The 111314-nt window shown below is 71.7% G+C and carries 111 protein-coding genes and 1 pseudogene (1 of these 112 cut by a window edge); 57 read left to right on the plus strand and 55 right to left on the minus strand.

The window, feature by feature from the left end; translation table 11 throughout:
• The first annotated feature begins 188 nt into the window (after window positions 1–188).
• Together miaB and AMO33_RS00310 are read left to right on the plus strand one after the other, a co-directional pair.
• Complete coding sequence (gene miaB / locus AMO33_RS00305) at window positions 189–1700, plus strand: tRNA (N6-isopentenyl adenosine(37)-C2)-methylthiotransferase MiaB (protein WP_060589721.1); 1512 nt, start codon at window positions 189–191, stop codon at window positions 1698–1700.
• 161 nt (window positions 1701–1861) lie between these two features.
• The gene (locus tag AMO33_RS00310) at window positions 1862–2443 is read left to right on the plus strand and encodes an Rv2732c family membrane protein (protein ID WP_106427723.1); all 582 of its coding nucleotides are present in this window, start codon (window positions 1862–1864) and stop codon (window positions 2441–2443) included.
• Between the two features lie 30 nt (window positions 2444–2473).
• Here the strand turns inward: AMO33_RS00310 and AMO33_RS00315 are convergent, their stop codons facing one another.
• Window positions 2474–3850 (minus strand): DUF349 domain-containing protein, encoded by a 1377-nt coding sequence (locus AMO33_RS00315; protein ID WP_011210366.1) that lies wholly within the window; start codon window positions 3848–3850, stop codon window positions 2474–2476.
• Between the two features lie 281 nt (window positions 3851–4131).
• Here AMO33_RS00315 and AMO33_RS00320 point away from each other — a divergent pair, with 281 nt between their 5' ends.
• The 8 genes from AMO33_RS00320 to AMO33_RS00355 all read left to right on the plus strand — a co-directional run bounded on the left by AMO33_RS00320 (window position 4132) and on the right by AMO33_RS00355 (window position 12949).
• Window positions 4132–4905 (plus strand): class III extradiol ring-cleavage dioxygenase family protein, encoded by a 774-nt coding sequence (locus tag AMO33_RS00320; protein WP_060589722.1) that lies wholly within the window; start codon window positions 4132–4134, stop codon window positions 4903–4905.
• Window positions 4902–5843 carry a tRNA (adenosine(37)-N6)-dimethylallyltransferase MiaA gene (gene miaA, locus AMO33_RS00325; RefSeq protein ID WP_011210364.1) on the plus strand — a complete coding sequence of 314 codons (942 nt, stop codon included), beginning with the start codon at window positions 4902–4904 and terminating at the stop codon, window positions 5841–5843. The genes AMO33_RS00320 and miaA overlap by 4 nt, the downstream gene beginning before the upstream one ends.
• A complete protein-coding gene (locus AMO33_RS00330; RefSeq protein ID WP_011210363.1) occupies window positions 5840–6676 on the plus strand; it encodes a TrmH family RNA methyltransferase in 837 nt (278 codons plus the stop codon). The genes miaA and AMO33_RS00330 overlap by 4 nt, the downstream gene beginning before the upstream one ends.
• Complete coding sequence (gene dapF, locus AMO33_RS00335; protein ID WP_170916183.1) at window positions 6673–7608, plus strand: diaminopimelate epimerase; 936 nt, start codon at window positions 6673–6675, stop codon at window positions 7606–7608. Before AMO33_RS00330 ends, dapF begins: the two co-directional genes overlap by 4 nt.
• Window positions 7609–7831: 223 nt before the next feature.
• Window positions 7832–9274, plus strand: coding sequence for a GTPase HflX (gene hflX, locus AMO33_RS00340; RefSeq protein WP_060593213.1), 1443 nt, complete (start codon window positions 7832–7834; stop codon window positions 9272–9274).
• 323 nt (window positions 9275–9597) lie between these two features.
• On the plus strand, window positions 9598–10458 hold the full coding sequence (locus AMO33_RS00345; protein WP_060589724.1) for a lysophospholipid acyltransferase family protein: 861 nt from the start codon (window positions 9598–9600) through the stop codon (window positions 10456–10458).
• A gap of 79 nt (window positions 10459–10537) precedes the next feature.
• Window positions 10538–11599: an alpha/beta hydrolase gene (locus tag AMO33_RS00350; RefSeq protein WP_011210359.1), complete on the plus strand. Its 1062-nt coding sequence runs from the start codon at window positions 10538–10540 to the stop codon at window positions 11597–11599.
• A gap of 204 nt (window positions 11600–11803) precedes the next feature.
• Window positions 11804–12949 (plus strand): acyl-CoA dehydrogenase family protein, encoded by a 1146-nt coding sequence (locus AMO33_RS00355; RefSeq protein ID WP_011210358.1) that lies wholly within the window; start codon window positions 11804–11806, stop codon window positions 12947–12949.
• 117 nt (window positions 12950–13066) lie between these two features.
• On the opposite strand, the gene AMO33_RS00360 is transcribed toward AMO33_RS00355, so the two are convergent.
• Both AMO33_RS00360 and AMO33_RS00365 read right to left on the minus strand, forming a co-directional pair.
• Complete coding sequence (locus AMO33_RS00360) at window positions 13067–13264, minus strand: TrmO family methyltransferase domain-containing protein (protein WP_082668538.1); 198 nt, start codon at window positions 13262–13264, stop codon at window positions 13067–13069.
• An 856-nt stretch (window positions 13265–14120) separates the two neighbouring features.
• On the minus strand, window positions 14121–14360 hold the full coding sequence (locus AMO33_RS00365) for a hypothetical protein (RefSeq protein ID WP_162492694.1): 240 nt from the start codon (window positions 14358–14360) through the stop codon (window positions 14121–14123).
• A gap of 25 nt (window positions 14361–14385) precedes the next feature.
• Here AMO33_RS00365 and AMO33_RS00370 point away from each other — a divergent pair, with 25 nt between their 5' ends.
• On the plus strand, window positions 14386–14883 hold the full coding sequence (locus AMO33_RS00370; protein ID WP_041560260.1) for a CGNR zinc finger domain-containing protein: 498 nt from the start codon (window positions 14386–14388) through the stop codon (window positions 14881–14883).
• Window positions 14884–14953: 70 nt separating this feature from the next.
• Here AMO33_RS00370 and AMO33_RS00375 read toward each other — a convergent pair whose 3' ends face one another.
• From AMO33_RS00375 to AMO33_RS00395, 5 genes are all read right to left on the minus strand, one after another.
• Window positions 14954–16240 carry an RNA polymerase sigma factor gene (locus tag AMO33_RS00375; protein ID WP_060589728.1) on the minus strand — a complete coding sequence of 429 codons (1287 nt, stop codon included), beginning with the start codon at window positions 16238–16240 and terminating at the stop codon, window positions 14954–14956.
• 15 nt (window positions 16241–16255) lie between these two features.
• Window positions 16256–16675: a YciI family protein gene (locus AMO33_RS00380; protein WP_011210352.1), complete on the minus strand. Its 420-nt coding sequence runs from the start codon at window positions 16673–16675 to the stop codon at window positions 16256–16258.
• Between the two features lie 116 nt (window positions 16676–16791).
• Window positions 16792–17445, minus strand: coding sequence for a TetR/AcrR family transcriptional regulator (locus tag AMO33_RS00385; RefSeq protein WP_060589729.1), 654 nt, complete (start codon window positions 17443–17445; stop codon window positions 16792–16794).
• Between the two features lie 52 nt (window positions 17446–17497).
• Window positions 17498–18751, minus strand: a complete 1254-nt coding sequence (locus AMO33_RS00390) for a PucR family transcriptional regulator (RefSeq protein ID WP_240327356.1) — start codon at window positions 18749–18751, stop codon at window positions 17498–17500.
• Window positions 18752–19001: 250 nt separating this feature from the next.
• Window positions 19002–19637, minus strand: a complete 636-nt coding sequence (locus AMO33_RS00395) for a TetR/AcrR family transcriptional regulator (RefSeq protein ID WP_060589732.1) — start codon at window positions 19635–19637, stop codon at window positions 19002–19004.
• 150 nt (window positions 19638–19787) lie between these two features.
• On the opposite strand from AMO33_RS00395, the gene AMO33_RS00400 reads away from it, so the two are divergent.
• Complete coding sequence (locus AMO33_RS00400; protein ID WP_060593214.1) at window positions 19788–21161, plus strand: ABC1 kinase family protein; 1374 nt, start codon at window positions 19788–19790, stop codon at window positions 21159–21161.
• 211 nt (window positions 21162–21372) lie between these two features.
• Window positions 21373–21966, plus strand: coding sequence for a YdcF family protein (locus AMO33_RS00405; protein ID WP_060589735.1), 594 nt, complete (start codon window positions 21373–21375; stop codon window positions 21964–21966).
• Here the strand turns inward: AMO33_RS00405 and AMO33_RS00410 are convergent.
• Window positions 21920–22174, minus strand: a complete 255-nt coding sequence (locus AMO33_RS00410; RefSeq protein ID WP_060589737.1) for a hypothetical protein — start codon at window positions 22172–22174, stop codon at window positions 21920–21922. The two genes, AMO33_RS00405 and AMO33_RS00410, sit on opposite strands and share 47 nt — an antisense overlap.
• Window positions 22171–22758, minus strand: a complete 588-nt coding sequence (locus AMO33_RS00415; protein ID WP_060589739.1) for a DinB family protein — start codon at window positions 22756–22758, stop codon at window positions 22171–22173. Before AMO33_RS00415 ends, AMO33_RS00410 begins: the two co-directional genes overlap by 4 nt.
• A 61-nt stretch (window positions 22759–22819) precedes the next feature.
• Between AMO33_RS00415 and AMO33_RS00420 the strand changes: the two genes are divergently transcribed.
• From AMO33_RS00420 to AMO33_RS00430, 3 genes are all read left to right on the plus strand, one after another.
• On the plus strand, window positions 22820–23773 hold the full coding sequence (locus AMO33_RS00420; RefSeq protein WP_060593215.1) for a helix-turn-helix transcriptional regulator: 954 nt from the start codon (window positions 22820–22822) through the stop codon (window positions 23771–23773).
• Between the two features lie 65 nt (window positions 23774–23838).
• Complete coding sequence (locus AMO33_RS00425) at window positions 23839–24321, plus strand: hypothetical protein (protein WP_060589742.1); 483 nt, start codon at window positions 23839–23841, stop codon at window positions 24319–24321.
• Window positions 24322–24404: 83 nt separating this feature from the next.
• Window positions 24405–25031 carry a DUF305 domain-containing protein gene (locus AMO33_RS00430; protein ID WP_060589744.1) on the plus strand — a complete coding sequence of 209 codons (627 nt, stop codon included), beginning with the start codon at window positions 24405–24407 and terminating at the stop codon, window positions 25029–25031.
• Window positions 25032–25074: 43 nt separating this feature from the next.
• Here AMO33_RS00430 and AMO33_RS32915 read toward each other — a convergent pair.
• Window positions 25075–25197: pseudogene (locus AMO33_RS32915) on the minus strand (pyridoxal-5'-phosphate-dependent protein subunit beta); the annotation flags it as partial.
• A 197-nt stretch (window positions 25198–25394) separates the two neighbouring features.
• The gene (locus tag AMO33_RS00435) at window positions 25395–25649 is read right to left on the minus strand and encodes a hypothetical protein (RefSeq protein ID WP_139337559.1); all 255 of its coding nucleotides are present in this window, start codon (window positions 25647–25649) and stop codon (window positions 25395–25397) included.
• 181 nt (window positions 25650–25830) lie between these two features.
• On the opposite strand from AMO33_RS00435, the gene AMO33_RS00440 reads away from it, so the two are divergent.
• Both AMO33_RS00440 and AMO33_RS00445 read left to right on the plus strand, forming a co-directional pair.
• Window positions 25831–26295 (plus strand): MarR family winged helix-turn-helix transcriptional regulator, encoded by a 465-nt coding sequence (locus AMO33_RS00440; protein WP_098700121.1) that lies wholly within the window; start codon window positions 25831–25833, stop codon window positions 26293–26295.
• The gene (locus AMO33_RS00445) at window positions 26292–26660 is read left to right on the plus strand and encodes a DUF5313 family protein (protein ID WP_011210341.1); all 369 of its coding nucleotides are present in this window, start codon (window positions 26292–26294) and stop codon (window positions 26658–26660) included. The genes AMO33_RS00440 and AMO33_RS00445 overlap by 4 nt, the downstream gene beginning before the upstream one ends.
• 9 nt (window positions 26661–26669) lie before the next feature.
• Here the strand turns inward: AMO33_RS00445 and AMO33_RS00450 are convergent, their stop codons facing one another.
• Window positions 26670–26954: a YrhK family protein gene (locus tag AMO33_RS00450; protein ID WP_041560258.1), complete on the minus strand. Its 285-nt coding sequence runs from the start codon at window positions 26952–26954 to the stop codon at window positions 26670–26672.
• A gap of 94 nt (window positions 26955–27048) precedes the next feature.
• Complete coding sequence (locus AMO33_RS00455; protein WP_060589749.1) at window positions 27049–27918, minus strand: NAD(P)-dependent oxidoreductase; 870 nt, start codon at window positions 27916–27918, stop codon at window positions 27049–27051.
• Between the two features lie 130 nt (window positions 27919–28048).
• On the opposite strand from AMO33_RS00455, the gene AMO33_RS00460 reads away from it, so the two are divergent.
• Window positions 28049–28423: a winged helix-turn-helix transcriptional regulator gene (locus tag AMO33_RS00460; protein ID WP_011210338.1), complete on the plus strand. Its 375-nt coding sequence runs from the start codon at window positions 28049–28051 to the stop codon at window positions 28421–28423.
• A gap of 7 nt (window positions 28424–28430) precedes the next feature.
• On the opposite strand, the gene AMO33_RS00465 is transcribed toward AMO33_RS00460, so the two are convergent.
• The 5 genes from AMO33_RS00465 to lexA all read right to left on the minus strand — a co-directional run bounded on the left by AMO33_RS00465 (window position 28431) and on the right by lexA (window position 34257).
• Entirely contained in the window at window positions 28431–30578 is a 2148-nt protein-coding gene (locus tag AMO33_RS00465; RefSeq protein WP_060589751.1) for an amylo-alpha-1,6-glucosidase, read from the minus strand.
• Window positions 30578–31687 carry a glycosyltransferase family 4 protein gene (locus AMO33_RS00470; protein WP_240327574.1) on the minus strand — a complete coding sequence of 370 codons (1110 nt, stop codon included), beginning with the start codon at window positions 31685–31687 and terminating at the stop codon, window positions 30578–30580. The genes AMO33_RS00465 and AMO33_RS00470 overlap by 1 nt, the downstream gene beginning before the upstream one ends.
• A 261-nt stretch (window positions 31688–31948) precedes the next feature.
• Complete coding sequence (locus AMO33_RS00475; protein ID WP_060589754.1) at window positions 31949–32794, minus strand: RNA polymerase sigma factor SigF; 846 nt, start codon at window positions 32792–32794, stop codon at window positions 31949–31951.
• 97 nt (window positions 32795–32891) lie between these two features.
• Window positions 32892–33548 (minus strand): hypothetical protein, encoded by a 657-nt coding sequence (locus tag AMO33_RS00480; protein WP_060589756.1) that lies wholly within the window; start codon window positions 33546–33548, stop codon window positions 32892–32894.
• Window positions 33549–33579: 31 nt separating this feature from the next.
• Window positions 33580–34257 (minus strand): transcriptional repressor LexA, encoded by a 678-nt coding sequence (gene lexA, locus AMO33_RS00485; RefSeq protein WP_050768301.1) that lies wholly within the window; start codon window positions 34255–34257, stop codon window positions 33580–33582.
• 324 nt (window positions 34258–34581) lie between these two features.
• On the opposite strand from lexA, the gene AMO33_RS00490 reads away from it, so the two are divergent.
• Together AMO33_RS00490 and nrdR are read left to right on the plus strand one after the other, a co-directional pair.
• Window positions 34582–34974, plus strand: coding sequence for a hypothetical protein (locus AMO33_RS00490; protein ID WP_011210332.1), 393 nt, complete (start codon window positions 34582–34584; stop codon window positions 34972–34974).
• A gap of 227 nt (window positions 34975–35201) precedes the next feature.
• Window positions 35202–35672: a transcriptional regulator NrdR gene (gene nrdR, locus AMO33_RS00495; protein WP_011210331.1), complete on the plus strand. Its 471-nt coding sequence runs from the start codon at window positions 35202–35204 to the stop codon at window positions 35670–35672.
• A 98-nt stretch (window positions 35673–35770) separates the two neighbouring features.
• Here the strand turns inward: nrdR and hrpA are convergent, their stop codons facing one another.
• Entirely contained in the window at window positions 35771–39802 is a 4032-nt protein-coding gene (gene hrpA, locus AMO33_RS00500) for an ATP-dependent RNA helicase HrpA (protein ID WP_060589758.1), read from the minus strand.
• Window positions 39803–39938: 136 nt separating this feature from the next.
• Here hrpA and AMO33_RS00505 point away from each other — a divergent pair, with 136 nt between their 5' ends.
• The 3 genes from AMO33_RS00505 (at window position 39939) to AMO33_RS00515 (ending at window position 43592) form a co-directional block, all read left to right on the plus strand.
• The gene (locus AMO33_RS00505; protein ID WP_041560257.1) at window positions 39939–40574 is read left to right on the plus strand and encodes a Pr6Pr family membrane protein; all 636 of its coding nucleotides are present in this window, start codon (window positions 39939–39941) and stop codon (window positions 40572–40574) included.
• A 47-nt stretch (window positions 40575–40621) separates the two neighbouring features.
• A complete protein-coding gene (locus AMO33_RS00510) occupies window positions 40622–41845 on the plus strand; it encodes an aminotransferase family protein (RefSeq protein WP_060589760.1) in 1224 nt (407 codons plus the stop codon).
• 124 nt (window positions 41846–41969) lie between these two features.
• Complete coding sequence (locus tag AMO33_RS00515; RefSeq protein ID WP_240327358.1) at window positions 41970–43592, plus strand: acyl-CoA synthetase; 1623 nt, start codon at window positions 41970–41972, stop codon at window positions 43590–43592.
• On the opposite strand, the gene AMO33_RS00520 is transcribed toward AMO33_RS00515, so the two are convergent.
• Window positions 43499–44221, minus strand: a complete 723-nt coding sequence (locus AMO33_RS00520) for an SDR family NAD(P)-dependent oxidoreductase (RefSeq protein WP_060589764.1) — start codon at window positions 44219–44221, stop codon at window positions 43499–43501. The genes AMO33_RS00515 and AMO33_RS00520 overlap by 94 nt on opposite strands.
• 198 nt (window positions 44222–44419) lie before the next feature.
• On the opposite strand from AMO33_RS00520, the gene AMO33_RS00525 reads away from it, so the two are divergent.
• A complete protein-coding gene (locus tag AMO33_RS00525) occupies window positions 44420–45580 on the plus strand; it encodes an AraC family transcriptional regulator (RefSeq protein WP_115667700.1) in 1161 nt (386 codons plus the stop codon).
• Here the strand turns inward: AMO33_RS00525 and AMO33_RS00530 are convergent.
• The 3 genes from AMO33_RS00530 to AMO33_RS00540 form a co-directional block, all read right to left on the minus strand.
• Window positions 45466–46167 carry a PhzF family phenazine biosynthesis protein gene (locus tag AMO33_RS00530; protein WP_050768108.1) on the minus strand — a complete coding sequence of 234 codons (702 nt, stop codon included), beginning with the start codon at window positions 46165–46167 and terminating at the stop codon, window positions 45466–45468. The two genes, AMO33_RS00525 and AMO33_RS00530, sit on opposite strands and share 115 nt — an antisense overlap.
• Window positions 46168–46297: 130 nt before the next feature.
• Window positions 46298–46837, minus strand: a complete 540-nt coding sequence (locus AMO33_RS00535) for a carboxymuconolactone decarboxylase family protein (RefSeq protein WP_011210323.1) — start codon at window positions 46835–46837, stop codon at window positions 46298–46300.
• Window positions 46838–46930: 93 nt separating this feature from the next.
• Window positions 46931–47518: a peroxiredoxin gene (locus tag AMO33_RS00540; protein WP_011210322.1), complete on the minus strand. Its 588-nt coding sequence runs from the start codon at window positions 47516–47518 to the stop codon at window positions 46931–46933.
• A 103-nt stretch (window positions 47519–47621) separates the two neighbouring features.
• Between AMO33_RS00540 and AMO33_RS00545 the strand changes: the two genes are divergently transcribed.
• On the plus strand, window positions 47622–48530 hold the full coding sequence (locus AMO33_RS00545) for a hydrogen peroxide-inducible genes activator (protein WP_011210321.1): 909 nt from the start codon (window positions 47622–47624) through the stop codon (window positions 48528–48530).
• Window positions 48527–48940, plus strand: coding sequence for a gamma-glutamylcyclotransferase family protein (locus AMO33_RS00550; protein ID WP_060589766.1), 414 nt, complete (start codon window positions 48527–48529; stop codon window positions 48938–48940). The genes AMO33_RS00545 and AMO33_RS00550 overlap by 4 nt, the downstream gene beginning before the upstream one ends.
• A 63-nt stretch (window positions 48941–49003) precedes the next feature.
• Here the strand turns inward: AMO33_RS00550 and speD are convergent, their stop codons facing one another.
• The 4 genes from speD to AMO33_RS00570 form a co-directional block, all read right to left on the minus strand.
• The gene (gene speD / locus AMO33_RS00555; RefSeq protein WP_041560255.1) at window positions 49004–50212 is read right to left on the minus strand and encodes an adenosylmethionine decarboxylase; all 1209 of its coding nucleotides are present in this window, start codon (window positions 50210–50212) and stop codon (window positions 49004–49006) included.
• Between the two features lie 8 nt (window positions 50213–50220).
• A complete protein-coding gene (locus AMO33_RS00560; RefSeq protein WP_011210318.1) occupies window positions 50221–51336 on the minus strand; it encodes a type III PLP-dependent enzyme in 1116 nt (371 codons plus the stop codon).
• 85 nt (window positions 51337–51421) lie between these two features.
• Entirely contained in the window at window positions 51422–53920 is a 2499-nt protein-coding gene (locus AMO33_RS00565) for a DEAD/DEAH box helicase (RefSeq protein ID WP_060589768.1), read from the minus strand.
• Window positions 53921–53937: 17 nt separating this feature from the next.
• A complete protein-coding gene (locus tag AMO33_RS00570; RefSeq protein ID WP_011210316.1) occupies window positions 53938–54870 on the minus strand; it encodes a PAC2 family protein in 933 nt (310 codons plus the stop codon).
• A 299-nt stretch (window positions 54871–55169) separates the two neighbouring features.
• Between AMO33_RS00570 and AMO33_RS00575 the strand changes: the two genes are divergently transcribed.
• Together AMO33_RS00575 and AMO33_RS00580 are read left to right on the plus strand one after the other, a co-directional pair.
• Window positions 55170–55871: a DUF5642 family protein gene (locus AMO33_RS00575; RefSeq protein WP_060593216.1), complete on the plus strand. Its 702-nt coding sequence runs from the start codon at window positions 55170–55172 to the stop codon at window positions 55869–55871.
• 101 nt (window positions 55872–55972) lie between these two features.
• Window positions 55973–57310 carry a DUF4192 domain-containing protein gene (locus AMO33_RS00580; protein WP_082668539.1) on the plus strand — a complete coding sequence of 446 codons (1338 nt, stop codon included), beginning with the start codon at window positions 55973–55975 and terminating at the stop codon, window positions 57308–57310.
• A gap of 7 nt (window positions 57311–57317) precedes the next feature.
• Here AMO33_RS00580 and galE read toward each other — a convergent pair whose 3' ends face one another.
• Window positions 57318–58298 (minus strand): UDP-glucose 4-epimerase GalE, encoded by a 981-nt coding sequence (galE, locus tag AMO33_RS00585; RefSeq protein ID WP_060589770.1) that lies wholly within the window; start codon window positions 58296–58298, stop codon window positions 57318–57320.
• Between the two features lie 3 nt (window positions 58299–58301).
• Window positions 58302–58988, minus strand: a complete 687-nt coding sequence (locus AMO33_RS00590) for a metal-dependent transcriptional regulator (RefSeq protein WP_011210312.1) — start codon at window positions 58986–58988, stop codon at window positions 58302–58304.
• A 186-nt stretch (window positions 58989–59174) separates the two neighbouring features.
• Between AMO33_RS00590 and AMO33_RS00595 the strand changes: the two genes are divergently transcribed.
• The 3 genes from AMO33_RS00595 to AMO33_RS00605 all read left to right on the plus strand — a co-directional run bounded on the left by AMO33_RS00595 (window position 59175) and on the right by AMO33_RS00605 (window position 63551).
• A complete protein-coding gene (locus AMO33_RS00595; protein WP_060589772.1) occupies window positions 59175–60440 on the plus strand; it encodes an acetoin utilization protein AcuC in 1266 nt (421 codons plus the stop codon).
• Window positions 60433–63117 (plus strand): bifunctional acetate--CoA ligase family protein/GNAT family N-acetyltransferase, encoded by a 2685-nt coding sequence (locus AMO33_RS00600; RefSeq protein WP_060589775.1) that lies wholly within the window; start codon window positions 60433–60435, stop codon window positions 63115–63117. The genes AMO33_RS00595 and AMO33_RS00600 overlap by 8 nt, the downstream gene beginning before the upstream one ends.
• Before the next feature lie 122 nt (window positions 63118–63239).
• Window positions 63240–63551, plus strand: coding sequence for a DUF4333 domain-containing protein (locus AMO33_RS00605; RefSeq protein WP_041561181.1), 312 nt, complete (start codon window positions 63240–63242; stop codon window positions 63549–63551).
• Window positions 63552–63643: 92 nt separating this feature from the next.
• Here AMO33_RS00605 and AMO33_RS00610 read toward each other — a convergent pair whose 3' ends face one another.
• From AMO33_RS00610 to AMO33_RS00625, 4 genes are all read right to left on the minus strand, one after another.
• Window positions 63644–64612, minus strand: coding sequence for a sigma-70 family RNA polymerase sigma factor (locus tag AMO33_RS00610; protein WP_011210308.1), 969 nt, complete (start codon window positions 64610–64612; stop codon window positions 63644–63646).
• A gap of 248 nt (window positions 64613–64860) precedes the next feature.
• Entirely contained in the window at window positions 64861–66378 is a 1518-nt protein-coding gene (locus AMO33_RS00615) for a DUF7782 domain-containing protein (RefSeq protein ID WP_060589777.1), read from the minus strand.
• Between the two features lie 50 nt (window positions 66379–66428).
• A complete protein-coding gene (locus AMO33_RS00620; RefSeq protein ID WP_011210306.1) occupies window positions 66429–67169 on the minus strand; it encodes a VOC family protein in 741 nt (246 codons plus the stop codon).
• A 95-nt stretch (window positions 67170–67264) separates the two neighbouring features.
• Complete coding sequence (locus tag AMO33_RS00625; protein ID WP_011210305.1) at window positions 67265–67678, minus strand: DUF3099 domain-containing protein; 414 nt, start codon at window positions 67676–67678, stop codon at window positions 67265–67267.
• An 82-nt stretch (window positions 67679–67760) separates the two neighbouring features.
• Between AMO33_RS00625 and AMO33_RS00630 the strand changes: the two genes are divergently transcribed.
• Window positions 67761–67997 (plus strand): DUF3039 domain-containing protein, encoded by a 237-nt coding sequence (locus tag AMO33_RS00630; RefSeq protein WP_039825726.1) that lies wholly within the window; start codon window positions 67761–67763, stop codon window positions 67995–67997.
• A gap of 10 nt (window positions 67998–68007) precedes the next feature.
• Here the strand turns inward: AMO33_RS00630 and AMO33_RS00635 are convergent, their stop codons facing one another.
• Window positions 68008–69132, minus strand: coding sequence for a YihY/virulence factor BrkB family protein (locus AMO33_RS00635; protein WP_107103070.1), 1125 nt, complete (start codon window positions 69130–69132; stop codon window positions 68008–68010).
• Window positions 69133–69286: 154 nt separating this feature from the next.
• On the opposite strand from AMO33_RS00635, the gene AMO33_RS00640 reads away from it, so the two are divergent.
• Entirely contained in the window at window positions 69287–71020 is a 1734-nt protein-coding gene (locus AMO33_RS00640; RefSeq protein WP_011210302.1) for a DEAD/DEAH box helicase, read from the plus strand.
• Window position 71021: 1 nt separating this feature from the next.
• Here the strand turns inward: AMO33_RS00640 and AMO33_RS00645 are convergent, their stop codons facing one another.
• The gene (locus tag AMO33_RS00645) at window positions 71022–71612 is read right to left on the minus strand and encodes a TetR/AcrR family transcriptional regulator (RefSeq protein WP_011210301.1); all 591 of its coding nucleotides are present in this window, start codon (window positions 71610–71612) and stop codon (window positions 71022–71024) included.
• Between the two features lie 107 nt (window positions 71613–71719).
• Here AMO33_RS00645 and AMO33_RS00650 point away from each other — a divergent pair, with 107 nt between their 5' ends.
• Window positions 71720–72460 carry an SDR family NAD(P)-dependent oxidoreductase gene (locus AMO33_RS00650; protein ID WP_060589779.1) on the plus strand — a complete coding sequence of 247 codons (741 nt, stop codon included), beginning with the start codon at window positions 71720–71722 and terminating at the stop codon, window positions 72458–72460.
• A 16-nt stretch (window positions 72461–72476) separates the two neighbouring features.
• Here the strand turns inward: AMO33_RS00650 and AMO33_RS00655 are convergent, their stop codons facing one another.
• Together AMO33_RS00655 and AMO33_RS00660 are read right to left on the minus strand one after the other, a co-directional pair.
• Window positions 72477–73022: an SWIM zinc finger family protein gene (locus tag AMO33_RS00655; protein ID WP_011210299.1), complete on the minus strand. Its 546-nt coding sequence runs from the start codon at window positions 73020–73022 to the stop codon at window positions 72477–72479.
• Window positions 73022–74749, minus strand: coding sequence for a DEAD/DEAH box helicase (locus AMO33_RS00660; protein WP_060589781.1), 1728 nt, complete (start codon window positions 74747–74749; stop codon window positions 73022–73024). The genes AMO33_RS00655 and AMO33_RS00660 overlap by 1 nt, the downstream gene beginning before the upstream one ends.
• Before the next feature lie 131 nt (window positions 74750–74880).
• Between AMO33_RS00660 and AMO33_RS00665 the strand changes: the two genes are divergently transcribed.
• Window positions 74881–75627 (plus strand): TetR/AcrR family transcriptional regulator, encoded by a 747-nt coding sequence (locus AMO33_RS00665; RefSeq protein ID WP_011210297.1) that lies wholly within the window; start codon window positions 74881–74883, stop codon window positions 75625–75627.
• A gap of 156 nt (window positions 75628–75783) precedes the next feature.
• Here AMO33_RS00665 and AMO33_RS32405 read toward each other — a convergent pair whose 3' ends face one another.
• Entirely contained in the window at window positions 75784–75978 is a 195-nt protein-coding gene (locus tag AMO33_RS32405) for a DUF7455 domain-containing protein (RefSeq protein WP_036538000.1), read from the minus strand.
• 277 nt (window positions 75979–76255) lie between these two features.
• On the opposite strand from AMO33_RS32405, the gene AMO33_RS00675 reads away from it, so the two are divergent.
• Genes AMO33_RS00675 through AMO33_RS00685 form a run of 3 tightly spaced genes read left to right on the plus strand, consistent with a single transcriptional unit; the run spans window position 76256 to window position 78294 of the window.
• Window positions 76256–76621 (plus strand): DUF952 domain-containing protein, encoded by a 366-nt coding sequence (locus tag AMO33_RS00675; protein ID WP_060589783.1) that lies wholly within the window; start codon window positions 76256–76258, stop codon window positions 76619–76621.
• Between the two features lie 10 nt (window positions 76622–76631).
• Window positions 76632–77114 carry a cation:proton antiporter regulatory subunit gene (locus AMO33_RS00680; RefSeq protein WP_041561178.1) on the plus strand — a complete coding sequence of 161 codons (483 nt, stop codon included), beginning with the start codon at window positions 76632–76634 and terminating at the stop codon, window positions 77112–77114.
• A gap of 4 nt (window positions 77115–77118) precedes the next feature.
• Window positions 77119–78294: a cation:proton antiporter gene (locus tag AMO33_RS00685; RefSeq protein ID WP_011210294.1), complete on the plus strand. Its 1176-nt coding sequence runs from the start codon at window positions 77119–77121 to the stop codon at window positions 78292–78294.
• A 3-nt stretch (window positions 78295–78297) separates the two neighbouring features.
• Here the strand turns inward: AMO33_RS00685 and AMO33_RS00690 are convergent, their stop codons facing one another.
• From AMO33_RS00690 to ppgK, 3 genes are all read right to left on the minus strand, one after another.
• Window positions 78298–79209 (minus strand): MHYT domain-containing protein, encoded by a 912-nt coding sequence (locus AMO33_RS00690; protein WP_060589785.1) that lies wholly within the window; start codon window positions 79207–79209, stop codon window positions 78298–78300.
• A 190-nt stretch (window positions 79210–79399) separates the two neighbouring features.
• On the minus strand, window positions 79400–80764 hold the full coding sequence (locus tag AMO33_RS00695) for an RNA polymerase sigma factor (RefSeq protein ID WP_011210292.1): 1365 nt from the start codon (window positions 80762–80764) through the stop codon (window positions 79400–79402).
• 235 nt (window positions 80765–80999) lie between these two features.
• Window positions 81000–81758: a polyphosphate--glucose phosphotransferase gene (gene ppgK / locus AMO33_RS00700; RefSeq protein ID WP_060589787.1), complete on the minus strand. Its 759-nt coding sequence runs from the start codon at window positions 81756–81758 to the stop codon at window positions 81000–81002.
• Window positions 81759–81930: 172 nt separating this feature from the next.
• Here ppgK and AMO33_RS00705 point away from each other — a divergent pair, with 172 nt between their 5' ends.
• A complete protein-coding gene (locus AMO33_RS00705) occupies window positions 81931–82842 on the plus strand; it encodes an inositol monophosphatase family protein (RefSeq protein ID WP_082668540.1) in 912 nt (303 codons plus the stop codon).
• 51 nt (window positions 82843–82893) lie between these two features.
• Here the strand turns inward: AMO33_RS00705 and cei are convergent, their stop codons facing one another.
• The gene (gene cei / locus AMO33_RS00710) at window positions 82894–83571 is read right to left on the minus strand and encodes an envelope integrity protein Cei (RefSeq protein WP_060593220.1); all 678 of its coding nucleotides are present in this window, start codon (window positions 83569–83571) and stop codon (window positions 82894–82896) included.
• Between the two features lie 383 nt (window positions 83572–83954).
• On the opposite strand from cei, the gene AMO33_RS00715 reads away from it, so the two are divergent.
• On the plus strand, window positions 83955–84257 hold the full coding sequence (locus AMO33_RS00715; protein WP_011210288.1) for a DUF4193 domain-containing protein: 303 nt from the start codon (window positions 83955–83957) through the stop codon (window positions 84255–84257).
• Window positions 84258–84318: 61 nt separating this feature from the next.
• Here the strand turns inward: AMO33_RS00715 and AMO33_RS00720 are convergent, their stop codons facing one another.
• Window positions 84319–84831, minus strand: coding sequence for a DUF3093 domain-containing protein (locus tag AMO33_RS00720; protein ID WP_050768101.1), 513 nt, complete (start codon window positions 84829–84831; stop codon window positions 84319–84321).
• Window positions 84832–84893: 62 nt separating this feature from the next.
• On the opposite strand from AMO33_RS00720, the gene dut reads away from it, so the two are divergent.
• Both dut and AMO33_RS00730 read left to right on the plus strand, forming a co-directional pair.
• Complete coding sequence (dut, locus tag AMO33_RS00725; protein ID WP_060589788.1) at window positions 84894–85391, plus strand: dUTP diphosphatase; 498 nt, start codon at window positions 84894–84896, stop codon at window positions 85389–85391.
• Between the two features lie 7 nt (window positions 85392–85398).
• Entirely contained in the window at window positions 85399–86283 is an 885-nt protein-coding gene (locus AMO33_RS00730) for a DUF3710 domain-containing protein (protein ID WP_060589790.1), read from the plus strand.
• Window positions 86284–86425: 142 nt separating this feature from the next.
• Here AMO33_RS00730 and AMO33_RS00735 read toward each other — a convergent pair whose 3' ends face one another.
• Entirely contained in the window at window positions 86426–87163 is a 738-nt protein-coding gene (locus AMO33_RS00735) for an alpha/beta fold hydrolase (protein WP_060589792.1), read from the minus strand.
• 126 nt (window positions 87164–87289) lie between these two features.
• Between AMO33_RS00735 and AMO33_RS00740 the strand changes: the two genes are divergently transcribed.
• From AMO33_RS00740 to AMO33_RS00750, 3 genes are all read left to right on the plus strand, one after another.
• Window positions 87290–87667 (plus strand): OB-fold nucleic acid binding domain-containing protein, encoded by a 378-nt coding sequence (locus AMO33_RS00740; protein WP_011210283.1) that lies wholly within the window; start codon window positions 87290–87292, stop codon window positions 87665–87667.
• A 5-nt stretch (window positions 87668–87672) separates the two neighbouring features.
• Window positions 87673–88371, plus strand: a complete 699-nt coding sequence (locus AMO33_RS00745; protein ID WP_081433217.1) for a DUF3159 domain-containing protein — start codon at window positions 87673–87675, stop codon at window positions 88369–88371.
• 168 nt (window positions 88372–88539) lie between these two features.
• On the plus strand, window positions 88540–89163 hold the full coding sequence (locus AMO33_RS00750) for a sigma-70 family RNA polymerase sigma factor (RefSeq protein ID WP_011210281.1): 624 nt from the start codon (window positions 88540–88542) through the stop codon (window positions 89161–89163).
• A gap of 37 nt (window positions 89164–89200) precedes the next feature.
• On the opposite strand, the gene AMO33_RS00755 is transcribed toward AMO33_RS00750, so the two are convergent.
• Together AMO33_RS00755 and AMO33_RS00760 are read right to left on the minus strand one after the other, a co-directional pair.
• Window positions 89201–89872: a potassium channel family protein gene (locus AMO33_RS00755; RefSeq protein ID WP_011210280.1), complete on the minus strand. Its 672-nt coding sequence runs from the start codon at window positions 89870–89872 to the stop codon at window positions 89201–89203.
• A gap of 2 nt (window positions 89873–89874) precedes the next feature.
• Window positions 89875–90540 (minus strand): potassium channel family protein, encoded by a 666-nt coding sequence (locus AMO33_RS00760; protein WP_011210279.1) that lies wholly within the window; start codon window positions 90538–90540, stop codon window positions 89875–89877.
• A 212-nt stretch (window positions 90541–90752) separates the two neighbouring features.
• Between AMO33_RS00760 and AMO33_RS00765 the strand changes: the two genes are divergently transcribed.
• From AMO33_RS00765 to AMO33_RS00775, 3 genes are read left to right on the plus strand one after another with little or no spacing between them, the layout of a single operon-like run.
• Window positions 90753–92741, plus strand: a complete 1989-nt coding sequence (locus AMO33_RS00765; RefSeq protein WP_041560253.1) for an APC family permease — start codon at window positions 90753–90755, stop codon at window positions 92739–92741.
• 4 nt (window positions 92742–92745) lie between these two features.
• A complete protein-coding gene (locus AMO33_RS00770) occupies window positions 92746–94038 on the plus strand; it encodes a class I SAM-dependent RNA methyltransferase (protein WP_011210277.1) in 1293 nt (430 codons plus the stop codon).
• Window positions 94039–94079: 41 nt separating this feature from the next.
• The gene (locus tag AMO33_RS00775) at window positions 94080–94379 is read left to right on the plus strand and encodes a DUF1330 domain-containing protein (protein ID WP_060589794.1); all 300 of its coding nucleotides are present in this window, start codon (window positions 94080–94082) and stop codon (window positions 94377–94379) included.
• A gap of 5 nt (window positions 94380–94384) precedes the next feature.
• On the opposite strand, the gene AMO33_RS00780 is transcribed toward AMO33_RS00775, so the two are convergent.
• Complete coding sequence (locus AMO33_RS00780) at window positions 94385–95062, minus strand: SIMPL domain-containing protein (RefSeq protein WP_240327360.1); 678 nt, start codon at window positions 95060–95062, stop codon at window positions 94385–94387.
• A gap of 217 nt (window positions 95063–95279) precedes the next feature.
• Here AMO33_RS00780 and dxs point away from each other — a divergent pair, with 217 nt between their 5' ends.
• Window positions 95280–97175 (plus strand): 1-deoxy-D-xylulose-5-phosphate synthase, encoded by a 1896-nt coding sequence (dxs, locus tag AMO33_RS00785; protein WP_011210274.1) that lies wholly within the window; start codon window positions 95280–95282, stop codon window positions 97173–97175.
• Window positions 97176–97181: 6 nt separating this feature from the next.
• Here the strand turns inward: dxs and AMO33_RS00790 are convergent, their stop codons facing one another.
• Together AMO33_RS00790 and AMO33_RS00795 are read right to left on the minus strand one after the other, a co-directional pair.
• Window positions 97182–98456, minus strand: a complete 1275-nt coding sequence (locus AMO33_RS00790) for a ribonuclease D (RefSeq protein WP_060589796.1) — start codon at window positions 98454–98456, stop codon at window positions 97182–97184.
• Between the two features lie 22 nt (window positions 98457–98478).
• On the minus strand, window positions 98479–99030 hold the full coding sequence (locus AMO33_RS00795) for a DUF3000 domain-containing protein (RefSeq protein ID WP_011210272.1): 552 nt from the start codon (window positions 99028–99030) through the stop codon (window positions 98479–98481).
• Between the two features lie 144 nt (window positions 99031–99174).
• Between AMO33_RS00795 and hemE the strand changes: the two genes are divergently transcribed.
• The 3 genes from hemE (at window position 99175) to hemQ (ending at window position 102446) form a co-directional block, all read left to right on the plus strand.
• On the plus strand, window positions 99175–100239 hold the full coding sequence (hemE, locus tag AMO33_RS00800) for a uroporphyrinogen decarboxylase (RefSeq protein ID WP_060589797.1): 1065 nt from the start codon (window positions 99175–99177) through the stop codon (window positions 100237–100239).
• A gap of 114 nt (window positions 100240–100353) precedes the next feature.
• Entirely contained in the window at window positions 100354–101700 is a 1347-nt protein-coding gene (locus AMO33_RS00805; protein WP_060589799.1) for a protoporphyrinogen oxidase, read from the plus strand.
• Window positions 101701–101750: 50 nt separating this feature from the next.
• Window positions 101751–102446, plus strand: coding sequence for a hydrogen peroxide-dependent heme synthase (hemQ, locus tag AMO33_RS00810; RefSeq protein ID WP_060589800.1), 696 nt, complete (start codon window positions 101751–101753; stop codon window positions 102444–102446).
• Between the two features lie 106 nt (window positions 102447–102552).
• Here hemQ and msrB read toward each other — a convergent pair whose 3' ends face one another.
• The 4 genes from msrB to AMO33_RS00830 all read right to left on the minus strand — a co-directional run bounded on the left by msrB (window position 102553) and on the right by AMO33_RS00830 (window position 106789).
• The gene (gene msrB / locus AMO33_RS00815; protein ID WP_011210268.1) at window positions 102553–102996 is read right to left on the minus strand and encodes a peptide-methionine (R)-S-oxide reductase MsrB; all 444 of its coding nucleotides are present in this window, start codon (window positions 102994–102996) and stop codon (window positions 102553–102555) included.
• A gap of 25 nt (window positions 102997–103021) precedes the next feature.
• A complete protein-coding gene (locus tag AMO33_RS00820; RefSeq protein WP_240327361.1) occupies window positions 103022–104353 on the minus strand; it encodes a glycosyltransferase family 87 protein in 1332 nt (443 codons plus the stop codon).
• 91 nt (window positions 104354–104444) lie between these two features.
• Window positions 104445–105995 carry an alpha/beta hydrolase gene (locus AMO33_RS00825; RefSeq protein ID WP_060589804.1) on the minus strand — a complete coding sequence of 517 codons (1551 nt, stop codon included), beginning with the start codon at window positions 105993–105995 and terminating at the stop codon, window positions 104445–104447.
• Window positions 105996–106027: 32 nt separating this feature from the next.
• Complete coding sequence (locus AMO33_RS00830) at window positions 106028–106789, minus strand: pyrimidine reductase family protein (protein ID WP_060589806.1); 762 nt, start codon at window positions 106787–106789, stop codon at window positions 106028–106030.
• 35 nt (window positions 106790–106824) lie between these two features.
• Here AMO33_RS00830 and zapE point away from each other — a divergent pair, with 35 nt between their 5' ends.
• Window positions 106825–107844 (plus strand): cell division protein ZapE, encoded by a 1020-nt coding sequence (zapE, locus tag AMO33_RS00835; RefSeq protein WP_060589808.1) that lies wholly within the window; start codon window positions 106825–106827, stop codon window positions 107842–107844.
• A gap of 21 nt (window positions 107845–107865) precedes the next feature.
• Here the strand turns inward: zapE and AMO33_RS00840 are convergent, their stop codons facing one another.
• Window positions 107866–108405 carry a GNAT family N-acetyltransferase gene (locus AMO33_RS00840; protein ID WP_220276479.1) on the minus strand — a complete coding sequence of 180 codons (540 nt, stop codon included), beginning with the start codon at window positions 108403–108405 and terminating at the stop codon, window positions 107866–107868.
• 103 nt (window positions 108406–108508) lie between these two features.
• Between AMO33_RS00840 and AMO33_RS00845 the strand changes: the two genes are divergently transcribed.
• The 3 genes from AMO33_RS00845 to AMO33_RS00855 all read left to right on the plus strand — a co-directional run.
• Window positions 108509–110053 carry a flavin-containing monooxygenase gene (locus tag AMO33_RS00845; RefSeq protein ID WP_060589810.1) on the plus strand — a complete coding sequence of 515 codons (1545 nt, stop codon included), beginning with the start codon at window positions 108509–108511 and terminating at the stop codon, window positions 110051–110053.
• A 109-nt stretch (window positions 110054–110162) separates the two neighbouring features.
• Window positions 110163–110771, plus strand: coding sequence for a TetR/AcrR family transcriptional regulator (locus AMO33_RS00850; RefSeq protein WP_060589812.1), 609 nt, complete (start codon window positions 110163–110165; stop codon window positions 110769–110771).
• Window positions 110768–111314, plus strand: partial view of a hypothetical protein gene (locus AMO33_RS00855; RefSeq protein ID WP_060589814.1) — the 5' portion only. It continues 26 nt past the right edge of the window; only the first 547 of its 573 coding nucleotides appear in the window; the start codon lies at window positions 110768–110770; its stop codon lies beyond the right edge, outside the window. Before AMO33_RS00850 ends, AMO33_RS00855 begins: the two co-directional genes overlap by 4 nt.

Here is a 111314-nt window from a genome sequence, read left to right on the forward strand (position 1 = left end):
TTTTGCCCTGCTTTCCACGACACGCCGCGACGGCACGCCGCATCGTCACGTCGTCGTAATCTGCCGTCACCCGCCCCGCCCGCGCCCGGTGCCAGCGCGGATGCCGTGCGCGGGGCCCGCGGCGGCCCCCGTACCCTGGACAGGTGGAATCGACACCGAAGAGCATCGGGGTGGACGCAGGACAGGTGATGACGCGAGCGCGCAGTTACGAGATCCGTACCTTCGGCTGCCAGATGAACGTGCACGATTCCGAACGTCTGTCCGGTCTGCTCGAGGACGCCGGCTACGTCAAGGCCGCGCCGGGGGCGACGGCCGACCTGGTGGTGTTCAACACCTGCGCGGTCCGCGAGAACGCCGACAACAAGCTGTACGGCACCCTGGGCCACCTCGCGCCGGTGAAGGCGGGCAGGCCGGGGATGCAGATCGCCGTGGGCGGCTGTCTGGCCCAGAAGGACCGCGACACCGTGGTGCGCAAGGCGCCCTGGGTGGACGTGGTGTTCGGCACGCACAACATCGGCTCGCTGCCGGTGCTGCTCGAGCGCGCCCGCCACAACGAGCAGGCGCAGGTGGAGATCCTGGAGTCGCTGGAGGCGTTCCCCTCGACGCTGCCCGCCAAGCGCGAGTCCGCCTACGCGGGCTGGGTGTCGATCTCGGTGGGCTGCAACAACACCTGCACCTTCTGCATCGTGCCCGCGCTGCGCGGCAAGGAGGTCGACCGCAGGCCCGGTGACGTGCTCGCCGAGGTGCAGGCCCTGGTCGATCAGGGCGTGCTCGAGGTGACGCTGCTCGGCCAGAACGTCAACTCCTACGGCGCGTCCTTCGCCGACCCGGACGAGCCGCGCGACCGCGGCGCCTTCGCCAAGCTGTTGCGCGCGTGCGGCGGAATCGAGGGGCTGGAGCGGGTGCGCTTCACCTCGCCGCATCCGGCGGAGTTCACCGACGACGTCATCGAGGCGATGGCGCAGACCCCCAACATCTGCCCGCAGCTGCACATGCCGTTGCAGTCCGGCTCGGATCGGGTGCTCAAGGCGATGCGGCGCTCCTACCGCAAGGCGCGCTACCTGGGCATCATCGAGAAGGTGCGGGCGGCGATGCCGCACGCGGCCATCACCACCGACATCATCGTCGGCTTCCCCGGCGAGACCGAGGAGGACTTCCAGGAGACCCTGGACGTGGTGCGCCAGGCCCGGTTCACCAGCGCGTTCACCTTCCAGTACTCCAAGCGGCCCGGCACCCCGGCCGCGGAGATGGCCGACCAGGTGCCCAAGCAGGTGGTGCAGGAGCGCTACGACCGGCTGATCGCGTTGCAGGAGGAGATCTCGCTGGCGGCCAACCGCGAGCTGATCGGCACCGAGGTGGAACTGCTGGTCGCCGAGGGCTCGGGCAAGAAGAACGCCGCCACCGCGCGGATGAGCGGGCGCGCCAGGGACGGCAGGCTCGTGCACTTCCGGCCCGGCGGCACCGCCGAGCCGGTCCGGCCCGGCGACCTGGTCACCGTCGACATCACCGAGGCCGCGCCGCATCACCTGATCGCCGACGCGCCGGTCAAGACGCATCGGCGCACCCGGGCGGGCGACGCGCACGAGCGCGGCATCACCCCGAAGACCGCGCCCATCGGTGTCGGTCTCGGCCTGCCCCGTATCGGCGCGCCCGCCCCCGAGCCGGTGGCCGCGGGCTGCTCGACCGGTTGCGGCGGATGACCGGGCCGGGCGAGCACGACGACGACCGCCGCGAGGGCGGCGCGGACGACGGCACCGATCCCGGTACTACGCCGCGTAGTGGGTCGCCTGCCGGGGCGGAGCCCACGGATGGCACAGTGGACCGGGACCAATCCGGTGACGACTCAGGAGGCGAGGACGCGGTGAGCTCGGTCGAGCAGAGCAACGACTTCGATCAGTTCCGCGCGGAGATCGACGCGGTGGAGCGGCGGATCGCGGGCGAGATCGATCCGGGCGTGCGTGCCATGGTGGTGGCGGGCGCGGTGTTCGTGCTGCTGCTGTCGCTGGTGCTCTCGCACGCGGGCAGCGCCCGCGGCTTCGACGTGCTGCTCGGCACCGACGCGGCCAGGATCGAGCACATCGGCCTGCCCTCGCGGGTGTTCGTGTGGTTCGTCGCCGTGTTCGGCGTCGGCTTCTCGTTGCTGGCGCTGATGACCCGGCGCTGGGTGCTGGCCTGGTTCGCGGTGGCGGGCTCGGCCATCGCGAGCGTGTTCGGCGTGCTGTCGATCTGGCACCGCCAGACCCCCGGCCTGGGCAACTACATGGGCGCGGGCCCCGGCATCGGCCTGGTGATCGGCACGATCGCCATCATCGTGCTGACCTTCCACTGGGTCCGCGTGGTGTGGAGCCGCACGGCCCTGCACCTGGAAGCCGAGGAACAGCGGCGAAACGCGGCCAAGGCCGCCGAGGAACGCGACCGCAAGCGCCTGACCGGCGAGGAGTGACCCCGATCGGCGACGCGTGCGCCGGCACGGTCAGCGATTGCTGACCGCGCCCTCGGCGGCTTCGGCCCACTCCCGCCACTGCTTGGCCTGCTCGAGCGCCTTCTCGGCGTCCCGCTCGCGACCCGCGGCCTTGGCCTTGGCGGCCTGCTCCTCGAAGTGCGCGACCTTCTCGCGGAACTGCGCGGCGCGAGCCATCGCCTCCGGGTCGGTGCGGCGCCACTGCGCGTCCACGGCGTCGCGCACCCGCTTCTCGATGGCGCGCAGCCTGCCCTCCAGATCGTGCATCCGGTCGCGCGGCACCTTGCCGATGGCCTCCCAGCGTTCCTGCAGATCGCGCAGGGCCGCGCGGGCGGCGTCCAGATCGTGGGCCGGATCGATGTGCTCGTAGGCGCGCAGCAGCTCTTCCTTGGCTTCGGCGTTCGCCTCGAATTCGGCCTCGCGCTCGGAGACCGCCGCGTTGCGCGCGGCGAAGAAGACGTCTTGCGCGCTCTTGAACCGCCGCCACAGCGCCTCGTCGGCCTCGCGCGGCGCCCGGCCCGCGGCCTTCCACTCGGCCAGCAGTTCCCGGAACACCGCCGCCGTGCCCACCCAGTCGGTGGAGTCGGACAGTTCCTCGGCGCGGGCGCACAGTTCTTCCTTGCGCGCCTTGGCGGCCGCCCGCTCGCGGTCGAGTTCGGCGAAGTGCGCGCCGCGACGGCGATTGAACGCCTCCCTGGCCTTGGAGTAGCGCTTCCACAGCGCGTCGTCGACCTTGCGGTCCACGCCGCGGATGGTCTTCCACTCCTCGAGGATCTCGCGCAGCCGATCGCCCGCGGCCTTCCACTGGGTGGACTCGGCGGCGATCTTCTCCGCCTCCGCGCACAGCGCTTCCTTGCGCTCGGTGTGCTCATGGCGGGCCCGTTCCTTCTCCTCCTTGGCGTGCGCGGCGGCTTCCTCGGAGTGTTCGGTGATCGCCTGCAGGCGCTTGGCCAGTCCCTCGATGTCGCCGATGACGGCGGCGGTGGGCAGCGATTCGGCCAGCCGGATGGCCTCGGCCTTGGTCTTGCGGGCGTCCGCGCCCGCCGCCAGCCGCGCCTCGAGCAGCGCCACCTCGGTGGCGAGGTCGTCGAAACGGCGGCCGAAATGGGCAAGGCCCTCGGCGGCGTCGCCCGCCTGCCAGGAGCCGACGATGCGCTCGCCGTCGGCGGTCTTCACCCAGGCCGTGCCGTCCTCGTCGACGCGCCCCCATTTGCTCGGGTCGCTGACGGTGGGCACCACCACCGGATGCGGATGGTGCTGGGCCGGGCCCGGGGCCGGTTTCACCGCGTGCGGCTTGGGATGGGACTTCGATCCGCCTGGCTTGGGGGCACCGGACGGACGCGGTGTGCCGCCGGGGGTGGCCTTCGCGGTTCCGTTGCTGTCGGTCATTGCTCTCCGTCCTTGCCGCGCGTCACGGCTGCCTGGTTACGCCCTAGCTCATCCCATTCAACCCGGTCCGAGCCGCCGCGACCATCACCGCCGACTCGCCCGCGGACGGCAACCCTGCCCGCGGTTCGTTGTGGGTCGACAACCCGTGATGACCTGGGTCGTCGCACCTCGACACTATCAATCCCCACCGGGATTGACCCGCGAGACACTCGAACCCGCCACCCTGCCCCGGCCCGTGGTACCGCGCGGCCCCGCCACGCCGAGCCGATACGGTTGACGGCGTGTTCACCATCGCGGCCCTGGTCCCTTCGCCGCCCGTCCTCGTTCCGGAACTGTGCGGCGGGCAGCCCGGCCTGTCCGGCGACGAGCGGGCCGAGCACCTGGCCCGGTTGCGCACGGCCACGCTGGCGGCCGTGGGCGAGCTCTCCGGCGTCCGCGACTGGACGGTGATCGGGGTGGACGAGGCCGATCTGAAGGCCGGTTCGGACACCGTGGGCACCTTCCGCGGCTTCGGCGCCGACGTGCGCGCCGGCCTGTCGGCGCGGGCGCTGGCCGGCGAGCCCGATCCGCGGCTCCCGCTGCCCCTGTTGATCGCGGCCTGGCTGCGCGGGATCGCCGCGCCCGCGGCGAGTGCCGACGCGCTGCTGGTCGCCGCCGACACCCCGCCGCCGCGCTGCCGGGAACTGGGCGCCCAGCTGCGCGCCGACCTCGACGCCGCGCCCGGGCCGCGCGGGGTGCTGGTGGTCGCCGACGGCGCCTGCACGCTGTCCACCAGCGCCCCCGGCTACTGGCACGAGGACGCGCCCGCCCTCCAACAGCGGCTCGACGACGCCCTCGACGCGGGTGACCGGGCCGGGCTGGCCGATCTCGACGCGGCGCGGTGCGCGCGGGTCGGCCTCGCGGGCCGGGCCGCCTACCAGGTGCTGGCCGGGCTGTTCGCCCCCGACGCGGCCGACCCCGCGGTGCGCACCTACTATCGGGACGCGCCGTTCGGCGTCGGCTATCACGTCAGCGTGTGGCGTCCGGGGGAGTATCGGGAAGGCAGGGCCGGATGAGGGTGCCGATCGCGGTGGTCGGTCCCACCGCCACCGGCAAATCCGAGCTCGGGCTCGCGCTCGCCGAACACCTCGACGGCGAGATCGTCAACATCGACGCCATGCAGCTCTACCGTGGCATGGACATCGGCACCGCCAAGCTGCCGGTCGCCGAACGCCGCGGCATCCCGCACCACCAGCTCGACGTCCTCGACGTGACCGAGACCGCGAGCGTGGCCACCTATCAACGCAACGCCGCCGCCGACGTCGAGGCGATCCTGGCGCGCGGGCGCACACCGGTGATCGTGGGCGGCTCGATGATGTATGTCCAAGCGTTGCTGGACGACTGGGAGTTCCCGGCCACCGATCCGGCGGTGCGCGCGAAGTGGGAGCGGCTGCTGGCGACCGAGGGCGTGGCCGCGGTGCACGCGGCGCTGCGCGCGGCCGATCCGGCGGCGGCGGCGACCATTCTGCCCACCGACGGGCGGCGCATGGTGCGCGCGCTCGAGGTCGTCGAGCTCACCGGCAAACCGTTCGCCGCGTCGGCCCCGCGCATCGGGACACCGCGCTGGGGCACGATCATCCTCGGCGTGGACCGCGACACCGCCGAACTCGACGAGCGGATCGCGCGCCGCACCGCCCTGATGTTCGACAGCGGCCTGGTGGCGGAGGTGCGCGGCCTGGTCGAGCGCGGACTGCGCGAGGGCGTGACCGCGCGGCGGGCGATCGGCTACGCCCACGTCCTGGCCTATCTCGACAACGAATACGACCTCGAACACGCCAAGGAGCGCACGCTGATCGGCACCCGCCGCTATGTGCGGCGGCAGCGCTCGTGGTTCCGGCGCGACCCGCGGGTGCGCTGGCTCGACGGCGCCGACCCCGGCCTCGTGACCACGGCACTGGCCCTGCTCGGCGACGCCGCGGCGGCGCCCGCGACCACGGAACGGACCACGCAGTGACCCGACGAGTCAGCACCCGCAACGCCTCGGTGCAGGTGTGGCAGGCCTATCTGACCAACCGCACCAAACGCCATCGCGACCGCCGCTTCCTCGTGCAGGGGGTGCGCCCGATCACCCAGGCGCTGGCCGCGGGCTGGCCGCTGGAGACGCTGCTGTACCGGCTCGGCGGGCCGGAGTTGTCGGGCTGGGCACGGCAGATCCTCGACACCACCGACGTGCCGTTGGTCGGCCTGGTGCCCGAGCTGATGGCCGATCTCGGCGAAAAGACCGAGGCCGCACCGGAACTCGTCGCGGTGGCGGTCTCCCGCCAGCCCGAGCTGGCGGAGTTCGCGCCCGGTGAGCCGGGTGAGGACGCACCCGTGGTCGTGGTGTTCGATCGGCCCAACTCGCCCGGTAACCTCGGCACCCTGATCCGCTCGGCGGACTCGTTCGGCGCCGCCGCGGTCGTGGTGACCGGGCACGGCGCCGACCAGTACGACCCCCGCGCGGTGCGCGCCTCCACCGGTTCGCTGTTCGCGGTGCCGGTGTTCCGGGTGCCCGGCCCGGCGCAGGTGCTCGAGTTCCGGGACCGCCAGATCGCGCGCGGCATCCCGACCACCGTGGTCGGCACCGACGAGCACGGCACCGCAGCGGTGTTCGATCACGACTTCCGCGACGCCACCATCCTGGTGATCGGCAACGAGACCAGCGGGATGAGCGCCGCCTGGCAGGATGCCTGTGACGAACTGGTCGCCATCCCGATGGGCGGTACCGCCAGTTCCCTGGGCGCACCGTCGGCGGGTGCGGTCGCCCTCTACGAAATATCCCGGCAGCGGCGGACGTTTGTCCGATGACGACGGAAACGGAGACCACAGGCGTGACGGACATCGGCGGGACGGACATCGAGTTCACGAAGGGCCACGGCACCGAGAACGACTTCGTCGTGCTGCCCGACGAGGACGTCCGGCTCGACCTGACGCCCGCGCGGGTGGCCGCGCTCTGCGACCGGCAGCGCGGCCTCGGCGCGGACGGGGTGCTGCGGGTGGCGCGCGCCGGTGCGCTGCTGCGCGCGGGCGTGCTCGACGCGTTGCCCGCCGGGGTGTCCGACACCGACTGGTTCATGGACTACCGCAACGCCGACGGATCGATCGCGGAGATGTGCGGCAACGGCGTGCGGGTCTTCGCCCACTACCTGGCCGCCACCGGACGTGCGGAGGGCACCGAGCACGTGGTCGGCAGTCGTGCGGGCGCGCGGCCGGTGACCGTGCACGCGGCCGGCCCGACTCACGGCGAGGTCACCGTGGCGATGGGGGAGGTCCGTGCGCTGGGCGCCTCCACCGCGACCGTGGCCGGCTGGGGCTACTCCGGTCTCGGTATCGATGTCGGGAATCCGCACCTGGCGTGCGTGGACCCCACACTCACCGCGGAGGCGCTGGCCAAGCTGGACCTGACCGTCTCGCCCGGCTACGACCCCGACCTGTTCCCGCACGGGGTGAACGTCGAGATCCTGACCCCGCTCGACGAGCAGCGCGCGGTGGACATGCGCGTCTACGAGCGCGGCGTCGGCGAAACCCGGTCGTGCGGAACGGGAACCGTGGCGGCGGCGGCCGCGGCCCTGAGTGCCGAGGGCTTCGAGCTGGCCACCGGCAGCGGGGCGGTCACCGTACGGGTGCCCGGCGGCGCGGTGCGGGTCGGGCTGGAGGCGGGCTCGGCGTGGCTGCGCGGTCCGTCGGTGCTGGTCGCCACCGGTCGCCTCACGGCGGACTGGTGGCAGACGCTCGGATGATCACCCGGGCGAAATCGGAATGCACGCCACCCCACCGGCGTGGCAGCATGGATGGTGTATGAGGAAATCAGAGACGTTCGACATCACTTCGACCTCCGGCGCGAACGACGACGCCGACCAGGCCGAATTCACTTCTGACATCGATCTCACCGACGGCGACGTCACCGACGAGAACGATGACTACGCGCGCGAAGGCGACGTTCTCGCCGAGCGTGCCGCCCGCATGAAGCGCAACGGCTGGACCGCCGAGCCCACCGCGGGCGAACTTCAGCTCGAGGAACGCAGCTCGTTGCGCCGCGTGGCCGGGCTGTCCACCGAACTCACCGACATCACCGAGGTCGAATACCGGCAGCTGCGCCTGGAACGCGTCGTGCTGGTCGGCGTGTGGACCTCGGGCACGGCCGCCCAGGCCGAGGCGAGCATGGCCGAGCTGGCCGCCCTCGCCGAGACCGCCGGGTCGCAGGTGCTCGAGGCGCTGATCCAGCGCCGCGACAAGCCGGACCCGGCCACCTACATCGGCTCCGGCAAGGCCGACGAACTGCGGGCCGTCGTGCTCGAGACCGGCGCCGACACGGTGATCTGCGACGGCGAGCTGACCCCGGCGCAGCTGACCGCGCTGGAGAAGGTGGTCAAGGTCAAGGTCATCGACCGGACCGCGCTGATCCTGGACATCTTCGCCCAGCACGCCACCTCCAGCGAGGGCAAGGCGCAGGTCTCGCTGGCACAGATGGAGTACATGCTGCCCCGGCTGCGCGGCTGGGGTGAGTCGATGTCCCGGCAGGCCGGTGGCCGCGCGGGCAGCAACGGCGGCGTGGGCCTGCGCGGTCCCGGTGAGACGAAGATCGAGACCGATCGCCGTCGCATCCGCGAGCGCATGGCGAAACTGCGCCGGGACATCCGCGAGATGAAGACCGCCCGCGAGACCAAGCGGGCGCGCCGGGCGTCCTCGGGCATTCCCCAGGTCGCCATCGTCGGTTACACCAACGCGGGCAAGTCGAGCCTGATGAACGCGCTCACCGGCTCCGGGGTCCTGGTGCAGGACGCGCTGTTCGCCACCCTCGATCCGACCACCCGCCGGGCCGAGCTCGACGACGGGCGCGAGGTCGTGTTCACCGACACGGTCGGGTTCGTCCGGCACCTGCCGACCCAGCTGGTCGAGGCGTTCCGTTCGACGCTGGAGGAGGTGACCGGCGCGGATCTGCTGCTGCACGTGGTCGACGGTTCCGATCCCGACCCGGCGGGCCAGATCAAGGCCGTGCGCGAGGTGATCGCCGACGTCATCAAGGAGTCCGGGGCCGCGGCGCCGCCGGAACTGCTGGTGGTGAACAAGATCGACGCGATCTCGCCGATGCGGCGCACCGAGTTGCGCGGCCTGCTGCCGGACGCGGAGTTCGTCTCCGCGCACACCGGTGCGGGCGTCGACGGGCTGCGGGCCCGGCTGAACGAGGTACTCGGTGGTCTCGACGTGGAGGTCGGCGTGCTGCTGCCCTACACCCGGGGCGACCTGCTGGCCCGCGTGCACGCCGACGGCCGGATCCTCGAATCGGCGCACGAGGAGGGCGGCACCCGGCTGCGGGCCCGTGTCCCGCACGCGCTGGCGGCGGCGCTGTCGGAGTACGCGCACGCCGGTGCCGCCGGCGAGCCGGTCGGGGCCGAGCGGACATAGCACCGACGCGGAAAATAGAACCGACCGATACGTCCGGCGCCGGATGGCGCCGGACGTATCGGGTTCGCCACCGGTTCGCGCCCACGGGCGAGCCATCGTCGGGTCATGCGCTACGGCAACGGGATTGATGCGCCTCGCGATCCCGTCCCGCGCCGCCGTCGGGGTGGGCCGAACTGTGAATTGATGCACATCCGCTATCCGAGTTGCAACATGTTCCATCGATCTGGGTAGTCTGGGTCACAGCCGCGGTTCTCGCGGACCAGGGGACATCACATTCCGTACGACGACGTGCAGGGATCCGACATGCGATGGGGTAGCCACCTATGCCTGAATCCTCGCCCGCCGAGGCGGTGCTGACCGACGGCGCGCCACTGCAGGTGCGACTCGCGGACACCGACATCCGAATTCTGGAAACACTGCTCGCGCCGCTACGCGCGTGGACGAGTCCGCGTTTCTACGGCCTGGACAACATCCCGGCCGAAGGGTCCGTGCTACTCGTCGGCAACCACAATCTGCTCGGCGCGATCGACGCGCCGCTGCTGCTGCCCGAGGTCTTGCGCCACCGGGGCAGGCTCATCCGCGGCCTGGCCGAACACGTGCTCATCGCGGTGCCGGGCGTGCGGCACTTCCTGCACCGGTACGGGTCGGTGCGCGGCACCCGCGGCAACTGCCTGGCGCTGCTCGAACGCGGCGAGGCGGTGATCGTCTTTCCCGGCGGCGGGCGCGAGGCGGTGCGCCGCAAGGGGGAGAAGTACGTGCTCAAGTGGGAGGGTCGTACCGGCTTCGCGCACATGGCGCTCACCGCGGGCGTGCCGATCGTGCCGGTGGCGATGATCGGTGTCGATGACGCCTTCGACATCGTCGTGGACGGCGATCATCCGCTGATGCGGCCGGTGCGCTGGACCGTGGAGGCGCTCGGCCTCAAGCGCGATCTCACCCCGCCGCTGGTGCGCGGGATCGGGCTCACCCCGATTCCGCGCCCGGAACGGTTCTACTTCTCCGCCGGTGCGCCGATCGACCCCGCGCCGTGGGTCGAGTCGGACAATCCGGAATCCGCCGCCGCGGACCTGCGCGACGTGGTGCGCAAGGCCCTCGAGGAGGAGATCCGGTTCCTGCTCGCCGAACGCGACCGCGACTCCGGTCGTACGCTCGTCGGCCGGATGAAGGATCTGCTCCGCCGCTGAATCGGGGACATTCCCCATTTCCTCCCCGATCTTCCGTCGGTCCGGCAAACATCCGGCGTGCCGTGCGTAGCGTGAGGGAATGGTGTGGAGCGGTACCCGATCAGCGGTCACCGCGGTTGCGGCGGTGGTTGCGATCGCGTTCGTTCCGGCGGCCGGTGCGGCCGCCGATCCCGTGCCGCCCGATCCGGTCGTCACCTCGGGCGAGCCGCTGGCCACGCCGACCTCGGCCGACGGTTCCCGGGCGGTGGATCTGGTCGTGGTCGACGCGCGCACCGTGCGCCTGCGGGTGTACTCCGCGGCGATGGGTCGCGTGATCGACATCGATGTCCAGCGGCCGGCCGACACCGGCGCACCGCGCCCGACGCTCTATCTGCTCGCGGGCGCGGGCGGCGGCGAGGATTCGGCGAGCTGGGCGAAGCAGACCTCGGTGCTCGAGTTCCTCGCCGACAAGAACGTCAACGTGGTGCAGCCGATCGGCGGCGCCTGGACCTACTACACCGACTGGCGCGCCCCCGATCCGGCGCTGGGTGTCAACAAGTGGAAGACCTTCCTCACCGAGGAACTGCCCCCGGTGATCGATGCGGCGCTCGGGACGAACGGTGTCAACGCACTCGCCGGGCTCTCCATGTCGGGCACCTCGGCGCTGCAACTGCCGATCGCGGCACCGGGGCTGTACCGCGCCGTCGCGGCCTACAGCGGGTGCGCGCAGATCAGCGATCCGGTCGGGCACCACTTCGTGGCGACCGTGGTCGCCGCCGGGCACGGCGACGTGGTGAACATGTACGGCCCCCCGGACGACCCGATGTGGGCGGCCAACGATCCCTACGTGCAGGCCGAGCGGCTGCGCGGACTGGAGCTGTTCCTGTCCACCGGCACCGGCCTGCCGGGCAAGTGGGACACCCTCAACGGCCCGCACGCGATGCCGGGCAGCGACGGGCTGACCAACCAGCTCGTGCTCGGCGGCATCCTCGAGGCCGGAGCCGACCACTGCACGCGCAACATGCGCGACCGGCTCACGCAGCTCGGGATCCCCGCCACCTACGACTTCCAGCCGCGCGGCACCCACTCCTGGGGCTACTGGGAGGACGCGCTGAAACTGTCCTGGCCGGTCCTGGCCAAGGGGCTCGGCCTGCCGGAATGATAGCGGTCCGCTATTTCCGATGGATAAGCGTGTACTCGCGGTTACGTTTGCCGGGAATCTCGCTCGATGGGTGCTTGTGACGCTACTCTTCCTGGTGAAACCGCGATTTTCCGGTGCGAAGTGAACTGTGATTCGTGTTCCGGGTACCGTATGCGGTAACGACGGGTCGGTTGGTCCGGCCGGTGTGGTCACTAGGAGGTTGGTGTGGAGCGCACACTGTTCGAGCCCGAGCACGAGTTGTTCCGGGAGTCGTACCGCAAGTTTCTCGATCAGCACGTCGCCCCGAACCACGCGAAGTGGGAAGAGGCGGGCATCGTCGATCGTGACGTGTGGCTCGAGGCCGGCAAGCAGGGCTTCCTCGGCATGGCCGTGCCCGAGGAATTCGGCGGCGGCGGCGTCAAGGACTTCCGCTACAACGCCGTGATCACCGAGGAGACCGTCAAGGGGCAGTACTCCGGTCTGGGTTTCTCGCTGCACAACGACGTGATCGCGCCGTACCTGCTCGAGCTGTCCAACGACGAGCAGAAGCAGCGCTGGCTGCCCAAGTTCTGCTCCGGTGAGCTGATCACCGCCATCGCCATGACCGAGCCCGGCACCGGCTCGGACCTGCAGGGCATCAAGACCCGCGCGGTGCGCGACGGCGACGACTGGATCCTCAACGGCGCCAAGACCTTCATCACCAACGGCATCAACGCCGACCTCGTGATCGTGGTCGCCCAGACCGACCCGGAGAAGGGCGCGATGGGCTTCAGCCTGCTCGTCGTCGAGCGCGGCATGCCCGGCTTCGAGCGCGGCCGCAACCTCGACAAGATCGGTCTCAAGGCGCAGGACACCGCCGAGCTGAGCTTCACCGACGTCCGCGTGCCCGGCAAGAACCTGCTCGGCACCGAGGGCATGGGCTTCATCCACCTGATGCAGAACCTGCCCCAGGAACGCATGTCCATCGCCGTCATGGCGGCCGCCGCGATGGAGGCGTGCCTGGACATGACCTGTCAGTACGTGCGCGACCGCAAGGCGTTCGGCAAGCCGATCGGCGCCCTGCAGAACACCCGGTTCGTGCTGGCCGAGCTGGCCACCAAGACCACCGCGGTGCGGATCATGGTCGACCGCTTCATCGAGGACCTCAACGCGGGCAAGCTCTCCGCCGAGGACGCCGCGATGGCCAAGTGGTGGAGCACCGAGGAGCAGCTCGACCTCATCAACCGGTGCCTGCAGCTGCACGGCGGCTACGGCTACATGCGCGAGTACCCCATCGCCAAGGCCTACACCGATGCCCGCATCCAGACGATCTACGGCGGCACCACCGAGATCATGAAGGAGATCATCGGCCGCTCCCTCAAACTCACCTGATCCCACCCTTTTTCGATGCCGGACGGGTGCTCGACCCGTCCGGCATCGTCGTCTCCGGGCACTACGGAATGCAGACGACCGGCGCGGTATCCGACAGGGACTCCCGGTGTCGGAAACCTAGAAGTAGTCTCGCAGCATCTCGGTCGCCCAGGCGGCTTGCCGAACCTCGCCCCGGGGGCCGAACTCGGCGAACCAGGGCTTGATGTCGAGCACCGGGGTCCCGTCGACCGCGTCCAGCTCGGCCACGTGCAGGTCGAGGCCGTCGATGCGGAGCAACCGCGTGCGGGAGACACCCAGCCAGTTGACCCGACGCATGTTGCGGTGGCCGAAGATGCCGACCTTCGGCCAGGCGGGGTTGTCGCGGGCACTGCGTGCACCGAAATGGAGATCGGATCCCGCTCCGCCCGCAGGAGAGCCTTTGCCGATTCCCGAGGACGGCCGGCCGCGCTCAGCGCTTTCGCATGGACAACGGTCAGCAACGCCCGCTCGCGCGGACAGGCGCCGCGATAGCGGGAGCCGTCGACCGAAGCCTCGGCCAGTGCCAGCCCCGATCTCGGGTCACCGAGGTCGATCGCCTGGTGAGCCATCGCGCGCAGGATGTGACCGGTCAGCGGCGCGTCGTCCGCCTCCGTTGCGAGCTTGGTCGCCGCCACGAAGTAGCGTTGGGCGGCGGCGTGTTCGGCCGACCGTCCGTGTCCTCCACCGTGTCGCTGATCGATCCTGGAGAACAGGGCGATGACGTCGTGAACCGCGGTGACGTCGGCCCGGCCCACGTGACGCGTGCCCGCCGCGACGCGGGAATCGGGCACCGGACTCCCGGTCCGGCCCGTGTTCAGCACCGAGGCGCTCACAGCCGCGGAGTATCCGGCGCGGAGAAAGCTGCGTCGTTCCACATCGGCCTTTCCGAGGCTGAGCAACATGACTGTCGGATCGTGGGTGCCGACGGAGCATTGCTGGAGGGGATCAGTGAGGCCAAGGCATCCAGCGACATCCCAGCGGCCGTGCGGGCTGCTCGGAGTTGTGCGCCGACGATGGCGTCGGGACTGTCCATGGGGGGATCCAACCATCCGAGCGCGTCCGATGGGACGAATTCGGCTGTGCGGCGCGGGATTTCGTGGCGACGATGGCGAGATCGGCTGGTGCTCTGGGGCGGGTGGTGTTCGAGGGCGATTCAGCGGCCCGGTCTGCTGCCGACCTCGGTCGATGTCGGGCCGGCACGGCGCTCCTCCGGCGTCGGCCGGTCGGGGGTGGTGTGGGCCGGAGGGAAGGCGCTTTCGCCCGCGGTGGCGATCACCTGGTCGCGGTCCTGGACGATCCAGGTGCCGCAGAGGCAGCGCAGGTAGCGGACGTCGCGGTGGGTGGAGACGATCGACGGGGTGGGCCAGGCGCAGGTGGGGCAGGTGGCGGACATGAACCCAGCCTGATGTAATGGTCTAGTGCAGTTCAACCCTTACGGCGGCATGGCGGCGGCGTTGGCGGCTCGGCTGGTGAACGCCGGACCGGACGAGGACCTGGGCGCGGTGCTGGCCGAGATGGACTACCGGCCGGTCGGCCCGGTCGCGCCGGAGCAGGAGGCCGAATTGCGCTCCTGGATCGGTGAACTGGCGGCCGTGTTCGCCGATCCGACGGTGGAGCGGCTCAACGCGTTGCTGGCCGCGACCGCCAGCAAGCCCCACATCTCCACGCACGACGGCCGCTCGCCGCACCTGCATTACGCCGAGGTGACCGCGCCGGTGGACGAGCGGGTCAAGGCCTACACCGCCGTCGGTCTGGCCGTGCTCTTCTGCGAGGCGCCCGACCGCATCGGCACCTGCGCTCGCGCGGGCTGCTCGGCGGTGTTCGTCGACACCTCCCGCAACGGGCGCCGCCGCTACTGCTCCACCCGCTGCGCGACCCGGGTACACGTCGCCGAACACCGCCGTCGCACCGCCTGAACCCGCGCCCGCCTGAACCCGCACCCGCCTGAACCCGCACCCGCCTGAATCCGTGCCCGCCTGAATCCGCTCAGCCGAGGGCGGCGATCTTGCGTTTCAAGACGGTGCGCTCGCGGTCGTTGCCGCAGCGTTCGATGGCGCGGGCGAATTCCACCCGGGCCTCGTCGGTGCGGCCGAGGCGGCTGAGCAGTTCACCGCGTACGGTCGGCAGCAGGTGCGAGCCCGTCAGTCCCTTGGCGGTCGCCAGCCCGTCCACGATCGGCAGCGCCGCGGCCGGGCCCTGCGCCATCGACACCGCGACCGCGCGGTTGAGTTCGACGATCGGGGAGGGCGCCAACCTCCCCAGCGCCTCGTACAGCACCACGATCCGCTCCCAGTTGGTCTCCTCGACCGAGGCGGCGACGGCGTGACATTCGGCGATGGCGGCCTGCAGGCCGTAGATGCCGAGGCCGCGCCCGAGCGCACCGGCGCGGGCCAGGGCGGCGCGACCGCGCCGGATCGCCGAACGGTCCCAGCGGCGCCGGTCCTGCTGCTCGAGCAGGACCGGCTCGCCGTCGGGGCCGGTGCGGGCGGGGAACCGGGACGCGGTGAGTTCGAGCAGGGCGAGCAGGCCGTGTGCCTCCGGCTCGTCGGGCATCAGGCGGGTCAACACCCGGGCCAGGCGCTGGGCCTCCCCCGCCAGGTCGAAGCGGATCAGCTCGGGACCGCTGCCCGCGGTGGAGCCCTCGGTGAAGATCACGTAGATCACCTTGAGCACCGAGATCAGCCGGGCCGGGCGCTCGGCCGCCGGCGGCACCTCGAACGGCACCCGCGCGGCGGCGAGGGTCTTCTTCGCCCGGGTGATGCGCGCCTGCACGGTGGCCGTCGGCACCAGGAACAGCCGCGCGATCTCGTCGCTGCCCAGGCCGCCGATCACCCGCAGCGTCAGCGCCACCCGCGCTTCCTGGGACAGCACCGGGTGGCAGGCGGTGAACATCAGGGCCAGCACGTCGTCGTCGATCCGATCGGGATCCCACAGGATCTCCTCGGCGTCCCGCGCGGGATCGCCGGCCTCGGCGCCGGTGAGGGCACCGCCCTCGCCCAGATCGCGGGCGAGGGCGGTGTAGCGCTCGTCGAGGGCGGAGTTGCGGCGGAAGGCGTCGATCGCGCGACGGCGCCCCACGGTCAGCAGCCACCCCGCCAGATTGCGCGGCGTGCCGTCTCGCGGCCAGGTCACCAGCGCCTCGGCCAGCGCCTCCTGCGCCAGGTCCTCGGCGAGGGCGAAGTCGCCGGTGTAGCGGGCGAGCGCGCCGACGATCCGCGCGGACTCGATCCGCCACACGGCGGCGACGGCCTCGCGGCCGGTGTGTTCGGCCATCGTCTCCGGCTCCGCTCAGAGCTGCCCGGTCGCCTCGCGCCAGGCCCGCTCCTTCTGGATCCACTCGTTGTCCTGCGGGAACTCGTCGATGGTCGGCACCCGGCGGATCTCGGTCTTGAATCCGGGACCGGCGGCGGGCAGTCGCTTGGCCCACTCGATCGCCTCCTCCTTGGAGGCCACGTTGAGGATGTAGAAGCCGCCGAACAGTTCCTTGGTCTCGCCGTAGGGACCGTCGGTGACCACCGGGTCCTCGGAGGAGTAGTCGACCACGACGCTCTCGGCCGGGTCTTCCAGCCCCTCGGCGGCGAGCAGCACACCGGCGCGGATCAGCTCGTCGTTGAACCGGCCCATCGTCTCGATCATCTCGGTGAAATCGACCTCGCCCATGGACGCGTAGGCCTCGTCGGTGGCGCGCATGATCAGCATGTACTTCATCGTTCGTCTCCTGCGATATCGGTGGGTCCCTGCGACCCTCTCATCCCTAGGTCGAACGGGCGCGGACACGAATCGACAAATCGGCGAAGATTTTTTTCGCGGTTCGTTTCGGCAGGTCAGCCGAGTGCGGGCGCGGATCCGGCGGCAGGCGTGTCCCGCTGGGCGGCCCGGGCATCGATCCAGGCGCCCGCCAGCCGCGCGGTCATGGCGACGGCCTCGCGCCGCTCGTGCTCGTCGACATCCATCGTGGCCGCGCGCAGCACCCCGGCGAAGGCGGTGTTGAGCACCACGAAGGTCATCATGTCGTATTCGCGGTCGTCACCGGGACCGAGGAGCTGGACCATGTTCGCCTTGATGAGCCGGTGCAGCCGCGGTTCGAAGTCCGGGATGGCGGTGTCGTAGAAATGCACACCGCCCACCAGTGCCCGGACCAGCGCCGCTTCGGCCGTCAACTCCGCCGAGATCGCCTCCAAGGCGACGGCGAAGCGCTGCTGCGCCGAGGAACCGGGCGTCTCGAGTGCGCGGTGCAGGTGTTTCTCCGCGTCGGCGAGCAGCCGGGCCAGCAGTTCCTCCACGATGACGGTGCGGTCGGCGAAGTACCGGTAGACGGTGCCGATGCTCACCCCGGCTTCGACGGCGATCCGATTGGTGGAGGTGTTGGCGATGCCGCGTTCGCCGAACAGTCGCGCGGCGGTGTCGAGGATGTGGTCCCGGGTGAGCTTGGCACGCTCCTGATTGGGCCGCCGTCGCGGCGCGGCCTTGGGTGGCATCGTGGTTCACCTGCCGATCGGTGGGCGATGATCTTGCATGGTAGGCGCCGGGTCAGCCCGCGGTGGCCAGCGGCTGCACGGCCCGGCGTGGCCGCACCGGCCGCGGCGGGTGCGCCGGAGCCGTCGTACCCGCGCTCGCCCGCGCGATCAGCGCCGAGCGCAGGTAGAACAGGCCGTCGGGGCGGGCCGGATCGTGACCGGTCACCTCGGCCACCCGGCGCAACCGGTAGTCGACCGTGTTCGGGTGCACGTACAACGCCTCGGCGGTGCGCAGCCTGCTCAGATCGGTGTCGATGAAGGTCTGCAAGGTGCGCAGCAGGTCGGGGTGGTCGTCGAGCAGCGCGATACACGCCTCCAGGCTGTCGCGACCCGCGCCGGGACGGACGAGCTGATACTGCAACGCCAGGTCGGCCAGCCGATGCAGGCCGGGCCCGAGGCCCAGATGTTCGGCGGTGTCGAGCAATTCGTGTGCCTGGGTGGCGGCGGTCGGGATCTGCGCCACGGTGGCGGTGAGCACGGCGGCGGTGATGTGCACCCGCGCGGCGCGGGAGAACCGCTCGACCAGGCCGTCGAGCGCGGTCTCCGCGCAGGCGGTGGTGGGCACCAGGATCGTGCCACCGTCGACCGACAGCAGCGACAGCGCCTGGTTGCCGAGTTCGGTGGCCAGCGCGGCCTGCAGCCTGCGCAGTTTGCGGCGCGCCACGACCTGCCCGTCCAGGCGGGGATGGTGCTCGTCGGGGTGGGCGGGCACGGCCAGCGCCAGCACGAAATAGCGTTCGGCGAGCGGGATTCCGTGGTCGCGCGCGATCGCCGAGGTCGCGTGCCCGCTCAGCAGCGCCGAGGTCAGCGTGTGCACGGCGGTGTGGCGTGGCGCGGCGGCCGCCTTCTGTTCGCGCACATAGGCCTTGCCGACCGTGGCGGAGACGAGGTTGAGCAGCTCCAGCGCGGCCGCCGCGGCGGGCACGATGTCGGCGCCGCGGGCGGGCCCGGAACGTGGGAAGAGCAGGTCGAGACTGACCTTGACGCCGTCGTGCACGGCATGCAGCACGGTGTCGATCGGGACGCCGGCGCGTGCCCAGCCCGCGGCTGCGCTGTCCAGGCGCGGGATCTGCTCGGTGGTGGCGGCACCGGCGGCGCGCCGCAGCAGCCAGCTCAGACAGCCGCGGACGACGACGGTCAGGTCGCCGCCCAGCCGGTCACCGGGCAGGGCACGCCCGGGGGCGCCGGGGCGCGTCAGGTGCGCCACCACATCCCGGGTCAGGCGATCGACATCGGGCGTGGACGGGGCGATGCTCTCGATCGTCACGGGGGACCTCCTTGTCACCGGGTGCCGAAGTCGCCGCGGTGCGGCGAGCGCGGACCGGCGGCGTCGGTGTCGAGCCGATTCCTGTGACTCGGCGTCGACTGGTATCGAGAACGGTAATCCGGCGCGGTGCTCACCTTCTACTCCGCTTCACATCCCGTTCACCGCTCCGAGAAAATCGTCCTCACCTGCATGAACAGTGGTAATCGGTGGGTGAAGCGGGTGCTTGTTCCGTCCGGAAGCGGAAGGGTGCTCACTTTTCGATCATGGTGGGGTCGGCGCTCTCGACGGCCGCCCACGCCCCGATCATCCGAGCCGTCAGGGTGATCGCGTCCCGGCGTTCGGCGCTGCCCACCTCGAGCGCCGAGGCGCGCAACACGGTGGCGAATCCGGTGTTGATCAAGACGAAGGTCATGGTGTCGTAGCGCCGGTCGTCGCCGGGGCCGAGCAGCTGGATGATCATGACCTTGACCAGCACCCGCAGGCGCTGCTCGAACTCGGGAATGCCGCTGTTGTAGAACTGCACACCGCCCACCAGGGCCCGCACCAGCGGCGCGTGCGCGACCAGTTCCTCGGTCAGTGCCTCGAACACCTGCGCGGCCAGGGACTCGATCCCGTCGGCCACCATGCCGAACAGCCGCTCGGTGAGCCGCCGCTCGATACCCTTGAGCAGCCGTTCGAGCAGTTCCTCCACGATCACGGTGCGGTCGGCGAAATACCGGTAGACCGTGCCCACGCTCACGCCCGCCTCGGCGGCGATGCGGTTGGTGGAGGTCGCGTCGATGCCGCGTTCGCCGAACAGCCGGGCGGCGGTGTCGAGGATCAGCTCCCTGGTCGCCTTCGCCCGTTCCTGGGTCGGCCTGCGTCGGCTCCCGGGCGTCGACGGCACCGCAACCTCCTGTTCTCCGGCGACGAAGATGAGCTTCCGCTCAGCTTAACGACGCACAACGGGACGAACCACGAGAATCCGGCACCATACCGGGGCGGCGGTATGGTGACCGGCGACACCGCCGGGCCGGGAGTCGTGGAGGGTTGGACGATGGACGATCGGGTGCCGCGCGGCAGGCTGGCACGAGGCAGCAGGCTGGGCAGACTCGCCGCCGGGCAGGCCGTGCGCGGTGTCGGCACCAAGGTCGCGATGCTCGGACGCACCGAACAGGCGCGCCGGGCGCTGGCCGAGCGGTCCGCCCTGCAGGCCGCGCAGCAGCTCGTCACCGTCCTCGGCGGAATGAAGGGCGCGGCCATGAAGCTCGGGCAGATGCTCTCGGTGCTCGACGTCGACCTGGTGCCCGAATCCCATCGCGAGCTCTTCCGCGCCAAACTGGCCGAATTGCGGGACCGCGCACCGCACGTCGCGTTCGCGGCGATGCGCCGGGTGATCGAGGACGACCTCGGGCCGATGGCGCGGATCTTCGCCGACTTCGACGAGACGCCGATCGCGGCCGCCTCCATCGGGCAGGTGTACCGGGCGCGCCTGCGGGACGGGCGCGCGGTGGCCGTGAAGGTGAAGTACCCCGGTGTCGACCAGGCCGTCGAGGCGGACCTGCGCAACCTGCGCATGATCGCGCGGATGTGGAAATCGGTGCTGCCCAGCGCCGCCGACACCGCCGTGCTCGACGAGGTCGCGCTCAACATCGGCGGCGAACTCGACTACCGGCGCGAGGCCCGCGATCAGCACCGCGTCGCGAGCCGCTATCGCGGCCACCCCTACGTCCTGGTGCCCGACAGCATCATCGAGCACTGCGGTCCGAACGTGCTCGTCACCGAACTCGTCTACGGCAGGCCCTTCGACGAGCTGCGGGCACTTCCGGATGCCGACCGCGACCACCTCGGCGAACTGATCTACCGCTTCTACATCAATTCCTTGTTCGTCGACTACGAATTCTGCGGCGACCCGCACCCCGGCAACGTCCTGCTCGCCGCCGACGGCCGCGCCGCCTTCGTCGATTTCGGGCTGTACCACCGGATGAACCCGGTCGACGCCGATTTCGAACGCGACTGCCTGCGCGCGGCGGGCGAGCACCGGGCCGACGACCTGTACGCGGCCTGGGTCGGGCGGGGCATCGTCGACCCGGATTCCGGTGTCACGGCCCAGGATTGCCTCGAGTACGTGTGGGCGGCGGCGGGCTGGCACCTGCTCGACGAGCCGATCACCATCACCCCCGAGATCGCCACCGGCGCCGTGGTGCTCGCCGTCGACCCGCGCGCCGTGCGCTTCCGGGGTGTCCACCGTCAGCACCTGCCCCGCGAGCACGTGTTCTCCCGCCGCGCCGACCTGTTCACCTACGCGGTGCTCGGACAGTTGGTGTGTACCGCCAACTGGCACCTGCTGGCGCGCGAATGGCTGCTCGGAGATGCGCCGCACACGGAGGTCGGGCGCGCGATCGCGCGCTGGCGGGCCGAGCGGGGGTGAGCGCGGGGGGCCGTGCCCGGTGACAGGCGGGTGCCGGTGCTGTTTGTGCCCGGTGGCGAGGCCGGGGTGGCGGGTCACCGAAGGGCCGTGGATCGTCCCGTGAGTTGTCCAGAGCCGGGCGATTTCGGCCGGGACGGCGCGGCGCCGTCCCCATGATGGTGCGCACGTCCCGGCTCGGCACCGGCGGGACGTGCGAGACCAGGGAGATTCCATGCGCCACATCCTGTCGTCCACCGTCCGAGCCGCGACGCGCGTGCTGCTCGCCGCGGCCGCGCTGGCCACCGGCCTGGCCGCCCCGGCCGTCGTCGGCGCGACCCCGCTCGATCTCCCGCCGCTGCCCGGCCTGCCCGAGCCCGGCTCCCGACTCGGTTTCCGCGGCCCGGACACCGCCATCGTGGTGCTCGGCTACGGACTGCTGCCCGACGGCGCCATGCGCCCCGAACTCGTCGAACGCCTGCGCGCCGGATACGCCCAGGCGCTGCTGGCCCCGGCGTCACCGATCATCGTGACCGGGGGCAACCCCCGTAACGGCACCACCGAGGCCGCGGCCATGGCCGACTGGCTCGTCGCCCGAGGCATCCCGCCGGCCCGCGTCCACCGCGACGACCGCGCCACCACCACCCGCGAGAACGCCGAGTACGCCGCGCGCATCCTCGCCGCCCTCGGCGCCCGCGACGCCGTCGTGGTCACCTCCGGCGACCACGTTCCCCGGGCGGTCGCCCTCTTCCGCGCCGCGGGCATCGAGGTCGCCGCGGCACTCACCCCGGAGGAGGTCCCGGCCCTCGCACTTCCGTTCGGCCGGTGAGCACGGTGCCGCCGTCCAGCACGGCGAGGACGTGGCGCCGGGCCCGCTCGGTCTGGGCCGCGAGGCCGTCGAGGAGCGCGCCGGTGGCGTCGACGCCGTGCCGGCCGCCGACGTAGCGGGCCGGTCCGGACGGGGCGATCCTGCCCTGCGCGGACGTGGGGCCGATGGGCAGCCGCGGCGGATCGACCGGGATGGGCAGCGTGGTCAACGCGTGCTCGTCAGCGAATCGGTGGCGTGGGTGTGCAGGTAGAGGTCGCGCAGCAGCGCGACTTCGGCGAGATGGTGGATGAGTTCGCGGTTGATGTGCAGGACCAGCGCCGCCATCGGCAGCTCGGCGTAGGGACCTTCGGCCGGTCCCGCCGGGCGGGCCAGGCCGGCGTCGCCGAGTGACTCGACGCCCGCCCGCCAGCGCGCGTACTCGGCGTCGAGCTGTGCCAGCGCGTCGGCGGCCGTGGCGGCGTACTCGAAGGACTGGTAATCGGTGGCCGGCCTGCCGAAATGCGCGGCGTTGCGCATGGCGAGCACGCCGACGACGACATGGCCGAGCCGCCAGGCGACGGTCGTCAACGGGGCCGGATCGGGCGGGGGCATGGCGAAGTCGATGGTCATGGCGCCGGAACCGGCCTGCACGGGCGCCGTGCCGGTGCCGCGCGGGCGCACACTCCAGCAGCCGGGCGCGGGTTCCCAGAAGTACTCGGCGTCGGTGAGGCCGTCGAGGCGTCCGCGCAGCTGGTGGGTCCAGTGCCAGTCGAATTGGTCGCGGAGCAGGGCATTCCAGGTCTGATCGGTCATGCCACCAGTGTCTCGCCGAATGCGGACAGCTGCGTTCCGCGATCTGTGCGACGATCCGAGTATGAGCGTGGAGGCGACCACCGAGCGGGTGTTGCGGCTGCTCGCGCTGTTGCAGCGAAGGCCGTCGTGGACGGCGGCCGAGCTGGCCGCCGAACTCCGCGTCACCGCTCGCTCGGTGCGGCGCGACGTCGAGCGGCTGCGGGCCCTCGGCTATCCGGTGCAGGCGACCGCCGGTGTCGGCGGCGGCTACCGGCTGGGCGCGGGCACCCGGCTGCCGCCGTTGCTGTTCGACGACGAGGAGGCCATCGCCACGGCGGTCTCGCTGCGCATGGCCTCGGGCGGGACGGTGGCCGGGACGGGGGAGGCGGCGTTACGGGCGCTGGCCAAACTCGATCAGGTGATGCCGCCCCGGCTGCGCACGGAGGTGCGGGCGGTGCACGGCGCCACCGACACGCTCGTCGGGCCCGGCGCCGAAGTCGACGCCGACGTCCTGGTGCGCCTGGCACACGCCTGCCGCGACGCCGTCCGGGTGCGGTTCCGGTACGCCGGTCGCGGCGCCGCCGACACCGAGCGCACCGTCGAACCGGTGCGGATGGTCGCCACCAGCCACCGCTGGTATCTGATGGCCTGGGACGTCGACCGGGCCGACTGGCGGACCTTCCGACTGGACCGGATGCGCGACCTCGTCGCCACCACCTGGCGTTTCCGCCCGAGGGAGCACCCGGACCCGGTGGACTACGTGCAGCGATCGATGACCGAGGCGCCCTACCCGCACCTGGCTCGCATCCGGCTGCACGCCCCCGCCCGGCGCATCCGCGAGCTGGTGCCGCCGCAGGTCGGCCGGATCGAGGACGACGGCGACGGCCGCTGCCTCCTGATCGTCGGCGGCATGGACCTGGACTGGCTCGCGGTGCACGTCGCGCGGCTCGGCGTCGACGCCGACGTGCTCGAGCCACCCGAACTCCGCGCCGCCGCCGCCCGCTTGGCCCGGCGCCTGGCGCGGATGGGCGGCTGAGTATCGCGGGCCCGGGGGTCTCGGCGATCGCGGAGAGGGGCTCGGCGGCTGCTAGATTCGAGGGCGTGCGGCTCGCCGATGGATCGCTCCTGCGTGCATGGCTGCCCGCCGTCGTGACGATGGCGGTGTTGGGCATGCACCACCTCGTCGGCGCCGCACTCGATTCGACAGGGGCGGCGGATCATTCGCGGCACGCGGCCGTTCCCGCCGCGGCATCCGCCCCGGCGGACCTGCACGAGGTCACCGGATTCGCGCCGGACGGCCACCGTGCCGATGGGTCCGGTGGACCGGAGGTTGCCGCGGGACCGCGCGACGGCGCCCCCGGTGAACCGGCCCCCGGCGAACACGACGGCGGCCACGATCTGCTCCACCTGTGCGCGGCGATCCTCACCGCGCTGGCCGGTCTCGCGCTGGTGCTGTTCGGCCTGGTCGGCCTGACCCGCGACGACGCGGTCGCCCGAGCTCGCCGGACCGCGCCGTCGGTGGCCCGGCCGCCACCGCGCCCGACCTCCCGGCGCCTGGCCGCATTGTGCGTGTTGCGGCTGTGATCGACGCCCGCCGGACCCGGCGTTCCGGGTCGCGGCGCGCTCTCACCTGCCACAAGCAATTCCTACTTCCAGGAGCACACACCATGACCACTCGTACGACCCTGCGCGCTGCCATCCCCGCGGTCCTGGCCACCGCCGCCCTCCTCGCCGGCTGCGGCGACGACAGCGGCGACCACGACACGCACGCGACCACCGCGTCGTCCACGACGGCCGGCGCGACCACCGGCGCGACCGGTGCGGCCGCGCACAACGACGCCGACGTGGCGTTCGCGCAGGAGATGATCCCGCATCACCGCCAGGCGGTGGAGATGGCCGCGCTGGTGCCCGAGCGCAGCACCGACCCGCGCGTGCGCGACCTGGCCGCCCGCATCCAGCAGGCGCAGGACCCCGAGATCGCCACCATGACCGGCTGGTTGCAGAGCTGGGGAGCGCCCGTCGACGGCGGCGGCCACGCCGGCATGGGGCACGGTGACATGTCGATGCCCGGCATGATGACCGACGAGCAGATGGCGCAGTTGCGGGCGGCCCGCGGCGCCGAGTTCGACCGGATGTGGTTGACGATGATGATCGCCCACCACGAGGGCGCGGTGCAGATGTCGCGCACCGAGCTCGCGCAGGGTGCCGACCCGGCCGCGAAGGCACTGGCTCAGCAGATCATCGACGGCCAGCAGGCCGAGATCGACCAGATGCGCGGCCTGCTGCAGGGCTGACGGATGCGGCCCGGTTCCCCCGGCCGCGCGCCGGGGGAATCGGGCCGACCAGGGCGAGCCCGAATCCCAGGGTGCCGCTGCTGGATTCGACGATCCGGGCGCCGGCCGCGAGGTCGCCGCGGCTTTCGGCGCGGCGCACCATGTGCAGGGCGGCCCGGTCTTTCATGCGTCTGTTCGCTTCTGCGGAGGATGCGCGGAGCGGGATGGACACCGGCACGGACCACGCGGTCCGGCCTGGCGCCTGCCCGTCAGCGCCGAGCGATACAGAGGTGGGTCAGGATTTCGCAGCCCCCGCGCACCGGCAGTGCGGTGGGCGGTCCGCGCGGTGTCGCGATCGCCGGCGACGGCGCCGGGGCCGGCTCGCTACCCGCGACCGGGACGGCCGCCGGTGTGCCCGTCGGAGCGGGCAGGCCGGCGGGGCGCGAGCGCCTTCTCCACGCAGTGCGCGGGGTGTGGCGCGCACGGGTGCGCGGCGGCATCGTCGAGCGAGTGGGCGGCGGTGTGCGCGGGGGAGGGGGTGGTCGAGGCGGGGTGGTGGTGGCTCGCGGCGGCGGCGCCGACGCATTCGGTGAGCAGTCCGGCCAGCAACACCAGGGTTGCCAGGAGCGGTAATGCCAAGCGCCGCAACGGATCGGTGAACCTTATTTTGGTGTCGACTCTAGCAACGAGATCCGGCCACTATTTACGGTACCCGCCTACCGTATGGCGCCGGGACCGAGGCGGCGTGAACAATTAACGCATTAACTGATAGTGTCTAAACGAAAGGCCGCGCTGGGTGGCGGCGCTGGAAGGAGGCTCCGTGGAGATCGATGACCCGCTGCGATTGGACCGGCAGGTGTGCTTCGCCCTCGCCGTCGCCAACCGCTCGGTGCTGGCGGTCTACCGCCCACTGCTCGAACCGCTCGGGCTCACCCACCCGCAGTACCTGGTGATGCTGGCGCTGTGGGAGCGTGCCCCGATGTCGGTCAAGGCCATCGCCGAGGCCATCCAGCTCGACTCGCCCACGCTGTCCCCGCTGCTCAAGCGGCTGGAGGCGGCCGGGCTGATCACCAGGGAGCGCGACCCGCGCGACGAACGCAACCTCCAGGTGAACCTCACCGAAGCGGGCGCCGCGCTGCGTGCGAAGGCCGAGCGCATCCCGCCCGCCGTGGTGGAGAGCCTCGGCGTCACCATCGCCGACCTCGAGGAGCTGCGCGAGGTGCTCACCCGCGTCAACGAGGCGGCCCGCCGCTCGCTGTCCACCACCCGAGGAGTCTCCGCATGAAACGCCCCAATCCCGTCCAGTGGATCGGCTACTCCCTCGGCCGCCGCCTACCCGACGATTTGCAGGACTGGGTCCGCCACGACCTCACCGGCAGGCACGCGGTCGCCCGGCACCTCATCCGCGGCCTCGTTCCCTTCACCCCGCTGTTCGCGGTGTTCCTGATGTTCCCCGGCGAGCTGTGGCTGCGCGGCTCGATGGTGCTGCTCGCCGTGCTGCTCGCGCTGTTCTACACCGCGGCCTTCATGCCGATGAACCGCGCGCACCGCCTGGCCAAACACGGACTACCCGCCGATCTGGAGAACCCCGAGCGCGCCCGCAGACGCGCGGCCGACCGCGCCCGCTACGCGGCGAAATACCCGCATTAGCCCAGGTACTCAGTAGTCGTACCCGTCGTCGCGGTCGGCGCCCAGCCGCTGCAGATGCACGCGGCGGTTGAGCCGGATCAGCGGCCGGGCCAGGAAGTACAGCGAGCCGATCAGGAACAGGCAGCGCCCGGCCACCACGGTGGCGTCGAAGAACTGCAGGATGCTGCCGGCGGTGAAGAAGACGGCGATGAGCACGTCGTTGGCGATGGAGATGCTCTCGTAGCGGTTGTTGACGACGATCTGCTGCCGGCCCACCGGCAGGCGCAGGGCCGGTTCGGAGTGGGTGTCGGTCATATCCCGGCGCCTACCCGGTCGGGCCCGGCTCATAACACCGCGGTGGGCGGTGGGCCGAGAAGCTCCGCTCGAGCCCACCGCGTCGGCGGCGGACTCAGCGCAGTTCCTCCACGGTGCGCTCGAACGCCAGCGCACCGTGTCCGTCGGCCACCTGCCGATCGATGAGGGTCTTGATCGGCGCGACGATGTCGAGCGCGACACCGGCGTCCCGGCTGGCCCGCACGATCGCGTCGAAGGCGGCCTTCTGGAAATCGAGATGCTGCACGTCGGTGGTGTAGTCGCCACCGTCGATCACCGCGCCGTACCGGGGCAGCAGTTGCGCCATTGCGGTGAGCCACGCGCCGGCGCGCCCGGCGAAGTCGGTCGCGGAGATGCCCGCCGACCCGACCAGCGCCGCGCCGTGGAAGAACCCGCCGTACATCGCGTACATGGCGGAGAGCAACGCGAAGTCGACCAGTGCGGCGAGCCCGGCGTCCGCGCCGAAATAGTCGGCGCGGCCGAGTAGTTCGAGTGCGGTCCGGTGGCGGTCGAACACCGCGCGGGAGCCGCTGTAGAGGATCGAGGAGCCCTCGGTGCCGATCATCTCGGGCACGGCCATGATGCCGCCGTCGAGGTATTCGATGCCGTGGCTCTCGGCCCACGCGGCCAGGTCGCGCGATTCCGCGGGCGCGGTGCTGGTGAGGTTGAGCACCTGCCGTCCGGCCAGCTCGGCGGCGAGCGGATCGAGCACGGTGTGGACGGAGGCGTGATCTCTGAGCACGACCACGACGAGTTCGCCCGCCCGCACGGCCGCGGGCGCGTCGGGCGCGCGGCGCACGCCGGCGGCGACGAGGTCGGCGTCCTTGCCGGGGGAGCGATTCCACACCGTGGTGGGGTGACCGCCCTTGTGCAGCGCGGCGGCGAGCGCACGGCCCATCGGACCGAGGCCGAGGACTGTCACGGGGGTGGATCGGGTGTCCGCCATGGCGGTGGTTCTCCTTGTTCGCAGGGGCTGGTGCGGCGCCGGACTCCACCCTCACCCGATACGGTGGAACCGGCAAGTACCTACTATTCGGTGGGGTACTCACCCACGGGTGTGTGAGGAGGTGGGAGGCATGGGCGAGAAGAGATTCGGCCCGTACTTCTGCGGCATCGACGCCGCGATGGACGTCGTCAGCGGCAAATGGAAGGGCCTGATCCTCTGGGAGCTGGAGAACCACGGTGTGCGCCGGTTCGGCGAGCTGCGCCGCGGCCTGCCCGGCATCTCCGAGAAGATGCTCATCCAGCAACTGCGCGAGCTCGAGGAGGACGGGATCGTCGACCGCCAGGCCCATCCCGAGGTGCCGCCGCGGGTGGAGTACCGGCTCACCGAGCTGGGCCGGTCGCTGAACCGTGCGCTCGAACCGCTGGCGACCTGGGGCCGCGACCGGATCGAGCGCATCGGCGCCCAGCGGGTGCAGCCGCCGCGGGAGGACCTCGCGGCGGGCTGATCGTCCGTCAGCGGGTGGCCGATGACACGTGCTCGTCGTCGGCGAACGGTGCGCCGCCGCGGTCGGCCCCGTGCCCGGTGCCCGCCCGGCGCAGCTGCCAGTCCGCGGGCAGGCCGGTCACCTCGGCCGAGTTCGTGTGCGCGGTGATGTGCACGGTCGCGCTCCCCAGCCGCAGATCGCCGATGCGCACCGTGCCCCAGTCGTGCGGCAGGCTCGGATGCAGGACCAGGGTCCGGCGCGGCACGTCCGGCTGCAGGCCGAGCCAGGAGCGCAGCAACAACAGCGGCGCGGCCGCCGCGACGGCGTGCGGTGCGCACGACGCCGGATGCGGGACGGGCGTGGGGAATTCGGTGCGGTCGAAGCCGCAGAACAGCTCCGGCAGCCGTCCGTCGAAGAACCCGGCCGCGTCCAGCAGACCCGCGGTCAGTGTCTCGGCCAGTGCCTTGGCGCCGGGCACCTGCCGGTAGCGCAGCAGCCCGGCGACGGCGATGGCGGTGTCGTGCGGCCACACCGCACCGTTGTGATGGCTCATCGGGTTGTAGGCCGCCATGTCGGCGCCGAGGGTGCGCAGCCCGAAGCCGTTGGTCATCGACCGGCGGGCCAGCGATTCGACCAGTTCGGCGGCACGTGCGTCGGCCACGATGCCTGTCCACAGGCAGTGGGCGGGATTGCTGGTCAGCGCGTCGATGTGGTTCTTGTGTCCGTCCAGGCCGAGCGCGTAGTGGCCGCGCTCGGATATCCAGAACGCGGCGTCGAAGCGCTTTTTGCGATCGGCCGCGCGCGCCCGCATCCGCTCGGCGGTGCGGATGTCGCCGAACGCCTCGGCGAGTTCGGCGCGGGCCAGTTCGGCCGCGTAGGCATAGCCCTGCACCTCGGCCAGCGCGATCGGCGGATCGGCGCGGTGCCCGTGCGCGTCGTTGATGCAGTCGCAGCTGTCCTTCCAGCTCTGGTGGATCCGCCCGCGATCGGTGTGGCGGCGGTACTCGACGAAGCCGTCGCCGTCGAGATCGCCGTACCCGTCGATCCAGGCCAGGGCGGCGTCGGCGGCGGGCAGCAAACGCCGCACCTCGCCCGGGTCCGCACCCCAGCGCAGGGCTTCGCCGAGCAGCATGACGAACAGCGGCGTGGTGTCCACCGAGCCGTAACAGGCCCCCGCCCGGTCCGGTTCGCCGGGCCCGTGGAAGGCCCGGATGATGCGACCCGGCTCCTCCTCGGTGTGCGGATTACAGGTGGTGCCCTGGGTGGCGGCGAGCGTGCGCAATGTGGTGAGCGCGAGTTCGGGATCGAGCGGCAACGTCATCCACGCGCTGAGCATGCTGTCGCGGCCCGACAGCGACATCGACCACGGTGCGCCCGCGGCCAGGTAGGCGGGCCGGCCGTCGCCGTGCCGGACGGCCAGGGTGGCCAGGTCGGTCTCGGTGTGGGCGAGCACCCGCGCGAACTCGCGGGCGGTGGCGTGCACCCGGGTCGGGGTGGCGCGCCAGCTGGTGTTCGGTTCGTCCGGCTCACGCGGCGCCTCGGTACCGACCACCGGGGATCGCCGGTGCCGGTGCACCGGCTGGACGAACACCGTCGCCTGCCACCGGTCGTGAGCGGGAACCACGGCGTGCCAGCGGAACAGGCCCGGCGTGACGGCGGGCTCGCCGTCGGCGATCACCGCGACGCCGTGGCCTGCGTCGCTGTCGTCGGTGAACAGCATTTCCTCGCCGCTGATCACGACGTCGGCGCCGCCCGCGCCCGGCCTGCCGTGCTTGACGTCGGTCAGGTCCGCGAAATCGGCGTCCACGTCGAGTGTCAGGGTCAGCGCGGTGTCCTCGTGGCCGAGATTGCGCACGGTGATGGTCTCGGTGAGACCGTGCCCCAGCATGCGGTGGCGCTCGAGCAGCACGGTGGATTCCGGCCCCGAATGCGGTGCCACCCGCAGCAGGAAGCGGGTCTGGCCGGGACAGACGTTGTCGAAGGCCACCTGCTCCACACCCCGGCCCTCCACGGTCAACTCCCACTGCGAGAGCACCCGCGCGCCGCGGTAGAAGAGCCCCTGGGTGGCGCCACGCTGGATGTCACCGCGCCGGTCGCTCACGCAGAGCGATCCCGAATCCGCCTCGACCGCACAGACATTCGCCGTGCCGGCCAGCGGCCGCAGTGGCGCGGTCATCACCGCACCGCCGATCCGACGAGGGCGGGCGCGGACGCGGGCAGCGGCGCGGTCGCGACGGTCTCGCGATAGACGGCCTCGTACCCGGCGGCCAGCCGGTCGACGCTGAACAGCCGCTCCACCCGCGCCCGGCACTTGCGCGGATCGAGAGCGGCGCTGCGCCGCACCGCATCCGGCAGCTCCGCGGGGGTCTCGCAGACCCAGCCGGTCACCCCGTGTTCGACCACCTCGGCCACCGCGCCGCCGCGCAGCGCGACCACCGGTGTGCCGCAGGCCATCGCCTCGATCATCACCATCCCGAACGGTTCCTCCCACCGGATCGGGAACAGCAGGCAGCGGGCGCCGGCGAGCAGCTGCCGCTTCTGCGTCGAATCCGCTTCCCCGAACACCACGTCCCGGTCGCCGAGCAGCGGCCGGACACAGTCCTCGAAGAACTCCTTCTCGATCGGTTCGATGCACTTGGCGGCCAGGATCAGCGGCACGCCCGCCTCGTGCGCGGCGCGAAGCGCGAGATCGGCGCCCTTGCAGGGGGAGTAGCGGCCGAGGAACAGCGCGTAGGGCTCCTTCTCGGTGCGCAACGGCCAGCGCTGGGGGACGACGGCGTTGTGGACCCGGCCCACCCAGTTGAGCCCGGGCGCCAGGGCGCGCTGGCGGTCGCTGATCGCCACCAGTCCCGCGCTCGCCCCGATGCGGCGGTAGTACTCGCCGAACTCGCCGTCCACCGCGCCGTGCACCGTGAGGACCGTGGGGATACCCAGCCGGCGGTAGGTGGGCGCGTTGAGCACCCCGGCGAAGGTGTGGTCGTGCACGACGTCGATCGGGCCCGTCGCCGCCAGTTCCTCGATCGCCTGCCGCACCCGGAGCGCGTGCACCACCTCGGGAAACGCTTCGCCCAGCTGTTCGGCCGCGCCGTGCGTGGCGACGGCGACGAAATCCGCGGCGGTGCCCGGCTCGCCGACACCGATCAGGGTGACCCGGTGACCGCGCGCGACGAGCGCGTCGGCCAGCTGCGCCACCACCTCCTCCACGCCGCCGTAGCCGGTCGGCGGCACCTGGAAGTAGGGCGGGGCGACGAGCACGATGTGCAGTCCGCCGCGCGGGCGCAGCAGACCGACGACGTCGCCGCCGTCGTGCGGGAGAGAACCAGAGCTCGAACCTGACCGAACGCCCACGACTCATCCTCCTGAATAGGGGTGGTGCCACGTCCTGCGGAAACAAGTCGAACCGGGGAAACACGTCGAACGAGCGGCCCGTGGGAACAACCGAACACGGGCCGGGTGGCTACTGCACAGCAACTACCCTGCGCCGCACTGATCAAACCGCAGCGGAGACCGGTTGCAAACTCTCGCGCCCGGGGTGTCGTGGGGTTCTCAGGCCACGGCGGCCGTGGGTTCGGCCAGCGCTTCCTCGCGCAGCCGGGTCAGGGTGCGGTTGAGGATCCGCGAGACCTGCATCTGGGAGACGCCGAGACGCTCGGCGATCTGGGACTGGGTGAGCGAATCGTAGAACCGCCAGATCAACACCTGGCGTTCCCGCTCGGGGAGCGCGGCGATCAACGGGCGAACCGCCATCGCGTCCTCCATCAGCCGGTAGCACGGCTCCTCGGTGCCGAGGCTGTCGCCGATGGACAGGCCGACGTTGCCGTCGTCGTCGCGACCGACAGCGTGCAGGGTGTTGGTGGAGTAGGCGTTGGCGGCCACCAGTGCGCGGGTCACCTCCACCAGCTCGACGTCGAGTTCGGCGGCGATCTCGCGGGCCGTCGGCATGCGACCGTGCCGCTGAGACAGTTTCTCGGTGGCCGGGCCGATCATGGCCTGCAGTTCCTTGGCGCGGCGCGGCACCCGCAGCGCCCAGGTGTGGTCGCGGAAGTGCCTGCGCACCTCGCCCATGATGGTGGGCACCGCGAAGGCGAGGAAGGAGCTGCCGCGGCGCACGTCGAATCGGTCCACCGCCTGCACCAGGCCCAGCCGCGCGGTCTGGTGCAGATCGTCGAAGGCTTCGCCGCGGCCGGAGAAGCGGCGGGCGATGTGGTCGGCCAGCGGCAGGCACAGCCCGATGATGTGTTCGCGTAATGCCCGCCTGCGCGGGTCGTGCTCGTCGAGCGCCGCCAGTTCGGCGAACCACGGTTCGATGTTGTCGTAACTGTCTTCGGCCTGGCCCGGCCTGCGTGCCGTCGGGCGGGTGGTGGTTCGTGTTGTCGCGGCGGTCTCGAGCATGAGAGATCTCCCTCGGTTGCGTCTCGCTGCCGTGTACTCGACGCCCGTGGTGATACCCGGGCTGCTCCGGACCCAAACAAGACCAACTCCGGTGTGCTCAACCCGGTGGCGCGGCGGTCGCCGACCCGTTGCGGCGGGGCGAGCGCAGGACGTCGAGCACCGTCTCCGGGGTCCAGGCCAGGTCGGCGCCGGGGCGTGTGGCCAGGTACCCGGCGATCCGCTCCGGTGTCCAGCCGTGCCCTTCGACCAGCCCGGCGGCGAGATGGCGCAGGTAGGCCGCCGCCGGTGGGTTGCCGGGCACCGCGGTGTGGTGCCACGGCGCGGTGCAGGTCAGGATCGGGTGACCCGCCAGGGTGCCCACGCGCACCAGGGTCTCGTACCGACCGGGGCCGAGGGCGGCCCGGCCGCTGCGCAGCACCGGTGCGAGATCGAGGTCGGTGCCCGGCAGGCGGTACATCTCCTGCGCGACGATGTCGGCGAACTGGCTCGCCGTCAGCAGATACGCGCGGGCGGGCATCGCCCCGGGTGCGTCGGGGCAGTAGAAGGCCCGCCCGCCGGTCCAGGTGGCCGACTCGGTGGCGAAGTACAACACGCCGGGCACGTACACCGCGGCCGTGCGCACCGGATCGCGCGGATCGCGTCCACCCGGCAGCGTGCGCGCCCCGCCCCGTGGACAGCCGCCCGCGAGGTAGCAGCGCAGGCGTTCGCTGTGCATGTTGGAGCCGTAGGCGGCGTACCAGACCAGCTCGGTCATGCCGCCATTGTCCGCCGCCGCGCCGGGACGGTCAGATCTTGCGAATGACCGTGACGACCTTGCCGAGGATGCGCGCGTCGTTACCGGGGATCGGCTCGAACAGCGGATTGTGCGGCATCAGCCAGACGTCCTTGCCGGTGCGCTTGAACGTCTTCACCGTGGCTTCGCCGTCGATCATGGCGGCGACGATGTCGCCGTTCTCCGCGACGTTCTGCTGGCGCACCACCACCCAGTCGCCGTCGCAGATCGCCGCGTCGACCATCGACTGGCCGACCACCCGCAGCAGGAACAGCGACCCGTCGCCGACCAGTTCGCGCGGCAGCGGGAAGACGTCCTCGACGGCCTGCTCGGCCAGGATCGGGCCACCGGCCGCGATGCGGCCGAGCACCGGCACGAAAGTGGGGGTGGGGCGGCCGGTGTCCTCGGCGAGGGTGTCGGGTTCCTCGAGCGCGGCGCCGGGCAGCGCGGTGACCGCGCGGACCGCCTCGTCGAGACCACGGACGTCCACCGCGCGCGGCCGATTGGGGTCGCGGCGCAGGTAGCCCTTGCGCTCGAGGGCGCGCAACTGGTGGGCGACCGAGGAAGTGGAGGTGAGGCCGACGGCGTCGCCGATCTCGCGGATGCTCGGCGGGTAGCCGCGCTCGCTCACCGACGTGCGGATGACCTCGAGCACCTTGCGCTGACGCACGGTGAGATCCGCCCCGTTCAGGGCGGGATCGACGGCGACTCCGCTCTCCTCACCCGTGTCGTCTGTCCGGCTCACCGCAACCCGCCCTTTCCGTTGTCGAGATCGTTTCTCGAATCTAGTCCGGGCGCGGCGATCTTTCAAACATCTGTTCGAGGTATGTCGGGCGTTTCGTGCTGACAATGTCGGCGGCCCGTGGTAGAAATTCGAACATCAGTTCTTCGAACATGTGATCGAAAAGCTGTGATCCGAGCAGGTCGGACCGGGCGCCGCCCCGCCCGCTGCCACCGCCCGCCCCGCCCCGACGCCCTTCGAGCCGCAACCAGGATCCCCACGGAGGTTTGTCCGATGTACAGCGCGACCCGTTCCAGCACACCGGCATTCGGCACCGCCACCCGCGCCACGCTGCCCCGCGCCCGGCGCGCCGGCGTGCGCGATCGCGAGCGGGTCCGCTCGGTCGACCGCAGGCCGCTGGTCGGCCGTCCCGGTGGCGCGCCGCTGCGCTACGAGCGCATGCGTCTCACGCCGCCGCGCCGGCCCGCCCCGCGGCCGCAGCGGCGGGTGGAGCAGGCGCAGTTGGGTTTTGCGACACTGGCCGCCGCGGCCCTGCTCACCGCGCTGATCGTCGCGGGCTTCCTGGTGCTCGCCCAGTGGCGTGCGGCGGCGCCGCAGCCGGCGCAGCAACCCGCGCCCGCGGTGGTCGAACAGCCGAGCGCGGCGGCTGAACCGTGGTGGCGCTGAACGGTTTCCGCGCGTCGCTGCCGTCGGCTCGGCGCGGTGGCGCACCGGACGCGGCGCCCGCCCATGCGGCAACGGGCCAGGTTTTGGCCGCGGTGACCGGTGCCGAGGTGATCCCGGCAGGTATTCTCGACATACTGCCTACCCGCCTGGACACCTGCTCGCCGGGCTCGGCCTCCCGACCGGAGGGCGCATCCGCCGCGAGCGCACGCATCGACGAAGGATCTCGGATGCACTGCCCGTACTGCCGACACCCCGACTCCCGGGTCGTCGACTCGCGCGAGGCCGAGGAAGGTGCGGCCATCCGCCGTCGGCGCTCCTGTCCGAATTGCGGGCGGCGGTTCACCACGGTCGAGACCGCCATCCTGTCGGTGGTGAAACGCAGCGGCGTCACCGAGCCGTTCAGTCGGGAGAAGGTCATCCGTGGCGTGCGGCGCGCGTGCCAGGGCCGCGAGGTCGACGACGACGCGCTGAACCTGCTCGCGCAGCAGGTGGAGGACGCGGTGCGGGCCAAGGGCTCGCCCGAGGTGCCCAGTCACGAGGTCGGCCTGGCCATCCTCGGCCCGCTGCGCGACCTGGACGAGGTCGCCTACCTGCGCTTCGCCTCGGTCTACCGGTCCTTCACCTCGGCCGAAGACTTCGAGCGCGAGATCAGCGAGATGCGCGCGGCGCGGGCGCGCGCGGGCGCGACAGCCGACTGAGCGGCCTCGACGGCGGAACTCGGCCCGGTTCGACGCCGGACCGCGGCTCGGTTCAGCGCCGGACCGCGGCTCGGTTCAGCGCCGGACCGCGGCTCGGTTCAACGCCGGACCGCGGCGATGGCCTTTTCGATGCGCTTGGCCGACACCGGGTACGGGGTGCCGAGCTTCTGGGCGAACAGGCTGACCCGCAGCTCCTCGATCATCCACCAGATCTCGAGCACGTCGGGCGCGGTGCGGCGCGGCTCGGGCAGCGCGCGCAGCAGCCGGTCGTAAGCGGCCAGCGCGCGGTCGACCTCGACCATGCCCTGTCGGTCGCGCACCGCGGAGGCGGGCAGGGCGGCGAGCCGCTCCCGTGCCGCGCGCAGGTAGCGCGGCAGCTCCCGCAGCCGGGCGGTACCGAACTCGGAGACGAACCCGGCGAAGACCAGTTCGTCGAGCTGGGCGCGCACGTCCTCGGCGATGTCGCGCTCCTTGATCTGGCCCAGTGCGGTGGTGACCCGGTGCGCCTCCGCGAGCACCGGCACCACCAGCCGCACGATCCGCGCGACCGCGGTGGCGAACTCGGGCCGGATCCGCGCGAGCAGCTCCTGGAACCGCTCGGGGTCGCGCACCGGACCGCCCGCGGCGGCGATCAGTTCGTCCGCGGCGGCCGCTCGGCAATCCTGCACCAGCGCGTCCAGCGACCCGTACGGATTCTGGCTCAACGCCAGCCGGTCGGTCGGTGAGAGCCCGGCGGTCACCGCCCGCACCGAGGTCGGGAGAGCTTGCAGCACAAGCGCTCTGATGCCCGCCCGCATCGCCGCCGCCTGCTCGGCGGGCGAGCTCAGCACCCGGACGGCCACGCCCTCGCCTTCGGGCACCAGGGCCGGATATCCGGTCACCGTCTGTCCGGCGACCTGCCTGCGGACCGTCTCGGGCACCGCGCCCAGTGTCTCGGAGGTCCACACCGTGGCAGCCGCCCGCTCGGCGCCCGCGGTCGCCTTCGCCACGGACTTCGACACCTGTTCGGCCAGTGCGGTTTTCAGCTCGGTGAGGCTCTTGCTCTTGGCCAGGACGGCGCCCGAACGGTCGACGGCGGCGAAGGTCATCCGCAGGTGATCGGGCAGTGCGCTCGGGTCGAGGTCGGCCGGCGTGATGGTCACCCCGCCCAGCCGGGACAGCTCGCGCGCCAGCCCGACGCGCAGCGGTTCGGCGCGCGGCGTGAGCGCGGCCAGCGCCGCCGCCGCGAAGTCCGGGGCGGGAACCACGCTGCGGCGCAGCGCCTTCGGCAGCGTCTTGATCAGCGCACCGGCCAGCTCGGCGCGCATGCCGGGCACCAGCCAGTCGAAGCCGACCGGGCGCACGTGCGCGAGCTGTTCGACCGGGATGCGCACGGTGACACCGTCGTCCTCCTGGCCGGGTTCGAACTGGTAGGTGAGCGGGAAGCTGAGTTCGCCCTGCCGCCAGGCGTCCGGGAAGTCGGTGGGGTCCAGCGCCGCGGCGGCGTCGTTGACCACCGTCGACTCGGTGAAGTCGAGCAGTTCCGGGTTCTCCCGCTGCGCCTTCTTCCACCAGCTGTCGAAGTGCCGCACCGACACCACGTCGGCGGGGATGCGCCGGTCGTAGAACTCGAAGAGCACCTCGTCGTCGACGAGGATGTCGCGGCGCCGGGCACGGTGCTCGAGGTCGGCGACATCATCGAGCAGCTCCCGGTTGCGGTGGAAGAACCGGTGCCGGGTGCGCCACTCACCCTGTACCAGGGCGTGCCGGATGAACAGTTCGCGCGACAGTTCCGGGTCGATGCGGCCGTAGTCCACCGGGCGTCCGGTGACCAGCGGAATGCCGTAGAGGGTGACCCGCTCGTAGGCGCGGGCCGCGCCGCGCCCGGCCGACCAGTGCGGTTCGGAGTAGGTGCGCTTGACCAGATTTCCCGCGAGCCGTTCGGCCCATTCGGGCTCCACCCGCGCCACCATCCGGCCCCACAGCCGTGAGGTCTCGACCAGTTCGGCGGCCATCACCCAGCGCGGCGGTTTCTTCGCCAGCGAGGAACCGGGGAAGATCATGAACTTCGCGCCGCGCGCGCCCAGGTACTCGCGGGTCTCGGCCTCGCGCACCCCGAGGTGGGAGAGCATGCCCGCCAGCAGGGACTGGTGGATGGCGGTCGAGTCCCATGGGGTGTCGTCGTCGGCGGTGGCGCGACGGCGTTCGGCCGTCCATCCCAGCCCGCGGGTGATCGTGCGCAGCTGCCCGTGCAGATCCTGCCACTCCCTGATGCGCAGGTAGTGCAGGAACTCCTCCCGGCACATGCGGCGGAACTGGTTGGACGACAACGATTTCCGCTGCTCGGTGAGGTAGTCCCACAATCGCAGGTAGGCCAGGAAGTCCGAGCCCTCCACCGTGAACCTGGCATGCCGGGTGTCGGCGGCCTGCTGCTGGTCGGCCGGGCGTTCGCGCACGTCCTGGATCGACAGCGCCGCCACGACGACGAGCACGTCGGACAGGCAGCCGTTGCGGTTGGCCTGCACGAGCATCCGCGCCATACGCGGGTCGACCGGCAGCTGGGCCATCTCCCGCCCGATCGGGGTCAGCGCCATGCCGGCGCCGCCCTCGCCGCCGCGACGGCGGCGCCCCTTCGGGGCACGCGGGCCGTCCTCGGACGGCGCGGCCGCGTCCGGTTGCGGTGCGGGCTCGGCGAGGGCGCCGAGTTCTTCGAGCAGCGCGATGCCGTCGCGGATGGCCCGCCGGTCCGGCGCCTCCACGAACGGGAAGTTCTCGATGTCGCCGAGCCCGAGCGCGGTCATCTGCAGGATCACCGCGGCCAGATTGGTGCGCAGGATCTCCGGCTCGGTGAACGCGGGTCGGGACTCGAAGTCCTCCTCGGAGTACAGCCGGATGCAGATGCCGTCGGCGACGCGCCCGCAGCGACCCGCGCGCTGCCGGGCCGAGGCCTGCGAGATCGGCTCGATCGGCAGCCGTTGCACCTTGGTCCGCAGCGAGTAGCGGGAGATGCGCGCGGTGCCCGGGTCGATCACGTAGCGGATGCCCGGCACGGTCAGCGAGGTCTCGGCGACGTTGGTGGCCAGCACCACCCGACGCCCGGTGTGCGGGGCGAACACCTTGTGCTGCTCGGCCGCGGAGAGCCGGGCGTACAGCGGGAGGATCTCGGTGCGGGGCAGCTTCAGGTCGCGCAGCGCGTCGGCGGCGTCGCGGATCTCGCGTTCGCCGGAGAGGAAGACCAGCACGTCGCCGTCGCCCTCGGCGAAGAGTTCGCGTACCGCGTCGGCGATCGCGTCGACCGGATCGCGGTCCACGACGGTGGTCTCGTCCTCGGTGTCCGCGTCCTCGTCGCCGGTGGCGGGCAGCTCCAGGCTCAGCGGCCGGTACCGGATCTCCACCGGATAGGACCGGCCGGACACCTCGACGATCGGCGCGGGCGTGCCGTCGGCGGCGGCGAAGTGCCGGGCGAACAGCTCGGGGTCGATGGTGGCCGAGGTGATGATCACCTTCAGATCCGGGCGACGCGGCAGCAGCTGTTTGAGATAACCGAGCAGGAAATCGATGTTGAGGCTGCGTTCGTGCGCCTCGTCGATGATGATCGTGTCGTAGCGGCGCAGCAGCCGGTCGCGTTGGATCTCGGCGAGCAGGATGCCGTCGGTCATGAGTTTGACCAGCGTGTGCTCGGATGCCTGGTCGGTGAACCGCACCGTGTAGCCGACCACGTCGCCCAGTTCGGTGCCCAGTTCCTCGGCGATGCGCTCGGCGACCGTGCGGGCGGCGAGGCGGCGCGGCTGGGTGTGGCCGATGGTGCCGCGGATGCCGCGGCCCAGCTCCAGGCAGATCTTGGGGATCTGGGTGGTCTTACCCGAACCCGTCTCACCGGCGACGACCACGACCTGGTTGGCCGCGATGGCGGCGGCGATGTCGTCGCGGCGGGCGCTGACCGGCAGCTGCTCGGGGTAGCGGATCGTCGGTACCGACGCGCGACGTGCCTCGATTCGCGCCTCGGCCGCGGCGATGTCGGCGGCGATCTCGTCGAGGTCGGTGCCCCGGGCGCGCTCCAGCCTGCGGCGCAGCCGGTGTTCGTCGCGGAGGGAGAGATTCGCCAGGCGGGTGCGGAGCTCGCGTGTTCCGGTGTCAGCTGTCCTGGTCATTGCGCACTCCAGCCTACCGGTCGCGGTCGCGCGCGCCCCCGCGGTGGCGGGCGGGACGGCACGCGGGGATAACCCGCGGTGTGCTGAGTCGTGCGATCGGCCCGCTTCGGCGGGTCCCATGTGCGAAGATCGGCCGATGAACGGTGGCTCGGGCACCGCGTGGTGGATTCGGGGACTGCGCATCGCCTTCGGAGTACTCGGTGTGGTCGCGCTGGTGTGGATTCCGCTGCGCAACCTCGACCAACCGGCGTTCTCCACGGCGAACTACTTCAGCTACTTCACCATCCAGTCCAACGTGCTCGGCGTGCTGGTCCTGCTGGTCGGTGGGGTGCGCGACCCGGGTGGGCGGCGCTGGCAGCTGCTGCGCGGCGCCGCCACGCTCTATCTGCTGATCACCGGCGTGGTGTACGCGGTGTTGCTGGCCGACATCGATGTGATGCTCACCGACCGCTGGATCAACGACATCCTGCACCGCGTGCTGCCGATCGTGCTGGTCGCCGACTGGCTGGCCGCCCCGGTCGCGCTCGGTGTCACCGGCCGGCTGATCGGCGGTTGGCTGATCTATCCGGCCTGCTACGGCGCCTATACGTTGATCCGCGGCCCGGTCGTCGACTGGTACCCGTATCCCTTCATCGACCCGCGCGAACAGGGGTATCCCTCGCTGATCGTCGGGCTGGTCGTGCTGACCGGGGTGTTCGCGTTGCTCGCGGTGGCCGTCACCGCGGTGGGCGGGTTCGCCGCGCGCGGACGCGCGCCGAGTCCGGCGCTGTGAGCTGGGCCGACACCGGGGCGCCACCGGCATAGGGTAGAGGTGGTGTCATGAACGCCTTGTGGCATGGATTCGCCGATATGGGCGCCGTCGCACGGGACGGCGCGTTCGTGGTGGCCCGCGGTGCGGGCGCCTACGTCTACGACGAGGCGGGCAACCGCTATCTCGACGCCACCGCGGGCCTGTGGTTCACCAACGTCGGCCACGGCCGCGCCGAGATCGCCGACGCCGTCGCCGCCCAGCTGCGCCGGATCGCGCACTACTCGAACTTCGGCGACATCGCCGAGCCGCCGACCCGGGAACTGGCCGAACGGCTTTCGGCGATCGCGCCGATCCCGGGCAGCAAGATCTTCTTCACCTCCGGCGGTTCCGACTCGGTGGACACCGCCGCGAAGTTCGCTCGCCGCTACTGGCACGAGGTCGGCAGGCCGGGCAAGACCATCGTGGTGGGCAGGCAGCGCGCCTACCACGGCATGCACGTCGCGGGCACCGCGCTGTCGGGCCTGCCGCCCAACCGGGACGGCTACGGCGAACTCATGCCCGACGCGCGCACGGTCGACTGGGACGACCCCAAGGGGCTGCTCGCGCTGATCGAGGAGGTCGGCGCCGAGCGGATCGCGGCCTTCTTCTGCGAACCGATCATCGGCGCGGGCGGGGTGTACCTGCCACCGGAGGGGTATCTGACGGAGGTGCGGGCGATCTGCGCCGACCACGACATCCTCTTCGTCGCCGACGAGGTGGTCACCGGCTTCGGCCGCATCGGCGGCTCCTGGTTCGCCTCCAGCCGGTTCGACCTCCGCCCGGACCTGATGACCACCGCGAAGGGCCTCACCAGCGGCTATCTGCCGATGGGCGCGGTGTTCATCGCGCCGCACCTGGCCGAGCCGTTCTTCGCCGGTGGGGTGTGGTGGCGCCACGGCTACACCTACGGCGGACACGCCGCCTCCGCCGCGGCCGCACTGGCCAATCTGGACATCCTCGAGCGTGAGAACCTGCTCGCCGAGGCGGCGCGACTGGAGGCCACCCTGCACGCCGAGTTGGCTCCGCTGGCACAGCATCCACGGGTCGCCGAGGTGCGCAGCGGGTTGGGCGCGGTCGCCGCCGTCCAGCTCGCCGATCCCGCCGAAGCGCCCGCCTTCGTCAAAGCCCTACGGGCGGAAGGGGTGTCGAGCCGGGCCGCGGGTCAGGGGGCATTGCAGATCTCGCCCGCGTTCGTCATGACCGACGAGCAGGTTCGCGAGCTGGCGGCCGCGTTCGCCCGCGCCCTGGGCTGAGCGCCGTCGCCGTGGGGTCGGGCACTCGACGCGGGTACCCGACAGGCCATACTGTGAGGGCAGATGCCCGCACTCCGCGTGCGGGGTTTCGCGGGCCGGTCGGCCGGGTGACGGGAGTGAAATGATGCCCAAGGTGACGGCGGCCGGGGTGGTGCGGCGGGTCCGGGACGAGACCTATTACGCGGCACTGGCGTTGCGCGCCGGGCTCCTCACCCCCGAGCGGCCCGACCGGTTGGCCGGAATGGGCCTCGCGGTGGTGCGCTCGGGTCTGCTGGGCGGACTGGTCGGCGTCGCGGCGGTGCGCTACCGGGACCGCACCGCGGTGCTCGACGAGCGCGGGCGGGTGAGCTTCCGCGAACTCGACGAGCGCACCACCGCGCTCGCCAACGCCTGGCGGGCCCGCGGACTGCGCGACGGCGAGGGCGTGGCGGTACTGACCCGCAACCACCGCGGCTTCCACTACGCGGTCTTCGCCGCGGCCAAGTGCGGGGCCCGAATCATCCTGGTGAACACCGATTTCGGCGCCGGGCAGCTGCGCGAGGTACTGGCCAGGGAAGGCGCCGACCTGGTGGTCCACGACGAGGAGTTCACCGGGTTGCTCGGTGACCTGCGTCCACGGCGGGGCCGATACCGCGCCTGGACCGACGCGCCCGCCGTCGACACCCTCGACAACCTCATCGCGGGCGGAGCCCGCACACCGGCCCGCCGGCCCCGCACGTCCGCCCGGATCGTGTTGCTCACCAGCGGCACCACCGGCACCCCGAAGGGCGCCCCGCGGCGGGAGCCGACCTCGCTGTCGCCGCTGGGCGGCCTCCTGGCCCGCGTGCCGTTGCGCGTCCGGGAGGTGACCGAATGCCCGGCGCCGCTGTTCCATACGCTCGGCTTCGCGCACGCCGTCCTGGCGCTGGGATTCGGCACCACGCTGGTGATCCGGCGGAAGTTCGACCCCGAGGCCGTGCTGGACAGCCTGGTCCGGCACCGCGCGAGCACGCTGGTGGTGGTGCCGGTGATGCTGCGCCGCCTGGTCGACGCCGATCCGCACGCCAGGGCGCACCGGGAGCTGTCCCGGCTGCGGGTGGTCTTCGTCGCCGGGTCGCAGCTGGGCGCTCCGCTGTGCCTGCGCGCCACCGAGGCGTTCGGGCCCGTGCTCTACAACGTGTACGGCTCCACCGAGGCCGCCTACGCCACCATCGCCACCCCGGCCGACCTGGCCGAGGCCCCCGGCTGCGTGGGTCGGCCGGTGCCGGGCGCGGTGGTCGAGATCCTCGACGTCACGGACCGCGAACTGCCCGCCGGGCACACCGGCCGCATCTTCGTCGGCAACGACTACCAATTCGAGGGCTACACCGGCGGCGGAGACAAGCCGCGGGTGCGCGGCCTGATGGCCACCGGCGATCTCGGCCATGTCGACGCGGCCGGACGGTTGTTCGTCGACGGACGCGAGGACGACATGATCGTCTCCGGTGGTGAGAACGTCTTCCCCGGCGAGGTCGAGGACCTGCTGGCCGCCCATCCCGCGGTGGCCGAGGCCAGCGCCTTCGGCGTCGACGACGACGAGTACGGCCAGCGGCTGCGGGTGGCCGTGGTGCTGCGACCGGGCCACGCCCTCACCGCCGAGCAGGTGCGCGACCACGTGCGCACCCACCTGGCCCGCTACAAGGTGCCCCGCGACGTGCTCTTCCTGCCGGAACTGCCGCGCAACCCGAGCGGGAAGGTCCTCGTCCGCGTCCTGCGCGAGCTGGACTGAACCGTCGCGAGGTCGATGTCTCCGATGGTGACCAGGCCGTTCCTGCCGTGCGCCACACAGTCGGCGACCGCCGCGGCGATCCGCTGTGCGTCCGCCGCACCGCCCGGCGCCACCGTGCTGAGCAGGATGTCGCCGGTGACCGCGCGTCCGCGCAGCCCGGCCGCCTCCACCAGCGCGTACTTGGTCGCGCAGTAGACGGCCGCGCCGAGCGCGCCGGCGACCCCGGCCGCCGATCCCGCGTTGACGATGTGTCCGTGGCCCCGGGCCGTGAACATCCGCGCTGCGACGCGCGCGCCGACGATCGCCGGTGTGAGGTCGGGCGCCTGTGCGGCGCCGGGGGCGGCTTCGACGGTGTTGACCACCACGTCCAGCCCGCCCAGCCGGGCGTGTGCTTCGGCGAGGAACGCGGTGAAACAGTCCTCGTGGTAGGCGATCACGCGCGCGCCGAGAACGGCGGCGCCGGTGCTGTGCGCCAGGCGGGCGGCGCGCCGCCGGGCCGTGGCGGCCGACCGATCGCCCAGTACCACCCGCGCCCCGGCCCCCAGAAATGCCAGTGCCACTTCCTGTTCCAGCTCCCGCGCACCCCCGGCGATGGCGATCCGGCGGCCCGCGAGCGTCCCCATGCCCATCCGCTGTCTCCGCTCGCCGTCCCGTCCGCTCGACGGTACCGCCGAGACACGGTTGCGCCCATACGAATTCGGGCCACGACCTTGCGAATTCCGGCCGGCTCGGTGGGCGACACCGGGTTTCGGCGGACCCGGCGGACGAGCGGGTGTCCGGTCGATGTCCGATCGTTTTCCTGCGCGGACCGGTCATAGCCGACAACCATGACAGCGATGACCTGGGAATGGCGGCGTACGGTCGGTCTGTCGGCGGTGCTGGTCGAGGTGGCGGCCGAGCACGGTCTCGGCGTGCGCGCGTGCCTGTGCGGCACCGGCATCGATCCGGCTCTGCTGAACACGCCGGACGGCGAGGTCACCGCCGCACAGGAACTGGCCCTGGTCCGCAATATCGTGACGGCACTGGGCGATCCGCCCGGCCTCGGCCTGGCCGCGGGTGCCCGCACCCACGTCACCAGCTACGGCGCGCTCGGCCTGGCATTGCTGGCCAGCCCGACCGTGCGCTCGGCGGTGGATCTGCTCATGCGCTACATCCGCATGACCACGACCTTCGCCCGCATCTGGCACGTCTACCGTGACGACGAACTGCACCTGTACGCCGACGACAGCGACGTGCCCGCCGAGCTGCGCGGGTTCCTGCTCGAACGCGACGTCACCGTGCTGCTGGCGAACTGGGCCGCGGTCTATCACGCCCCGGCGCCGGTACTGCGCGGCTCGGTGTCGGGCGGGTTGCGCCCGCGGCTGCAGCCGCTCATCGACGAGTACGGCCTCGACTGCGTGGACGGTGTCGGCCCGCACCTGGTCGTCTTCGACACCTCCGGATTCGAGGATCCGCTACCGCAGGCCAGCCCGCTCACCGCGCGGCTGTTCGAGCAGCAGTGCGCGCAGCTGCTGCACCGGCGCGGGCTGCGCCACGGCATCGCCGGAACGGTGCGCGAGGTGCTGTTGCGCCGGATGGGGGAGCGGGTCGGGCAGGAGGAGATGGCGACGCTGCTGCACATGAGCCTGCGGACGCTGCGGCGCAGGCTCGCCGAGGAAGGCACCAGCTACCGCGGGCTGTGCTCGCAGACCTACGGGGAACTGGCCGAGGAACTGCTGGCCGGCGGCCTGACCGTCGAGGACGTCGCCTACCGGATGGGCTATGCGGGCGCGCCGAGCTTCTCCACCGCGTTCAAGCAGTGGCGCGGGATCTCACCCGGGCATTTCGCCCGCGCGGTGGCGCCGCGGCGCGGGGCGACCGCGCCCGGCCGGCGTCAGATCTCGATCACCGAGTCGGCGACCACCCGGCCGCCGAGCCGCACCCAGCCGTCGGAATCCCACTCGGTGAACAGCTGTGAACCGGCACCCTGGGTGATCTTGAGGCCCTGACGCAACAGCGCCGTGAGGGCGACCGCGGCGGCGCCGGTCGCGGCGTCCTCGGCGATTCCCATGGTGGGTGCGAACATCCGCGAGCGCACCGACCCGCGCATCTCGTCCGCCCAGGCCCACAGGTAGTGCGGGCCGCCGGTGAAGTCGTCGGGCCGCAGCTCGTCGAGCTCGGCCGGATCCTCCAGCTGGTGGAAGGTGAAGTCCGGCGCCCAGTTGGCGCGGGCACGGATCCAGGTCAGGCCCTCGCCCAGCTGGACCTCGACCGGCCCGGCGGGCACGTCGAGCACCCGCACCGGGGTGCCCTGCTCGGCCAGCCACCACGCCGTGCCGACCGAGGGATGCCCCGCGAAGGGGAGTTCCATCGCCGGGGTGTAGATCCGCAGCCGCGCGACCTCGGCGACCGGATCGGCCACGACCACCGTCTCGCTGAAGCCGGCGCGCGCCGCCAGCGCCTGGTGGTCGGCCTCGGCCACATCGCCCGCGCGGGCGATGCCCAGCGCATTGCCCAGCCGTCCGCAGGAATCGGTGAACACGCGAACGACCTCGACCCTGGTGGAGTCGGCTTCCGGTTCACTGTGTGTGCCCATGTGCGCGAGCCTACCGGCCCCGACCGACGGGGCAACCGATCAGCAATCTGCCCAGGTACCGGCGACGCGCGAAGGCCCGCTCCCCCGGGGGAGCGGGCCTTCGCGGAAGACGGAACCGCGCGGGAGCGGATCAGACCGCCGCGGCCGCGAGTGCCTCGGTGGACTGCACCGCCTGGCCGACACCGGCCACGATCGCGGCCACGCGCAGCGATTCGAAGATCACCTCGCGCGACACGCCCGCCTCGCGGAGCGTGTGCTCGTGCGCCTCGAGGCAGTGGGCGCAGCCGTTGATCGAGGAGACCGCGAACGACCACAGCTCGAAATCGGCCTTGTCCACACCCGGGTTGCCGATGATCTGCATGCGCAGCCCGGCCCGCAGGTCGTCGTAGCGCCCGCCCAGGAACGCCTTGCCCCGGTAGAACACATTGTTCATGCCCATGATCGAGGCCGCGCCGAGGGCGGCGTTGTAGGCCTCCGCCGACAGCACGTCGGCGGCTTCCTCGGCGATCTCCCGCAGCGTCGTCGCCGACCGGGTCGCGGCCGCGGACGCCAGCAGCGTGCCCCACAGCTGCTGTTCGTTCAGCACGGTGCTCCGTGCGATCGATGACAGGTTGAGCTTGAGGTCCTTGGCGTACTCGGGCAGGGAGTTCTTCAGGTTCTCAATGCTCATCGGTGATGTCCTCTTTCGCGATCGGGCCCGGATGGGGCGATGAGATGGGTCGCTCCCGGCCGGGAGCGGGTGGGGCGGAGTGGGTCGGTCGGATCAGACGCTGGCGGCCAGCAGCTCGCCGGCGTTGATGGTCGGATCGCCCTTCTTCCAGTTGCAGGCGCACAGCTCGTCGGACTGCAGGGCGTCGAGCACCCGCAGCACCTCGTCGACGTTGCGGCCGACCGAACCGGCGGTCACCGAGACGAACTGGATCTCGTTGTTCGGGTCGACGATGAAGGTGGCGCGGTCGGCGACGCCGTCGGCGTTGAGCACACCGGTGGCGGTGGACAGCTCACGCTTGAGGTCCGAGAGCATCGGGAACGGGAGGGTCTTCAGGTCCTCGTGCTGGGCCCGCCACTGGAAGTGCACGAACTCGTTGTCGACCGAGACGCCGAGCACCTGCGCGTCGCGGTCGGCGAACTCGTCGTTCAGCTTGCCGAACGCGGCGATCTCGGTCGGGCAGACGAAGGTGAAGTCCTTCGGCCAGAAGAAGACGATGCGCCACTTGCCGGCGTGGTCGTCGCTGGTGACCTGGGTGAAGTAATCGTCGGGCTGCTGCGCGTCGACCTTCGACAAGTCACCGCCGATCACCGCGGTGAGGTTGTACGCCGGGAACTGGTCGCCGATGGTCAGCAGAGCCATGCTGTTCTCCTCGTCCTGGTTGGTGTGGGTCGGTACCTCACAGATGATCTTGCCCACTATTTGCTGAAAGGCAAACGTGATGGGTGGCACTAGACTGATAGGCGTGAGCGATCAGACTTATCAGCCGACACTGTCGCAGCTGCGTGCGTTCGTGGCGATCGCGGAATACCGCCATTTCGGCACGGCCGCAGCGCGTCTGGGTGTGAGCCAACCCACGTTGTCGCAGGCGCTTGCCGCGCTGGAAAACGGGCTCGGTCTGCAGCTGATCGAACGCAGCACCCGCCGGGTGCTCGTCACCGCCGCGGGCACCCGGTTGCTGCCGCAGGCGATCGCCACGCTCGAGGCCGCCGATCGGTTCGTCGCCTCCGCGACCGGCGACGGCCTCGGGGGCATGCTGCGGCTGGGCATCATCCCCACCGTCGCGCCCTACATCCTGCCCGGCCTGCTGCCGCCGCTGCGCGAACGGCTGCCGACGCTGGTGCCGCAGATCATCGAGGACCAGACGGCGCGGCTGCTCGAGGGACTGCGCACCGGGGTGCTCGACGCCGCGCTGCTCGCGTTGCCCGCCGACAATCAGGGGCTGACCGAGATCCCGCTGTTCACCGAGGAGTTCGTGTTGGTCACCCCGCGCGGGCACGAGCTCGCCGGGCGCACCGACATCGCGCCCGGCGTGCTGGCGTCGCTGCCGCTGCTGCTGCTCGACGAGGGGCACTGCCTGCGCGACCAGACCCTCGAGCTGTGCCGCTCGGTGGAGGTCGACCCGCTCGCCGTCGGCGACACCCGGGCGGCCTCGCTGGCGACGGTGGTGCAGTGCGTGGCGGGCGGGCTGGGCGTCACGCTCATCCCCGAGATGGCGGTCGAGGCCGAAACCGCGCGCGGCACACTGGATGTCGCGCGGTTCTCCGCACCCGCGCCGGGGCGCACCATCGGCCTGGTGTTCCGGTCGTCGAGTGCGCGAGCGCAGGATTACGAATACCTGGCCGCGATCATCCGCGCCAACCGGCCGTCATGAGCGCCCTGCCGGGACCGGGCGAACACGCTGCGGGCGAGCCGGATTCGCTGTTCGCCTACGGCACGCTGCGCTTCGCGCCGGTGCTGGACCGGTTGCTCGGCCGGTGTCCGGCGACGACGCCGGTGACACTGCCCGGCTGGCGGGCGGCGCGGTTGCCCGGCCGGGTGTATCCGGGGCTGGTTCGCGCGCCCGGCGGGTGCGCGCCCGGCGTACTGCTCACCGGCCTCAGCGTGGCGGAGCGGGTGCTGCTCGACGCCTACGAGGGTGACGAATACCGGCTCGACACAGTCGAATTCGGGAACACCCGGGCGTGGGTCTACATCTGGACGGGCGCGGCCGAGGACGCGGACTGGTCGGCCGAGGAATTCGCCGCGCGGCACCTGGCGGACTACCTCGCGCGGTGGGAGTGAACGAGCCCGAGACACCGAGGACGCCGGACGGCGGGGGACCGTCCGGCGTCCTCGGGGACGGCGCTAGCGGCTCGCGCGCAGCGCGTGCGGTTCGATCGCGCCGCGCACCAGGGCGCGGCCGTCGATCGTCTCCGGCCGGTAGGGCAGGGTGGCCAGCCGGTCGACCATGCCGGGCACCGGGTCGGCGATCTCGTCGACCAGGCCGAACAGGAACGACCACTCGTGCTCGTCGCTGCCGTAGTGCACCACCGTGCCGAACTGCTCGTGGAAGCGCTGCCAGGACCGCTTGAGGGTCTCGTTGCGCCACATCGTCGCGCACCCGGCCTGCGCGCTGAGCACGCCGCCGGGGGCGAGCAGCGCCCGACATCGGGACAGGAACTCCGCCTCGTAGAGCCGGTTGTGCTGGGCGTCCTCGACCCGCTCGTCGGGCAGGTCGATGACGATGACGTCGTAGCGGGTGCCCGCCTGCTGCGCCTGCTCCAGGAAGTCCCAGCCGTCGGCGTAGTGCACGGTGATCGGGCCCTCGCCGCGCACCGCCGCCGCCAGCTCCTCGCTGGTGTAGCCGTAGGGCAGGTGCTGCGCGCACAGCTCCACCTCGAGCTGGTCGATGTCGACGTGATCGACGTGGGTCGCCCCCGCCGCGACCGACATCTGACTGGCCACCCCCTCGCCCGACCCGATGATGAGCACGGTGTCGAGCTTCTCGGCCAGCACGAAGGCGGGCACCATCATCGCCTCGTGGTAGGTGAGCTGGGAGAACTCGGTGGACTGGCGATCGTCGTCGGAGAACAGGCTGATGCCCTGCTCGGTGCGCGCGATGACCATGTGCTGGAAGGGGGTGTGGGTGTCGACGATCACGTCCTGCAGATCCCAGATCCTGGTCAGGCCCGCGCCCACCGGCTCCTCGATCCGCTGCGCGCCGTGCCCGCGCTGGATGACCTGCATGCGAACGTTGGCGGGCGCCAAGGCATCCCGCAGGAGTTCGACCGCTTTGGTGGCACCGGCGCCGATGCTGCCGCAGGTGAACACGTCGACGAAGATGTCGCCGGACTCCGGATAAGTGTGAATCGAGGCGTGGGACTCCGACAACAGCGCGAGGACGGTCACCCCCTGCGGTTCGAACTTCTTGTGTACGACATCGCAGATGGTGACGCCCGCCGCGATCAGAGACTCACGCAACGCCGATTCGAGTCGTTCGAGATCGTCGCAGAGAGCTGCGTCGACACCACCGAACTCGGCCAGCACATGCCAACCGGTGAATTCCGCCGTCATAGGCAAACTCACTCTCGCTCAGCGCCCGAGACATGAACGGTCAGGGGCGGAAAACCATTGAAGGACACCGACGAATAGCTCGCGGTATAGGCGCCGGTGTCGAGGATCTGGACGCGATCACCGGCTCGCAACGTGGTCGGCAGAAGGACCCGCGTGCGTTGATACAGTACATCGTCGCCGTCGCAGGTAGGACCGGCGACCACCGCCTCGTCGACGGGGTCTCCGTCGCGTTCGGTGACGAAGCGGTAGGCGATGTACTCGTTCTCGGTCTCGGCCATGCCGTTGTAACGGCCGATGTCGAGATACACCCAGCGCCGCCCGTCCGGCGCGATGCGCACGGCGACGACCTCGGCGTGAATGGTTCCCGCGTTGCCGACCAGCGCGCGGCCCGGCTCGACCACCAGCGTGGCCGTGGGCGGCAGGTGGCGGGCGGCGGCCTCCTCGATGACGGCGGCGATCCGGTCGAGCGCGGGCGCGGCGTCGGCGTAGGCGATCGGCAGCCCGCCGCCGATGTTCACCGACGTGACAGGAATCTCTTTGTCGGACAAGGCGTTCGCGATGTGACCGGCCTGCTCGATGCCGATCCGCCAGGCGTCGGGGTCCAGTTGTTGCGAGCCGACGTGGAAGTACGGTCCGGCCACCTCCAGGCCCAGATCGCGGGCACGCACCAGCAGCCGCGCCGCCTCCTGGGGCGCGCAGCCGAACTTGGTGCCGAACGGGGTGCGCGACTGCGGCGCCGACGCCAGGAAGCGGCACTCCACCTGCGCGCCCGGCGCGTGCTCGGCGATGCGCAGCAGGTCGTCCTCGGTGTCGAAGGCGAACCGGCGCACGCCGACGGCGTGGGCGCGGGCGATGTCGGCGGCCTTCTTGACGGTGTTGCCGTAGCAGAGCTTGTGCGGTGCCACACCCTGGGCGCGGCACAGGTCGATCTCACCGATGCTCGCCACGTCGAACTCGGCGCCCTCGGTGTCGAGCAGCCGGATCAGCTCGGGCACCGGGCTGGCCTTGACGGCGTACCGGATGCGGGTGCCGCGGAGCCCACGACCGGAGACGGCGGCGGCGAGCGCACGATAATTGTCGCGAACTCGCTCCGGGTGGATGACAAGGTACGGAGATTCGGGCATAGTTGATCTTTCGCGTGGGCGGCAGCGGAGAGAGTATCAGCGGGCCCGACCGGGAAACGAATCCGCGGCGGCGGCCCCGCGCCGTTCACCCTTCCGACACCGTGACCTCGTCGAACACGACCTCACCTGCCGCGTCCGACGCCTCGAGATCCACCACCGCGCGCACCGCCCAGCCGTGGTCGCCCGCCGGGTCGTCGAGCACCTGCCGCACATCCCAGAAGCCCGGCCGCTGCTCCACCTGGAACAGCTGCGGGCCGCGCGCGTTCTGGTCGGTGCCGATGCTGTCGTACTCGGCGAAGTAGGGCGCCAAGGCGGTCGCCCAGTCCGGGCCCGGCCCCAGCTCGGCCAGTTCGTCCCAGCGCCGGCGCGCGGCCAACTCCACCCTGCGGAACATGGCGTTGCGGACCATCACCTTGAAGGCGCGTTCGTTGGCGGTGACGGGACGGATCGTCTCCGCACCGAAGGCCACCTGCTCGGCGTCGATCTCCGCCCCCGGGTTGGTGAGCTGCTCCCACTCGTCGAGCAGGCTCGAATCCACTTGGCGGACAAGCTCGCCCAGCCACTCGGTGACGTCGTCGAGTTCCTCGGTGCGGGCCGAGTCGGGCACGGTGCGGCGCAGCGCGCGGTAGGCGTCGGCCAGGTAGCGCAACACCACGCCCTCCGAGCGGGCCAGCTCGTAGTAGGAGATCAGCTCCGGGAAGGTCATCGCCCGCTCGATCATGTCGCGCACGACCGACTTGGGGGAGGGCGCGAACTCCGAGACCCACGGATGCCCGGCGCGGTAGGTCTCGTAGGCGGGCTCGATCAGCTCGGCCAGCGGCTTGGGCCAGCTCACCTCCTCGAGCAGCTCCATGCGCTCGTCGTACTCGATGCCCTCGGCCTTCATCTGCGCGACCGCCTCGCCGCGGGCCTTGTGCTGCTGGGCCATGAGCAGCTGGCGCGGATCCTCCAGGGTCGACTCGATGAGCGAGATCACATCCAGGGTGTAGGTCGGCGAGTCCGCGTCGAGCAGGTCCAGCGCCGCCAACGCGAACGGCGACAGCGGTTGGTCCAGGGCGAAGTCGCGCTGCAGGTCCACCGTCAGCCGGGCGTGCCGGCCCTGGGCGTCGGGTTCGTCGAGTTGCTGCACGACGCCCGCGTCGCGCAGCGCCCGGTACAGCCGCACGGCGCGCAGGATGTGCTTGCGCTGGGCGGGACGCGGCTCGTGGTTGTCCTCGAGCAGGTGACGCATCGCCTGGAAGCAGTTGCCGGGGCGGGCGATCACGTTGAGCAGCATCGCGTTGGTGACCTTGAACCGCGAGACCATCGGTTCCGGCTTGGCCGCCACCAGGCGCTGGAAGGTCTCCTCGCTCCAGGACACGAACCCTTCCGGCGGCTTGCGCCGCTGTACCTTGCGCTGTTTCTTCGGGTCGTCGCCCGCCTTGGCGAGCAGGCGCGCGTTCTCCACCTCGTGCTCGGGCGCCTGCACCACCACGGTGCCGACGGTGTCGTAGCCCGCGCGGCCCGCCCGTCCGGCGATCTGATGGAACTCGCGGGCGTTGAGGCGGCGGGTGCGCACGCCGTCGAACTTGGTCAGGCCGGTGAGCAGCACGGTCCGGATCGGCACGTTGATACCGACGCCGAGCGTGTCGGTGCCGCACACCACCTTCAGCAGGCCGTCCTGGGCCAGCTTCTCCACCAGCCTGCGGTACTTGGGCAGCATGCCCGCGTGGTGCACGCCGATGCCGTGCCGGATCAGCCGCGAGAGGGTCTTGCCGAACCCCGGCGCGAACCGGAAGTCGCCGAGCGCCGCGGCGATCGCGTCCTTCTCCGCACGGGAGGCGAAGTTGACGCTGGTCAGCGCCTGGGCCCGCTCCAGCGCGGCGGCCTGGGTGAAGTGCACGACATACACCGGCGCCTGATGGGTGGTGACCAGTTCCTCGAGCGTCTCGGTGATCGGCGTGCGCACATAGGAGAAGTGCAGCGGCACCGGCCGCTCCGCCCCGGCCACCACCTCGGTGGCGCGCCCGGTGCGGCGGCGCAGATCCTCGGCGAAGAAGCCGACGTCGCCGAGCGTGGCCGACATCAGCAGGAACTGCGCGCGCGGTAGTTCCAGCAGCGGCACCTGCCAGGCCCAGCCACGGTCCGGGTCGGCGTAGAAATGGAACTCGTCCATCACCACCTGGCCGACGTCGGCCTCGGCGCCCTGGCGCAGCGCCAGATTGGCCAGGATCTCCGCGGTGGCGCAGATGATCGGCGCGTCGGCGTTGACCGCGGCGTCGCCGGTGACCATGCCCACCTTGTCGGCGCCGAACAGTTCGCACAGCGCGAAGAACTTCTCACTCACCAGCGCCTTGATGGGCGCGGTGTAGTACGTGCGCTGTCCCCGGGTGAGGGCGAACAGGTGCGCGCCGACCGCGACCAGGGACTTCCCCGAGCCGGTCGGTGTCGCGAGGATGACGTTGGATCCCGAGGCCAGTTCCAGCAGCGCCTCGTCCTGCGCCGGGTACAGCGGCGTGCCCTGCTCGGCGGCCCACATGCCGAACGACTCGTAGAGCGCGTCGGCGTCGGTACCGGGAATGTCGAGCAGTTCGGTCAGATCCACTCCGACCAGCTTACGGATCAGTCCTTGTCGCCGTCGTAACCGCCCTGCTCGGCCAGGAACCGCTCGAACTCCGCGCCCAGTTCCTCACCGCTGGGCAGATCGCCGTCGGCGGCGAGCAGGCTGGACTGGCGTTCCTGGGCGGTGACGAAGCTGTCGTATTGGCGCTCCAGCGCGTGCACCACCGTCTCCACCTCGGGATTGCCGGCGATGTGCTCGTTGACCTGTTCGCGCACCCGCGCGGCGGCCTCGCCCAGCGCGGCCAGCGGCAGTTCCAGACCGGCGTTGTCGGCGACGTGCTCGAGCAGGGTCTGCGCGGCCTCCGGGTAGGCGGTCTGGGCCAGGTAGTGCGGCACGTGCACCGAGAAGCCGAGCGACTCGTGCCCGTGCTGGGCCATCCGGTACTCGAGCAGTGACGACGCGCTGCCGGGCACCTGCAACTCACCCGGCCAGCGCTGATGATCGGCGATCAGGCTGCGGTCGGAGGAATGCGCGGTGATGCCCAGCGGGCGCGTGTGCGGAATCGCCATCGGAATCGCGCTGAGCCCGATGCTGCGGCGCACCCCCAGCTGCTCGGCGAGCAGCCGCACCGCCGTGGTGAACTTCTCCCACCGCAGATCCGGTTCCAGACCGGCCAGGAGCAGGAACGGCGTGCCCGCGGTGTCGCGCAGCGCCCACAGGTTCAGCTCCGGTTCGGCATAGTCGGAGAAGTGATCGGTCTTGAACGTCATCAGCGGACGGCGCGAACGGTAGTCCAGCAGCTCGTCGACATCGAACGAGGCGACAAGTTCGCTCTCCAGGCTCTCGCGCAGGTGCGTGGTCGCCAGGCGCACGGCGTGCCCGGCGTCGGTGAAGCCCTCCAGTCCGTGCACCAGGACCGGGCCCGAGCCGTCGGCGGACGACAGCTGCGGAGCGGGGAACTCCAGTTCGTACATTCGCGACTCGTAGTCCATCGCGTACTCCTTCCTGCGCGTTCCACCACCTCGGGATACCCGGGCCGTCCGGCCTCATCCGGGCGCCGCGGTGGCGAACCGATGTCCATTGTCCCTCATGACGGCGCCGGGCACCGCACACGATGGGGACACCGACCCATACGACGAGCCAACGTCACCGCGGGAGTGGACATTCCCGGCGGTGCGTCGGTACGCGTAAATACCGGAAACCGGCGCCCGCGCGCAATCCCGCGCTCGGCGCCGGTCGGCGTGGCACCGCGGGCACGACAGGCCGGTACGGCACAGTGGGCGGTGTGATCATGGTCGAGCCGAGACACTCGCGGGTGCGGCGCGGCCTGCTGCTCACCGGCTGCGCGACGATGCTCGCCGCCTGCGGCGGCACCGTCACCGGACAGCCGGTCGCGGTGCAGCAGACCGCGGTGACCAGGCACGTCGATGCCCAGCTGGCCACCCTGCTGCCCGACCCGGGGCAGTTCCCGCCGCGCTATCCGGCGGTGGTGCTGCCCGCCGAAGCGGCGGCCCAGGCGGCGGGCGATCTGGACGGGGTGGCTCGCGGCGCCACGGTGCAGCCGAAGGACTGCACCCCGCCCGAACAGCAGTACGGACCCGACCACACCGCCGTCGCGGTCGGCACCGACGACGCCGCGCGCGCCACGCTCACCGTCGAACTCGTCCGCACGCGGATCCCGCTGTCCGCTCTGGGCGAACAGCTGCGGCGCTGTGGGGAGATCCGGGTGACCGGGGCCGGGCCGACCACCACGGTGCGGACCACCCTCGATCCCGCGCCGCCCGTCGACGCCGACGACACGGTGGCGCTGCGGCGCACGGTGGCGCCGGATGTGGGCGGGGTGGGGCTGACCCAGACGATGCGTACCCTCGCCGCGCAGATCGGTGACGTGCGAATCCTGGTGACCTACATGACCTTCGGCGACGGGCCCGCCGACACCGCCGCGCTGGACGAGCTGTTCACCACCGCGGTGCTGAAGGTGCGGAAGGCGTAACCCGGCACCCGGTCATCCCCAGGGCGGCCGTTGTCCACAGGGCGGCCGAGAGCCCAGGTCGCCGCCGCGGAGTGGCCGCCGGCCTCGGACAGGCTCGGGGCATGACCACTTCGGCGAACTCTCCCCGCGACGCTGCCCCCGCCCCACCCGACGACGGCACCGGCGAGGCGGCGGCGTCCGGCCCCGCCCTCGGCCCCGTAGCCGGCCCCGCACCCGGCGGCGACGCGGCCGGGCGCTGCCCCCGGCCGGAGCTCCGGCCGCGGCGGCGTCGACCGATCGCACCGCCGCCGGTCGCCGTCGAGGCCCCGGCCGAGTGCGCCGAGGCGCCGCCCGCCTATCCCGGCGCCGGAGGGCGCTATCGGGTGCGCATCGGGGACCCGGGAGCGCTGATCGCGGCGCTGCCCGCGCTCGTGGGGTTCTACCCGGATCGGTCGCTGGTGGTGATCCTGCTCGGACCCGACCCGAACGGCGCCGAGACGGCCCGGGTGGGTGCTGCCGTCCGTCTCGACCTCGACCCGCGGGCCGCGATGGGCCTGGTGCCGGACTATGCCGCCTGTGTGGCGCGGATCGCCGGAGCCGACGACGCCCGCACCGCCCTGCTGGTGCTCGTCGACGACCGGCTCGACCCACCCGGCGGTGTGCCCGGCGCGGGCTTCTCGCCCACCACCTTCGCGGCCGCGCTGGCCGAGCGGCTCGGCGGGCACGGTGTCCCGGTCGGCGGGGCCTGGGCCACCACGGTCGTGGCCACGGGACAGCCGTGGTGGAGCCTGCGCGGCATCCGGCGCCGTGGCCGGGTGCCCGACCCGACCGCCTCCGCGGCGTCGCTGGCGCACGTGCTCGACGGCGGCACGATCCTGCGCTCGCGCGAGCAGCTCGTCGCCTCCATCGCCCCCGACCCCGAGCTACGCGAGCAGGTGGCCCAGCGGCTGGCCGCGATCGCCGCCGGCTCCGGACCGGAGTTCGCGCGGGCGCCGCGCGACGGTGATGTGCGCCGATACCGCAGGCGGGCGCTGGAATTCGTGCTGTGGCAGATCGCGTCGATGGCCTCCGGGGCGGCGCCGACGGCGCACGAGCTGGCCGCGGTCGCCACCGCCCTGCGCGAACGCAGCGTGCGGGACGCCGCGTTCGGGCTGGCGGTGGGCGATCACGCCATCGCCGCCGAGCAACTCTGGGTGCTGCTGGTGCGCGCCGGTACCGGTGCCGATCGCGCGGACGCGGCGGCCCTGCTGGCCTACTGCGCGTACGTGCGCGGCGACGGGCCACTCGCCGGCGTGGCGCTGGAAGCGGCGCTCATGGCCGAACCGTCGCACGGGATGGCCACCTTGCTCGACGCCGCGTTGCGGGCGGGCATGCGGCCCGGCCGGATCCGGAAGCTGGCCCGCGCCGGATACGACACCGCCGCGTGTCTCGGGGTCGATCTCGGTCCGATGGCGGTGTGAGGTGCGGTCAGCGAGCGCTGTGCGCGCGCGAGCCGAGCGAGCGCAGGAACTCCCAGGCGTCGGCGACGATCTCGTCCAGCGCGGTGTGTTGCGGGCGCCAGCCGAGCTCGGCGACGGCGCGTTCGCTCGAGGCGATCAGCACCGCGGGATCACCGGCCCGGCGCGGGGCGTCCTGCGCGGCGATCGGCAGCCCCGTGACCCGCTCACAGGCCGAGATGACCTCGCGCACCGAGAATCCGGTGCCGCTGCCGAGGTTGTAGATCCGGTGCGAGCCCGGCTCGGCGGACGTCAGGGCCAACAGGTGCGCGTCGGCGAGATCGCGGATGTGGATGTAGTCACGGATCGCGGTGCCGTCCGGGGTGGGCCAGTCGGTGCCGTAGACCGAGATGGACTCACGGTGGCCCAGCGCCACCTGCAACACCAGGGGGATGAGATGCGTTTCCACCACCCGGTTCTCGCCGAGGCCGCCGTAGGCGCCCGCCACATTGAAGTACCGCAGGCTGGTCGCCGCCAACCCGTGCGCGATCGCGTACGAGGTGATCGCGTGATCGATGGCGAGTTTGCTGGCCCCGTAGGGGTTGGTGGGCCGCGTCGGCGCGTCCTCGGTGATCGGCACCTGCTCCGGCTCGCCGTACACCGCGGCGGTCGAGGAGAACACCAGCCGCCCGGTGCCGGTGTGCCGCATGGCCTCGAGCAGCTCGAGGGTCTTGACGACATTGCCGTGCCAGTACTTCTCCGGCCGCTCCACCGATTCGCCGACCAGCGACTGCGCGGCGAAATGCAGGACACCGTCGAAGGTCTCGGCGCGCAGCAGGGCGGGCGCGACCTCGGCGACATCGCCCTCGACGAATCGGGCCCCCGCGGGCACGCCGTCGGCGTTACCGGTGGTGAGGTCGTCGACCACCACGACCTCGTGGCCCTGTTCCAGCAGTACCAGGGCACAGACCCCGCCGACGTAGCCCGCGCCGCCCGTCACAAGAAGTTTCACGGATCAGACCGGCTTCACCTGGACGGCGTGCGCCATCTCGTCGGGCAGTTCGAAGCCCTCGTGGCCGGGCACGGTGATCACCACCGCACCGGGTTTGCACTCCACGGTCACCCGCGCGTCGGGCACCACGCCCGCCTCGCGCAGCCGCCCGATCACCTCCGGGTCGTTCTGGATGTGCTCGGCCAGCCTGCGGATCACCACCGCCTGACCCTGGCCCTGGGGCAGATCCGACAGCCGGACCAACTGCTCCTCGTCCGAGGGCGGCGCGGCGATGCCGAGCTCGTCGAGGCCGGGGATGGGGTTGCCGTAGGGGGAGGTGGTGGGGTGGTTGAGGACCTCGACGAGGCGACGTTCGACGTCCTCGCTCATCACGTGTTCCCAGCGACACGCCTCGGCGTGCACGTTCTGCCAGTCCAGGCCGATGATGTCGACCAGCAGCCGCTCGGCGAGCCGGTGCTTGCGCATGACCGCGACAGCCATGCTGCGGCCCTTCTCGGTCAGCTCCAGGTGGCGATCACCGGCGACGAGCAGCAGGCCGTCGCGCTCCATCCGGGCGACGGTCTGGCTGACGGTGGGCCCGCTCTGCTCGAGGCGCTCGGCGATGCGTGCGCGCAGGGGCACCACGCCCTCCTCCTCGAGGTCGTAGATGGTGCGGAGATACATCTCCGTGGTGTCGACCAGATCCTTCACCTGTTACCCCTTCGTCGGCACGAATTCTACCCAGGCACGGCGGTACACCCGGTTGCCGGATCGATCGATCACCCCGCAACGGGAACCCTGTCGGCGCGCGGCCCGCGACCGGTTGCGCTCGTGTCTTATTTCTACTGCATGACAACGGTGGACGGGGGCCGTCCCTTCCCGCGTACCGTTGCGATCATGGCCACTGCACCCTCGGCGACGCCGCGCGACCCGGCACCGCCCGGACGCCCGGGCACCGTCGTCTGGTCCGAGCGGTTCCTGGACTACACCTGGACGCCCGAGCATCCGATGAAACCGGCCCGGCTGAAGTTCACGATGGCGCTGGCCGAGAGCCTCGGAGTGCTCGACGGCGTGGAGACACTCGAGCCCGCCGCCTGCGATCGCGCCGAACTGCTGCGGATCCACACCGCCGACTACATCGAGGCGGTCGTACACGCGGTGCAGCCGCCCGGGCAACCCGCCGCACCGCCCTATGGGCTCGGCTCGGCCGACAACCCGGTGTTCCCCCGCATGCACCAGGCCGCGTCGGTGATCGTCGGCGGCACACTGGCCGCCGCCCGCGAGATCGCCGAGGGCCGCACCCGCCGGGCGGTGAGCATCGGCGGCGGCATGCACCACGCCATGCCGTCCTCGGCCGCGGGCTTCTGCATCTACAACGACGCGGCGGTCGCCATCTCGTGGCTGCTGGACCACGGCTTCGACCGGATCGCCTACATCGACGTCGACGTGCACCACGGCGACGGCGTGCAACGCGCCTTCTACACCGACCCGCGGGTGCTGACCATCTCCATCCATCAGCACCCGGCGACATTGTGGCCCAACACCGGCTGGCCCGACGAGACCGGCCTCGGCGCGGGCGAGGGCACGGCGATCAACCTCGGGGTGCTGCCCGGCACGCGGGACGCCCAGTGGCTGCGTGGCTTCCACGCCGTCGTCCCGGGTGCGGTCGCGGCCTTCCGGCCGCAGATCGTCGTCAGCCAGTGCGGCGCCGACACCCATCGCGAGGATCCGCTGGCCGACCTCGCGCTCACCGTCGACGGTCAGCGCGCGTCCTACCTGGCCATGCGCGAGCTGGCCGACCGCTACGCCGAGGGGCGTTGGCTCGCCGTGGGCGGTGGCGGATACGGGCTCGTCCGGGTGGTCCCGCGGGCGTGGACGCACCTGCTGGCCACGGCGCTGGACCGCACCGTCGACCCGGCCACCCCGGTGCCCGCCGACTGGTGTGACCTGGTGCGCGCCGCCGCCCCCGCGGTCGATCCGCCCACCACCATGGGTGACGGTGGCGACGTGGCGTTCCGGCCGTGGGACGGCCCGGGCGGCACCGTCGAGACCGGCGATCCGCGCGTGGACCGCGCGCAACGGGCCGTCGACACCGCCGTACTGGCCACCCGCCGTGCGAGTTTCGGACTACTGGGTCTCGATCCGGAGGATCCTCGTGACTGACCAACCCCTGCTGCCCGACAGCCCCGCCACCCCGGCCGTTCCGCCGCCTCCGCCGCAGCACTGGTTCGCCGACGTGCTCGCCGCCGACGGGGGAGTGGTGCGGCTGCGCCCGATCACCCCCGACGACGCCGAGCCGTTGCAGACCTTCCACGCCGCGCTCTCCGACCGCACCCGCTACCTGCGCTATTTCGGTCCCTACCCGCGAATCCCGCCGAAGGACCTGTACCGCACCACCCACGTCGACTACCAGGACCGGGTGGGGCTCGTGGTCGAGCTCGGCGACGCCATCATCGCGGTGGGCCGCTACGAACTGCTCGACCGCACCGGGCCGCGCGCGGCCGAGGTCGCCTTCGTCGTCGCCGACGAGCACCAGGGCCGCGGACTCGGTTCGATCCTGCTCGAGCATCTGGCGGGCGCGGCCGCGGAGAACAAGATCCAGACCTTCGTCGCCGAGGTACTGGCCGAGAACACCGCGATGGTCACGGTGTTCCGGGACGCGGGCTACCAGGTCGAGCGCAGCCGCGACGGCACCGTGCTCCACCTGGAATTCGCCATCGACCCCACCGAAGCCCTTGTCACGGTGCGTGATTCACGGGAGCGTGCCTCCGAGGCCCGCAGCGTGGGCAACCTGCTCGCGCCGCGCAGCATCGCGGTGATCGGGGCCACGCCGGGCACCGGGCGCGTCGGCGGCGCGGTATTGGCGAACCTGCTGTCCGGGGTGTTCCAGGGGCCGGTGTTCCCGGTCAACCCGAATCGGCGGTTCGTGCGCGGCGTGCGCGCCTACGCCACCGTGCGCGAGATCCCCGACGAGGTCGATCTCGCGGTGGTCGCGGTGCCCGCGGCGGCCATCGATTCGGTGCTCGACGACTGTATGGCCAAGGGCGTCAAGGGCTTGGTGGTGCTGACGGCGGGCTTCGGCGAGACGGGTCCGGAGGGCATGGCCGCCGAACGCGAACTGGTGGCCGCCGCGCGCGGACACGGCATGCGGGTGGTGGGGCCGAGCGCGCTCGGCATCGCCAACACCGATCCCGAGGTGGCGATGAACGCGACGTTGGCCCCCGTGCTGCCCCCGCGCGGCCGGATCGGCTTCTTCTGCCAGTCCGGGCCGCTGGGTGCGGCGATCCTGGGCGAGGCCGCCGCGCGCAACCTCGGGCTGTCCACCTTCGTCTCGGCGGGCAACCGCGCCGACGTCTCCGGTAACGATCTGCTGCAGTACTGGGACACGGACGCGGCCACCGACCTGGTGCTGCTGTACCTGGAGAGTTTCGGCAATCCGCGCAAGTTCTCCCGGATCGCCCGGCGCGTGGCGCGCACCAAGCCGATCGTCGCGGTGAGCAGTGGCCGTTCGGTGCGCACCCGGCCCGGCGCCGACATGGACCGCTCGATCGTGCGGGACCTGTTCGCCCAGGCGGGCATCGTGCAGGTGGACTCGATCTCGGAGCTGTTCGACTGCGCGGCGCTGCTCGGCTATCAGCCGCTGCCGCGCGGACCGCGCCTGGCCGTGGTGAGCAACAGCACCGCGCTGAGCTGGCTGGCCGTCGACGCCGCGCGCGGGGAGGGGATGGTCGCCGCCGAGCCGGTGAACCTCGGCCCGCAGGCGACACCGGGCGCCTACCTCGACGCGGTGGTCGAGGCGTTGCGCAGCGACGAGGTGGACGCCCTGATCATCGTGTTCGCGCCACCGGTGCCGGTGCCGATGGCCGGCTTCGCCGACGCCATCCGCTCCGCCGCGGCGGCGGTGCCGGAGGCGGAGAAACCGATCCTGACCACCTTCATCGCCGAACAGGGGATACCGAATCTGCTGGCGGTGCGTGGCCGTAACGGGATGGCCGTGCGCGGCTCCATCCCGTCCTATCCCGATCCGGAGCGGGCCGCACGGGCGCTGGCCCGGGTGCATCGCTACGCGCGCTGGCGGGACACCCCGGCGACGTCGGTCGTGCGACCCGAGGGCATCGACGCCGAGCGGGCCGCCGCGCTGGTCGCGGGCTGGATGGCCGAATCGGGCGGGCGCTGGCTCAGCGACCTCGAGGTGGTCGACCTGCTGGCCTGCTACGGCATCCGGGTGGTCGAGTTCCAGGAGGTGCGCAACGCCGACGAGGCGGTGGCGGCGGCCGAGGCGCTGGGTTACCCGGTGGCGGCCAAGGCGACCGGGGAGACGTGGCGGCGCAGGCCGGACCTCAGCGGTGTGCGCCTGGATCTGTGGCGGCCGGAGGCGGTACGGCAGGCCTACACCGACCTGGTGGCGATGTGCGGCGATCCGGTGCTGCACATCCAGCGGATGGCGACCAAGGGGGTGGGCTGCATCCTGCGGGTACAGGACGATCCCTCGTTCGGATCGGTGATCGAGTTCGGGTTGTCCGGGCTGATCATCGAGCTGCTCGGCGACCGCGCCTACCGGGCGCTGCCACTGACCGAGTCGGAGGCGGTGGCCCTGATCGAGGCGCCCCGCGCGGCGCCGCTGCTGTCGGGCACGCCGGCCAGCCCGCAGGTGGACAAGGCGGCCCTGGTCGAGCTGGCCCAGCGGATCTCGGCGCTCTTCGACGACCTGCCGGAGATGCGCGAACTGGCCTTCGATCCCGTGCTCGCCTCGCCGACGTCGGCCGAGATCCTGTACGCGCGGGGCCGGATCGGTCCCGAGCCGAGCCGCTTCGACACCGGTCCGCGGCGACTGGCTTGATCACGAGCGGGACTCGACGCGGCAACGACGTGCGTCAACAGCGCCCGCGCGGGCCTCGATCTGGGGTAGGTCTGTGAACGCGTCCCCGCACCGGGAGACGCCCGAAAGGAAGGTCGTGCCCCATGAAAGCCAGCCGCGTCGCCGGACTGATCGCCTTCGCCTGCCTCTCGGCGGCGGGCTGCGCGGTTCAGATCGGGAACGACACCCCCTCCGTCGCCGAAGCCGACCTGGAGCGCTCGGTCAAGGAGACCCTCACCCAGCAGGTGGGCCAGGAACCGGACACCATCGACTGCCCGGGCGATCTCGAGGGCGAGGTCGGCAACACCATGCGCTGCACGCTCACCGCGGGCGGCGACACCCTGGGCCTCACCGTCACGGTCACCTCGGTGCAGGACGAGACCGTCAACTACGACGTCCAGGTCGATCCCGCCTGAGACGTGGCCCCGAGACCGAGACGTGGCCCGAGACAAAGAACGCCGGACGTGTGCGCACACGTCCGGCGTCTGGCCGTGGGGGAGAGTAAGGATCAGCTGGCGTAGGCCCGTAGGCGATCGGCCCGCTCACCCTTGCGCAGCTTCGCCATCACCTCGCGTTCGATCTGGCGGACCCGCTCCCGGGACAGGCCGAACAGCTTGCCGATCTGGTCCAGGGTGCGCGGCTGGCCGTCGTCGAGGCCGAAACGCAACCGGATGACCTGCTGCTCGCGCTCGTCGAGGGTGGCGAGCACACTGCGCACGTCATGGTGCAGCAGGCCGGCGATCACCGCGGACTCGGCCGAGGTGGCCTCGGAGTCCTCGATGAAGTCGCCCAGCGGCGCCTCCTCGTCGTTGCCGACCGGCATGTCCAGGCTCACCGGGTCGCGGCTGTGGTCGAGCAGATCGGCGATCTTCTCCACCGGGATGCCGGATTCGGCGGCCAGTTCTTCGTCGGTGGCCTCACGGCCCAGCTGCTGGTGCAGTTCGCGCTTGATGCGAGCGAGCTTGTTCACCTGCTCGACCAGATGGACCGGGAGCCGGATCGTCCGGCTCTGATCGGCCATGCCGCGGGTGATGGCCTGCCGGATCCACCAGGTGGCGTAGGTCGAGAACTTGAAGCCCTTGGTGTAGTCGAACTTCTCCATGGCCCGGATCAGGCCGAGGTTGCCTTCCTGGATCAGGTCGAGCAGCGGCATGCCGCGCCCGGTGTAGCGCTTGGCGAGCGAAACCACGAGCCGCAGGTTGGCTTCGAGCAGGTGGGAACGGGCGGCCTGACCGTCGCGCACGATCATCGCGAGGTCCTTCTTCTTCGCGGCCGACAGCCGTTTGCTCGTCTCCAGCAGGTGCTGGGCATAGAGGCCCGCCTCGATGCGCTTGGCCAGCTCGACCTCGTCGGCAGCCGTCAGCAGCGCGGTGCGACCGATCCCGTTCAGGTACACACGTACCAGGTCGGCGGCAGGGCTCTGGGCGTCGAGGTCCGAATCGCTGGCGCGCACTCGAGTGGTGGCGGGGCTGGTCATGACTTGCCTCCTGTCGGTGGTGTCTCACTCCGAACAACGGACCCGACAGGGAGAAAGTTCCCCGTGCACACCGTGATAAACCGCGCTGAGCTGCGGCTTTCGTCACCAGCGTCTGAGAAGTTCCTGAGAACCCCCACCCGGGGGAACGCTCCCTGCCCGATGCCTCCGCCGACGCATACCCGGGTGGTCCCGGCTCATGCGCGACGGCCGCCGATCGCTGTGCGTCCCGCCCGAACGGAGGGGGTCGGTTACCGGACCGGGCGGACCAGACCGTGCCGCACGAGTCCGCTCACCACGGCGAGCGCATCGGCTGCGAACTGCGGGCTCACCTCGGCACCGCGGCCGAGCGCCAGCAGCTCGATCAGGTCGTACAACGCCAGGCCGTCCGGCCGCATTCCCGCGACCAGCGCGATCGTCGCCTCGTCCACCTCGTGCTGCCAGCGGGGCCCGTCGCCGCGGTGCAGGCGGGCCACGTGCTCGCGCCAGCCGTCCGCACCGGGCAGGAAGACCCGTTCCAGCGCGGTGTTGGGGTCCACCTCGAACCGGGTCGACCAGGCGCGGGTGGGATCGGCGGCGACGTCGCGCAACCAGGCCGAGCGTTCGAAGTACCGGGTCGCCTCGTCGCCGAGCGGATCGTCGAAGCCGTGGGTCAGATCCTCGGCCAGCACTTCGGTGGGCCCGTCGATCGCCCGCAGATAGACGAATCCGAAGCCGATGCCCGACACGTCGGCCGCGGCGAAGGCATCGAGCCACTGCTCGGCGCGGGCCTGCGCGGCGGCGTCGCGCGGGTCGAGGCCGGCGTCGCGCAGCCAGGTGCCCACGTACAGGGCCGGGTCGGCGACGTCGCGCTGCACGACCCAGGCGTCCACGCCCTCGGCGGGCAGCCAGGAGGAGACCCGCGCGCGCCAGTCCTCCCCGTCGACGTGCACCCAGGCCGCGAGCATCGCCGCGGTACCGCCGGGGTTCAGGAGGCCGGGCGCTTGCCCGACCACCAGTTCGCTCGCCCCGTCCAGCGCCAGGCCGGAGTCGCGGTAGGTGTGTTCGACGCGCGCCGGACCCACCACGAACGGCGGATTGGCCACCACCTGGTCGAACCGCCGCCCCGCCACCGGCTCGAACCACGAGCCCGCCACCAGCTCGATATCGAGCTCGTTGAGGGCCGCGGTCGCCTCGGCCAGCCACAGCGCGCGCGGGTTGACGTCGGTGCCGGTGACGTGGTCGGCGTAGGAGGCGGCGTGCACGGCCTGGACGCCGCAGCCGGTGCCGAGGTCGAGCACCGAACCGACCCGGCGGGTGGGGGTGGCGCGCAGCAGCGACAGCGAGGCGTGGCCGACGCCGAGCACGTGGTCCTCGGTGAGCGTGCGCCGGCGCATCGAGTCGTCCAGGTCGGACAGCACCCAGCGATTGCCCGCCCCGGCGTCGAGCGGGCGCAGATCGAGCGCGGCGCGCACCTCGTCGCCGTCGCGGGCGAGCAGGCCCGCGGCGACCGCCCGGTCGATGTCGACCGGCGCGAGCGCGGCGGCGACCTCGCGCTCGGGCAGCGCGTCACCGAGCAGCAGCAACCGGATCACGGTGCCGAGGTCACCGGCCCGGCGGGCGGCCCGGCGCACCGGCACCGGCTCCGAGCGACCCAGTGCGGCGTGCACGTCGGCGCCGAGCACCTCGAGCAGGGTGTCGGCGTCGTAGCCGACCCGGGTCAGCGCGGTGCGCAGATCCGGGCACAGCGCGGTGAGCAGGGATCCGGTGGTGGTTCGGTCGGTGTGCACGGCGGTAACTCTGCCACCGGGGAGCGCTGCCACCGGGGCGGGCCCGCCGATCACACCCCGTCGGGGTCGCGCCCGGTGACGCAGTAGGCGACGTCGGCCGGGTCGAGCAGCACGATCCAGTGCTCGAAGCGCTCGACCACCGTGGCGCCGAGGGTTTCGTGCCAGGCGGCGGTGGCCGCGATGTCGGCGGAGGCCAGGTCGATGTGCGCCCGGGTGGCGCGGTTCTCGCCGAGGCGCTGCAGCAGCAGCTGCACCGGCATCGGCGCAGGCGGGCGCAGCCGGGAGAACTCCGGCAACCGGCCGTGGCTGAACTCCCAGCCGGTCAGTTCCCGCCAGAACCGGGTCTCGCGCGGATGGTCGTCGGCGCCGATGTCCAGGCAGACCTGGTCCAACCGGGAACGCGTGCCGTCCGGTGCGGTGAAGGCCGGGGCGGGCCTGCCCTGGGCGCGCCCGGCGGGGGTGAGGCAGAACGTCTGGCCGCGCGGCGAGCGCAGCACCGCGTAGTCGGGGTGGTTCGCGACGAGTTCGGCGCCCAGGCCGAGTGCGCGGCGCACCTCGGCGGGGATGTCGTCGACGTCGAAGTCCAGGTGCGTGCCGCCCAGACCGGACACCGACTGCATCTTTATGCCCGCGGCGGCGAAATGGGCGGGATCGGGCAGCAGCGTGAGGAATTCCTCGTGCTCGCCGCGCCGCGCCGAGGGGGTGGTGCCGGTGATCGTGGACCAGAACCGCACGCAGGCGTCGAAGCGTGCCGCGGGACGGTCCAGGAACGCCCAGACCCAGCGAATCATGGTCTCTCCCTGTCCGAGGGCGCGCGCCGCGCGCCCGTGGTCCCGGCCACAGTAGGAAACCGGGCCCGCGGGTGTCGAGCCGACCGGGGTGGTGCTCAGCCGTCGATGGCGTTGTGCGGGCGCGACTCGATCGCGGGCCGCGGCCGGTCCCAGCGGCTCGGCTCGTCCTTGGTCCGCGGCGGGCGATCGTTGGCGATGAGCACGGCGATCCACGGCAACGGGATCGAGGCGCCGATGATCAGCAGCGAGATCAGGGCGTTGCCCCACACGCTGTAGGCGATCGCGGCCAGCACCAGCGCCGGGATGCGGAACGCCATGAGGATCGTGTAGCGCCGCACCCGGGCTCGATGCTGATCCTCGAGCGAGGGCGCCGCCTCGGTGATGAGCACCGGATGGTCGGCCTGTCTGCCCGGGAAGAAGCCGCGGGAGCGGGCGGTGGGCGCCGCGGGGCCGTGGCGATCGCCGCGGCCGCCGGCGTCGGCGTCGGGGGCGTCGCCGTGCTGCTGCATACCCACGAGTCTTGCACTCTCCGGGGCCGGGCGCATACACCGAGGTCGGCCGGGGCGGCGATGATGCGGCATCATGGAAGGCGTGAGTACCGACACCCTGGTTCGCCCGGATACGACGACCGACGAGACGACGGGCGACGACACCCCGAAGTTCTTCCACTACGTGAAGAAGGACAAGATCGCCGAGAGCGCCGTGATGGGCACGATGGTGGTCGCGCTGTGTGGCGAGGTGTTCCCGGTGACCCGCTCGCCGAAGCCCGGCTCGCCGGTCTGCCCGGAATGCAAGAAGGTCTACGAGACCCTGCGCAAGGGCGACTGACCCGGCGATCTCAGCCCGCGCTGTGCAGTGGCGAGGTGGCTTCGCCGCCCGGCGCGGGTAGTCCCTCGGGCCGCGCGTCCGCGTCGTCCTCGGTGGGCTCCTCCGGTTCCGGTGCTGTCTCGCCGCGCACCTGGTTGGCCAGCCACTCGCGCATTTGCTCGATGCGGGTGGCGCGGGCCGGCCAGAACTCCTGGACGGTGGCGTTGAACTCGGCGCCGAGGATCACCGCGAAGCCGAGGAAGAACGTGAACAGCAGGAAGGCGATCGGGGTGGCCAGCGCGCCGTAGCTGACGCCGGTCGCGGTCACCCAGGACAGATACCGGCGCAGCCCTTCGCTGGCCGCCATGAAGAACACCCCGGCCACGAGGGCGCCGCCGAAGAGCCGGTGCCACGGCAGCGAGCGGTGCAGCGCCGCCTTGTACAGGGTGGTCAGCCCGACGATGAGCAGCAGGCCGACCGCCGGGTAGTAGAACGAGTCGACCAGCCGCAGTCCCGGCTCGCGCCACGCGCCAGGCAGGATGCGCCCGATCAGGCTCGGTCCCAGCGCCACCAGCGGCAGGATGAACACCGCCGCGACGAGGAACTGCACATACAGCAGCAGCGCGAACACCCGCTGCCACACCGGATGCCGGGCGTCCTGCTGGTCGTGCGCCTCCACGATCGCGTCGACGAAGGTCGCCATCGCCGAGGATCCGGCCCACAGCGAGAGCACGAATCCCACCGACACGACCGCGCCGCGCCCCCGGCCGAGCACATCGGTGACGGTGGGTTGGATGAGTTCGCTCACCACCGCCTCGCTGAACAGGTCCCGGCTGAAGGTGAGGATCTTCGATTCGACGATCCCGACGGTGTCGGGTCCGAACCAGCCGCCCACATAGCCGAGGCTGCCGAGCAGACCCAGCAACAGCGGAGCAAGCGAAAGCGTCTGCCAGAACGCCGCGGTCGCCGACTTGGCGAAGATCGAATCGGCCCACGCCTTGCTCGCCACCCGCACCACCACCCGGCGGGTCTGCCGTCCCGCGTGCCGCAGCCGGGGGCCGAGCGCGCCCGGCGGATGCGTCGGCGCGCCCGCGCCGCCGCCGTGCATCTCGGCGTCGGCGGCGGGGTCGCTCGCGGGCGGGCTGTCCTGGGTCATGGTGCCTCCAGCATCCCGCACTCACCCGCGCCGCACAGGGCCACCGGCCTGTCGTGTCGGTGGCTGGGATGGGAACGGCGGCTGTCCTGTGACGCGAGTCGCAGGGCCGCGTCGGTTTGGCGACACGCCGCCGCGTGCCGCTACTGTTTGGTCCGTGACCGGTTCGGATGGCGATGCGGCGAAGGCTGCCGGGGGCGGATCGCTCCGCGCGTGGCAGCGACGCGCCCTGACGAAGTACCTGGCCACCAAGCCGCGCGACTTCCTGGCGGTGGCCACCCCGGGAGCCGGTAAGACGACCTTCGCGCTGCGGGTCGCCGCGGAGTTGCTGGCGGACCGCACGGTCGACCAGATCACCGTCGTCGCGCCCACCGAGCATCTCAAGCACCAGTGGGCCGCCTCGGCGGCGCGCAGCGGTATCCAGCTCGACTCCCGTTTCTCCAACTCCACCGGCGGCACCTCCGGTGATTACCACGGCGTCGTGGTCACCTACGCCCAGGTGGCCGCACATCCCACCCGGCACCGGGTGCGCACCGAGAACCGTCGCACGCTGGTGATCCTGGACGAGATCCACCACGCCGGTGACGCCAAGAGCTGGGGCGACGCCGTCGCCGAGGCATTCGGCGACGCCACTCGCAGGCTGGCGCTGACGGGTACGCCCTTCCGCTCCGACGACAGCCAGATCCCGTTCGTCACCTACGAACCCGACGAATCCGGCTTCCCGAAGTCGCGCGCCGATCACACCTACGGCTACGCCGAGGCGCTCGCCGACGGCGTCGTGCGCCCGGTGGTGTTCCTGGCCTACTCCGGTGACGCGCACTGGCGCGACAGCGCGGGCGAGGAGCATTCGGCGCGCCTGGGCGAGCCGCTGAGCCCCGAGCAGACCGCCCGTGCCTGGCGCACCGCGCTGGATCCGGCCGGTGACTGGATCTCGGCGGTGCTGCGCGCCGCCGACATCCGGCTGCGCCAGAAGCGCGAGTCCGGGATGCCCGACGCGGGCGGCCTGGTGATCGCCACCGACCAGGAACGCGCGCGCGACTACGCCGAACTGCTCGAACACATCTCGGGCCGCAAGCCCGCGCTGGTGCTGTCGGACGACCCCACCTCCTCGAAGCGCATCGCCGAGTTCAGCGCGAACACCGAGCCGTGGATGGTCGCGGTGCGCATGGTGTCCGAGGGCGTCGACGTGCCGCGGCTCGCGGTGGGCGTCTACGCGACCAGCGCGGCGACCCCGCTGTACTTCGCGCAGGCGATCGGCCGGTTCGTGCGTGCACGCAGGCCCGGCGAGACGGCCTCGGTGTTCCTGCCCTCGGTGCCGGTGCTGCTGGATCTGGCGGCCCAGCTCGAGGTGCAGCGCGACCACGTCATCGGCAAGCCGCACCGCGAGAAGACCGGCCTGGACGACGATCTGCTCACCGATGCCGCCAAGCAGAAGGACGAGCCGGGCGAGGAGGAGCGCAAGTTCGTCGCGCTGGCCGCCGACGCCGAACTCGACCAGGTGATCTACGACGGATCCTCGTTCGGCACAGCGACCTTCGCCGGCAGCGACGAGGAGGCCGACTACCTCGGGATCCCCGGCCTGCTCGATGCCGAGCAGATGCGGGCGCTGCTGCGCGAGCGGCAATCCCGCCAGGTCGCGGAGCGGTCGGCGAAGGCTCCCGAGCCCGCGGGCCCGAAGGTCGCGGCCGCGGCCGAGCGCGTGGCCACCGCCGATCGGCTGGGGGAGCTGCGCCGCGAACTCAACAGCCTCGTCGCCATGCACCATCACCGCACGGGCAAGCCGCACGGGGTGATCCACGGCGAGTTGCGCCGCGAATGCGGCGGGCCGCCCACGGCGTTGGCGACCGCCGAGCAATTGCACGAACGCATCGCCGCCCTGCGCCGTAAGTGAATCAGGGCCAGGCGGCCATGGCGCGGTCGATCGCCTCGTTCAGTTCCGCCGCCGTGGCGCCGTCGCGCGCCTGGACGGACAGCCCGTACAGGACGGTCGTGTAGAAGACCGCGAGCGCGGCGGTGTCGGTGCCGGGGGCCAGATCCCCTTCGGCGACACCGCGTTCGAGCCTGCGGCGGATGTCCTCGGTGGTCTCGCGGCGCTTCTCGACGAGGAAGTCCCGCACGGCGGTGTTGCGGGTGGTGTAGGTCGACCCGGCGAGCACGACCATGCAGCCGTGCGGCAGATCGTCGCGGGTGTAGGCGGCGGCGTTGTCGCGCAGCATGGCCTCGACGGCGGCGCGGGCGGTCGGCTCCTCGCGCAGCGCCCGGGCGGTGTAGTTGCCGAAGGTGGTGCCGTACAACTCGATCGCCGCGCGGAACAGCGACTCCTTGTCGCCGAAGGCGGCGTACAGGCTGGGCGAATTGATGCCCATCGCGGCGGTCAGGTCGCTCATCGAGGTGCCCTCGTAGCCGTGTTCCCAGAACACCTTCATCGCCGCGTGCAATGCCTCGACCCGGTCGAAACTGCGGGGACGTCCGCGATCGGCCACCCGTGCCTCCTTTCTGTATCGACCGTTAAATATACCTCTTGGCGACGGGGCGCCGGCGTGGTCAGCTATTTATGTATTGATCGACACAGAAATAGTGAGGGGTCCCGATGACGGGTCTGGCAGGCAAGAAGGCACTGGTCACCGGAGGTAGCCGGGGGATAGGGGCGGCGATCGCGCGCCGGCTGGCGGCCGAGGGCGCCGACGTCGCGCTGACCTACCGCACCGCGCGATCGGCCGCCGCGCAGGTGGTGACCGACATCGAGACGACAGGTCGCAACGCGTTGGCGATCCACGCCGACAGCGCCGACCCCGACGCCGTCACCGAGGCCGTGCACCGTGCCGCGGAGGCCCACGGCGGCCTCGACATCCTGGTCAACAATGCGGGCATCTTCCCGAGCAAGCCCTTCGAGGAGTTCACCCTCGACGAGGTCGACCAGGCGCTGCACGTGCACGCCCGGGCGGCCTTCCTCGCCGCGCAGGCGGCGGTGCGGTACATGGGCGCCGGTGGCCGGATCATCGGCATCGGCACCAACCTCACCGAGCGGGCCCCGTTCGGCGGGATCACGCTCTACAACCTCAGCAAGTCGGCGCTCAACGGCTTCACCCGCGCGCTGGCCCGGGAACTCGGCCCGCGCGGCATCACGGTGAACCTGGTCCAGCCGGGTTCGACCGACACCGACATGAATCCCGCCGACGGTGATCACGCGGCGGCCCAGGTCGGTCTCACCGCACTCGGCCGGTTCGGCGCCGCCGACGACATCGCCGCGGCGGTCGCCTACCTGGCCGGGGAATCCGGGCGCAGTATCACCGGCGCCGTGCTGACCGTCGACGGGGGCACCAACGCCTGAGCGGGGGCGACCGGGTTCAGGCCGGTTCGAAGTACCCGGCGGGGTCCAGTGTGTGCAGCGGAATCCAGCGTGGCGCAGGGGCTTCCGCCTCGGCGCCGCGCTCGGCGTCGAAATAGCCCTGCAAGGCCACGGCCAGGCCGGGATTCTCGTCGACGCGCCGCGCGATGTCGTACAGCACCGCCAGCAGGTGCACGCAGCGCGGGTTGCGTGCCGAACACGAACAGTCCGTGCTCGCCAGGACCGGAGCCGGGTCACCGCCCGCCTCGAGCACCGCGCGGTGGGTGTCGTCGGTGAGCATCGCCGGGTCGGGGCACAGACCGGCCAGTGCGGTGACCGTCGCCCGCGCCATCGGCGCCACCTCCACGTGGGTGACCGAGGCCCGGCCGCCGCGATGGATGTGGGCGCGCACGATACGGCCCTCGATCTCCGCGGTCACCCCGTGGTTGCGGGCGATGCTGCGGGCGCGCGGCAGCAGCGAGTCGGGCCGGGTCTGCCGCAGCGGTTCGGCGAGCCGGACCCAGTCCATACCCCACCGGGTGTAGCCGAATTCGTTGTCCGCCATCAGTTCTCCCGCTTCCGTCGGAGGATCTCGATCAGCTGCTCGTCGTCGAGAGCGGCCAGCGCGGCCAGGCCGGAGGTGTCCGACAGGTCGGTGAGCGCGGATTTGCGGTCGTGCATGCCCGCGATGTGCTCCTCGACCGTGGTGCCCGAGGTCAGGGTGGTCACCGTGACGGTGCGAGTCTGTCCGATGCGGTGCGCGCGATCGGAGGCCTGCGCCTCCACCGCCGGATTCCACCAGCGATCGAAATGGATGACGTCGGCGGCCCGCGTCAGGGTCAGCCCGGTACCCGCGGCGCGCAGGCTCAGCACGAGTACCGGTGGCCCGTCCGGTGACTGGAAGTCGCGCACGATGCGGGCGCGCTCGGTCTGGTTCAGTCCGCCGTGGAAGAACGGCGCGGCCAGGCCGAACTGCTCACGCAGATGCCGCACCAGCAACTCGCCGGTGCCGCGGTACTGGGTGAAGATCAGGGTGGGGGCCGCGTTGTCGAGGTTGGCCGCGACGATGTCGGTGCACAGGTCGAGCTTGCCGGAACGTCCGGCCAGTTCATCGAGTTCGCCGGTGACCAGGCCCGGGTGGTTGCACACCTGCTTGAGCGCGGTGAGCGCGGCGAGCACGCGGCTCTGGCGCTGCGGGCCCGCGCCGAACCCGTCGTCGACGGCGCGTTGCAGCAGCGTGTCGTAGACGCGCTGCTGTTCCTCGGTGAGATCACACAGCAGGTCGGTGTGGATCTTGGCGGGCAGCGCGGCGGCGACCTGGCTCTTCCTGCGCGCGAGCACCACCGGTTCGACGGCCGCCCGCAGGCGCGCGGCCGCCGTCACCGAGCCCTCCTCGATCGGCCGTACGTAGCGACGGCGGAACTGGGTGCGATGGGCGAACAGTCGCGGGGTCACCAGGTTGAGCAGTGCCCACAGTTCGTCGAGGTGGTTCTCCACCGGCGTGCCGGTCAGCGCCACCTTCGCCGCGGCGGTGAGCGCGCGGGCCGCCTTGGACACCTGGGTGCGCGGGTTCTTCAACGCCTGCGCCTCGTCGAAAACGACACTGCGCCAAGAGATCCCGGACAACTGTGCACCGTGCAGCCGAAGCGTCGGGTAGCCCGCAACCAGGACGGTGCCGGGTTCGGCCGCCGGGGCGCCGCCGCGCCAGCTCCGGGCGCGCAGGCCGGGGGCGAAACGCTCGATCTCGTGCACCCAGTTGCCGACCAGCGACGTGGGGCACACCACCAGCTGCGGGCCGTCGGCACGACCGAGCAGGAAACCGATGGCCTGCACCGTCTTTCCCAACCCCATCTCGTCGGCCAGCACGGCGCCGCCGTGCGCGGCGACCGTCTCGTGCAACCAGCTGACCCCGCGGGCCTGGTAGGTGCGCAGGTCCGCACGCAGCGTCGTCGCCAGTTCCGCGGTGCGCGCCTCGGTCTCGCGCAGCACCCGCAGTGCCCGCCCCGGTGCGATCACCGCCTCGCCGACGGCGTCGGGCACCGCGTGCGCGGCGACCGGCAGCGGCGGTTCCTCGCCGCGCAGGACGCGCTGCCACGCGGCGGCGGACGCCGCGACGCTCCGGGACGGCAGGGCGGCGAGTTCGGCGGGGGTCACCAGGGCGCAGTCCACCTCGGTGACGGTGAGGTGGCGCCGGGCCGGGTCGGGTACGGCCAGCGGCAGCCGTTCGCGGTCGCCCGTCCGGGCCGGTGCGGCGCCGGGCACGCGCCCGGACCAGGTCCACAGCGCGAACATGTGCCGGTCGGGGAGATAGGTGGCCTGTGTCGCGGGCAGAACAGCCTCCCGGAGGGATCGTCGGAGCAGCGGGTACCCTGGACAACGTACACCGTACGGCTTTTGTTCCCGAACCGCTCCCGAGGAGACCCGTGCGTCAGGACAGCCCCGACGAGGCCCGGCAGCTGCTGGCCCTGCTGTGGCGGCACCGCATGCCCGGCCGCCCCACCACCCGCGGCCCCAAGCCCACGGTCACCGTCGACGAGGTGATCGCCGCAGCCGTCGCCCTGGCCGACCGCGAGGGCTACGACAAGGTCTCCATCCGCGCCATCGCCGCCGATCTCGGGCTCCGGCCGATGAGCGTGTACACCTACGTGCCGAGCAAGGAGGCGCTGACCGTCCTCATGGTCGACGCCGTCGCCGCACAGGATCCACCCATTCCGGCCGAGCTGCCGGTGCGGGCCAGGATGGCCGCGATCGCCGATCTGGTGCGCGCGGAGATCCTCGCGCACCCGTGGCTGCTCGAGGTGCCGCCGTGGCGGCTGGTGCTCGGCCCGGGGCGGCTGCGGCGCTACGAACGCCAGCTCGCCGCCATCGACGGGATCGGACTGTCGGATACGGAGATGGATCGGGTGATCGCGGTGCTCACCGATTTCGCCACCGGCAACGCGCGCCTCGCGGTCGCCGCGGCCCGGGAGACCAGCGAACTCAGCGACGAGCAGTGGTGGCAGCGCTTCGGCCCGGAGCTGACGCGGGTGATGCCCGTCGCGGAGTTCCCGCTCTCGGCGCGGGTGGGCGCGGCTGTCGGCGAGCAGTATCAGGCGCCCGCCGACCCGGACGGGGCCTACGCGTTCGGCCTGGCCAAGCTCGTCGACGGCATCCTCGCCGATCTGGAGTGATAGCCGTGCACCGGACATGGTGACGCGCATCACATTTCGTGCGGGCCGTCGGAAACCGCCTGGCCCGGAAGCCACGACAGCGGGCGACCGGAGTCGCCCGCTGTCGGGGAAGACGATCTTCTGTTGTTCGATGCTGTTGTGTCGGGACGCGAGAACTCAGAGAGCGGGAGCCGATTCCGTATCGATCACGGCGTCGAGCTCACGCAGCCGATCCATGTGTTCGTTCGCGTGATGCTGGCAGAAGAGCAACTCGCCACCTGCGGGCAGCACTGCGCGCACACGGGCAGCCGCCCCGCAACGGTCGCAACGATCGACCGCGGTCAGTGGGGTGCTAGTCAGGGTTCCTGGCATGACTCCTCCGTCCTGGCTCCCGGCACTACAGTCCGTTCACCTGGTGTGGGGCTCGTGGTCACTCACCACGAGCTCGCTACCGCTACTTCCCAGCAGTGGTATGACTACTCTGTCAGACGTTCGCGCCGCGGGGATTGTTCCCGAGTGGGATTCAGTGTGTTTTCTCTAACACGACCTGGGATTTCCGCCCAGGGCGAACACACCCGGTCCCCGATCGAAACACCCTCGATCACCCCGTGATTGACGCCTGTCCAGTTGGTCTGATGGGAGACTACCCGTGCGCTACGACACTCACACTCTCGTTCACCTCTGTAGTTCCGCGGAGTGGACACGGGCGCGTGCGGCCGGCGAGTACCGGCCCGCCTCGCTCGACGAGATCGGCTTCGTGCACCTGTCCGCACCCGCCCAGGCGCACCTGCCGGCAAACCGTCTGTTCGCCGGTCGCGAGGATCTGGTCGTCCTGCACATCGACACCCGCCGCGTGACCGCGCCCATCCGCTGGGAACCCGGGCTGCCCGACGACCCGGCCGGCATGCTGTTCCCGCACCTCTACGGCCCGCTGCCTCTGGCCGCGGTCACCGCGGTACACCAGCTGCGACCCGCGGCGGACGGGACATTCGCTCCGCTCGACGGCGCGGATTAGGCTGGTGGGTGTGAACGTCGATGTCACCGCACTGCCCGGGATCGGGGTACGCAAGGACTTCGAGGCGCGGTCCGGTCGCCGGATCGGCGTGGTCGACCACCGGGACGGTGGCATCGACCTCATCGTCTCCAAGGCCGACGACCCCGACGCCTGCGCCGCCCAGGTCCCGCTGACCACCGACGAGGCGGCGGTGCTGGCCAATCTGCTCGGCGCGCCCCAGCTGGTGGAGAAGCTGCGCGCCGACCACCGGGACCTGCCCGGCATCACCACCCGTCAGCTACCGATCGGCGAGGATTCCCCCTACGCCGGACGCACCCTCGGCGAGACCCAGATGCGCACCCGCACCAAGGTCTCGATCGTCGCGGCGATGCGCTCGGGTCAGCTGCACGCCTCGCCCGGTCCCGACTTCACCTTCGCCGCCGACGACATCCTGGTCGTCGTCGGCACACCCGACGGCTTGGACGCCGCCGCGAAGATTCTCACCCACGGATGACCCGGTGAGCGGTACCGCGCTCGGGCTGCTCGAGCTCGGCGCTGTCCTGTTCGCTCTGGGGCTGCTCGGGCGGGTGGCGATGCGGATCGGCATGTCGCCGATCCCGTTGTATCTGCTCGGCGGGCTCGCCTTCGGTTCCGGCGGTTTCACCGAACTGCATTCGGCGGGCGAGTTCAGTCACCTCGCCGGTGAGATCGGTGTGGTGCTGCTGCTGTTGCTGCTCGGTCTCGAATACACCGCGGCCGAGCTGGTGACCGGGCTGCGCCGATCGTGGGCGGCGGGTCTGTTCGACCTGGTCGCCAACGCCACCCCGGGTGCGCTGGTGGCCCTGCTGCTCGGCTGGGGATTCACCGGCGCGATCACCATGGCCGGGGTCACCTACATCTCCTCCTCCGGGATCGTCGCCAAGGTGCTCAACGATCTGGGCAGGCTCGGTAACCGCGAGACACCGGTGATCCTGTCGATCCTGGTGTTCGAGGATCTGGCGATGGCGGTGTACCTGCCGATCCTCACCACCATCCTGGCCGGGCTGAGCTTCTTCAGCGGCATGAAGGCGCTGGGCATCGCGCTGGTGACGGTGACGCTGGTGCTGGTGGTCGCGCTGCGCTACGGCCGCTACGTGTCGGCCCTGGTCAACAGCCCCGACAACGAGGTGTTCCTGCTGAAGCTGCTCGGCGCCGCGCTGCTGGTGGCCGGGGCCGCCTCGGCGCTCAACGTCTCCGCGGCGGTGGGCGCGTTCCTGCTCGGCATCGCGATCTCCGGCTCCACCGCCCACCAGGCGGTGAAGCTGCTCGAACCGCTGCGCGATCTGTTCGCGGCGATCTTCTTCGTCGCCTTCGGCCTCAACACCGACCCGCGTGCGATCCCGCCGGTGCTGGGGTGGGCGGTGGCGTTGGCGGTGCTGACCACGCTGACCAAGATCGGCACCGGGTGGTGGGCGGCGCGGCGGCAGGGCATCCGCCGGATGGGCCGGGCCAGGGCGGGTGCGGCACTGGTGGCGCGCGGCGAATTCTCCATCGTCATCGCCGGACTCGCGGTCACGATGGGCGCGGTCGACGGCAGGCTCGCGGCGCTGGCCTCGGCGTACGTGCTGTTGATGGCGGTGCTGGGGCCGGTCGCGGCCCGGGTGGTGGAGCCGGTGGCCGGGTTCGCGCAACGGCGGCGCGCCCCCGCGCTGTGAGCGTCAACGGCGGGCGCGGCGGATGTCGTCGGTCGTCGGCCAGTACGGCGTGCTCGACGGCGGCGCGACCGCCGCGACCGGTGGGGCGGGTACCGGCTCGGGTGCGGGTTGCGCTCGCACCACCGGCAGCGGCCCGGTCGCGAAATCGTCGGCGGCGGGCCGCACCGCCACCGGCCGCAGCGGCGGCAGCTCGACGGTCCGCTCGATCGAGGTGAGGCTCACCGCGATGAGCAGCAACATCGTGACGATGCTGATGCCGACGATCAGCGGCGCCAGCAGTTGCATCGCGCCCGCGCCACTCGGCGGCCCGTGCCGGTGGCCCGGCTCGACGTGGACCGCCGCCATCCCGGTGTAGTGCATGCTCGACACCGCCAGCGCCATGATCGCCGCGGCGCCCGCGGTGCTCAGAAACCCGTTGACCCGCAGCGTGAACCACAGCGCCGCGGTCGCCGCGCCGACCGCGACGAGCAGGGAGAGGACGACCGGCGCGGCGTGATAGCCGATCGTGGCATCCGTGCGCAGCGCGAACATGCCCGAGTAGTGCATGGCCGCCACACCGAGGCCGGTGACCGCGCCGCCGCCGCACAGCGCCGCCCGCGACGGTGTGGGCCGGACCACCAGGAACAGGCCGGCTCCGGTCACCACGATCGCGGTGACCGCGCTGAGCAGAGTCAGCGGCACGTCGTAGCGGATCTGCGCACCGTCGATCGAAAAGCCCAGCATGGCAATGAAATGCATGACCCAGATGCCGGTGCCGCCGATCGCGAACGCGGCCAGCACGAGCCAGCCGATCCGGCCCTCGCCCGAGCGTGCGCGCACCGCGCACTGCAACCCCAGCAGGGAACCGGTGAAGGACATGACGTAGGCGAGCAGGGGTGTCAACCACCCGTAGGTGAAGTGGTGAATGTCGAGCACGTGTTACCCCAGAGCCGGGCCGAGACCCCCGGCGATGACGAACTGAATTGCGACAGACTGTACGGCAGACCAGCTCGCGAGGACGCCGAAAGTGCCGCCCCGAAAAGTGGTCTCGATCACGTCCGTCCCGGAGACGACGACGGCGCCCGGCGGGGATTCCCGCCGGGCGCCGATCGATCGCGGTCCGCGTTCAGTCCAGGTAGTCGCGCAGCACCTGGGAGCGGCTGGGGTGGCGCAGCTTGCTCATCGTCTTCGACTCGATCTGCCGGATGCGCTCCCGGGTGACTCCGTAGACCTGGCCGATCTCGTCGAGGGTGCGCGGCTGGCCGTCGGTGAGGCCGAAGCGCAGCCGCACCACGCCCGCCTCGCGCTCGGACAGCGTCTCCAGCACCGACTGCAGCTGATCCTGCAACAGGGTGAAGCTCACCGCGTCGACCGCGACCACGGCCTCGGAGTCCTCGATGAAGTCGCCGAGCTGGCTGTCGCCCTCGTCGCCGATGGTCTGGTCCAGCGAGATCGGCTCGCGCGCGTACTGCTGGATCTCGAGAACCTTCTCCGGCGTGATGTCCATTTCCTTGGCCAGCTCCTCCGGCGTCGGCTCACGGCCGAGGTCCTGGAGCAACTCGCGCTGGATGCGGCCGAGCTTGTTGATGACCTCGACCATGTGCACCGGGATGCGGATGGTGCGGGCCTGGTCGGCCATCGCGCGGGTGATGGCCTGGCGGATCCACCAGGTGGCATAGGTCGAGAACTTGTAGCCCTTGGTGTAGTCGAACTTCTCCACCGCGCGGATCAGGCCGAGGTTGCCCTCCTGGATCAGGTCCAGGAACGCCATGCCGCGGCCGGTGTAGCGCTTGGCCAGCGAGACGACCAAGCGCAGGTTCGCCTCGAGCAGGTGGTTCTTGGCGCGGTTGCCGTCGCGCACGATCCAGTTGTAATCGCGGCGCATGGCCACCGGCAGCTTCTCGCCGGACTCGGCGAACTCGCGCATCTTCTCGGCCGCGTACAGGCCGGCCTCGATCCGCTTGGCGAGCTCGACCTCCTCTTCGGCGTTGAGCAGCGCCACCTTGCCGATCTGCTTGAGGTAGGCGCGCACCGAGTCGGCCGAGGCGGTGAGTTCGGCGTCCTTGCGGGCCTGCCGCAGCGCCTCGGATTCCTCCTCGTCCCAGACGAAGTCGCCGGAGGCCTTGTCGGCGGCCGAGGGCTCCTCCTCGGCCTCCTCGTCCTCGGCGGGCTCCTCGGCGGCCTCGGCGATCTCCGGGTCGTCGGCGAGGTCGCCCTCGTCCACCTCGAGATCGTCGAGATCCTCGAGGTCGATGGCCTCCTCGTCGATGGGCTCGTCCGCGCCGGGCTCGCCGTCGGGGCCGGCCTTCTTGGTGGTGGCCTTCTTCGCAGGCGCCTTCTTGGCCGCGGCCTTCTTGGCGGGTGCCTTCTTCGCTGCGGCCTTCTTGGCCGGGGCCTTCTTGGCGGCAGCCTTGCGGACCGGCCGTGCTGCGGTGGGTTCTTCGGAGTCGGCGTCGGCCGAACCGGCGGTCTGACGGGTCGTGGCTACCACGTACGCCCTTTCGTGACGGTCTCGTGCGGCGTCACGCCAGAGTGGTGTTCCGGCGGAGCGGTCTGTCGGGTTTCACCGGCGGAGGGCCGGTCGGGCGCCGGCTCTCCGCCGGGCATGTTCCATTGTAACTATCCGACCAGGGTACCCATGGCACGATGCCGACTACCCGCGCGCCGGTCCTGCGGATTCGCGCCACCGGACGGCCACGCGCGATCGGCACCGTGCCGAGCCCGGCTCAGGGCACCAGGCCGGACTCGATCGCCATCGCCGCACCGACGATACCCGCGGTGTTCTTCAGATGCGCGGCCACCACCGGAGTGCGATTGGTCAACAAGGGAATCCACTGATCGGCGTCGCGGCTGATGCCACCGCCCGCGACGATCACCGTCGGCCAGAACAGATTCTCCAGTCCCACCAGGACGGTGCTGACCTCGGCCGCCCACTGCGGGTAGCTCAGGCCGAGCCGGTCCTTCACCGAGGCGGCGGCACGGTGCTCGGTCTCCATACCGCCGATCTCGAGGTGGCCCAGCTCCGTGTTGGGCACCAGGGTGCCGTGGTAGAGCAGGGCCGAGCCGATGCCGGTGCCGAAGGTGAGCAGCAGCACCAGGCCGGTGAATTCCTTTGCCGCGCCGTAGCGGTCCTCGGCCAGCCCCGCCGCGTCGGCGTCGTTGAGCACCGTCACCGGGCGCCCGCCCAGCGCCGCGGAGAACAGGGCGCGGGCGTCGGTGCCGATCCAGCTCTTGTCGATGTTGGCGGCGGTGCGGGTGATGCCGTCGAGCACGACCGCGGGCAGAGTGATGCCGACCGGGCCGTCCCAGTCGGCCTTGGCGACCAGTTCGGCGACCGCGTCGGCGACCGCGTGCGGGGTCGACGGCTGCGGTGTCGCGATCTTGATCCGGTCGTGCACCAGCTCGCCGGTGGCCAGGTCGACGGCGGCGCCCTTCACGCCGCTGCCACCGATATCGATCCCGAATGCGTGCCCCCGAGCGGACATGACTTAACCCCTCGTTCTGGTTGCTGGCCGAGTGATGACAGGCGATTATGGCCGATCGCCGCGTCCGGTGTCGTGCCGCACAAGGGTAAGCGTGCGCCGTGGCGACCGCGGCGGCGGGACCTGTGCTGCCGGGGACGATCTGTGATGCCATGGAGACGTGCCGCACTCGAGAATGTCAGCAGCCGAACCCACCGTCGCATCCCCCGCATCCCCCGCAGCCGCCGAATCCCCCGCAGCCGTCGCCGAGCTGCGCCGCACGGCCGTCGAACTCGCCGAACGCGCCGCCGACCATGTGCGCGCCCGCCGCCCCGAGGTGTTCGGCCCGGACGCCGAGGCCGCCGACGCGGTGCGGACCAAGGGCCACGCCACCGACCCGGTCACCGTGGTCGACACCGAGACCGAGGAACTGATCCGCGGCCTGCTGGCCCGGCATCGCCCCGGCGAAGCCGTGCTGGGCGAGGAGGGCGGCGGCAGCCTGGGCGCCGACGACGGCGCGGTGCACTGGGTCGTCGACCCGATCGACGGCACCGTCAATTTCCTCTACGGCATCCCCGGCTACGCCGTCTCGGTGGCGGCGATGCGGGGTGGCCGGTCCGTCGCGGGCGCGGTCGTCGACGTCGCCCGGCAGGTCACCTACAGCGCCGGGCTCGGGGCGGGCGCGCACGCGCACACCGCCGGCGGCCCGGCCGAACGGTTGCACTGCTCGGCCGCGGACTCGCTGGACCTGGCGCTGGTCGCCACCGGTTTCGCCTACGGCAGACACCGGCGGACGCGGCAGGCCGAGATCATCGCCCGGGTGCTGCCGCAGGTGCGCGACATCCGCCGCTTCGGCGCCGCCGCGCTCGACCTGTGCCACGTGGCCGCGGGCCGGGTCGACGCCTACTTCGAGCACGGGCTCAACGCCTGGGACTGGGGCGCTGGCGCGCTGATCGCCGCCGAAGCCGGTGCGGTGCTGACGCTGCCGGCCGCCCACCGGTCCGGCGCCGAGGGCGACCTCGTGGTGGCCGCCGCCCCCGGTATCGCCGACGAACTCGCCGGGGTGCTGCGCGCGGCGGGCGCCACCGATCCGATCCCGGACCGCTGACAGCGCCGAGGCCGCGCCCCCGGCGGGAGCGCGGCCTCGGGAATCGGGGTGTCAGCAGCGCGCGGTGCGCGCGGCCTCCAGCAGATCGATATCGATCTTCGGGCTGTCGCCGGGGGCCGGGTTCTTCAGCGACCGCAGCACCTCCTCGGCGTCGTTGCTGGGCTGGATGCCGCGGAACAGCGAGCCGAGCACCAGGTCGACGGTCTCGTCGGTGCGCTGGTCCTCGATGAGTTCCGCGCACGGCACGACCAGTTGCACGGTCGCGGCGGCGGGCCTGCCGTTCACGCCGAACCGGATCTGGCCCATGCATTCCAGGTCGCCGTTGACGTATATCGGATCGTTGCCGTACTGCGTCCCCGGCGCGCTCCCGAAGCCGAGATCACCGAGCCGGGACGCGACATCGGCGGCCTGGCCGCGCTGGTTGTTGGCGTTGAGCACGCGCACCTTGCTCTCGGCCAGCGGCGCGGGCTCGACCTCCTCGAGCCGGGACGCACCGACCCGCTGCCCGAGGGCGGGGGCGGGCTCGGCACCGGGCTCGGCGGCCGGGCTGGGGGAGTTGCAGGCCATCGCCGCGGTGTCGGCATCCTCGGTCGTCAGCGCCTTGATCCACACGATCGAGCAGATCAGCGCGAGGACGCCGAGCATGACGAGCCAGGGCCGCGGGCGGCGCCGAGGATACGGGCGACCCTGCGGATCGGTCGCGCTGCCTTCGGTGATCAGTGAAACCACCAGCACACTCTACGAAAACGGCGGCACGGCGGTGCGCAAGGTCTCGACGAGTCGCCCCCCCGATGTCGATTCCCGATCGGTTTCGCCACGGCTGTGTTTTGATTGCGACTTTTTCCGGCGCGTCCGCTATTGTCTGGCGGCCCAGATCGAATCACCAGCGGCGAAAACGGTGGTCGGTCGCGGGAACAAGTAGGGCATGTCCTGCGTTTACCGAGCGCAATCGGGTATGGATCAGGCTGATCCACCCCTGATACGCGGGCGGCGCACGTGTGATGTGCACCACCGGCGGGGCGGTGCGGGTTCACGTTCGATTCCCGGCAGGAATCGGCCGCGTGGACGCTGCCGGTCCGGGATATACGGAGTAAGGACGAGGGGAAGACGACATGGCAACCGACTATGACGCACCGAGGCGCACCGAAACCGACGACGTGTCGGAGGATTCGCTGGAGGAGCTGAAGGCTCGTCGTAACGAGGCACAGTCCGCCGTCGTGGATATCGACGAATCCGATACCGCGGAGTCGTTCGAGCTTCCCGGCGCGGACCTGTCCGAGGAAGTGCTTTCGGTTCGGGTGATCCCCAAGCAGGCCGACGAGTTCACCTGTTCGAGCTGTTTCCTGGTGCACCATCGCAGCAGGCTCGCCAGCGAAGCGGGTGGGCAGATGATCTGCATGGACTGCGCCGCCTGATCGCCGGCGAGATCGACATCGAGGCCGGACGATCGGTGTCCGCCGAGCGCGCCGCGAGCAGTCAGCTCGCGCTCGGCAGACCGAGTGCGGCCAGGACCCGGTCGGGCCGACGTGCGCTGACCAACCAGTACGGCGTCGGATCGTCCGGGTCGTTCAACACCAGCAGCACCATCGGGCCCACCCAGGGCCGGTGCTGCACATACGCGGCCGGGTCGAGCTGGCGGCCCAGCGCCGCACTCTTGGCCGAGGGCGCCACCACCGCGGCCCGCGCGACGAAATTCACCGGCAGGTGCGCGCGGTCGACCCGCAGCTCCGGCGTCCCCGAGGCGTCGGGAGCGACTTCCAGCCGATGCCTGCTCATCCACAGCAATACCCACACCGGCACCGGGAACAACAGGGCATAGGGCAACCAGGCCCGCAGACCCGGCGCGCCCATGTGGATCTCGGCGGCGAGCAGACCGGCCACGCCGAGGCCGATCGGCCACCACCACCAGGGCACCCAGAGGCGCTCGCGATAGGTGTGCACGGTCGGGTCACGACGCTCGGTCACCGACGGGTTGGGCTGGTCCGACACGTTTCCACAGTAAGTCACCGTCACGGCGGCGCGCCGTCCAGGTACGCGTAGGCTCGACCACCGTGAGCGCACTTTCACCGATACCGCTGCGGCGGCTGGATCCCGGCATCCCCGTGCCGACGCGCGCCCATCCCGGCGACGCGGGCGTCGACCTGTGCACCACCGAGGACGTCGTGCTGGCGCCGGGGGAGCGGGCGCTGGTCGGCACCGGCATCGCGGTGGCGTTGCCGGTGGGCACCGTCGGCCTGATCCATCCCCGCTCCGGCCTGGCCGCCAAGACCGGCCTGTCGGTGGTGAACACCCCCGGCACCGTGGACGCGGGCTACCGGGGCGAGATCAAGGTGTGCCTGATCAATCACGACCCGCGTACGCCGATCGAGCTGCGCCGTGGCGACCGCATCGCGCAGCTGCTCGTGCAGCGGGTGGAACTGGTGGACTTCGTCGAGGTGGAGCAGCTCGACGAGACCTCCCGCGGCGCGGGTGGCCACGGGTCCAGCGGCGGTCATGCGAGCTTGACCCCGGGCGCGCGGAGCGCGGCCCGGGTGGCCCAGGAGGGGTGAGACGGGAATGTTCGGCAGGAAGAAGCGCGACACCAAGAGATTCGAGTCCGACGCCTACGACGAGGACTACGCGGATCAGGGGTACGACGAGGCTTACGACGACACCTACGGAGACGACGCCTACGAAGACGACGCCTACGACGAGGTGGCCGGCCACGGCGAGTACTCGTCCGGGCCGCTGCACGCCGCCCCCGAGCCCGAACGGCGCGGCCCCTACGACTACGACGAGGTCGCCGAACTGCTCGCCGACGTCGCCGATCAGCGGCTCGATCTGGGGTCGGTGATCCTGCCGGTGCCGCCGGGCGGGCAGCTCCAGGTGGAGATGACCCCCGACGGCGCGCCGCAGGCCGTGCATCTGGCCACCGAGCACGGTCGCATCACCGTGGCGGCCTACGCGGCGCCGAAATCGCCGGGGCAGTGGCGCACCGTCGCCGCGGACCTGGCCGATTCGCTGCGCAAGGACGGTGCCCAGGTGTCGGTGGAGACCGGTCCGTGGGGCCGCGAGCTGCACGCGGTGACGCCGAGTGCGGATCTGCGTTTCATCGGCGTCGACGGCTACCGCTGGATGGTGCGCCTGGTCGCGGCGGGCCCGGCGGGCGCGGCCGCCGACGGCATGCCGCTGGTGACCGCGGCGCGCGCGATCATGTCCGAGACCGTGGTGCGGCGCGGCAGCGATCCGCTGCCGGTGCGCGATCCGCTGCCGGTGGTGCTGCCCCAGCAGCTGGCCGAACAGCTCGCTGCCGCCCATCAGGCGCAGATGCAGGCCCAGCAGCAGCAGATGGCCGCGCAGGCCGCGCCACCGCCCACTCCCGCCCCGACCCCGAAGCCGGTGCCGCAGGAGCCCCGCCGTGGTGTCGGTGGGTCGGCGATGCAGCAGCTCGGCCTGAACTGAGCACGACCCCCGCGACAGCGTCGCCGGATACCCGGCGGCGCTGTCGGCGTCTCGGCGGTGGGCGCGAAGCCGCCGACGCGATGGGCGGTGCGGTGTCGCCGCGGTGCGGCAGGTCGAGCGCTGCCGGGCGCGGGCGGCGTCCTCAGCCGATGCCGGGTTCGTCGAGGAGAGCGGGCAGCGCCCGGTGGCCGAGCACGCCGGGGTCGGCGCCCAGTTCGGCGAGGGTGATGCGGTGCAGGGCGGAGTCCGGGATGCGGGCGGCCCACTCCTCGCCGACCGCCAGCGGATGCACCGGATCGTCGACGGCGGCCACCACCACCGTGGGCACGCGCAGTTCGGCCAGCAGCTGCGGTTCGGGCCACTTGTAGGCGGCGGCTTCCTCGAGCGCGGCGGGCAGATCCGGCCACTGCGCGCGCCAGGACTGGTCCAGTGCCGCACCGAGCCAGGCCGGGCTGCTCGCGCGCATCTGCGCCACGACGGCCTCCAGCCCGTCGGCGCGCAATCGCTCGGCGGTGAACGCGGCGCTCAGCGCCGCCGGGCAGTCGGCGGTGTCCGGCCCGGTCCAAGCGGGCAGCGCCGCCACCACGCCCACCGCGTCCGCGCGCCGTTCGGCGGCCCACGTCACGGCGACCGCCGCGCCGAGGGAGATCCCCGCGGCCAGCACGGGCCCGCGCGCGGCGGCGGCGTCGAGGGCCGCCAGGAAGCTCGCGACCACCGCGCGCGGATCGGGCTCGACCGCGTGCAGCGCCAGTCCGCGCGCCGCCGCGGCGGGCCCGAAGGCGCGGCGCGCGAAATCGGCGTCGGATCCGGTACCGGGCAGCGCGACGACGCAGGGGCGGGGCCGCCGACCTGCGGTGACGCGGTGTGGGGAGGCGAACATCGGGTCGAGCGTAGCGGGGGTGCCCCGGGGGATCTACAGTGGCGGTGTACGGCCAACAGCCGGTCGTCACCGATCAACCACGATGGCGTGCGATCCACGCCATCTGCTCTAGCAGGAGAGCGTGTCATGCCATCCGCAGCCTCGAGTTATTTCCGGCGCCTGAGTCGCCGGCTGACCGAGGACATCGATCAGCTCGATGCTGAGGAGCTCGCCGAGACCGCCGACGCGTCGGGCGCGTGCCGGGTCTCGGAGTGTCGCCGTGGCGACGAGGCGACGATGCTCGGCCGGCTCCGGAGCGTGGAAGCATGCTCCAAGTCCGCGGGCGCCGCCGTGCAGGCGGAGTTCTTCGACGGCACCGACGCCATCACCCTGGTGTGGATCGGCCGCCGCCGCATCCCCGGGATCGAACCGGGACGCAACATCCTGGTGCGGGGTCGCGTCGGTGAACGCGACGGCCGCAAGGTGATCTTCAACCCCTACTACGAATTGCGCGGGAACAGCTGACACGCATGCCATCCAGCCACGACCACGGCGCCGAACTCGACACGCCGACCGACGCACCCGCGCCGCCGACCGAGCCCGCCGAGGCCGAGCGTGAGCGCGCCGCCGAGCAGACCCTGCTGGAGCAGATGGGTGGCTTCAGCGGCCTGATCTACTCCACGGTGCCGGTCGTGGTCTTCGTCCCGGTCAACACCTTCGCCGGCCTGACGGTCGCGATCTGGGCCGCGCTCGGCGCGGCCGCGGCGATCCTGGTCTGGCGGCTGATCCGCCGCGACCCGCTGCAGCCCGCGGTGTCCGGCTTCATCGGCGTCGGCATCTGCGCGTTCATCGCCTGGCGGATGGGCGAGGCCAAGGGCTTCTTCCTGTTCGGGATCTACACGAGCCTGGTCTACGCGGGCGTGTTCCTCGCCTCGATCCTGGTGCGCAGGCCGCTGGTCGGCGTGATCTGGGGTGCGCTCAACGGGCACGGGTCGGTCTGGCGCACCGATCGCACGCTGGTGCGTCTCTACGACCTGGCGACGGCCACCTGGGCGCTGGTGTTCGGCGCCCGCTACCTGGTGCAGTCCGAGCTGTACGACTCCGACCACACCGGCTGGCTGGCCGCCGCCCGCATCGGTATGGGCTGGCCGCTGACGGCGGTCGCCTTCGCCGTCACCATCTGGGCGGTGCGCCGCGCCGGACACCTGCCCGCCCGCTCGGCCGCCTGACCGGATCCCCGCGCCGCCAGCGGGTTACCGCACCGGAAGGTGGGCCGGGCCCACCGCCAAGGTGAGGGTGGGACCCACCCTGGGGTGCCTGGTCGCTCGACCCGGTTCATCAGACGATCGTTCTCGACACCGAAAACGTGAACGATCGCCAGAGATTGGACCGGACACATGGCTACCGAACACCAGACCGCCACCCACAGCTCCGCGAGCCCCGCGCTGACCGAGAGCCGTCGCGTCGCCGCCGAGGTGGAGCAGCTGATCGGCCCCGCCGCCGCCGGTGACCAGCGCGCGGTCTCCGACATCCTGCGGGCCGTGCACCCGCTGGTGCGCCGCTACTGCGGCGCCCGCCTCGGCAACACCGCGCACTTGCAGGTCACCGCCGACGACGTGGTGCAGGAGGTGCTGCTGGCCACCGTCAAGGCGATCCCGCGCTACCGCGATCAGGGCAAGTCGTTCCTGGCCTTCGTCTACGGCATCGCCGCCAACAAGGTCGCCGACGCGTTCCGCCGCTCGCAGGTGCACCCCGCCTACCCGATGGCCGAGGTGCCCGACGCCGCGTCCCCGGAGGCCGGCCCGGAGGAGTGGGCGCTGGCGCTCGAGCGTCGCGCCGCCACCCGGGAACTGATGAAGGTGCTCGCGCCCGCGCACCGCGAGGTGCTGGTGATGCGGATCGTGCTCGGCTGGTCGGCGGCACAGACCGCCGAGGCCATCGGCACCAGCCCGGGCGTGGTGCGGGTGATGCAGCATCGCGCGCTGAACAAGCTGCGCGCCCAGCTCGAACTCGCGGCGTGAGCGCGGACGGCCCGCGCGCAGCAGCCGTATCGGGGTGTTACGGCTTGATGCCGTGGTCGGCCAGCGCGACCCGCAGATCCTCCTCGGCCTCCACCGAGGTCACGAACAGCAGCTCGTCCTCACCCTCGAACGGGTCGTCGGGCTGCGGCACGATCACCCGGCCGCCGCGCAGGATCGTCACCAGGGCCGCGTCGCGCGGCAGGGTGAGCGTGCGCACCGGTTTGCCGGCCAGCGCGGTGTCGGCGGGCAGGGTGATCTCCACCAGGTTGGCCTGGCCCTGACGCAGCGTCATCAGCCGCACCAGATCGCCCACCGAGACGGCCTCCTCGACGAGCGAGGCGAGCAGCCGCGGTGTGGAGACCGCGACGTCGACCCCCCACGCCGAGTCGAACAGCCACTCGTTGCGCGGGTCGTTGACCCGGGCGACCACCCGCCGCACCCCGAACTCGGTCTTGGCCAGCAGGCTGTGCACCAGGTTGGCCTTGTCGTCGCCGGTGGCCGCGATGACCACCTCGTAGGTCTCCAGCCCGGCGTTCTCCAGCAGCGCGAGTTCGCAGGCGTCGGCGTGCACCCAGATCGCGTCCGGGATGGCCTCGGGATCGATGTGGTCGAGCTGGCGCTCGAGCAGCATCACCCGATGCCCGGCGCGCAGCAGTTCCCTGGCGATGGAGCGGCCGACGGCGCCGGCTCCCGCGATGGCCACCTTCATGATCAGTCCTCGCTCACGGGGGGCTTGCCCGCCAGCGCGACGGTCTCGCCGACGCGGCCGGACGGCGCCGCGACATAGACGATGTCGTCGGCCTGCACGATGGTCTTGGCGTCGGGCAGCAGCGCCTGGCCGAACCGGATGACGAAGGCCACCCGCCCCGCGACCGCCTGCTCGAGATCCCGCACGGTGCGGCCGTACCAGTCCTCGTGCAGGGTCAGCTGGGTGACCGCGACGGTGCCGGTGGGATCACGCCAGGTGGTGGTGCTCGGGTCGCCGATCAGGGTGCGCAGGAACCGGTCGGTGGTCCACGGCACGGTGGCGATGGTGGGGATGCCGAGCCGTTCGTAGACGGCGGCGCGCTTGGCGTCGTAGATGCGCGCGACCACCCGTTCCACACCGAAGGTCTCGCGCGCGACGCGCGCGGAGATGATGTTGGAGTTGTCCCCCGAGGACACCGCGGCGAAGGCGTCGGCGCGCTCGATGCCGGCGCGGGTGAGCACGTCCCGGTCGAATCCGACACCCACCACCCGCTGGCCGGTGAAGTCCTGGCCCAGCCGCAGGAACGCGCTCTGGTCCCGGTCGATGACGGTGACCTCGTGGCCCACCCGGACCAGGGCGCGAGCCAGCGACGAGCCGACGCGCCCGCACCCCATGATCACTACGAACACCGTGCAACCTCGTTCCTGGAAAACACTCCCGCTCCCCGCGCCCGCCAGGTGTCTCGCGCCGGACCGGGCGAGCCGCGGTGCGTCCATAACGTACCCGTCGGACTCGTCCAAGGCCCAGTTTCCCCCTGCGCCACACCGGCAAACCCGGGGGTGTGCGGCGTGTTCGCCGACCCCCCGGGCGATCCACCGTCCGGGGATCTATGCTCGCTCCAGTGTCCAAGTTGACGACGGCAGCCAAGCGCGTGCTGCTGGGCAGGCCCTTTCGCAGTGATTCGCTCGGGCACACCCTGTTGCCGAAGCGGATCGCGCTTCCGGTCTTCGCCTCCGACGCCATGTCCTCGGTGGCGTACGCGCCGGAGGAGATCTTCCTCATGCTGTCGGTGGCCGGTGTCTCGGCCTACCTCTACGCGCCCTGGGTGGGCCTGGCCGTCGCGTTCGTGATGGCCGTGGTGGTGGCCAGTTACCGGCAGAACGTGCACGCCTACCCGTCCGGCGGCGGCGACTACGAGGTGGCGACCACCAACATCGGCCCGAACGCCGGGCTCACCGTGGGCAGCGCCCTGCTGGTCGACTACGTGCTCACCGTCGCGGTCTCGATCTCCTCGGCGGCCTCCAACATCGGCTCGGCCATTCCGTTCGTGGCCACCCACAAGGTGCTGTTCGCGGTGGTCGCCATCGCGTTGCTGACCGCGGTGAACCTGCGCGGTGTCCGCGAGTCCGGCACCGCGTTCGCGATTCCCACCTACGCCTTCATGTTCGGCATGTTCCTGATGCTCGGCTGGGGGCTGATCGAGGTGTACGTCTTCGGCGAGGACCTGCGGGCCGAGTCGGCCGGTTTCGGGCTCACCGCCGAGGAGGAGCACCTGTACGGGCTGGCGTTCGCCTTCCTCATCGCGCGCGCGTTCTCCTCCGGCTGTGCCGCGCTCACCGGTGTGGAGGCGATCAGCAACGGCGTGCCCGCCTTCCGCAAGCCCAAATCGCGCAACGCCGCCACCACCCTGCTGCTGCTCGGCATGATCGCGATCACCCTGCTGATGGGCATCATCATGCTGGCGCAGAAGGTGGGAGTGGTCTACGCCCACGACACCGACAACCTGGTCGGCGCGCCCGACGACTACCACCAGAAGACGTTGATCGCCCAGCTCGCCGAGGCGGTGTTCCACGACTTCCCGGTCGGCTTCTACTTCGTCACCGCGGTCACCGCGCTGATCCTGGTGCTGGCGGCCAACACCGCGTTCAACGGCTTCCCGGTGCTCGGCTCGATCCTGGCCCAGGACCGTTACCTGCCCCGCCAGCTGCACACCCGCGGCGACCGGCTGGCCTTCAGCAACGGCATCCTGTTCCTCTCCGGCGCGGCGATCGCCTTCGTCGTGGTGTTCGGCGCCGAGGTGACCAAGCTGATCCAGCTCTACATCGTCGGCGTGTTCGTCTCCTTCGTGTTGAGCCAGACCGGCATGCTGCGGCACTGGACGCGGCTGCTGCGCACCGAGACCGACCCCGCGCAGCGGGCCAGGATGCAGCGTTCGCGGGTGATCAACGCCGTCGGTCTCACGGCCACCGGCACGGTGCTGGTGATCGTGCTCGTCACCAAGTTCTTCGCCGGCGCGTGGATCGCGATCCTGACCATGGCGGCGATCTTCGTGCTGATGAAAATGATCCGCCGCCACTACGATTCGGTGTCCAAGGAACTCGACGAGCACGACTGGGACGGCGTGCTGCCCAGCCGCTCGCACGCGATCGTGCTGGTCTCCAAACTGCACCTGCCGACCCGGCGGGCGCTGGCCTACGCCCGCGCCACCCGGCCCGACACCCTCGAGGCGGTGACGGTCAACGTCGACGAGGCCGATACCCGAGAGCTGGTCCGCGAGTGGGAGCGCAGCGATATCACGGTGCCGCTCAAGGTCGTCGAATCGCCCTACCGCGAGATCACCAAACCGGTCCTGGACTACGTCAAGCGGGTGCGCCGGGACGCCCCCCGCGACGTGGTGACCGTGTTCATCCCCGAGTACGTGGTCGGACACTGGTGGGAGCAGGTGCTGCACAACCAGAGTGCGCTACGGCTCAAGGGCAGGCTGCTGTTCGAGCCGGGCGTCATGGTGACCAGCGTGCCGTGGCAGTTGAGTTCCTCGACCCGGGCCAAGCAGACCGCCGACGTCAACGCGCCGGGCGCGGTGCGGCGCGGATACGGCGATCGGCCGTGATCGGATGAACGGCTGGTCGGGCCGCAGCTTCGAGATCCGGCTGGGGCCGCCCGGGCACGGCGGCTTCTGCGTGGGCAGGCACGAGGGCCGGGTGGTGTTCGTGCGGCACGGGCTGCCGGGGGAGACGGTGCTCGCGCGGGTCACCGAGGACCAGGGCGGCACGTTCTGCCGGGCCGACGCGGTGGAGATCGTGCACGCCTCCGCCGACCGGGTGCCGCGGAGCTGCCCGGTTTCGGGCCCCGGTGGCGCCGGATGCTGTGACTACACCCATGCCACGCCCGCCGCGCAGCGGGCGCTCAAGGCCACGGTGGTGGCGGAACTGCTGCGCCGCGTCGCCGGTCTGGAGCGGGAGGTCACCGTCGAGCCGGTGGCGGGCTGGCCCGCCGACGCCACCGGGGGCTGGCGCACCCGGGTCCGGCTGCCGGTCGACGCCCTGGGCCGCGCGGGCGCGCACCGCTACCGCAGCGACGAGGTGATCGCCGACCTGCGCTGCCCGCAGCCCGTCGAGGGCGCGCTTGCGGGCATCGCGGAGCGGCGGTGGACGCCGGGCGCGGACCTGGTCGTCGCACTCGACGCCGACGGCATCCGCCACATCGTGGAACTCGCGCCGCCCGAACCCGCGCGCGGCGGGCGCGACGGCCGCCGCCGACCGGCCGGGCGGCGCCGCACCGCCGCCGCCCGCCGGGCCGCCGCGCACGCTCCCCGCCTCGAACAGGTGCGGGCGGGTTCGGGCCGGGCGGTGGAGTACGTGGCCGGGCGCCGCTGGGAGATCTCGGCGACCGGGTTCTGGCAGGCGCATCGGCTCGCGGCCCAGTGCTACTCCGATCTCGTCGCCGAGTGGGCCGAGCTGGCCGCCGGGGAGCGCGCCTGGGATCTCTACAGCGGCGCGGGAGTGTTCGCGGCGCGGCTGGCCGAACAGGCCGGGCCGGACGGCGCCGTGCTCGCGGTGGAGTCGGCGCGGCCCGCGGTCGCCGACGGCCGGGCCGCGCTGCGCGATCTGCCGTGGGTGGACCTGCGCGCCGCCCGCGTCGAACGCTGGGCCGGCGAGCACGCGCGCACTGCGCCGCCGCGCGTGGTGGTGCTCGACCCGCCGCGGGCGGGTGCGGGCAAGGAGGTGGTGGCCGCGGTGACCGCCGCCGGGCCCGAGCGCATCGTGCACATCGGGTGCGACCCGGCCTCGTTCGCCCGTGACATCGGCCTGTACCACCACGGCGGCTACCGGCTGGCCGGGCTGCGGGTCTTCGACGCGTTCCCGGGCACGCACCACATGGAGTGCGTGGCGCTGTTGACCCGCTGACCCGATTCCCTCGCGGCGCCAAGGCCTTTAGAGTCCACGGCATGACCGTGTATGTGATCGCCCAGCTGAAGTTCACCGACCGCGCCGCCTACGACCGGTACCAGGCGCGGTTCATGGACGTGTTCACCAAGTATTCGGGCACCCTGCTCGCCGCCGACGAGCAGCCGACCGTGCTCGAGGGCGACACCGACCGGGAGAAGGTGGTGCTGATGTCGTTCCCCGACGAGGCAGCCGTCACCGCGTGGGCGCAGTCCCCGGAGTACCTGGAGATTTCCGAAGACCGGCACGCGGGCGCGCACACCGTGTCGCTGCTGGTGCGGGGGCTCGGCCACCGATCCTGAGCGGCTCAGTCCAACTGCCAGGTCACCCGCACGCTCGCGGTGATCTCCGACTCACCGAGTTCCACCGGCACCGGTGTCGCGGCGAAGGATTCGCCCATCGGCGCCGACACCGCGCGCAGCTTCGGCGCGTACTGCGGCATCGCCCCGGTGTGCTCGGTGATCTCGAGCACCGCGCCCAGCGTGCGCCCGGCCCGCCCGGCATAGCGTTCGGCCTTGGCGAGCGCGTCGTCCCAGGCGGCATCGCGTGCCCGGGCCAGCAGGCCGGCCTGGTCGGCCACCGTGCGCACCAAGCCGCCCAGGCGCACGTCGTCGCCGCCGGCGTCCACGCAGGCGGCGATGATCGCGGCGGGTCCGGGCTCGGCGTCCTCGCCGATGTCGCGCAGCGCGACGACCAGGTCGGTGCTGGCCAGGTAGCCGGTGATCCGGTTGCCCTGCCGTTCGTCCCACACCGTCTCGGTGCGCACCGACAACCCGTTCGTGGCGATGTCGGCGGCGGCCACGCCGTGGCCGCGCAGCGAGTCGGTGACCGCGGCCACCCGCTGCCCGGCACGGGTATAGGCGGCGCCCACCTGCCCGGCCCGCGACTCCACCGAGACGGTGACGCGGATCAGGTCCGGGGTGGCACGGACGCTGCCCTGCCCGAACATCGTCACGGCGGCCGTCAGGTCCTTCTTCTTGCTCACGGGCACCACTGTAGGGCGGGTAACGTGTGATCCGGCCGACCCGTGCGCGCGGGCGGCGCGTCGGTGCCGCCGTCCTGGTCGTGGCGCCGGGCCGGTGGGCGGGCTCACAATGCGCCCGCGTTGTCCGCGGAGGTGGGCACCCTGGTCGACGGAGCGCCCCGCCGAAGCTCCGTAGACTGAGCGGATCAGATGCGCTATCCGGAGGGAGCGAGTTCAGGTGGGAGTGCTTTCCCGGGTCGACACACCCGAAGACGTGCGCCGGCTGAACGTGGCCGAGTTGCGGGAGCTCGCGGAGGAGATCCGCGAGTTCCTGGTGCGCAAGGTCGCGGCGACCGGCGGTCACCTCGGACCGAACCTCGGCGTCGTCGAGCTGACCATCGCGCTGCACCGGGTGTTCGACTCTCCGGCCGACCCGTTGATCTTCGACACCGGCCACCAGGCCTACGTCCACAAGATCCTCACCGGCCGCAAGGACCGGTTCGACGACCTGCGCAAGCAGGGCGGGCTGTCCGGCTACCCCAGCCGCGCCGAGAGCCCCCACGACTGGGTCGAGTCCTCGCACGCCTCCGCGGCGCTGTCCTACGCCGACGGTCTGGCCAAGGCGTTCGCCCTGGGCGGGCAGGACCGGCACGTGGTCGCCGTCGTCGGCGACGGCGCGCTCACCGGCGGCATGTGCTGGGAGGCGCTGAACAACATCGCCGCTGCCCCGGATCGTCCGGTGGTCGTGGTGGTCAACGACAACGGCCGCTCCTACGCTCCCACCATCGGCGGGCTGGCCGATCGGCTGACCGCACTGCGCACCCAGCCCGCCTACGAGCACGCGCTCGACGCGGGCAAGCGGCTGCTCAAGAGCATTCCGCGGGTGGGGGAGTCGGCGTATTCGATGGTGCACGCGGTCAAGGCGGGCATCAAGGACGCGGTGAGCCCGCAGGAACTCTTCAGCGATCTCGGCCTGAAGTACGTGGGCCCGGTCGACGGGCACGACGTGGTGGCGATGGAGTCGGCGCTGCGCCGCGCCAAGGACTTCGGCGGACCGGTGGTCGTGCACGCGGTCACCCAGAAGGGCCGCGGCTACGAGCACGCCGAGAACCACGTCGCCGATCAGATGCACGCCTGTGACCCGATCGACCCGCTCACCGGGCGGCCGCTGGGCGGGGCCAAGGCGCGCGGCTGGACCTCGGTGTTCTCCGAGGAACTGATCGAGCACGCGCGCCGCCGCTCCGACATCGTCGCCATCACCGCCGCGATGCCCGGCCCGACCGGGTTGTCCGCCTTCGGCGAGCGTTTCCCGGACCGCATGTTCGACGTGGGCATCGCCGAACAGCACGCGATGGCCTCCGCGGCGGGGCTGGCGCTGGGCGGTATGCACCCGGTGGTCGCGATCTATTCGACCTTCCTCAACCGCGCCTTCGACCAGCTGCTCATGGATGTGGCGCTGTTGAAGCAGCCGGTGACGGTGGTGCTGGACCGCGCGGGCATCACCGGCCCGGACGGCGCCAGCCACAACGGCATGTGGGATCTGTCGCTGCTCGGCATCATCCCCGGCATCCGGGTCGCCGCGCCGCGCGATGCCGCCACCCTGCGCGAGGAACTCGGCGAGGCGCTGGCCGTCACCGACGGGCCGACCGTGTTGCGGTTCCCGAAAGGCAGTGTCGCCGAAGACCTCACCGCGGTGGAGCGGATCGATGGTGTGGACGTGCTGCGCGCGGCCGACCCCGAGTCGGCGGTGCGCACCCAGCGCGGTGACGTGCTGATCGTCGCGGTCGGCCCGTTCGCCCGGATCGGGCTCGCGGCCGCCGAGCTGCTCGCTCCGGAAGGGGTGTCGGTCACCGTCGTCGATCCCCGCTGGGTGCTGCCGGTCTCCGACACCGTGGTCAAGCTCGCGGAGAACTACCGGCTCGTGGTCACCCTGGAGGACAGCGGCCTGCACGGCGGCATCGGGTCCACGGTGTCGGCGCGGCTGCGGTCGGTCGGCCTGGACGTGCCGACCCGTGACCTCGGCGTTCCGCAGCAGTTCCTCGACCACGCTTCCCGCGACCAGGTGCTCGAGCAGCTCGGGCTCACCCCCACCGACGTCGCCCGGCGCATCGCGGGCTGGCTCGACGCCCGCTGACCGGCGTCAGGCCGAGGCGGGCGGGGTCAGCGCGAGTGTCAGCCGTGGCACGGTCAGTTCGCGCTGCCAGGGGCGGGCGCCGCCGGATTTGAGGAAGCCGTCGATGGCGGCGGCCAGGTCGCCCGGATCGCCGACCCGGTCGTAGTCGGGCAGCCCGTCCCAGCACAGGCGGCGGACCAGATCGGGGGAGAGCAGGTTCTCCACCGGCACCGCGTGCTCGGTGGACAGCTCGGCCATCGCCGCGCGGGCCCGGGTCAGCCGGGCCGCGGCCACCGGATCGCGGCGCTCCCAGCGGTTCGGCGGCGGCGGACCGTCGAAGGGCTGGGTCAGCGGGGGCAGCGCGTCGTCGGGCAGGGCGCGGGCGCGGTCCACCGCCGCCAGCCATTCCCGGGAGTAGCGGCGCTGGCGCGGCCCGCCGAACACCGGCAGCGCGCGCAGCTGGGCGATGCTGCGCGGGTCGGCGGCGGCCGCGGCGACGATCGCGCCGTCGGGCAGGATCCGCGCGGGGGCGATGTCGCGGCTGCGGGCCAGGGAATCGCGGGTGGTCCACAGTTCGCGGACGATGGCGAGCTGGCGGGGCTTGCGCAGGGTGTGGATGCCGGAGGTGCGCCGCCAGCGGTCGGCCTTGGGGGCGGGCGGTTCGGTGGTGCGCACGTGCTCGAATTCCTGTGCGGCCCAGTCGCTCTTGCCCTGCCGCTGGAGTTCGGCGGCCACCGCGTCGCGCAGTTCGAGCAGCAGTTCGACGTCCAGGGCGGCGTAGTTGAGCCACTCCGCGGGCAGCGGCCGCGTCGACCAGTCCGCCGCGCCGTGCCCCTTGCGCAGAGTGCGCCCGAGTAGTCGCTCCACCATCGCCGCGAGGCCGACCCGCTCGAACCCGGCCAGCCTGCCGCCCAGTTCGGTGTCGAACAGCCGCGCCGGGCGCAACCCGAGTTCGGCCAGGCCGGGCAGATCCTGATCGGCCGAGTGCAGCACCCATTCGAGGTCGTTGATCGCCTCGGCGAGCGGTCCCAGCGCGTCGGCGACCGGGATCGGGTCGACGAGGAAGGTCCCCGCGCCCGCGCGGCGCAGCTGGATCAGGTAGGCGCGCGCGGAGTACCGGAAGCCGGAGGCGCGTTCGGCGTCGACGGCCAGCGGGCCGGTGCCCGCCGCGATCCTGGCCGCGGCGGCGGCGACCTCCGCGGCGGTGGCGAGCACCGGTGGCACGCCGTCGACCGGGGCGAGCAACGGCTCGGCCGACGGTGTATCTTCGATGCCCGGCGCGGGCTGTTCTGCTTCCGGCATAGCCCTGAACTCTACGTTGCCGTCACTCCGGACCGTTGGTGGTATAGGGGTGCGGACGCAGGTGGGTGACCCCGGCGGGCGGCAGACCGGCCGAGTAGGCGAGCACTTCGCAGAACGCCTCGACGTGCGGACGCATGTCGGTGGTCAGCGCCGTCCAGGAGGCGCGCAGCTCCAGCTGATGCGCGCGCGGCGGCCCGGCGATGTCGCCGTAGCGCACCGAGCTGGTGGAGGTGACGGTGCCGCCGAGCGCGGTGAACGGCTCGGAGCGGGTCTCGAGCGCGTCCACCAGCCAGCTCCAGGCCACCTCGGGCAGCAGCGGGTCGGTGGCCAGGGCGGCGTCGATGTCGGCCTGGATGTAGGCGACCAGCCGGAACGTGCCGTGCCAGGCGTCGTCGCCGTCGGGATCGTGCAGCAGGATCAGCCTGCCGAACGCGTCGCCCTCGGAGTCGACCGGGACCGTGCCGGTGTCGGGGTGGGTGACCTCGGCACCGAGGGCGTAGGAGTACGGCGCCAGCCGCTGCGGCGGCCGGATGGGCGCGAGCTCGATCCGGGGATGGCATGTCGCGGTGCCCATCGCCTCGACCGCGGCGCGGAACTGGGCCGGTTCGCCCTGGGGTCCTTCGGTCGGTGCGGCGCCGTCGCGGAAGTCGAGCGGTGTCACGCAGCTGACGGTAGACCGTGCGCACCCGGCGCAGTCGGAGGCGCGCCGCCGCATACGATGGCCGGGATGAGCACTCACACTCGCCGTCGGTTGACCGACGCTCCGTTCCTGGCCGCCGCGACGGGCGCCACCCCCAGCCGGCGCCCGGTGTGGTTCATGCGCCAGGCGGGCCGCTCGCTGCCCGAGTACCGCGAGCTGCGGGCCGGCATCGGCATGCTGGAGTCCTGCTTCGACCCCGAGCTGGTCTGCGAGATCACCATGCAGCCGATCCGCCGCCACGGTGTCGACGCGGCGATCCTGTTCTCCGACATCGTCGTTCCGCTCAAGGCGGCCGGTATCGACCTCGACATCGTCGCCGGGGTCGGGCCGGTGGTGGCCGCGCCGGTGCGCTCGGTGGCCGACGTGCGCGCGCTGCCGCGACTGCGGCCCGAGGAGGTCGGCGCCGTCGTGGAGGGCGTGCGGCTGCTGGTGGACGCGCTCGGGCAGACCCCGCTGATCGGTTTCGCCGGCGCACCGTTCACGCTCGCCTCCTACCTGGTCGAGGGCGGTCCGAGCAAGCATCACGAGCGCACCAAGGCGATGATGTACGCCGACCCGAAGACCTGGCACGAACTGCTCGGCGTGCTCACCGACATCACCATCGCCTTCCTGCGCGCCCAGCTCGACGCGGGCGTGGACGCGGTGCAGCTGTTCGACTCGTGGGCGGGCGCGCTGTCGCCGGCCGACTATCGCGCGTTCGTGCTGCCGCATTCGGAGCGGGTGTTCACCGAGATCGCCGACGCGGGCGTGCCGCGCATCCACTTCGGTGTCGGTACCGGCGAACTGCTCGGTGCGATGGGGGAGGCGGGCGCCGATGTGGTCGGCGTGGACTGGCGGGTGTCGCTCACCGAGGCGGCCCGGCGGGTCGGTCCGGGAAAGGCGTTGCAGGGCAACCTCGATCCCGCGGTCCTGTTCGCCGGTCCGCGGGCCGTCGAGGCGCACGCGCGCCGCATCGCCGAGGAGGCCGACCGGGCGCTGGCGCTGGGCGCGACCGGACACATCTTCAACCTCGGCCACGGTGTGCTGCCCGACACCGACCCCGGTGTGCTGACCGCGCTGGTCGAGCTCGTCCACGAACTCTGAGACCGGCCCGAACCCCGGCGGGGGAGGCGAATATCGCCCTCGCGCGGTGACTTCGGCGACAGCTACGGCACCGGATGGCCGCGCGGTGACCGCCGCGGACTACGGTCGGAAACCATGAGGATCGCGATTGTCGGCGGCGGGATCAGCGGGCTCGTCGCGGCGTACCGGCTGCGCACCCTGCTCGGTCCGTCGGCCGATCTCGTCCTGGTCGACCGCGCCGAGCGGGTGGGCGGCATCCTGTACACCGCCGACATCCAGGGCGAGCCCGTCGACCTGGGCGCGGAGGCGTTCGTCGGCCGCCGCCCCGAGGTGCCCGCGCTGCTGCGCGAGCTGGGGCTGGCCGACCAACTGGTGTATCCGGCGGGCAAGCGGCCGCTGCTGTGGGCGGGCGGTGCCACGCACCCGCTGCCGCCCCGCACGCTGATGGGCATCCCGTCCGACGCGGAGTCGATGCGCGGGCTCGTCGACGACGACACCCTGGACCGGATCGCGAGCGAGTCGGCTCGGCCGCTGGCCTGGTACCCGGACAGCGACCTCGACGTGCACAGCCTCGTCGCCGACCGGTTCGGCGCCCAGGTGGTCGAACGCAGCGTCGACCCGCTGCTCGGCGGGGTGTACGCGGGCAGCGCCCGCTCGATCGGTGTGCGTGCCGCGCTGCCCACGCTGGCGGCCGCGCTGGACGCCGGCGCGCCCAGCCTCACCCACGCGGTGGCCGCCGCACTCCCGCCGCCCTCGGACGCCCCGGTCTTCGGCGGCATCCGCGACGGGTACCGGGTCCTGCTGGACGCCCTGGTGGCGGCGTCGGGGCTGCGCTTCGTCGCGGCCACGGCGGCCACCCGCCTCGCGCGCGCGAGCGGCGGCTGGGTGCTCGACCCGCTCGGCCTGGTGGACGCGGTCGTGGTCGCCGCGCCCGCACCGGTGGCGGCGCGGCTGCTGCGCTACGTCGCGCCCGGCGCGGCCGACGCCGCCGCGGGGATCGAACTGTCCTCCTCGGCGGTGGTGGCACTGTCGCTGCCGCCCGACACCGCGTTGCCGGACAACTCGGGCATCCTCGTCGCCACCGGGGAGCCCTTGCGCGCCAAGGCGTTCACACTGTCCAGCCGCAAGTGGCCGCACCTGGCCGAGCGCAAGACCGCGCTGGTGCGGGCCTCGTTCGGCAAGTTCGGTGACGACGCCCCGCTGCGCTGGAGCGACGCGGAACTGATCGCCGCGGCCACCGAGGACCTGGCCACCGTCACCGGTGTCCCGATCACCCCGGTCGAGGCGGTGGTGCAGCGCTGGCCGGGCGGGCTTGCCCAGTACGCGCCGGGCCACACCGACCGCGTCGCCGAAATCGACCGGGCGGTGGCCGAGTTGGACGGCCTGGCCGTCGCGGGCGCCTACCTGCGCGGCGTCGGCGTCCCGGCCTGCGTGGCCGCCGGCGACGCCGCCGCCCGCCGCATCGCCGGCTTCCTCTCCTGAGTGGGAGGGCACACGCGTTACCTCCGGTCCCGCAGTGGCACGATGGACCCATGGCGCGACTCGATTATCAAGCTCTCAACTCCACCATCCGATACCTGATGTTCTCGGTGTACCAGGTGCAGCCGGGCGTGCTGGGTGACGACCGCGAGGCCGCCATCAAGGAGGCGAAGGCCTTCTTCGACGGCCTCGCCGAGAAGGACGTGGTGGTGCGCGGCATCTACGACGTCGCGGGCATGCGGGCCGACGCCGATTTCATGGTGTGGACGCACGCCGAGCGGGTCGAGGACCTGCAGGCCGCCTACGCCGATTTCCGCCGCACCACCGAACTGGGCCGCGCCAGCGACCCGGTGTGGAGCAACGTGGCGCTGCACCGCCCCGCCGAGTTCAACAAGAGCCACATCCCGGCGTTCCTGGCCGGGGAGGATCCGGGCAACTACATCTGCGTGTACCCGTTCGTGCGGTCCTACGAGTGGTACCTGCTGCCCGACGAGGAGCGCCGCAAGATGCTGGCCGACCACGGCAAGGCCGCCCGCGGCTACCCGGATGTGCGCGCCAACACCGTCAGCTCGTTCGCGCTCGGCGACTACGAATGGATCCTGGCCTTCGAGGCGCCCGAACTGCACCGCATCGTGGACCTGATGCGCGATCTGCGCGCCACCGAGGCGCGCCTGCACGTGCGCGAGGAGACCCCGTTCTTCACCGGCCCGCGGGTGGAGATCGAGCAGCTGGTGCCCGCGCTGCCCTGACCGTCGAACACGCACCGCCCGGCGCATGCCCCCGGAACCAGGGGCATGCGCCGGGCGGTGTCGCTTTCCTAGACTTCGCTGCGCGTTCGCTGTGCGGCGACCGCCGTCATCGCGCTGCGCTGTCCGAGGGGTGCAGCCGCAGTGCGATGGAATTGATGCAGTAGCGCTTGTCCGTGGGCGTGTTGTACCCCTCGCCCTCGAAGACGTGGCCGAGATGGCTGTGGCAGTTCGCGCACAGCACCTCGACCCGGCGCATGCCCAGCGAGTCGTCGGGGCGCAGCAGCACCGCGTCGGACTTCGCGGGATCGAAGAACGAGGGCCAGCCGCAGTGCGAGTCGAACTTCTCGGTGCTGCGGAACAGCTCGGCACCGCAGGCGCGGCAGCTGTAGACGCCCTCGGTCTTGGTGTCGGTGTACTCCCCGGTGAAGGGGCGTTCGGTCGCGGCCTCGCGCAGCACCGCGTACTCCTCGGGATTCAGTTTCGCCCGCCACTCCTGCGGGGTCAGCTGGATCCGCGGCGCGGGAAGGGACGTGTCTGCGTCGGAACTCATTGCTCCACGCTAATACGTTCTGCTCCTACGCGCCGTTGCGCGGGGTCGCGGGGGTCAGTTCCGCGTGCGGCGGCTCGGCCGGGACCTCGTCCTCGGCGCGGTCGCCGCGCGCGGCGCCCGGCTCGCTGTCGCGGGAGTCCGGCGCCTGGCGCATCCACGCGGGATCCAGGCCGAGGGCCAGCCTGCCCTCCCGGCGCGCGGCCAGGTAGCGGTCGCCGAGCACGCAGAACACCACGATCAGCAGCAGCGTCCAGCCGAAGGTGATGCGCAGGTACTCGAGGTTGCGCCCGATGCTCTGCCAGCGGTCCGACAACCACTTGTCGTAGGACATGAACCCGAACACCGCCAGCCAGGCGGGCCAGTTGCGCAGCACCGAGTTGCGCAGCACCACGCTCATGAGGAACGGGAACAGCATCATCGAGTAGTACATCTGGCCCAGCCCGGCCAGCAGCCACGACGCGGTGAGCAGCACACCCGCCGACGTGGTGACGAAGAACAGTTCGTCCTCGCGGTAGTAGCGGTACAGCAGCCACAGCGAGATCGCCACCAGCGCGCCCATCACCAGGCGCATGCCCCAGGTCAGCCACAACGGCAGGCCGTAGTAGGCGGCATTGCCCGCGATCGAGCTGTTGAAGTAGTCCCTGGTCTCGAACAGGTACGGCAGCGTCCGGCTGAAGAACTGATCGGCGTCCTTCAGCAGCGGCCAGGAGATCGCCGTCAGTACCAGCGGCACACCCAGGCCGGTGAGGAAGACGTTCCACTGCTTGCGCGCGGCCGCGATCAGCAACAGCGGCGCGAGCGTGGGTTTGACCGTGATGCTCAACCCGAGGATCGCACCGGCCCACAGATCGCGCCGACGCAACAGCAGGTGCAGGAACCCCATCTCCGCCAGCAGGATGCAGCCGTTGACGTTGGTGAACACCAGCGTGTTGATCACCGTCTCGGACATGAACATCGCCAGCAGCAGCGCGGGCGCGGCCACCGAGTTCACCGTGAACTTGAACAGCCGCAGCAGCAGGTACCAGGCCAGGATGATGGCCGCCGCGTTGAGCAGGATGAAGCACCAGCGCGACTTCTCCGGATCGATCAGCGCGATCGGGGCGATCAGCAACGTGCCGCCGGGCGGGTACAGGTAGTGCGGATCGACGTAGTCGAAGTTCGCGGTGTACACCGGGCGTCCGTTCAGGAACGCCAGCGACGCGTTGTAGACCGGCTTGTAGTCGTCGGTGATGAAACCGTTGACAGCCTTGATGAAGACCCTGTTGAGCACCGTCATGACCGCGATGGGCCACAGGGCGAACTTGATCACCTCGGCGGTGGTGCGAGCTGTGCGGGGCTCGAGCTGTCGAAGGAACACTGGGGCACGGTACACCGGCCAGGTGCCGCGATGGTTGCCGGGATATGTCTCGGCGCGCCGTCAGACCGCGATTCCGTACCGGTTGCGCGAGCTATGCCGGGCAGGCGCTGCCGTCGCGCGGCAGCCGCGCCTCGGCCAGGTAGTCGACGACCATCTGTTGCGCGCACCCGGAGTGCGGCAGCGCCGGATGTCCCCAGCCCTGCCAGCTCACCGACGCGTGCCGGGCGCCCGCCGACCCCAGCGCGCCGGTCACCGACGACTGCCCGCCGGTGCCGACCACCGGGTCGGCGACACCCGTGAGCACCAGCACCGGCAGATCCAGCTCCTCGGGCAGCGGCGGCGCGGCCGACACCGGCCACGCCGAGCAGGTCATCAACCCGATGGCGGCCTGCCTGCCGAACACGGGGTACTTCTGCCCCCACGCCTGGGCGAGCTCGGCGGCCTGCACGGCGGTCGGGGGCTGCTGGATGTCGGTACACCGGTTGACGAACTGGCCGTCGGAGGCGGTGGCCGCCGATTCGCGCAGCACCAGGTTGTCCAGCGCGGTCCGGTCGCCGCGACCGGCGGCGGCCAGCGCGTCGGCCAGTTCGGCGACCCGGGTCGCCTGATCGGCCCGCGGCGCGCCGAGGAATCCGGTGATCGCGGTGAGCAGGCCGGCCGCCGACAGCGTGCCCAGCTCGCCGGCGTCGGCCCGCCGGACCAGGTCGGCGACGGCGGCGCGGGGATCGGCGCCCAGCGCGCAGCCGAGCGCCGTGCAGCGCTGGGCGAACGCGGTCAGTGCGGCCTCGGCGCCCTGCAGGCGCTGTTCCTCCCTGGTCACCGCGTCGGTGCCGACGGCCTCGGGGGAATCGAGCACCAGGCGGGCGAGGTGATCGCCGTACTTGCGGGCGTAGGCGATCGCCACCGTGGCGCCGTTGCCGGAGCCCAGCAGGTCGATGTGCTCGACCTGCCACTGCTTGCGCAGCTGCTCGATGTCGTCGGCGGCGTGCGCGGCGTCGAACGTGCTCTCGTAGGGCTGGAGGAAATCGCGGCAGGAGATGGTGGCCTCCTGGCTCAGTTCCGCCATCCGCGCGATCGGATCGGCGGCGCCGCGGGCGTGCTCGGCCAGGCCGGTGCGGATCTCGGGCGGCAGGCAGTCGATCGGCTGGGAGGTGCCGATCCCGCGCCGGTCCACCGCCACGATCGGGCGGGTGGCCAGCAGCGGGGCGGCGGGGCCGACGGCGAGCCCGGCCAGCGTGGCGCTGGAGGACCGGTCGTTGCCGGAGGTCAGCACCAGCGGCGGGACGTCGGTGGGGGTCTGCGGCAACCGGGCGCGCACGGCGCCGTTGCGGAAGTTGCCGAGCACGCTGCCCGCGGCGTCGATCGGCGTGGAGTACTCCGCGCATTCGAGCACCAGCCCGGCCGGGGCGGGTCCGAGTCCCAACAGGTTCAGCGTCGGCGCGGTGCAGTCGTGCCAGCTCAGATCCGCGGTCGGCACCTGCGCGCGCGGCGGTTCGGCCTGCGTCGTCTCCTCGGGCGCGGGGCCGCCGCCGACCCCGGGCCGCTCCACCGCGACCCCGGGACGATCGGAGGGGCCCGCACCGCATCCGGCGATCACGATCGACAGTGTCGAGGCCAGCACGGCGGCTCGGGTCCAGCGCATGCGCTACAGCCTGCCAGGTCGCGGCCGTCGTTTCATCGACGGGCCCAGCGAGTCAGCACCGTGCCGTCGTCGTCGAGGATCATGTGGCGGCGATGCATGTGCTGATGGAACTCCCGCGCGGACAGCGAGATTCGGCCCGCGGTCCCGCCGACCAGCACCGGCGCGGTGGTCAGGCACAGCTCGTCGACCAGGTCCGCCTCGATCAGCTGGCCGAACAGGTGCGGCCCGCCCTCGCACAGCACCCGGTGCAGGCCGCGCTCGGCCAGCGCGGCCAGCAGCGCCTTCGCGGTGACGGCCACCTCACCGGCCTCGATCACCTCCGCGCCCGCCGCGGCCAGTTTCTCCTTGCGGTCGGCGGGCGCGGCGGCGGCGGTGATGATCAGCGGCGGCACCGTCGTGTCGGTGAGCAGGCGGCAGGTCGGCTCCAGCGCGGCGCTCGCGGTGACCACGGCGATGGGCGGCGGGGCGCCGTCGGGGTGGCCGCCGCGGCTGCGGTCGTGCAGCGAGCGGCGGCGGGCCGCGTCGGTGCGGGCGCCGCCGTAGTTCTCGGTGCGCACCGTGCCCGCGCCCACCAGCACCACGTCGGCGAGGTCGCGCAGGAGCTTGAAGACCCGCTTGTCGGCCGGGGTGCCGAGCGCGGCGGTGACATCGCCGCTGGTCGCGGCCCCGTCGATGCTGGCGACGAAGTTGACGCGCACCCACGGGTCGGCCAGACCGATGGGGTAGGCGTAGAGGTCGGCGAGTCCGTCGGGGTCGAGGTCTGTGAGCTGGATCGCATTGGGCATACGCTGCATGAAACCAGCACACACCACGTCTTTAGGCTTCGTCCATGCAAGAGCGCCTCGTCGATCGCCATCCGGAGGTTCCGGCCGACCAACTCGTCGCCCAGATGGTGCCCCCGCCCATGTTCGACGAGGTCAGCTTCTCCTCCTACATCCCGGACCCGAACGAGCCCAGCCAGGCCGCCGCGGTGCGCAAGGCCGAGGACTTCGCCCGCGAGGTCGCCAAGATCCACAAGGCGGCGGGCAAGAAGAGCCTGTTCGGCAAGAAGAAGCAGGTCACCGGCGCCGGTCTGTACCTCGACGGCGGCTTCGGCGTCGGCAAGACCCACCTGCTCGCCTCGATCTTCCACAGCGCGCCCGCCCCGAAGTCCTTCGGGACCTTCGGCGAGCTGACCAACCTGGTCGGCGCACTGGGTTTCACCAACGCCCTCGAGCGCCTGTCGGCCAACAGCGTGCTGTGCATCGACGAATTCGAACTCGACGACCCGGGCGACACGATGCTGGTCTCGCGGCTGCTCACCGAGCTGTCCGCGCGCGGGGTCTCCATCGCCGCGACCTCCAACACGCTGCCCGGCCAGCTCGGCGAGGGGCGTTTCGCGGCGCAGGACTTCATGCGCGAGATCAAAAAGCTCGGCGCGATCTTCGAGGCCGTGCGGGTGGACGGCCCCGACTACCGCCACCGCGACCTGCCGCCCGCCCCGGAACCGACCTCGCCCGCCGAGCTCGTCGAACGCGCCGCGGCGACACCGGGTTCCACGCTCGACGAGTTCGACGCCCTGCTGGCGCACCTGAGCACGCTGCACCCGTCCAAGTACGGCGCGCTGATCGCCGGGGTGAGCGCGGTGTTCGTCGCCGGCGTGCACCCGGTCACCGACCAGGCCGTCGCGCTGCGCATCGTGGTGCTGGCCGACCGCCTCTACGACGCGAGCGTGCCGGTCACGGTGTCCGGGGCCAAGCTCGACGAAATCTTCTCCCCGGAGATGCTCGAGGGCGGCTACCGCAAGAAGTACCTGCGCGCCATCTCCCGGCTGCTGGCGCTCTCGCGCTTCGAGGCGGCCACCGCCTAGCCACCCCCGGCCGTCCGCCGGTCAGAAGACCAGGCGCAGCACGTAGTCGTGGTGCACTTCGCGGCCCACCGTGAAGGTCTTGGTGCCGACCTGCTCGAACCCGTGCTTGGCGTAGAACCGCTGGGCACGGTGGTTCTCCTGGTTGACCCCCAGCCATACGCCCGGGTATCCACCCTCGCGGGCGTGTCGCAGGGCCGCGCCCATCAGCGCGGTGGAGACGCCGGTGCCGTGGTGGCCGGGCAGCACGTACATCTTGCTGATCTCCAGCGCCGGGTGCAGGTCGACCACCCGGGCGACCTCGGGGTCCGCCGGGTCGCCCGCGACCAGCATCGCGTACCCGACGATCTCACCGCCCGCCACGGCCTTGAGCACGGTGCGGTCCGGATCGTTGAGGTACTCGCCGAACCGTTCGCCGGAGAGCACCTGCTCGAGGAAGATCTCGATGTCGTCGGCGCTCGCGCCGGGCGGGCAGGCCAGCGGAAACGTCGCCGCCGCAACGTCGCTGAGGGCCTCGGCGTCCCACAATCCGGCCCGGTCGACGGTGACTGGGATGTTGCTCATCGGTCCAGTACAACACGCCGGGGTGGTGATGCCGGACGATAGCCGGTCCGCGGCCGCGCCCGCGGTCCGCCGCCCCCAGGCGGGGCGGGTAGGCTCGGGGCCCATGACGAGCGGTAACCGCATCGCGATCGTAGGTGCGGGCATTGCAGGCCTCGCCTGCGCGAAGGTGTTGGGCCGGGAGGGGTTTGCGGTCGAGGTGTTCGACCGGACCCCCGACGTCGGCGGCGTCTGGAGCGCCACCAGGCGTTATCCGGGGCTGCGCCCGCAGAACACCAAGCACACCTACCATTTCTCGGATTTCCCGATGCCGCAGGACTATCCCGCGGTGCCCGACGGTGCCCAGGTGCAGGCCTACCTGCAGAGCTACGTGCAGCACTTCGGGCTCGGTGCACACCTGCGCCTGGGAACGGAGGTGACCGCGGCCGACCCGGTCGACAGCGGCTGGCTGCTCGAGATCCGCGACGAGACCGGCGTGCATCGCAGCACCTGCGACCACCTGGTGGTCGCCAACGGCGTGTTCAGCGATCCCGCCGTGCCGGACTACCGCGGCGCGGAGGCGTTCGAGGCGGCCGGTGGCGCGCTGGTGCACTCGTCGCGCTTCCTCGATCTGGAGGCCGCCCGGGGCAAGGCGGTCGTGATCGTCGGCTACGGCCAGTCGGCGTGCGATATCGCCGAGGCGGTCAGCCACGTGGCCGCCAGTACCACGGTGGTGGCGCGCAGGCTGCTGTGGAAGCTGCCGCGCAAGCTCGGCCTCGGCATCGATTTCGAACGGCTCTTCCTGAGCCGTCTGGGCGAGGCGCATTTCCGCTACCACACCCCGCGCGGCGCGGAGCGGTTCCTGCACGGGCCGGGGCACACCTTCCGCGACAGCGATTTCGACGTGATCCAGGAGATGACGGTCAAGAAGCTGGGCCTGCGGGAGCTCGGTCTGGTGCCGGAGGGCCGGTTCGAGGTGATCGCGGAGAGCACCGTCGGCATCGCCACCGAGGGGTTCTACGAGCAGGTGGCGGCGGGCGCGATCCGGGTGGTGCGCGATGTCGAGGTCGCGGAGCTGTCCGGTCGGCCGGGCCCGCCCGCGGCACAGCTCACCGACGGCCGGACCCTGCCCGCCGATCTGGTGGTCTGCGCGACCGGCTTCCACCAGCGGGTGCCCTTCCTGACGCCCTACATCCAGCGCAGGCTCACCGACGAGGACGGCAACTTCCGCCTCTACCGCAACATCCTGCCGACCGAGGTGCCCAACATCAGCTTCGCGGGCTACAACTCCTCGGTGCTCGCGCCGTTGAGTGCGGAGGTGGGAGCGCACTGGATCGCCGCACTGCTGGCGGGCAAGCTCCGGCTCCCCGCCGCCGCACAGCGCGAGGAGCAGATCGACGAGCGGCTGCGCTGGATGACGGCGGGCACCGGGGGTCGGCACGCGCACGGCACCACGATCACCCCGTTCACCCTGCACAACATCGACGAGATGCTGGCCGACCTGAAGTTCCGGCTGCCGCTGCGCAGCCGGTTGGCGCAGTGGGCCCGCCCGGTGCGGCCGGGCGCCTACCGTGGCCTGGGCGAGCGCTCGGCGGAACGGGCCGCCCCGCCGGTCCCGCCGCTCGCGGAAGAGCCTGTCGTCCAGGGGCACTCGCACCACAGTCAGGCCTGACCCGGCGGTCGGTCCGCCCGGCGCGTCGGTGTGCCGGGCGAACGCTCAGGTGTCGACACCGGCCGGCCGCCGTGCAATAATGACTGACCAGTCAGTCATAGGAGTGTCCATGTCCCCTCGCCGAGTCGACACCACTGCCCGCCGCGCCGAGATCCTCGATGCCGCCGTCCGCGTCTTCGCGAGGAAGGGCTTCGCCGCCAGCCGGGTCGAGGACATCGCGGCGGCCGCCGGGATCGCCAAGGGCAGCGTTTATCTCGCCTTCGACAGTCGCGAGGACCTACTGCGCGCGATCTTCGAGGATTTCGCCGAGCGCACCGCCGCCGGGATGCGCCGCGCCCGCACGGCCGAGGGCCCCGCGCTCGACCGGCTCGCCGAACTGATCCGCTCGACCTTCGTGCTGCTCACCGAAGAACGCGAGACGGCCCGCATCCTGTTCGACCTGTGGTCGGTGGGCCGGGGAGGGGACAGCGCCGCCCCGCTGGACATGGCGCGCGTCTACGGCGAATACCGGGCTGCCGTCACCGACCTGCTCACCGCGGCCGCCGCCGAGGGGGACCTGCGGCCCGGCGTGGGGCCGGGGCACGCGACCGCCGTCGTCGGCGTGATCGAAGGGTGCCTGTTGCAGTGCTTGATCGATCCGGTGCTGCCGGTCGAGGGCCTGGCCGACACCATCGTCGATCTCTGTGTGCACGGCCTGCGCCGGGAGGTGCCGGCATGAGCGCGGTGCTGCGGCGGCTGGACGACACACTCGTGGCGCCCGACGCGTCCGCGGGGGAGCGGCTGCTCGGTTACGGTGCGGCGTCGGCGGGCGCGCTCGTCGCCGTCCTCGCCGGTGTCGGCGCCGGGTGGTCGATCCTGACGGTGCTCGTGCTGGGCGTCGTCGCGTTCGACCTGTTCGGTGGCGCGACGGTCAACGCTATGGACGCGGCCAAGCGGTGGTGGCATCGGCCCGGCCAGGGCGCGGGCCGGCACCTGGCGTTCGTGGCCGTGCACGTGCAGCCCTTCCTGGTGGCGTGGGTGGTGCCCGGATTCGGCTGGATCACCGCGGCGGGGCTGTACCTCGCGACGCTCGTCGCCGCGGGCATCGTGCTCGCCACACCGCTGCGGTACCGGCGCCCGGTGGGTTTCACGGTGACGACGCTGACGCTGGCGGTCGTGCTCGCGGCGGCAGCGGTGCCCGCCGCGGTGGCGTGGTTCGTGCCGGTTCTGCTGATCAAGTTGCTGTTGGCGCATCTGCAACCGGAGGGCGCCGCCGATTGCG

It is taken from the genome of Nocardia farcinica (genome assembly GCF_001182745.1).
Taxonomy (GTDB): Bacteria; Actinomycetota; Actinomycetes; order Mycobacteriales; family Mycobacteriaceae; genus Nocardia; species Nocardia farcinica.

Excerpts from the sequence above, each read along its gene's own strand:
- AMO33_RS00635 (WP_107103070.1), bottom strand. The coding sequence starts at position 69,132 with ATGACCCAGGACAGCCCGCCCGCGAGCGACCCCGCCGCCGACGCCGAG.
- AMO33_RS00755 (WP_011210280.1), bottom strand. The coding sequence starts at position 89,872 with ATGAAGGTGGCCATCGCGGGAGCCGGCGCCGTCGGCCGCTCCATCGCC.
- AMO33_RS00505 (WP_041560257.1), top strand. The coding sequence starts at position 39,939 with ATGAACGGTGGCTCGGGCACCGCGTGGTGGATTCGGGGACTGCGCATC.
- AMO33_RS00490 (WP_011210332.1), top strand. The coding sequence starts at position 34,582 with ATGTACAGCGCGACCCGTTCCAGCACACCGGCATTCGGCACCGCCACC.
- AMO33_RS00730 (WP_060589790.1), top strand. The coding sequence starts at position 85,399 with ATGTTCGGCAGGAAGAAGCGCGACACCAAGAGATTCGAGTCCGACGCC.
- AMO33_RS00460 (WP_011210338.1), top strand. The coding sequence starts at position 28,049 with ATGGGCGAGAAGAGATTCGGCCCGTACTTCTGCGGCATCGACGCCGCG.
- AMO33_RS00620 (WP_011210306.1), bottom strand. The coding sequence starts at position 67,169 with ATGATTCGCTGGGTCTGGGCGTTCCTGGACCGTCCCGCGGCACGCTTC.
- AMO33_RS00530 (WP_050768108.1), bottom strand. The coding sequence starts at position 46,167 with ATGGGCACACACAGTGAACCGGAAGCCGACTCCACCAGGGTCGAGGTC.
- AMO33_RS00845 (WP_060589810.1), top strand. The coding sequence starts at position 108,509 with ATGACGAGCGGTAACCGCATCGCGATCGTAGGTGCGGGCATTGCAGGC.
- AMO33_RS00375 (WP_060589728.1), bottom strand. The coding sequence starts at position 16,240 with ATGGCCGAACACACCGGCCGCGAGGCCGTCGCCGCCGTGTGGCGGATC.
- AMO33_RS00775 (WP_060589794.1), top strand. The coding sequence starts at position 94,080 with ATGACCGTGTATGTGATCGCCCAGCTGAAGTTCACCGACCGCGCCGCC.
- AMO33_RS00360 (WP_082668538.1), bottom strand. The coding sequence starts at position 13,264 with ATGCGTCGGGTCAACTGGCTGGGTGTCTCCCGCACGCGGTTGCTCCGC.
- speD (WP_041560255.1), bottom strand. The coding sequence starts at position 50,212 with ATGACGGCGGAATTCACCGGTTGGCATGTGCTGGCCGAGTTCGGTGGT.
- zapE (WP_060589808.1), top strand. The coding sequence starts at position 106,825 with ATGCAAGAGCGCCTCGTCGATCGCCATCCGGAGGTTCCGGCCGACCAA.
- AMO33_RS00515 (WP_240327358.1), top strand. The coding sequence starts at position 41,970 with ATGCCCAAGGTGACGGCGGCCGGGGTGGTGCGGCGGGTCCGGGACGAG.
- miaB (WP_060589721.1), top strand. The coding sequence starts at position 189 with ATGACGCGAGCGCGCAGTTACGAGATCCGTACCTTCGGCTGCCAGATG.
- AMO33_RS00660 (WP_060589781.1), bottom strand. The coding sequence starts at position 74,749 with ATGTTCGCGCTGTGGACCTGGTCCGGGCGCGTGCCCGGCGCCGCACCG.
- AMO33_RS00735 (WP_060589792.1), bottom strand. The coding sequence starts at position 87,163 with ATGTTCGCCTCCCCACACCGCGTCACCGCAGGTCGGCGGCCCCGCCCC.
- AMO33_RS00825 (WP_060589804.1), bottom strand. The coding sequence starts at position 105,995 with ATGCGCTGGACCCGAGCCGCCGTGCTGGCCTCGACACTGTCGATCGTG.
- AMO33_RS00550 (WP_060589766.1), top strand. The coding sequence starts at position 48,527 with ATGAGCGCCCTGCCGGGACCGGGCGAACACGCTGCGGGCGAGCCGGAT.
- miaA (WP_011210364.1), top strand. The coding sequence starts at position 4,902 with ATGAGGGTGCCGATCGCGGTGGTCGGTCCCACCGCCACCGGCAAATCC.
- AMO33_RS00540 (WP_011210322.1), bottom strand. The coding sequence starts at position 47,518 with ATGGCTCTGCTGACCATCGGCGACCAGTTCCCGGCGTACAACCTCACC.
- AMO33_RS00560 (WP_011210318.1), bottom strand. The coding sequence starts at position 51,336 with ATGCCCGAATCTCCGTACCTTGTCATCCACCCGGAGCGAGTTCGCGAC.
- ppgK (WP_060589787.1), bottom strand. The coding sequence starts at position 81,758 with ATGTCCGCTCGGGGGCACGCATTCGGGATCGATATCGGTGGCAGCGGC.
- AMO33_RS00740 (WP_011210283.1), top strand. The coding sequence starts at position 87,290 with ATGCCATCCGCAGCCTCGAGTTATTTCCGGCGCCTGAGTCGCCGGCTG.
- hrpA (WP_060589758.1), bottom strand. The coding sequence starts at position 39,802 with ATGACCAGGACAGCTGACACCGGAACACGCGAGCTCCGCACCCGCCTG.
- AMO33_RS00365 (WP_162492694.1), bottom strand. The coding sequence starts at position 14,360 with ATGTCCGCCACCTGCCCCACCTGCGCCTGGCCCACCCCGTCGATCGTC.
- AMO33_RS00705 (WP_082668540.1), top strand. The coding sequence starts at position 81,931 with ATGTCAGCAGCCGAACCCACCGTCGCATCCCCCGCATCCCCCGCAGCC.
- hemE (WP_060589797.1), top strand. The coding sequence starts at position 99,175 with ATGGCCGGGATGAGCACTCACACTCGCCGTCGGTTGACCGACGCTCCG.
- AMO33_RS00575 (WP_060593216.1), top strand. The coding sequence starts at position 55,170 with ATGGTCGAGCCGAGACACTCGCGGGTGCGGCGCGGCCTGCTGCTCACC.
- AMO33_RS00475 (WP_060589754.1), bottom strand. The coding sequence starts at position 32,794 with ATGCTCGAGACCGCCGCGACAACACGAACCACCACCCGCCCGACGGCA.
- AMO33_RS00430 (WP_060589744.1), top strand. The coding sequence starts at position 24,405 with ATGACCACTCGTACGACCCTGCGCGCTGCCATCCCCGCGGTCCTGGCC.
- AMO33_RS00385 (WP_060589729.1), bottom strand. The coding sequence starts at position 17,445 with ATGCCACCCAAGGCCGCGCCGCGACGGCGGCCCAATCAGGAGCGTGCC.
- msrB (WP_011210268.1), bottom strand. The coding sequence starts at position 102,996 with ATGAGTTCCGACGCAGACACGTCCCTTCCCGCGCCGCGGATCCAGCTG.
- AMO33_RS00745 (WP_081433217.1), top strand. The coding sequence starts at position 87,673 with ATGCCATCCAGCCACGACCACGGCGCCGAACTCGACACGCCGACCGAC.
- AMO33_RS00455 (WP_060589749.1), bottom strand. The coding sequence starts at position 27,918 with ATGGCGGACACCCGATCCACCCCCGTGACAGTCCTCGGCCTCGGTCCG.
- AMO33_RS00520 (WP_060589764.1), bottom strand. The coding sequence starts at position 44,221 with ATGGGCATGGGGACGCTCGCGGGCCGCCGGATCGCCATCGCCGGGGGT.
- AMO33_RS00650 (WP_060589779.1), top strand. The coding sequence starts at position 71,720 with ATGACGGGTCTGGCAGGCAAGAAGGCACTGGTCACCGGAGGTAGCCGG.
- AMO33_RS00790 (WP_060589796.1), bottom strand. The coding sequence starts at position 98,456 with ATGCCGGAAGCAGAACAGCCCGCGCCGGGCATCGAAGATACACCGTCG.
- AMO33_RS00770 (WP_011210277.1), top strand. The coding sequence starts at position 92,746 with ATGAACGGCTGGTCGGGCCGCAGCTTCGAGATCCGGCTGGGGCCGCCC.
- AMO33_RS00610 (WP_011210308.1), bottom strand. The coding sequence starts at position 64,612 with ATGACCAGCCCCGCCACCACTCGAGTGCGCGCCAGCGATTCGGACCTC.
- AMO33_RS00655 (WP_011210299.1), bottom strand. The coding sequence starts at position 73,022 with ATGGCGGACAACGAATTCGGCTACACCCGGTGGGGTATGGACTGGGTC.
- AMO33_RS00605 (WP_041561181.1), top strand. The coding sequence starts at position 63,240 with ATGAAAGCCAGCCGCGTCGCCGGACTGATCGCCTTCGCCTGCCTCTCG.
- AMO33_RS00715 (WP_011210288.1), top strand. The coding sequence starts at position 83,955 with ATGGCAACCGACTATGACGCACCGAGGCGCACCGAAACCGACGACGTG.
- AMO33_RS00510 (WP_060589760.1), top strand. The coding sequence starts at position 40,622 with ATGAACGCCTTGTGGCATGGATTCGCCGATATGGGCGCCGTCGCACGG.
- AMO33_RS00480 (WP_060589756.1), bottom strand. The coding sequence starts at position 33,548 with ATGACCGAGCTGGTCTGGTACGCCGCCTACGGCTCCAACATGCACAGC.
- AMO33_RS00850 (WP_060589812.1), top strand. The coding sequence starts at position 110,163 with ATGTCCCCTCGCCGAGTCGACACCACTGCCCGCCGCGCCGAGATCCTC.
- AMO33_RS00450 (WP_041560258.1), bottom strand. The coding sequence starts at position 26,954 with ATGACCGACACCCACTCCGAACCGGCCCTGCGCCTGCCGGTGGGCCGG.
- hflX (WP_060593213.1), top strand. The coding sequence starts at position 7,832 with ATGAAGCGCAACGGCTGGACCGCCGAGCCCACCGCGGGCGAACTTCAG.
- AMO33_RS00380 (WP_011210352.1), bottom strand. The coding sequence starts at position 16,675 with ATGAAGTACATGCTGATCATGCGCGCCACCGACGAGGCCTACGCGTCC.
- AMO33_RS00805 (WP_060589799.1), top strand. The coding sequence starts at position 100,354 with ATGAGGATCGCGATTGTCGGCGGCGGGATCAGCGGGCTCGTCGCGGCG.
- AMO33_RS00445 (WP_011210341.1), top strand. The coding sequence starts at position 26,292 with ATGAAACGCCCCAATCCCGTCCAGTGGATCGGCTACTCCCTCGGCCGC.
- AMO33_RS00625 (WP_011210305.1), bottom strand. The coding sequence starts at position 67,678 with ATGCAGCAGCACGGCGACGCCCCCGACGCCGACGCCGGCGGCCGCGGC.
- AMO33_RS00535 (WP_011210323.1), bottom strand. The coding sequence starts at position 46,837 with ATGAGCATTGAGAACCTGAAGAACTCCCTGCCCGAGTACGCCAAGGAC.
- AMO33_RS00345 (WP_060589724.1), top strand. The coding sequence starts at position 9,598 with ATGCCTGAATCCTCGCCCGCCGAGGCGGTGCTGACCGACGGCGCGCCA.
- AMO33_RS00525 (WP_115667700.1), top strand. The coding sequence starts at position 44,420 with ATGACAGCGATGACCTGGGAATGGCGGCGTACGGTCGGTCTGTCGGCG.
- hemQ (WP_060589800.1), top strand. The coding sequence starts at position 101,751 with ATGGCGCGACTCGATTATCAAGCTCTCAACTCCACCATCCGATACCTG.
- nrdR (WP_011210331.1), top strand. The coding sequence starts at position 35,202 with ATGCACTGCCCGTACTGCCGACACCCCGACTCCCGGGTCGTCGACTCG.
- AMO33_RS00400 (WP_060593214.1), top strand. The coding sequence starts at position 19,788 with ATGGACGATCGGGTGCCGCGCGGCAGGCTGGCACGAGGCAGCAGGCTG.
- AMO33_RS00750 (WP_011210281.1), top strand. The coding sequence starts at position 88,540 with ATGGCTACCGAACACCAGACCGCCACCCACAGCTCCGCGAGCCCCGCG.
- AMO33_RS00580 (WP_082668539.1), top strand. The coding sequence starts at position 55,973 with ATGACCACTTCGGCGAACTCTCCCCGCGACGCTGCCCCCGCCCCACCC.
- AMO33_RS00795 (WP_011210272.1), bottom strand. The coding sequence starts at position 99,030 with ATGGGCACCGCGACATGCCATCCCCGGATCGAGCTCGCGCCCATCCGG.
- AMO33_RS00840 (WP_220276479.1), bottom strand. The coding sequence starts at position 108,405 with ATGAGCAACATCCCAGTCACCGTCGACCGGGCCGGATTGTGGGACGCC.
- AMO33_RS00595 (WP_060589772.1), top strand. The coding sequence starts at position 59,175 with ATGGCCACTGCACCCTCGGCGACGCCGCGCGACCCGGCACCGCCCGGA.
- dapF (WP_170916183.1), top strand. The coding sequence starts at position 6,673 with ATGACGACGGAAACGGAGACCACAGGCGTGACGGACATCGGCGGGACG.
- AMO33_RS00415 (WP_060589739.1), bottom strand. The coding sequence starts at position 22,758 with ATGACCGATCAGACCTGGAATGCCCTGCTCCGCGACCAATTCGACTGG.
- AMO33_RS00465 (WP_060589751.1), bottom strand. The coding sequence starts at position 30,578 with ATGACCGCGCCACTGCGGCCGCTGGCCGGCACGGCGAATGTCTGTGCG.
- AMO33_RS00405 (WP_060589735.1), top strand. The coding sequence starts at position 21,373 with ATGCGCCACATCCTGTCGTCCACCGTCCGAGCCGCGACGCGCGTGCTG.
- AMO33_RS00350 (WP_011210359.1), top strand. The coding sequence starts at position 10,538 with ATGGTGTGGAGCGGTACCCGATCAGCGGTCACCGCGGTTGCGGCGGTG.
- AMO33_RS32405 (WP_036538000.1), bottom strand. The coding sequence starts at position 75,978 with ATGCCAGGAACCCTGACTAGCACCCCACTGACCGCGGTCGATCGTTGC.
- AMO33_RS00830 (WP_060589806.1), bottom strand. The coding sequence starts at position 106,789 with ATGCAGCGTATGCCCAATGCGATCCAGCTCACAGACCTCGACCCCGAC.
- AMO33_RS00315 (WP_011210366.1), bottom strand. The coding sequence starts at position 3,850 with ATGACCGACAGCAACGGAACCGCGAAGGCCACCCCCGGCGGCACACCG.
- AMO33_RS00420 (WP_060593215.1), top strand. The coding sequence starts at position 22,820 with ATGAGCGTGGAGGCGACCACCGAGCGGGTGTTGCGGCTGCTCGCGCTG.
- AMO33_RS00570 (WP_011210316.1), bottom strand. The coding sequence starts at position 54,870 with ATGGACTACGAGTCGCGAATGTACGAACTGGAGTTCCCCGCTCCGCAG.